The organism is Reichenbachiella sp. 5M10 (assembly GCF_002742335.1).
Lineage (GTDB): Bacteria > Bacteroidota > Bacteroidia > Cytophagales > Cyclobacteriaceae > Reichenbachiella.
This window is the reverse complement of record NZ_MDGR01000007.1, coordinates 1,369,901-1,485,243: the sequence shown is the minus strand read 5'-3', so window position 1 is coordinate 1,485,243 and position 115,343 is coordinate 1,369,901. Positions and strand designations below refer to the sequence as shown.

Sequence of the window (115,343 nt, the reverse complement as noted above, 5' to 3'; positions counted from 1 at the left end):
AGTTGAAAAGAAAAAACTTGAAAAAATGGTCACCTATGTAAATGAATCTTTAGACATATAGTCAACCCAATAACTAACTCATATTTAAACATGATTAACGAAACGTTTTTTTCCAACACCTTTGCCAGTTTCATTGCAGGGCTTACTTCAGGTGTGATACTAATATTTCTAACCAAAGTTTTTTCTAATGCAAAAAACGGAGATGCACTTGGATATTCAATGAGTGAAATCAAGCGTATTCAAATTCAAGTCAATCATAAATCCCAAACAACTGTTCACAACCATAGTCCAGAACAAAAACCAAATCAATCAGATGATGGATTTGGTTGGCTGATCATAGTAACAATAGGCTCCTTGTACCTGACCTTCTTGTTTCTACAGTTTATCAATGAGATCATATTTATGTATGAATATATTTTGGTCACCTTGATTACCTTCTTGATACTAACTTTAGTTAATCAATATAGGAACAGAGTTATTAGCGGAAATGGCTGGATTTCATTCATAATCATGAGTAGCTTAATGTCATTTTTTAATTTTTACACCCTTCATTTAGTAAAACATCCATACATCACAGAATATGCTGTTGATCAAAATGCTCTTCTGGCTTCTGCTGATACATTTACTACCTTTATTACAGATGGGGGATATAAAGCCACTTGGTTTCTATATCAAATGCTTGGCATGTTTTTGCTTCTCGGTGCAATTTTGATCATACTTCCTGTATTGACCTACTATAATGCATCAATACAATTAATTAAGAATCCAACTAGCACTTTCTTCAATTGGATAGTTAACATCACTAGCAATTTTTCTAGACCAATAATGATGCTGTTTATTAGCCTGGTTCTCAATTCGCTAGCATTCTTAATGATCAGTGGGCTTTTGCATCATTGGCTATCCAAATAACGCTAAACTTTATGCTTCCTGAGCATCTGGATGATGTCCTCATACTCGTAGAAGATTACGCCTGACACCTTGGAGTGGGGTAAGATGCCTTTTTCGCGAAGGTTATGAAGGGTCCCCGCGCTGATATTGAGCATTTCGAGGACTTCATGGCTTCTGAGCCATTTTCGATTAGGTACACCGTGAGATTCTAGCAGTGACTTGATGGTCTGTATTAGGTCTTCTTTGAAAAAGTATAAGTCTTCAGTCGTTACAACATTTGCTGGCATTGATTGTAGGTTTGGTTTTAAACTGATTTGCCGCAAGACTAAAAATATTCGATCATAAATAACAGGTAGTAAGGTAAGTGGTTAGGGTGGTTAGTGTTGAGTAACACAATCCTGCAACTTGGCAATTAACTGTTCAATAGGCTGTCTATTAGGGTGTTTTTCAAAGAATTTTCTTTGAATACTCTGTAGTGAAATATCTACTTGATTTTTGGAAGAAATATTTTGATTGATCCAACGGATTATCTCATTGGCACCTACATCTATCACTTCGGTCTCCTTCAGGAGCCTAAAGAAACAAGTAACCACATCCACTGAAAGGTTGAATTTGAGTTTGCTTCCTTTGGATTCTCTTTTGAGCTTTTTCTCATTGCGTTTAACCTTCTTTTTCAAGATGGTTATTTCCTGCTCCATCCACTGCTGGGCTTGTAGCTTGAGGTCAGCCAGATCAGCATTGTACGGCCTCTTAAATCCCTCCGGAAGATGGTTCAATCGATTCAATTGTAGCTGGAGATGTTCTAATAATCTGCCTTCGTCCTCAATCCTGAGTTTTAACTTCTGGTAGTCTTCGCAGAGATAGGTCAAGAGTGCCATGTTGTTGAAGTTGAGTACGTAGAGATGCTGTATCAACTGATGCTCTCTAATATTTCCAAACCCGTCTAATTGCTTTTCTAGCTCCGCTACAAAATGGAGGAGGTAATCGATGCAGTCCTGAGACACATAACTCGCCCTATTGTTATCTTTTAGTGATCTCACAGGGTATAGAATGATATCTATCAGCTTTTCATTGATTTGATTCCTAAGCAATGCCGCCTCCAATGATTTTTCCTTCAGCCGAAGGTCTTTTACAACATGGGCGATCGTGATCTCATTGACTGGCTTTTGAGGATCTCTATATACAGCGTAAAACCTTTCGAGGTGAGACTGGATCTCTAAAAGGCTATCCTTGCCAGTAGCTAGTTGCTTCTGTCGTGAGAGGCATTCGCTCAGCAACGAAGCTTGCTCTATACTTGAAATATGATTAGTAATGGCTAGCTCTATTTTCTGAACATAAAACACAGCTCGTTCTTGCGTCTGAAATCCAAAGAGCTCTTCGTCAATTGTGTTAATAATACGGGTGGATACTTCGCTTAATCTTTGCTCCAAACCCTCACTAATATTGTTGGATTGGATTAGTTCTTGATAGGTTTCGAATAGGTAGGTCATTACTATTTATCATTTGGCTAACTCAAATTAATTTAGGATAAGGTCTAACCTAAACCTTATCCCAATACCACAAGATTCATTCATCTTGAGCATCATAATTTTTCATAAATTACAACTCATACTCCCTCATATTTAAAACTTATAATTATACCCTAGTCTGATCACTTGTGTCTCGTAATAGTCGCTACTGGTATAGCGAAAAGAGTCTCCTTGTATTTCTTTATGAATTACCATGGTATTGAGTAAATCTGTGGCGTTAAAAATTAACTCCCCCTTACCATTTTGAACGGCCTTTTTAATGCCAAAATCAAGGGAAAATCTTGAATCAATAGTACCCTGTGAAATAATATCAGGAGCAAGGTAAACGGCCGTCATTTGAGCTTCCGTGTTTTTACCTAATTTGAAATTGGTGTTCAGCTTGACATTGCCTGAGTAGACCGATTGTTGCTCTACCGTGAAGGTGTTTTCTACTGGGTATTGATTGACAACTGTGAACGCATCTATCTGGTTATAATAACCATTCAAATTTAGGTTCATATTGATCTTATCAGAAAGTTCCTGACTAATGACTACTTCAAATCCTGTGTTGTAGCTTTTCCCGGCATTCTGAGTAATGTTGTAGATCAGATTAGTAGTATCAACGGTTGTTGCCACCCTTGTGATAGTTCCATCTGAAATACGGTGATAAGCTGCTCCGTAGAAATATCCTTTGTCCCAGCCATTCTTGTAACCCAGTTCAAAACTGTTGGTGAATTGTGGTTGCAAAGCCGGGTTACCTACTTTAATGATCTCCGCATCATCGTATTTTGGAAATATACGAATGTCTACTTCATCAGGGCGATCAACCCTGCGATTATAAAAGACCGATAGCTTGTTGCGATCATCGACTTTATAGGTCAACCGTGCATTAGGAAATGGCTGGAAGTAATCATATCCATCACTTTGATAGGTATTGTGGTTGGGATCAACATCATATTGCAAATTCACATATTCCACTCTAAGCCCAATTTCAGCTTCCAGTTTTTTGACTTCATAGGTATAGTTTCCATAAACAGCCGGAATGGTCTCACTATAGGTGGCCAAACCATCCGCACCATTATCCAAAACCGAATTGGAAGGCGATTGATTGAATTGCATATCAGTTGGAATCGTTCTCCTACGGAATTTCACTCCTGTTTCCAGCAAGCCGTGTCTCATCGGCTTGGTGTAGTCCATTGTAAAGTCGGCAACCTTTTGATCGGCAATAAGAAAGAAAGATTCTTCCGTGGCGTATGCCGGAAGGGTATTCGTAAAGAAATACTTTTCGTCTTCTCTGTCGAATGTGTAATTGAATCCAACATTCAACTTATGACCGGGCTGCTGAAATTTATGCTCATAGGCTAATGATGCCATGACGGCAGTCAGTACTTCATCTTCCAAAAACTGCCACAGCCTCAGACTTGTACCATCGCTACCACTAAAAAAGGGCTGATCGCCATAGTCTTTGATGGATTCCTGACTAAAAAAACCTGAAACGGTAAGTGTATTGTGATCATTCATAAACCAGTCAAAACCTGTTGTTGAAGTGAAGAAATTGGTGTTTCTGTTTCGTTTCAGTTGCTGGTCGATGACCGTGCCGTCATCGTAGGTTCTGGTTACAAATTCATTTTTGTTCAGGGTTTCCGTGTAAAGATTGTCAGCCTGGAGAAAGAGATTGATTTTCTTCTTTCTGTAATTCAGGGAAAGCGAAGGGTTAATCTTTGGAGTGGCCTGGTACTGTGGCCGTATGCCTGGCAGATTCTCCTTGCGTATCCACAAGGCACCAAGACCTGTGGACAACCCTACTTTACCGTTAAGTCCATTTTGCTCCTCCTTCTTCAAAATGATGTTGATGATGCCAGCATTTCCATTAGCGTCATATTTTGCTGAAGGATTGTTGATGATCTCTATGTTTTCAATCGCTGAGGCAGGGATATTGTCCAGACCGTTTTGATTGCCAAAACCCGTGATCGCTGTTTGTTTGCCATCAATTAATACCACCACTTGATCATTTCCCCTAAGTTGAACCTGACCATCCTGAGTCGTCACTCCGGGTAGATTATTCATGGCCTGGAGCACACTACCACCACTTTGGCTTACATTCTCGTCCATCTCATAGGTTTTCTTATCCATTGCCTCGGTCACCGCATCTTGCTGAGCGATTATTACCACCTCGTCCAATTGCTGTACCTGCTGATCCAGCAAGACAGCCCCCAAATCAATGAAATCAGAATTAGTCCCTATGTACAACGGAGCAACATATCGCTCATACCCCATGTATGTCACCTCCAGTAGGTAATCTCCCGGCTTAGCGTCTGAAATGGTAAATAATCCATTTTCATTGGATATCGTGCCTGCCACAAAAGTGGAGTCGCTGGTCGTTTTTAAGACCACATTTACAAAAGGCAAGGTCTCATTTGAGACCTTGTTTTTGATGGTGCCCGAGACACTAACGGAAGATTTTTGTGCAAATACCCCCAATGGCAACAGTAGCATTGGAATAAGTAAAGTTTTAAGTTTAATCTTCGTCCTCTTCTTTATCATCTTCATCCTCCTCATTGTCTTCATCTTCTTCCTCTTTCTTTTTCGTTAATTTACCTTTCGTGTCAATAGCAACTTCAAATTCTTCCTCACCTGCTTCGATTTCCATCTCGTAGGAATTACCTTGAGGCGTTTCGGTCACTTCCGGCTCTTCAATCTCATAATCTGAGAAATTTTGGTCGAGGATGGCACGGATGTTTGCTGGAATCTCGGATGCTTTGATTTCATATTCGGTTTCACTCCACTCTCCATCTGTGCCGAAATTGGCAGAATACTCTTTGCCATTCCGTTTAAACTCAGCTTCCCATTCTGTGTCGTTTTCCATTTCCCATTCTACTTTTTTGGCATCAGGAAATTTGGCTTTGAAGGCGGAAAGGACTTTTTCGGGTACGTTTTTACTGTCCGATTTTTGTGCACATGACTGCATAATGAACGCAATCAAAAGCACCGTAATAAGCATTAAATTTTTCATGTCTGAACGATTTTAAAAGTTTGTACAGAACAAACATCAGACACGATTTAGAAGAAATTTAGAACTAGGCGAAACTCACGGTAAAAACATGGAAGTTGCTCTCAAAATTGTAGGTGATTTCCCATCCATACTTATTTGCAATCTCTTGAATAATGGCCAACCCTAAACCACTACTTACTTTGTCCTGTGTAGTGCTGGAAAACCGTTGAAACAATTTCGTTTGATCTAAGCTCTCCTTACCCGTATTTATCACTAGAAGAGACGTCCTGGTGCTTGCAATGTTGATCTGCCCTCCCTTTGGCGTGTGCCGGATAGCATTTGAAAGCAGGTTGTGAATCAACGTTTCAATCAGGAATGCATTGGCATTTACTACAATAGATTCTGTTATATCATTGGACAGTCGCAATTGTTTTTCATCTAAATAATCTTCAAAAAGTGTGATAGCACTATTCAAATAATCTGTTATGACTATTTCCTCCTTGTCACTGTATTGATGGTTCTCCACTTTGGCCAACACAAGTAGATTCTTGTTGATTCGGGAAAGGCGAGACAATGGAGCGTCTATGCTACTCAGTATTTCAGAGGTTTCTGGTGAAATGTTTTTTTGCTGAATTAGCAAATCCAATTTGGATTTGAGCAGAGCTATTGGTGTTTGAAGTTCGTGCGAGGCATTTTCAGTGAAAGATTTTTGCTGTTGAAAAGTGCTCACACTATTGCTTATTAGTTGATGCAGAGATTGATTCAGTTCATGAAATTCCTCAATATCTGATTCAGGAAGGTTTATAGACCTGTTTTTCGAAAGTTCAAAAGACTTGAGGTTGTATAAAGTTTGGTAAAAGGGTTTCCAGGTCCTGGTAGCTATCCTGCGGTTTAAAAGGATGAAACCGAAGATCAGAACTACAAAAAAAAGAAAAGTGACTATCGCCACACCTCCAAAGGTTTCATCCCATTCTTCCACATTCGTTTCAACTGTCAGGATGTATGGTAAGTTATTGATCTCAACATATGACTTCAGCCCTCGAAAGCGGTCTGCTTCGTCCTCTTCATCATATTCGTTGGGTCTAATGACTTCATAAATACTATCAGCAAAGACCCTCTTTCTGGTTGCCTTCACTATCGAAACACCTGGTTGAAGTTCCCCCCAAATTTGATTGATACTCTCTACTTCAGCATGCGAGAACTGTTTGGATTGGAGCTTTTGTTTTGTATGAACTACAGTAAGCCAATTGTGCTCGTCTAATTCTGTAGTCCAGATATAATCTATAACCATTACATAAGCTGGAATGCTAATAGCTAGAATTATCAGCGAGTATATGGTGAATGCCTTTAAAGGTTTGTCCAGCAGTTTCGTCATCGTTCCCATTTATACCCTGTTCCGTAAACAGTTTTAATATAGTCACCATAGCCTTTCTCTTTCAACTTTCTCTTTAGGTTTTTGACATGAGCATACACAAAATCATGGCTATCAAACATGTCGGCAAAATCGCCTGAAAGATGCTCAGCCAAAGCTCCTTTAGAAAGGACTCTGTTTTTGTTGCCAATAAAGAACAGAAGAAGGTCGAATTCCTTTTTAGTAAGGTTTATAGGTGATCCGTGAACTGTTACAGATTTAGCAAGAATGTCTATGATCAATTCATTTTGTACAATCTGGTTGTTGCTATCAAATTGCTTTCTTCTGATCAACGATTCAACCCTTGCCGCTAATTCTGCTTGATGGAAAGGCTTGGCCAGATAATCATCAGCTCCAAGTTTCAGTCCTTTTACTTTATCTTCAATGGCGTTTTTAGCAGATATGATGATTACCCCATCTTGTTTGTTTAATCTTTTCAGTTCTTCCAATATAGTCAGTCCATCACCCCCAGGGAGCATGAGATCCAACAAAATGCAATCGTAATCGTACCCATATACCTTTTCCATTGCACCCTGAAAATCAGAAGCACACTCACACAAGTATTGCTCATTGGTAAGGTATTTTACCATGTCTTGAGCAAGCTCATGTTCGTCTTCTATGATAAGGATTTTCATGGATGCTAATTAATAAATTGATTTAGAAGAAATTTGGAATTTATCATTGAACACTTTCTCAAATAATGGAACATAAACCTGTCTAAGCAATTCTCATTCCCTTGTCTCCTGAACCTAAATCAGGGATTCTCTCAGCGGCTTCTTTCTTTCGTTGGTCGATCACCTTTGCATATATCTGAGTGGTTTTAACGTTTTTGTGATTGAGTAACTTAGATACTGTGTATATATCGGTACCTAAGGACAACTGCAGCGTGGCATAGGTATGCCGAAAGCAGTGAAATGTGATCTTTTTGACAATCCCTGCTCTCATCACCCACTCAGAGAGTTTGAGATTTGTCCAGGCTGAATATTTCAATCCTTGAAATATCTTGTCTGTTTTGTTTCTAGGATAGCCCAGGATATCAACTGCTTGTTGAGCGATATTTAAGGTCTGTGGTCTGTCGGTTTTTTCGTGGATGAATCGAATGAAATGTCCGTTGATTTCTGAATACTGGATTTCTCCCCAGGTAAGGTTGATCAAATCGCTCCATCTAAGTCCTGTAAGGGCTGAGAATAAAGCAGCCACTTTGAGGACTGGAAATTCACACTCGGTACTGTACAAGGCCTTCAACTCTTCAAGGGTCAAGAACTCTCGTTCTGTTTCTTTTTGTTTGATGACATCAACTTTGAGCATGTAGTTTTCCTTGAGGTAGCCTTTTTTGAAAGCCTCCTCCACTGCTACTGAAAACTTGCTGAAATAGGATGCCTGGCTATTTTGAGAGAGTTTCTTGGCTTTGCTCTTGATGCTGTCAGTTGTCTTCAGGTATTCCTTAAAATCCTCGCAGAACTCTATGTCAATATCGCCAGTTACACACAGGCCATCTGTAAACTTATCGAGGTAATTGTAGGCACTCAACCAATTGCCATGATTGCCATCGCTTTGCCATTTTTGACCTGTTAGTTTTTTGAAGAATGCCAAGAAATCAACTTGCTTGATTTCCTTGAATATAAAGTCGAATCGATTCGCTTGTATATCCAACTGCCGAGATGAACGGATACTATCAGCTTGTATCTGAGTCTGCTTGTTGTGGTTCCTTTCAATTGCTCCCTTTGGCTTTTGATACATGTAGAGTTTTAGGAATTCTCGGCGTGTTGACTTTTTGGATATTGGATCCACAAGCGGAGGATAGAAGTCCAGGTATAGACTAATCATCCCTTTTGAAATGTTCTTTTGGCGAAGTGTGACTTTCATAGGCTTGGGTTAAAGAGTTGATCGATTGATTTTCGAGAGATCACCTTCTTCTTGCCAATTACGGCAAATTGTAATGCGCCGTCTTTGCGCATACGGTACAGGGTAGTTCTACTCACACTTAGAAGCTTGGCTGCTTCATCGAGTGAGAGAAAGTCTTTTTCTTGAATAGCTCTGATAGGCTGTGCTACTAGCTCAATAGTTTCCTGGTTAGAAGCACCAATCTTTTCTTCCTTCTTTCTCTTCTTATAAGCTCTCTTAGCGCAATTGTCACCACAGTATTTAGTCACCGTCGTTTTAGCAGTGAACTCATTTCCGCAGTGTTGGCAAACTCTCTGTATCCGAATGTTAGAACTCATGGTAATCTCTGACTTTCATTTTGGAGTATAATGATTCATAATGTATCATTATGTTTCAAAACGTTTCATTATCTCTCCACTTTTGTACCTTATATAAAGATAAACAATAAGGTACAAATGCGGTACAAAAAGCAGCAAAACATCACTAGAAATGACTAATCAAACACAAGCCAAAAACATCAATAAATGCTTTTTTATGCCGTATTTTAGGATTTGTTAGATTTGATTATGGGTTGTTTGTAGGGTTATTTGCCGATACAGAACTTACTAAAGATATTGTCTAGCAGGTCGTCTGTCGATATCTCTCCCGTGATCTCACCGAGGTAGTAGAGTGAGTGACGGATGTCTTGGGCGAGGAAGTCGTTGGTGATCTGGTTGTCGATCCCGCGTACTACATCGTGTAGGGCATTTTGGGTATTGACTAGCGACTGGTGATGGCGGGCATTGGTCACGACGACATTGCCAGTCTTGAAGTTGTCCATCTGGCTCTTGGCGAAGATCATATCCTTGAGTGCAGCCACTCCTGTCTCCTGCTTGGCTGCTATGGAGATGTAGTGTTCGTTCTCCAGCAGTGCAGCAGGCTCTGATTCTACCTTGTCCCGCTTGTTGCCGACAAGGATGTAGGGCTTGTCCATCTCGATGAGCTGCTGCTCCTGTGCGAGGATCACATCGAGCCCTTCGGTCGAGAGGTCAAACAGATACATGATTAGCGAAGACTCTTTCATCTTTTGATTGGCACGCTCCACTCCGATCGCTTCGATCTGATCGGTCGTCTCTCGTAGACCCGCTGTATCGATGAAGCGGAACTTCACCCCACCGATGTTGATCTCGTCCTCTATCGTATCGCGGGTTGTCCCTGCGATATCCGACACGATGGCTTTCTCCTCTTCGAGCAGGGCATTGAGCAGTGTTGATTTGCCCGCGTTGGGTTTTCCGACGATCACGACGGGCACCCCGTTTTTGATCACATTGCCAAGTTGGAAACTATCGATCAGCTTGACCAGTACCTTGTCTATGCCTTTGATCAGTTCTTTGAGTTCGTCACGACTGGCAAACTCCACATCCTCTTCGGAAAAATCCAGTTCGAGCTCGATCATCGAGGCGAAGTGCACGAGTTTCTCGCGCAGGGCTTTGATTTCTTTGGATATCCCGCCACGCATCTGGTTGAGTGCTGCGGCATGTGATGATTCGTTTTCGGAGGCTATGAGGTCGGCTACTGCTTCGGCTTGCGCCAAATCAAAGCGACCATTAAGATACGCCCGTTGGGTAAACTCCCCCGGGTTGGCCAGACGTGCGCCCTTACGGATCAGAAGTTGAATGATGCGGTTGATGATGTACTGCGACCCGTGACAGGAGATTTCCACACTTTCTTCCTTGGTAAAAGACCGCTGATTGAGGAATAGCGACACCAACACCTCGTCGACGATCTCCTCCCCATCGAGGATGTTGCCAAAGTGGATGGTGTGAGATTTTTGCGTCAGCAAATCCTTGCCATCGAAACAAGAGGCCGTCAGGGCGATGCTCTCCGCACCAGACAGGCGAATCACTGCGATGGCACCTACTCCTGGAGGTGTAGCGAGGGCTACTATGGTATCGTTCATGTGCATGGCCGCAAAGATAAGTGACTCCCTCTATCCATCCCTGCTGCGATGAAAAACTTTGTCTTTTGCCGAAAGGCCGCCCCACATCGATACGTGAGATCATTTGTCCCCCAAATGACAAAGTGAATCCAACGCTTTGTGCACACGCAGTGTCTAGTAGAGGAAACAATTTGAAACAAATGAAAATTACTATGCAGAAAGGAAAAATTGGCGTTGGAGTAATGGTCCTTCTTACAGCACTCTTCACGGGGTGTTTGGACGAGTCTGAATTTGAAAAGCAACAGAAAATTAGCGACAAGCAGATCAGTGAATACCTCAGTACGAATGGAATCGAAGCAGACCAGTCTTCGTTTGGCATCTACTATGAGCAACTCACCGATCAGACTGGTGGTGAGGCTCCTAGTACAGGAGACATCGTACAGGTACGATACCTCCTCATGACGCTGGATGGCGACACCTTGGAGACGAGGCTCGACGACACGGTACAGTTCAAGTTCAACTGGAACAGTGTCATCCCCCGAGGCATCAACTACGGGGTAGACATCCTCCACCAGGGAGAAAAAATCAGGTTTTACCTGCCCTCCTACACGGCCTACGAAGAGTATGCACCCGAAGATCACAGCTTCGCTCCGTACAGCAACTTCATCGTAGAAATGGAACTCGTGGACATCCTATCAGAAGAAGAAATGCACATCTCAGAGGTGGACGCCATCGACAGCTACCTGATGGAGCAAGGACTGACCGACATGACCCCTTCTTCGTCCGGACTGTATTATCAGACCATAGAAGCAGGGGACGGAGACTCCCCCAAAAACTACAATCAAGTTGTCCTACACTACTCACGAAAGTACCTAGACGGGACGGTGATTCAAGAAACAGAGCCTGACAATCCGCTGACCGTCTCGTTGGCCAGCGGACAACTCGTCGAAGGCTTCTACGAAGGGGTCATGAAGATGAAAGAAGGTGAAAAAGCTCTGCTCATCATGCCCTCAGACTTGGCCTTTGGCAGCAGTATAGAAATCATGCCGAGCTACCTGAGGGCAGAACTCTTCGCCTACGGGTACCTCACCTCCAACGTCAAGCCCTACGCTCCGGTCATCTACGAAGTGGAACTCGTAGAGATCAAGTAGTCAAGAGTAAGCCTTAAACAAGTTGAAACAAAAAAGAGCCAAGAGTCAAGACTGTGTGTCTTGACTCTTGGCTCTTTTTGTTAATTCCAATACAATTACACCTTGGCAGCTTCTCTAAACAGCGCAGTGAACTCTTCTTTGGTGAAGCTACCCAAATCACCCTCTCCGTGTCGACGAGCAGAAACTTTGCCTTCTTCTTGCTCCTTCTCTCCTACGATCAGCATGTATGGGATTTTTTTGGTCTCCGCATCCCGAATCTTTCGGCCGATTTTCTCATCTCGGTGATCGATGAAACCGCGGATGTCATTTTCTTCCATGTACGAGTAGACTTCCTCTGCATATTTGGCATACTTCTCAGAGATCGGCAGTACTGCGATCTGATCAGGAGTCAGCCACAGCGGGTAGTTGCCACCACAGTGCTCTGTCAATACCGCCACGAATCGCTCCAGCGAACCAAAAGGTGCTCTGTGCAGCATCACCGGTCTGTACTTTTGATTATCAGACCCCGTATACTCCAATTCAAATCGCTCTGGCAGGTTGTAATCCACTTGGATCGTACCGAGCTGCCAGCTTCTCTTCAGTGCATCCTTGACCATGAAATCCAACTTTGGCCCATAGAATGCCGCCTCACCATACTCGGTCACCGTCTTGAGCCCTTTTTCAGCCGCTGCTTCTTGAATCGCTCGCTCTGCTTTCTCCCAGTTTTCATCTGACCCGATGTACTTCGCTTTGTTTTCTGGATCACGAAGAGAAATCTGCGCCGTGTAATCTTCGAAACCTAAAGCACTAAAGACATAGAGCACCAGGTCTATTACTTTCAAGAACTCTTCTTTGACCTGATCGGGTGTGCAAAAGATATGCGCATCATCCTGCGTAAACCCCCTCACACGCGTCAAACCATGCAACTCCCCACTCTGCTCGTAGCGATACACCGTACCAAACTCCGCAAATCTGACTGGCAAGTCTTTGTATGATCTGGGTTTGGATTTGTAAATCTCACAGTGGTGAGGACAGTTCATCGGTTTGAGGAAAAATTCTTCGCCTTCATTAGGGGTCTTGATCGGCTGAAACGAATCCTCTCCGTATTTTTCATAGTGACCTGACGTCACATACAATTCTTTGTTTCCGATATGTGGCGTGACCACCGGCTGATACCCCGCCTTGGTCTGAGCTCTCTTGAGAAACGACTCCAATCTCTCACGGAGCATCGCTCCCTTGGGCAACCACAAAGGAAGCCCTTGACCTACTTTCTGAGAGAAAGTAAACAATTCTAGTTCCTTGCCGAGTTTTCTATGGTCCCGTTTTTTGGCCTCTTCCAGCAACTCAAGATGCTCTTTGAGCTCCTTTTGTTTGGGAAAAGTCACCGCATAGAGACGTGTCAGTTGTTTGTTCTTTTCGTCTCCTCTCCAGTACGCTCCTGCGATGTTGAGGATTTTGGCCGCCTTGATGAATCCTGTATTTGGGATATGAGGTCCTTTGCACAGGTCTGTAAAATTGCCCTGCTTATAAAAAGTAATCTCTCCGTCATCGAGTCCCTCGATGAGTTCGAGTTTGTACTGGTCGCCTTTCTCTGTGAAGTAAGCTACTGCATCTGCTTTAGAAACCTCTTCTCGGATATACTCACTCTTGTTTCGGGCGAGTTCGAGCATTTTGTCTTCGATCACTTTGAGGTTGTCCGAATCAAATTCCTGATCCCCAAAATCCACATCGTAGTAGAAGCCTCCCTCGATTGCAGGTCCGATTCCAAGCTTCACGCCAGGGTATAGTGCTTCGAGAGCCTCTGCCATCAAGTGAGCAGAAGAGTGCCAAAATGTAGACTTCCCTTTATCATTTTGCCAAGTCAGTAGGTTTACATGGGAATCCTCAGTAATTGGTCGTGTGGCATCCCACACCTCTCCGTTTACCTCAGCAGCCAGCACGTTTCTTGCCAACCCCTCGCTGATACTCAATGCTACATCCAATCCGTTAGATCCCTTCTCTAACTCCTTAATACTGCCATCCGGCAAAGTGATCTTAATCATACCGTCACTCATCATCCAATGTTTTCGTGCTTTTTGGAGCAAAATCGAAACTAGGTATCGATTCCTTCTGCTCCTTTATTTTGCGCAAATATGCAATTTTTCCGTTTACTTTTCTCACTCCATCCAAGGCTTCTTCGTTGAGCGAGTCGATCTCCAAAACGGACTCGTAATATCTCAATGAACTTGAAAAATAGCCTTTGGTATCAAAAACCTCTGCCTTACCAAACAAAGCAGGCAGATTGGTCGAATCTCGCTCCAGTATACGGGTAGAATAATACAAGACAGAGTCCAATTGCCTCACTTCAGTAAAATACGCCATCAACTCCTCTCCCGACTGTAAATCTCCTGTAGCGAGCATCTCTGCTAGGAGGACATTGGCACGAGCATCATTACCCTGTGACCTTAATGTTTCGATTTTGACTTTCTTCACTTCTAGGTTGTCTACCTTCACTCTATCTAACCATGCGATGGCTCGGTCAAACTCCTTGACACCTGCATACAATTGCGCCATGCGCAAGGGTACATCGACAGCAGTACTGTCCAGCTCCCATGCCTTCTCGTAGTAAGCTATCGCCGACAGACTGTCACTCATTTTGAGGTACACTTCAGCTTTTTGACCATAGAGGCGTGCACTACCTCGATTGATCAGTATGGCACTATTGATCAGGTCGATCGCCATCGCGTACTCCCCTATTTCACTATAAATCTGCGCTTTGAGATCATCGACCTGCAACTGAGGCAGTTCATCTACTCCTTCTGTCTCGAGTAGAGACAAGGCCTTGTCGTATTGGCCCATATGGTAATAGTAGTCCGCCAGCAGAAAGCTGACATAGGCAGACTCACCTTGTCGTTGCGCCACTTTCTTGGCATCCGACAAAGAAAAATTCGCCCAAGAATACTTTCGACTTTGGAGCAATGATTGCACCAATGCCTCACCACCCAAATCCACGACATCTTCATCAAACAGCACTTGATCATTGAAGCTCCCTACCTCTGTCATTGCTTCTATCGGATAGCGACCATACTTCTGCGAGCATGCAGAGAAAAAGAGCACACCTCCAAGGACGATCCAAGGAGTATATATTGAATACCGTTTCATGTCAACAAAAATATCAATATAAAGGTGATTGACCCCATGATCACACAAGGACGCAATCACATAGTCGCAAAAAAGTGCAAAAACAGACCTACACTCATGGCAAACACAGCGCAAACCATGCTGCCCCTACCTCTTCATAGGTAATTCCCCTAGCAGTTTTAGGAGAACACTTAAATGGGGCTAAAAAAAATAGCAACCCTTGGATGTTAGACTTATTCTTGGTAACATTCGCAATTGATTTGTATCTAGAACATTTCATAGAGAAAAAGAATGCAAGACGAACACGAAATTTAATTGTGCAGTTGGAATACTAACCACCCCCGAACAACTCGCAATAAAACGGCACTTCCTTTTATCTTTGAATTATACAAATGATACTTGTATCAGGATATAAACAATAAATCTAACCAAACGTTGGGTTTGTAACTACATGAGACTGTTGAGCGCTGATATCCAAGGCGTTCGGTTTGACATTGGCGATGGATCTATTAAAAAGATATAAAAACATATACGACACCAACATTGTACTGATGTACAAGGGCGAAGTAACATTTGATTTGGTCACTTCTATCATCGAGACGCTTGACGGCAGAATCGGCGAAATCGAAGACAATCGTATCATCAAAAAGAAGTTTTATGGTGCTGCAACTGAGTGCATCCAAAACCTCTACCACCATATGGATGAAGTTTCGGATGAAACCATCGATACCTATGATTCTAAAGCAGGCCTACTGATGGTTACTGCTCGCAAGAAGTTTTTTAACATCATGACGGGAAATTTCATCCCCAATGAGAAGATCAACATCATCAAAGGGAAATTGGATAACATCAATTCTCTGGGCAAGGAAGAGTTGAAAAAACTATACAAAGAGATACTATACAACGGAGAGTTCTCGGACAGAGGCACAGCGGGATTGGGATTTGTGGAAATCGCACGAAAGACCGGACAAAAACTATCTTACGAATTCCACAAGGTAAACGAGGAGTATTCCTATTTTACCTTTCAAATACGAGTATCCCGATTGACAAACAAAGAATTGGCAGAAGCATAAGCGCTTTCGAATTGAGACAAATAACATGAAAGAACTTTACCACGAGGAGCAGAAGATTTTGTCAGACTATGTCGGCAAGGTAAAGAACAAGGATCTGAGTATGGATGATGCTGTCGGGATCGCCGTACATTACAAAGACTTGCTGGATCAGAGCAAAGTCATCACTCGAATCAGTGATCGACTGCAGAAGAAACTTGACCATGCCAACCAAAAAATCAAGAGCCAAAACAGTGAAATCCAAAAGAAGAACGCAGAACTAGAGAATACCATCGATCAGTTGGACAAAATGACCGTAGGTAAAAAAGCCTCTAGAATCATGTTTATCATCGCTATTGTGGTATTCATCTCTGAGGAACAATTTCTCGCTCCTGTCATCCAAGATTTCGTAGGAGTAGACTACCTTGGCTTAGTCATACTGTTGATCATCGCCATGATCATGAAATTCCTCGAAGGTGGGTTAGAAAAATACTTCTTGAAACAAACCAAAAAGAAAATACTCAACCAGACAACAGCTGAACAAAAAGACCAGAGCTTAGGAAAGGAAAGTGGTCTGTCTTACTTCGAAGGCAAATGAGCCATTTTGAATCTTAACCTGTAACTAAACAAGAGAAATATGAAAAAGGACAATCTGATACGATCTTATGTATTGACCTTGATTCTGATCATCATTGGGCTATTTTTTGGTCAATTCCTGGTTCAAAACACCATCAGAGTAAACAAGAATGATGCTCGTTTAGTGAAATTGGCTCAAAGACAAGCCACACTCAGCGAAGACATCACCAAAAACGCTCTTTTGATTAGTACGAGCAGAATTCAAAACAATGAGAAAAACTTCTCCATTGTAAAAAGAAGGATGCAAGAATCCATCGATGAATTTGAAAAAATTCAAAAAGCACTGACGGAAGGTGATCGCAGCATGGGAATCAATAGCGTAAACAACTCAGATGAAATTCTGGCATTGTTCGAAGAAGCTGATTTTCATTATCGAGAAGTACGAGATGCGGCGAAAGAAATCACCAACTTGAGCTTTGACGATGATAAAACAGACAAAAACCTCATCATCAACCGAGCCATCATCAACCTCTCTGACCAACAAAAGAAGTTCACCAACAAGGCCAATCAAATCGCCGATCGATACGAAGAAGAAGCACAAGTCAACAAAGCAGGTTCTTCTTCTATGGGGATCATCATCACTGTAGGGATCATCGGAATCATGCTACTGCAAGCCTCCTTCGTCTTTAGACCTGCGGTGAATTTGGCTTACAAAAACTTCATGACAGCAAATGAGGCCTTTGTCAAATTGCAAAAATCAGAGGAGCATCTCCGAAAAAGTGCTGAGAGACAGCTTGAAGCCAACGAGAAACTCATCTTGTCTCAACGTGCACTAGAGCAGCGCAACAAAAAGCTAAAACTATCTGAGCAAGAGATATTGAAGAGTTCGCGCAAACAAATAGAAGTCAATGAAAAACTCATCCGTGTACAGGACGAACTAAGAAAAGCCTACGACCGAGTAAAATACTCAGAAGAACGCATGAGAAATATTGCTGAAGAACAACTCGAAGCGACAGAGAAGCTGATGATCACCGAAAACCAGCTCAAAATGTCGTTGCAGCACGAGAGAGACAGTTCGGACGAATTGAAAAACACGCTCAACAACCTCAAAAGCACACAATCACAACTCGTACAATCGGAAAAAATGGCCTCTCTTGGTCAGTTGACAGCAGGTATTGCCCATGAGATCAACAACCCTATCAACTTCGTGTACAATGGTATTGACACCCTGAAAGTCTCACTAGATGACTTGATGGTAATTGTCAACAAGTATGAAGAAATCGAGAAAAGCGAGGATTACGAAAAGACCCTAGCAGAACTCAAAGAATTGAAAGAAGAGTATGCTTGGGAAGACCTACTCGAAGACCTCCAAGAACTCGTCGCAGATATCAAAAAGGGAGCCGTACGAACGATAGAGATCGTAAAAGGACTCCGTGTATTCTCCAGACTCGATGAAGAGGAAATGAAACCAGCCAACATGAACGAATCATTGGACGCTACCCTCACCCTACTTCGAAACAAAACCAAAAACATCATCAACATCAAGAAATATTACGATGAAGACATTGAGGAGATCAATTGCTATCCAGGTCAGCTCAATCAAGTATTCATGAATATCATCAGCAACGCCATACAAGCCATCCCAGAGGAACGCAAAGATGGAGAGATTCAGCTTTATACAGAAAGTCAAGATCAACACGTAATGATCAAGATCAAAGACAATGGAGCAGGGATGTCAGATCAAGTCAAAAGAAGAATATTCGAACCCTTCTTTACTACTAAACCGGTAGGGATTGGTACAGGACTCGGAATGTCCATTACCTTTGGCATCATCGAAAAACATGGTGGCAACATCTATGTCAACAGTGAAGAAGGAAAAGGCACTGAATTTTCTATCCTCATACCAAAGCATATGGCAGAAAAGAAAGGTCAGGACAAAGTTTCTCAATCTCAACAAGCATAATTGATTAGAAATTAAATGGAGCAAAACCAAGAAATAGCAGCGGAGCAAAAGGCACCCAATCGAAGAGATAAATACACCATCTTGTATGTAGATGATGAAGAGAGTAACCTTCGAATATTTCGCATGGCATTCAAAAGGGAGTACAATGTTTTGACCGCCATGGGTGGTAATGAAGCGATAGAAATGCTCAGAAGCAATGACATACAATGCTTGATCACCGATCAAAAAATGCCTGAAATGACAGGTACTGAGCTTTTGGAGCGTGTACTGCCTGAGTTTCCTGATGTCATCCGTATGATCCTTACTGGTTTTGCAGACATCGAAGCAATCGTCAAAGCGGTCAACAAATGTGGGATTTACAAGTACATCACCAAGCCTTGGGACAAAGGTGAGATGAAACTCACCATCGACAAAGCACTGGAAGCATATGAACTTAAAAGTGACAAAATCAATCTGATTCGAGAATTGGAAAAAGCCAACTCCAGTCTGGAAGAAAAAGTAGAACAAAGAACCAAAGAGCTCGCAGAAGTCAACAAACGATTGATGGACAGTATCAAGTATGCCATGACCATTCAAAATGCCATGCTTGTCTCTCCAGAACTCATCAAAGAAGCCTTTGATGACTTTTTCCTCGTGTTCAGACCCTTGGACATAGTCAGTGGGGACTTCTATTGGATAGCAGAGGTTGAAAATGAAGAAGGCAATGCCCTCACGTGTATTGCGTCTGTCGATTGTACGGGACATGGTGTAGCAGGTGCGCTGATGAGTATGATTGGAGAGTCTCTCCTCAACCAAATCGTCCATGAGCACGAAATCACCGATGTAGACGAAATCCTCGAAAACCTCAACATCGGAATCATCGAGATTCTCAATCAGTCTGAGAATGAAAACCATCATGGCATGGATGCAAGCATCCTGGTCATAGATCGAGCCAATGCGCAAGTTCATTTTGCTGGGGCAAAACAAAACTTACTCTACACAGTAGACGGAAAAATAGACACTGTCAAGGGCGAAAGAATGTCTATTGGTGGATTTGTTGACGAAGAAAGAAAACACAAGAAGCATGTCATCGATTTTGTAGAAGGAGAAACTTCTTTCTACATGTTTTCGGATGGGTTCCCCGATCAGTTTGGTGGGCCAAACAACAAAAAATTCAGTGCATCAAGACTCACGGAGTGCTTAGAGCTAAACATGGATAAGTCCATGGATGAACAGAAGGCGATATTGGAAAAAACACTGGAAGACTGGATTGGTAACGAAAAACAAACAGACGACATTATGGTCATGGGAATACGAATATAAAAGGAGATATTTGCAAACTAAGAGGAGGAGTGTATGAAGATAAAGGTGTTAACATTAAAAAACTGGTGCAACAATAATATCACGCCATTGGCATGGCAGAGGATTATTATCAAGATATTACCAGAATTGAGAAACAAAGGGTTTGAATTGGACGAGCTGGAAGAACCAGCATCTGACAGGTTGTTTCAAGAAGAAGAGTTCAAACTTTTTGCAGAGGCTTTGAACACGATATATAACATCACATTCCCAAAGGAAGTCATGGATAAGATCCAATGACACTTCACTTTTCACCTCTTATTAGCTTCATTTCGAAGCTTTTTTTATAGGACATGAAATACACAATCAAAACCTGTTTAGCTCTCCTCCTCTCCATTGCATGCATCACAGGTTCCTCGTGTTCGACCAACTACCATACACATCGCATCAAGGTCGTTAAACCCAAAAACAGAATCTTCATGCGCTACAACCACCAAAGGGATGCCAACAAAAAACGCACAAGAACAGTACGATACAGACCTCTCTAAATCAAATGCTCATTTTGCACCTCCGTCAGTAGCTTATCTGCACTATTCAAACGTATGATGAGTGACTCTGCTTTGGGCAATTCGTACTCGAAGTAGTACCGCATCGTCATCAATTTACTTTCATAAAAAGCATCTCCACGATTTTCGTTGACTGCTATCTGACAGGGGATGGCTTGAAGCAACCACTGCCAACCCACAGCTACTATTCCGAATAGCTCCAAATACAATGTTGCGTCCATCAAAAAGACTTCTTTCTTCTCCTTCATAGCCATCGTAGACAAACGCATGGTTACGTTTTGGAGTCTAAAAAGAGTATCATTCAACTTTTCAGCGTATTTGGCCAACTCCAAGATCTCCATTTTCACTTTTTTGATCGTCTTCATCACTTCCTCAGTAAATGCCCTAAAAGCGATACCGCCACCCATGATAATTTTTCGACCCAAAAGATCAAGGCCATGAATCCCAGATGTCCCTTCGTGCAGAGTGTGAATTCTAATGTCTCTATAGAACTGTTCAACAGGGAAATCCTTGCAATAACCCGCACCTCCAAGTATCTGCACCGCATTGGATGTCGCCAAGATGCCATTTTCGCTAGGGTAGGTTTTAGCGACTGGTGTCAACAGGTCTAAAGTCAATCGATAAATCTCCTTGATTTCATCCTTTCCCGCCTTGGCCATATCCGCATAGTATGCACAATTGACTAGTAAACTCAATGATCCTTCCATGATAGCCTTTTGTTGCAACAACATACGCTTGACATCTGCATGCTCTACGATTGGAATTTGAGGCTTAGTCACGTCCTTTTCATCTGGTCTTCTCCCTTGCAATCTTTCATTAGCATATTTGAGGGAAGCATAGTAAGCAGACGAAGCGATAGACGCTGCACTCACCCCCACTCCAATTCGGGCCTCGTTCATCATCTGAAACATTTGAGCTAGACCTTGGTTGGCTTCTCCAAGCAAATACCCCTCACATTTCCCTTTTTCTCCAAAGGCTAGATGAACGATGGGAGTTCCTTTGTACCCCATCTTGTGGTACAAGCCTGTAGTATGCACCTCGTTAGACACCATTTTTTCAGGTACTGTACCCCGCTTTTGAGGCACTACAAACAGAGACAACCCCTTGACTCCTGCTGGTGCACCTTCTATCCTAGCCAACAGCAGATGTACGACATTGTCTACGCCATCATGATCACCCGCAGAAATGAAAATCTTTTGCCCTTTGATACTATATACTCCCTCCTCTTCGGCCAACGGGATGGCCTTGGTACTGATATCCGCGAGTGAACTTCCCGCATCAGGTTCGGTCATGGCCATCGTCCCCTGCCATAAACCACTATACATCCGAGACAGATACACAGTCTTCAACTGGTCAGACCCATATACCTCAATCAGTCGTGCAGCACCTGCAGACAGTTGGGGGTAAACACTCGCCGCAAAATTGGCACTTCCAAATATAAAATTGGTTGCGACAGAAGCCATCACTGGCAAATTCATCCCATCAGACTCTTCCCCGGCAGTGGCCGATATCCAGCCACCCTCTCCCAGTTTTTTCATGATCGTCCTGATCTGAGGATGTACTTTCACACTCCCTCCCTCCATTTCGGGTTCGATCCGGTCCATCTCTCGAAAAAAAGGATGCAACTCACGCTCCGCAAATTGATCCGCAGAATCCAACACCATACGAATACCATTGAGGTCATGCATTTTGTAAGCCTCTAACTTCAGCACCTCCTTGATATCAAACACTTCGGTAAGTAAAAATTCTAGGTTTCTACGAGAATAATATTCTGCCATTTTGCTGCGATTTACATTTCAATTTCGAGGGATTGAAGTTAACAAATCATCGTATAAATCATTCATGGATTCTAGCATATTGTGCACTACTCCTTCAAAAGCTTCCACCCAAAGATTCTTGTGACAAAAAATACCAACTCCATTTTACACATAATCTTCTCACTATCAACAACCAAGAGATTGACCTAGAGAATCAACAATCATTTTCATAAAAATATTAACGAACAGCTATTGTTTAGTAAATAATTTGCTCATACTTTTGCATCGCAATTGAGGGTAACAGCGCTCGAAAGCACTACCTGGAGCGGTAGTTCAGTTGGTTAGAATGTCTGCCTGTCACGCAGAAGGTCGCGAGTTCGAGTCTCGTCCGTTCCGCAAAAGCTTGTTAGTTTATCTGACAAGCTTTTTTGTTCACCTAAGAAATGTTGCATAATACAACTTTTCTTATAGTTTTGCAGCTCGATTGAGAAAACGCTTCTCAATACACTACCTGGAGCGGTAGTTCAGTTGGTTAGAATGTCTGCCTGTCACGCAGAAGGTCGCGAGTTCGAGTCTCGTCCGTTCCGCTAAAGCTTGTTGGTTTCCCGACAAGCTTTTTTTGTTTTTATATCTACCGCCTTTAAAAACAAGTGCTAGATTTGCCAACAACAAAAATGCGAAGCATGTCTAAAAATTTGATTTTATTCCTTCTCATTGGCATCACAGCCATGACGAGTTGTACCCCCAACCCCAAGAGACTAGAAAACCGTAGCAACGACAAAGAACTGCTCCCTACGGAAGAAGGCTACTCCATGATATTCTACAAACTAGACGACTATGCCATCGTCTATATCAATGACAAAGAAGTGTTCGATTCAAGAGACATTGGTCTTCGAATCAAAGAAGATGTCCTCTTTGATATGCAGCCATTCTTGAATCGAGGAACCAACAATCTCAAAATAGAAGGCTACAATGGGGAATGCTCTGGCTGTAACCAGAATCGATGGGGCGTCACCTATGAGATATTCAAAGACGGTGAAAGTATAGACTATCGCAGTGAAGACTCTAACGATCAGCACTCCGATGTTGGTCTCAAAATGACTAATGAACACACTCTAAGTCTCTAACATGAAGTCTTTCCATTTATTGGGGTGCATGGTTTGTTTGCTAGCGGGACTGAGTAGTCAAGCACAAGTACTCGTACCTGGAGATGTGATGCTCGACTACTACCGAGTCATCGAGATGAAAAATTCGTCGGTAAACAAACGAATCAACATTTATCCATCCATCATCAATCAGTATCAAAAAGATAGTTTATCATGGAATCCTTGGGGTGATCATTTTGCTCCAGTACCTGACGATGGCAACTACTTTAGAGTGTTAGATGGTCTCTTTGCCAACACCTACATCACCAATTATCCTCGAAGCTATAACGACGGTGCGGTATGGAAAGGGAAAGGTCTTACCTCAGAGTTGCATGGAGGCATCACAGGACGTATTGGCAAATTCCGATACACCTTCGCTCCCGTCGCCTACTTCTCGCAAAACGGTGAATTTGATCTAGCTCCACAATCAGGCAATAACAACCCGTACAACTATCAGTTTAGAAATCAAAGAATTGACTATGTACAGCGATTCGGGGATGACCCATTTGTCCAATTCAACCTTGGACAATCAGAACTTCGCTTTGTCCATAGAAAGTTTACCCTCGGAATATCCACAGAAAACATGGTCTGGGGCCCTGCACAAAATACACCAATCCTAATGGGCAACAACTCTGCAGGCATACCTCATGTGGACATAGGCACGGATCAACCCGTCAACACGTTTTTGGGTCCTGCAGAAGTCAAATTTTACTGGGGACTCCTCTCAGAGTCTGACTATTTCGATGACGACTCTAGCAATGACAATCGCTACTGGAGTGGCGTTTCCCTAGGTCTTCGTTCCAAGCATGTCAAGGGCCTTTCACTCGGTGTACATAGAGCTTTCTACAAACGCGCGGATGAATTTACCTTTTCGGATATATTCATATCCATCTACCGCTTCCAAAACCCTGATCCAGATGCTGCTGGCAATGACGAATACGATCAAATGGGGGCTGCAACAATCAAATGGGAATTTGATGAAGTGGGGTTTGAAACATACATTGAATTTGCCAAAAATGACTTTGGTGGTGGGATTTTTGGAGGAGAGCCAGATCATGCTCTTGGATACACCATAGGCTTCTCAAAATTAGTGGATCTCAAAAATGACGCCCTCCTCAAATTCACCTATGAGCATGCTTCTGTGGGCTTGTCTAAAACCATGTTTGTGAGGGTCAACAACAGTTGGTATACGCATGGTATAGTCAAACAAGGTTATACACAAAACGGACAAATCATCGCTGGCGGCATAGGCCCTGGCTCGAACACGGACTACCTCGAAATCAAGCACTACAGTCGAGCAGGCATGATAGGTCTCAACTTACAGAGAATTCGTTTTGATGATGATTACTTTTTTGGCAATATTTCGGATAAATTTCAGCATGATTTTGAATGGACACCAGGGATAGAATATCTGCGCATTGTCAATAAGTCTCGCTTGAAATTTGACATGAAATATAGCCTCCGTCAAAACATGTATTTCATTCGCGAAAACAAGCAAAACAACTTTTATTTTGGACTATCATACGCCAGAATTTTCCATTGATGCATTATTTGGTGTGAATTCCATAAATTGGCCTTCACACCAAATAATACAACCTACCATTGAGTAAAACGATCCTAACACATTGGACTTTTGCGTTGAGCATCTTGATGCTCCTGACAGCCACGGTTCATGCTGCAACCATCACAGGCCGTGTATCCAACGAAAGTGGGCAACCACTCCCCTACGCCACCCTGTTCATCGCAGGCACCTCGATCGGCACCACGACGAACACCGAAGGAAGCTACTCCCTACAAGTGGAACCAGGATCTTACGAGCTGGTATTTCAGTATGTGGGCTACAAAAAGGAAAGCAAGCAAGTACATGTCAATCAAGAAGACATCCTCCTCAACATCACCCTACTACCCGAAACCTTGCAACTCAAGGAGGTAGTTGTCAATGCACAAAATGAAGATCCAGCCTATAGTATCATTCGTCAAACCATTCGTCACAAAAAGAAGTTTCAAGAAGAAATCAATGCCTTTCATTGTCAAGTCTACATGAAGGGACTCCAACGTCTCGACGAAAAACCCGATCGAATACTGGGAGTCAACATCCCTATCGATACAGGCATCGTTTATCTCTCCGAATCTGTCTCCGAGCTGAGTTTTCACAAACCTGACTTGGTACAAGAAAAGATGATCTCTTCCAAGGTCAGCGGGGATCAGTCTGCTTTCAGCTTCAACCAGGCTTCACAAACCTTGGTCTCTATCTACGACAATTTATTGGCCATAGAGGGAATATCGGAACGCGGATACGTCTCTCCCGTTGCTAAAAACGCTCTCTTTTTCTATGAATATAAACTAGAGGGCATCATCACAGAAGGAGACTACATGATCAACAAGATCAAAGTGATTCCACGTCGCAAAACCGACCCTACTTTCCAAGGTTATTTGTACATCATCGAAGACTTGTGGAGAATATCGAGTTTTGAACTTACCTTGACCAAAGAACACCAATTGGAGTTCTTGGATACGCTCACGTTTCATCAAGTGCACGCCCCAATCATTGACAGTACTTGGGTCATGCTTTCTCAAAATTTCGAGTTCTACCTCAACACCTTTGGGTTTAAGGGATCTGGCTACTTCGCTGCGGTATATTCGGACTATCAGGTCGAACTCAATCCGGACTATATATCTCCTGTCTCTACCGTGCCTGCTACGACACCCCCAACCTCTGCCGCACCACAGTACACTGCGGTTCGAGATACCAGCATCAACAAGCGCGCATTCAAAAATGAAATCCTAGCCATCGAAAAAGGCTCGAATAAGCGTAGCGATGACTATTGGTCCACGGTACGTCCCGTCCCTCTGACTGCCATCGAGCGGCAAGACTATGCTACCAAAGACAGCATCTCAGCAATTAAAAACACCAAACACTACCGAGACTCTGTAGATAGGATCAGCAATAAGCTCACGCTCGGCAATGTACTCCTCTCTGGCTACCGCTACCAAAATAGCTACAAAGCGTTTTATATAGGCATCCCTTCGATCCTACAAACACTCCAGTTCAATACCGTCGAGGGGGTGGTATTCAACCTAAAAGCCACCTACACACAAAACGACGAAGACAACATGAAGTACCGCATCTCACCGCAGCTGCGCTACGGCCTAGCCAGTCAACATCTATATGGGAGATTGGATTTTGACTACAGTCTCAATCCAAAGAAGATGTCCGACATCCATCTTGGCGGAGGGCACTTTGTCTCCCAGTTCAACCCAAGTCAACCCATATCACCACTGATCAACTCACTTGAAACACTACTCAATAGGCGCAACTACCTAAAACTGTATGAGCAAAACTTCTTCTATGGTCAATACACTCATGAGCTCATCAATGGTTTGTTTGTCAAACCAAGCGCCATTTACACCCAGAGGAAACAGCTAAACAATGAAAGTGACTATTCCTTGTTTTACAAAAACTCCCGTGAGTTCACCTCCAACCAACCCAAAAACATCAGCGATACAGATACCAGTTTTCCAACCCATGAAGCATTGATAGTAGACCTAGAGGTACAACTCCGGTTTGGTCAGAAGTACATCAGCATGCCCAACAAAAAAATCATCGTAGAAAACAAATACCCAAAAGTAAAGATCAACTACACCAAAGGGCTCCCATGGCTGGGTTCGGTTGTAGACTATGATCGCATCAAACTGGAGGTCGATGACGACTTTGCTCTAGGACTATGGGGTACCAGTGAGTACACCCTCGGAGCAGGCAAATACATACTAGGTCACAAACAAATGGAATTCATGGACTATCAACACTTCAACACCAACGCTTCCATCTTGGCGCGGTTTGAAGATGACTACTTCCAGCTCCTAGACTACTACTACTATAGCACCAATGACTACTGGGCCGAGGCACATTTCAGTCATCATTTCAACGGGTTCATCATCAACAAGCTACCGCTGATTCGTAAGTCCAAGGTGCAAACCGTAGCATCAGCTCATTTCTTACACACGGATGCTTTGGACACCTATGTAGAACTGGGCATCGGGCTAGAGCACATCTTCAAATTGATGCGCTTCGATTACTTCACCTCTTTTGAAGAAGGAAAGTTTCGATCCCACGGCTTCCGTCTAGGCATGGGTTTTTAAGCCCTCTAATCAACCCACTTCCAATGAAACTTCTTTGACTCTGGTCAAAAACTGATCTTGAAACATCCAAGTAAATTCAGGGCAAACATTAAGTTCCTCCCCCTTGAAGTTGGCTTTGAAGTGAACCACGTTGTTGAACTGAGACGCATCCGCTACCAAATACGACTGCAGCTCGGTAGCATCCATGATATGCAAACTAGGCACATGACCGAATATATCCATATCGAGACCATTGGACAACTCAGTAATGACAGAAGCTGAGACGATATTGTCCAATTCAGTCAGGAACCCTTCACTCAGCAACTTAGCTTCTGCCGCAGAGGACTCCAACAAAGATGCCGGCACACTGATCTGATTGATCGCTTCAATTTCCGCAGCACTAAAAATCAAATGACACACTCCTTGGAGTTCGCCGATCAACTCAGTACGCAAGATGTGATACCCTCCGATTTTATTCTCTTCAAGAGACTCCTTTACACTATCCATTGCGTCATTACCAAAATCTATCTTGGTAATCGAGATCGGACTTTTGAGCAGACTGCTCAACGTAGTAGAAGCGCTATTCAAGCCGTCTTCTATTAATCTTTGAGCCAATTTCTGCTCCTTTTCATTCAATCCATACATCGTTTTCATTGCGTTTCAATTTACCTATCCTTTCTTTTTTATCACCCATTGGTTCAATACACTTGGAATCTGATCGAGGGCACACACTTGATCTACGGCATTGAGTTTGATCGCCTCTTTGGGCATACCAAAGACGACGCAACTCTGCTCATCTTGCGCTATCGTCATGCCATTGGCTTCTTTCAATGCCAGTAATCCACTCGCTCCATCTCGTCCCATGCCTGTCAAAATCACCCCGATCCCCTTTGCTCCAACTTGCTCTGCCATCGAACGAAACAATACGTCCACCGAGGGTTTATGTCCTGACACTGCTTCACCACTTTTGAGACGCACACGATACGCCCCCTGATGCTCGTGCACGGTCAGGTGTCGATCTCCAGGAGCGACATACACTGTCCCCGGCAACAACCTTTCTCCTCCCTGCGCTTCATAGACATTGACTGCACACACCTCATTCAAATAACTGGCAAAAGGCCCTGTAAACTCCACCGGCATATGCTGTACCACTACGACTGGCGGGAAGTTGGTAGGCAACTGCATCAGTAGATGTTTGATCGCCTGGGTCCCTCCGGCCGAAGCACCAATCGCTACCACCCGATCTACCGTAGTCTCTACCTCCATAGGTAGAGGCGTCACCCTCCCTCCATGTCTATCAAATAGAATCTGATGACCTGGTCCACGAGTCTGGCCTATCGCCCGCACCAATCCCACCAGTTTTTCGTCCTCAACAGAAGCCGAAAGATTGGCAAAATCAATCACTGGTTTGTCCACCACCTCTACGGCTCCATACTCTAAAGCACGCATTCCTATTTTTGGATTTTGTGTAATGAGTGACGAAAACACAATCACTGGTATAGGGTGTTGGTCCATCAATTTTTTCAAAAAAGTCAACCCGTCCATTTTGGGCATCTGCACATCCAAAATGATAACGTCTGGCTTGACCTTTCGCATGATATCCACCGCCTCATAGGCATCATAAGCCGCCCCTACAATCCGTAAAGATGCACTCCGAGAGAAGATATAATACAACATCTTCTGTACTGATCTCGAATCGTCAATGATCAGGATTTTGATAGGATCACTCATGATTGGCCTCCTTTTTCTTTCCCACGAATTTCATCCGGACCTCACCCGTATACGTATCAAATATCAATTTACGACCGACTTGTCCTCCTGTGTTTTGTGCGGCAATCCGTATCCCGTGCTCCTTGAGTAGTTCTTTGGCAATCTCTGTATTTCGATCCCCTATCCGTGCCGTGAAGTCCACCTGATTGGCTCCTCCAAATACTTTGGCTATCAGATCCTCTTTCTTGCAGTTGCGGCGGAGCATGTCTTTGATTAATTTTTCAATGGCAATGTTGCCAAATTTGGCAGAAGCCAACCCCTGCCCGTTCCAAAACGGAAGCATATAATGGTTGATCCCTCCTATTTTTTTGACTTTGTCATACAGACACACGGACACACAAGAGCCCAACACCGTCACTACCTCTGTGGCACTAGCACCTACAAACAACGTCGAGGGGTACAAAAAATGAGACGCTATCTTGACGATTGAACTCAAAAAACTTGATCGCTTTGGTCCCCATCTACAAACAACTCAAACACATCGTCTGCAAACAAAACCTGGTTTTCTACATCCAATTCCAATGGCAAACTGACCTCTACTGTGGTCCCTACCCCCACTGTGGATTGAATCTCCATGCTGCCTTTGAGCAAATCGACCAACGAATGAACAATGGACAATCCTAAACCATGACCACCATAGCTCTTGGTCGTGCCTACTTCCAGCTGATTGAAGCGGTCATAGATCTGAGCTTTATTTTCACGAGAGATGCCCACTCCAGTATCTCTAATCGAAAACAACAACTGATCATCCAGATGTGAAAGCTCAATCTCTACACTCGCCTCAGCATCCCTATTGAACTTGAAGGCATTGGAAATGATGTTGGACAGGATGATCAACAACTTGTGTCTATCAGACAACATTTTCTCCTCGGCATCCACACTCACCACGCAGGCAACGCGATTCGCTTGGTCTTGACTCTGTACCAAATTGACAGCCTCACCGATCAGTTCTGCACAAGAAAACTGGCTCAATTCAAGTTGTGCCTCACCCGCCTCTAGTTCGGCTGCCATAAACAAGTTTTGCAGTTGAAAATTGAGGGCGGAAGCCTCCTTGTAGATATACTGAATGTTTCTCATCCGATCTTCGACAGTTGTTGCCGTAGACATATTGATTTTGAGCAAGCCCATGATGGAAGTCATAGGGTTGTTGATTTCGTTTTTGATATTGGACAGAAACTGAGTCTTCATCATTTCAGATTGCAGCAATTTCTTGTTGACGGTTTTGAGGTCGGTCGTGAATTGCTTCTGCTCTGCTAGCAAGCGATTCTTCTCGACAAATCGCTGCTGCAACTCTTCTAGTAGCTGTGTGTCAGATAGATTACTCATAGTGCTTTTTGGTATATTGTCGGTTTAATCAATTTGATATTGGCCCCTCTATCGAATAAGGACTCCGAGTGGCCTACAAAGAGGTAGCCTCCTGGTTTGAGTTTGCGAATCAATCGTGCAATGACCTTCTCCTGATTGGGTCTATCGAAATATATCAGTACATTTCTACAAAATATGATGTCATAACTGTCAGGCAGATCATACTCTTCATCCATGAGATTGAGGCGGCCAAAGGCAGTTTTGGCTCTGAGTTCTGGCTTGATCCGTGCCAAAGGCTTGAGCGGATCCTTGCTCTTGAGGAAGTATCGCTGTTTCATCACATGCGAGATATTGACCAGGCGATTGGTATGGTAGACGGCATTGACGGCATGATGCAAGGCCTCCACCGATATATCGGTACCCATGACGGAGTAGTCCGCCGACACAGACTTGTTGCGCATGTACTCCTCCACGACCATCGCGATGGTATAAATTTCTTCGCCCGTCGAGGCGGCCGAGCTCCATATTTTCAATTCATTTCTTCCACTCGACTGGATCAATTTGGGCAGCACGACTTGATTCATAAAATCAAAATGTGCTGGTTCTCTAAAGAAGTCCGTCTTGTTGGTCGATACGGCATTGATCATTTCAATCACTTCACTCGTCTCCTCCTCTCCGAGTACCAGATCGATGTATGCCGCAAAACTCTCGAGATTCAGTTCTTTGAGTCGCTTCTGCAAACGGCCCTCAACCATGACCTTCTTATGTTCAGGCAACCGAATACCATAGTTTGCCGTGATGAACTCACTCAATTGCTGGTACTCATGGGCATTCAATGTCTTGCGTGCCGATTGTACTGGCAGTATAGTTTGGGTAGTTGGAGTTCTGCTCATATCAATAGCTTTCAAAATCTGAGTCGGATGCATCCATCGGTCGACCTAGGTCCAAGTCTATCCCAGAGATTATCTTCTTTTTGGGTGGTGACGCGGGCTTGTCCTTGGCTATGGTTTTGACCTCCTTCATGACAGAGACGGGAGCGAGTTTCTTCTCCACCTTAGTCTTTTGTACGTCAGCTACTTTGGTTTCCTTTTGAGAAGTAGCTAGAGTGATCTTGCTGGCCTTCTTTCCTCCCTCTCTTTGGGTCACAGACTTCAGTTCCATAGTCCCTTCTATGTCCTTTTCACTAACATTGAAGTAGGACAAGACTTCAGTGATCTTGTCAGACAACTGGATGAGCTCAGAGGCATTGCTTGCCAACTCACTCAACCCTGATGCGTTTTGCTGTGCTACTTGGTTGAGATTGTGTACGGCATGGTTGATCTGCTCAGCCCCGTTGTTTTGTTCTTGGGTACTGTTGGCTATCTCCCTTACCAAACGTGCAGTATTCTCTATCTGTGGCACTACTTGCTCGAGCATTTGGCCAGATTCGGTCGCCGTATGTACACTCGACGATGACACATGATCGATCTCATTGGCAGCAATCTGACTTCTCTCTGCCAAGCGTCTAATCTCAGCGGCTACCACTGCAAACCCCTTGCCGTGCTCTCCAGCTCTTGCTGCTTCTACTGCTGCATTGAGAGCCAGTAGATTGGTCTGACGTGAGATTTCGTCTATGATCGATATCTTATCCGCGATGATTTGCATCGATGCGACTGTTTTCTTTACTGACTCATTGCCCTCCTTGATTCGTTCTGCTCCTGCACTGGCTATTTTTTCGGTATCTATCGCGTTTTTACTACTTTGATCAAAATTGGCTACCATCTCTTCGATCGAGGCAGATATCTCTTCGGCAGACCCTGCCTGCTCATTTCCTCCTTCGGCCATTTGATGGGTGGTCTTATTCATCTCGACACACGCTTTGACCATAGCATTGCTGCTGGCTTTGAGCGACACGATGAGGTTCATGAAATTGGACGTCATGGCTTTGAAATGGTCAATCAAGTCCCCCATCTCATCGTTGCTAGTCTTGTGTACGCTGACTTTGAGATCTCCCTCCGCAAACTTTTTGACGGCCAAGTACGCTGCGTGGGTTGAACGAGAAATCGTAACAATCAACCAGCCAGAAGACAACAGAAACATCAAAATCACAGCCAACAGAACTCCCTGCATCATGGACACGGATTGACCGTTGCTGACGGCTATCAGCTCATCCAAGCCTACGATCGCTTGATCAATGCTACGCCCTAAGGTCAACATCTGCTCCGAGGCATCCTTTCTCAGTCCTAGCTCAGCTGTACGACCAATCTGTCCGTCCAAATCAATGACATCCAAAACCATGGATTGGTATACGACCAGCCCAGCCGCTACATCGTCTTTCATACCTGCACGTATGTCGTCGATGAGCGTTATGATACTGTCTTGGTATAGTGTGTTTCGGGTCAACAAATACTCTCTCACCATCAGTTGCATACGGAGAGATTCTTCCGCTGCTACCTCATCGGCCATTTCCTCCCATGCCGTAGACACTTGTCCTACCAGCCCTGTGCCCACTTGTCCTCGAACTTTGACCGCCTGAGTCAATGTTTTGAACTTGGCATCCGCCTGAATAACGAGTGATTGCAAAGCAATAAGATCTTCATTGAAATTGAGTCCCATGCTCGACCCGTCGATGCTCTCCAATAGATTCAGTAAAACATCCTTCTTCGACGAATACAAGTGCAAAGCTCTGCTCTGAGCTTCTTCACTGCCAAACAAGCTTTGATCTATAGCCAAATCCTGTGCACGGTGAAGTTCTCTCTGAGCTACCTGCACGGCAATCGCTCGGTTTTTCATCTCAGTGATGGCTGTATGCTTGGTTTTCAATGCAAAAAACAACCAAGCCACCACGCAGAGCACAGTAAAATTGAGCACTGCATAGCCGATCAATTTTGTTTTGATAGTCAACCTCATGATTTTTTCTGTTTTTCAGTTTGAGTCATTGGACTTGATTTTTGAAGAGGTGCACCCTCTTTGGTTTGCCCCTCTTTAGGCTCCATATTGGACAATTCATCTTGGGAGATGGTCTCCAATTGGATGATTTCGCTCAGCGAAAAAATCTGATCCAAATCCAATATCATGGCAAAGCGCTCTTCTACAGGAAACATCCCCGTGATGAATCGCTCGTACTCGTTGGTCTCAAATTTAGGTGCAGGACGCACCTCATCAGTATTGAGATCAAGCACCTCGAGCACTTCATCCACCAATATGCCTACAGCGAGCCGCTGGCCGTTGGCATGAATCTCTACCACGATCACGCAAGTATCGACAGTGAAGTTGGTATCCGCCATTCCTAGTTTGACACGTGTGTCTACGAGAGGCACCATATGATTGCGGACATTGATCACTCCCACCATATAACTCGGCGCTTTGGGTATTTTGGACACCTTGGGCACTTCGATGATTTCTATGACATTTTTGACATTGACTGCAAAAAATTCCTGATCCAAGCCAAAACTGAGTACGTGCTGCGGTATGATTTCGGTAGCTACTGTTTCCATGTCTATGAGCGTTTAGCTGTTTCGTTGATGACGTAGTTCGTCTGATCCTCTAGAGCGAAGACTTTTTCGAGATTAAGCAGTAGAATGAACTGATCTCTCTGCTTGAACATCCCCGTGATGTACTCCAAGTCAAACTTGGCATCTATACTGGGAGAAGACTGTATTTCTTCCTCAGCTACCATGAGTACCTCTTGTACCGAATCCACAAGCGTACCGACGAGCATGGACTCCCCCTCGAGCACCATCTCTATCACCACGATACAAGTATCTACTGTAGGTACGATCGGAGGTAGTCCAAATTTGACTTTGGTATCGATCAGAGGCAGGATTTTACCTCTTAGGTTGAGCAACCCCGCCATATGTGCTGGAGCATTGGGGATTGCCGTGATGTGGGTGAGTTCGTGTATTTCAACCACCTTCTGCACTTCCACACCGAATATTTCCCGATCCAGTTCAAAAGTCAAGTATGACTTTAGATGGATATCTTCCTTGATTTCATTGTCCAAAAGGCTACTCATGCGTTTGTTAGTTTCAGGTTAGTATTCTTCTTTGAGATGAGGTTGTGCGTATCTAACACCAAAGCGATCTTGCCATCTCCCAGGATGGTTGCTCCTGACACAAACTCTTGGTTGCGGTAGTATTTGCCCACTGGCTTGAGTACCGCTTGGTACTCGCCGACGATCTCGTCGACACAAAACCCGACATGTCTATCGTGATCTTGGACCAATATCACACTACTAAACTCTGGAGCCCCCTCCTCCGCTACCTTGAACTCTGACCGAAGGTCTATGTACGGGTATTGCGCTCCATCGAGAGACACCACATGATTGAAGTCGTTGACAAACTGCTTGCGTTTCATTTCGAAGCACTTTTCTACACTAGACAAAGGAATCACATAATCCGTGTCATGTACCCGCACTTGCAACCCATCAATCACAGACAGTGTCAGCGGCAATCCAATCGTGATAGTCGTCCCCTCACCTACTGTCGTATCTATGCTGATATCCCCTCTTAGATCTATGACGTTCTTTTTGACCACATCCATGCCCACTCCTCTACCAGACAGGTCGGTCACATCCTTGGCCATCGAAAAACCTGGCACAAAAATCAAATCCAAGATTTCCTTTTTGGACAATTGATCTTCCTTTTTGATCAAACCTTTCTTGATGGCCTTTTCTCGAATTTTCTCTTCATCTATGCCTTTGCCGTCGTCTTTGATCTGCACGTACACTTTTGCCCCCGAGTAGTAGGACCGAAGCAGTATGGTACCCTTCTCTGGCTTGCCCTTCTGCACACGCAGCTCCTTGGTCTCGATTCCATGATCGAGGCTGTTGCGAATCAAGTGCATGAGCGGGTCGGCCAAATTGTCGATGATGGTCTTGTCCAGTTCTGTGTCTCCTCCCTCCGTGACGAAGTTGACAGATTTGTCCAATTGGGCAGAAATGTCTCTCACCGAGCGATGAAAACGCGCAAAGAGATTCTCGATTTCGAGCAGTGTCATGTCAAACGCGATGTCTCTCAACTGACGAGCCAGTTTCTCCATATTGTCCGCTATGACATCCAGTGTTGGGTCAAAGTTGTTTTTGGCATATAGGGACAATCCGGCCTGTGTAGTGACCAATTCACTCACATGATTCATCAGTTCGTCCAGCTTGTTTGACGCGACTCTGATCGTTGATATATTTTCCAGCTTGTTAGGTTTACCCAATTGCTGCTCTTTGATTTCTTGATTGGTTTGTTCTCTTTTGACTTGAGTCAAAATTTCCTGCACTTTGGTCAGCGAGAGGTATTCGCCCTGATGTGTCTCTGGCAAGGCCGCTACAAATCCCTCGTCTTGCAACAAATTCCCCTCAGCCACAAGAGTGATTTCGATTGCTTCTGCATCTTGAGCAAAGATGAACACGTCCGAAATATTTGATTTGGGTTCGTTGGTCGCCAATATCACCTCCCACTGCGTGTAGCACTTGGTGGCTTCATAATTCGAGTTGTCTCCCAGTTCGATCTGCGCATATACCTGCGTATCCCCCATCTCAGTAAGCTCTTCGATGAGCAGTAGTGGGTTAGACCCGTCCTTGAAAAAGTCCAGGTTCGGCTTAAAGAACACGTGATAAGTATGAAACCCTTTCTCAATCTCTCCTCCACTCGTCCCCTCAGGCCGAGTCCACTCGGCAGATCCCGCCAATACGCCTTCAATTCGCTCCTTCAATTCAGCATCTCTCTTCAAATCTTCGGGACTCTCAAGATCGGGATTGAGTATCAATATTTTGACATGATCCATACACTGAAACGTACACTCTATGATCTCAGTCGTGAGTGGACTCATACCTGAGCGTACTTTGTCGTAGATCGTTTCAAGGTTGTGAATGAAGTCGGTCACTTTCTTGGAACCAATCATTCCACTACTCCCCTTGAGAGTATGTATCGATCGAAACAATGCAGCAATCAATGCCTCGTCTTGGGGCGCCTTTTCGGCAGCCAAAAGGTTCTTTTCTATTTTCTCAAAAAGATCACTGGCCTCTTCCATGAAGATCTTTCGAAGTTGGATCAAATCTTTCTTCTTTATCATTTCCCGATCACTTTATGTACTATTTTCATCAATCTGTCTTGGTCAAACGGTTTCTCTATCCAGCCTGTCACTCCCTCTTTCTTGGCTTCTAATTTTTTTTCGATCTGGGACTCCGTGGTGAGCATCAGTATAGGCACATATTTGTATTTTTCCTCTTGGCGTACAGCCTTGACGAGCCCGATTCCATCCATACGCGGCATGAAAAGGTCCGTGATGATAAGGGACACCTTTTCTTGAATCTGGTGGAGCTGTGCGAGACCATCTTGTCCATCCATGCCTCGGTACACTTGATAGCCCGCATCACGCAATGTCACTGCGACAAGTTCTCTGATGCTATCCGAATCATCTACTATGAGAATTGATTTTTTCATGTTATGCTAGGTTGGGGTAAATGGCTAATCCAGCATCTACTATGCGTGTAGTAGATGTTTCTGACAAGTCATGTTCGAAACTCAGGTCATTGTCATCCTCGATCGCCAGCCGTGTCAGGTAAAAAAACAACTGTACTACCGACAAATCAATCATCTCTACAGCTTGAAGTACGATGCGTACCGTACCAAACTGACTCATTGCCAACTCCACTTTGCGCTGGATCTCCTCGACATGATTGATAGTCAATTGCCCTTCGAGATAGATGGTGATCCCGTCATCGTTGTTTTTGATGGGTTCCAGTACAATCTTGATAGGGGATACTGCTTCGGGGACCTGTGGATTAGGTATTTCGCTTTCTGCTGTAGCCATGTTTTAGTAGGTATTGTTCTTGTTGGGATGGGGTCTACTCTCAGTTTGAGCGAAAATAAAACCCACTTGTTCTTCTAGGTGATTTCACTTAGACGCTCACGCACTGATGGCTTGCTGCGTACTTACTTCATTGACTACTTTGACAAGCAACTCTGGTTCAAAGGGCTTGACGATGTATCCATAGGCTCCCATTTTCTTCACTTTGTTGACAATCCTATCTTGCCCTACAGCACTGATCATGATGACCCTGATGTTGGTTTTTTCTCGAATGAGTTGTTGCAAAATTTCGATTCCAAACATATCGGGTAGGATGTTGTCGAGTGTCATCATGTCCGGATTGAGCGATCTAGCCAATGAGAGGGCCTTTTCGCCGTTTTCTGCTTCGCCGACGACTTCATATCCTGCCTCCGTCAAAGCAATTTTGATCAGGGCTCTCATGTATGCAGAATCATCGACAATTAGTACAGTTTTCATAGCGGTATTGGATAGTTTCAAACTTTTATTCAAAGGTATCTAGCCCCCGCTCCGAAGGCAATCCTCAGAATTTGTCATTTATTTCTAAGCAAAAAGACCTACATAATTAGGTAGTTTACACCTCCGCTTTATTTGTGGATTTGATATTGACCTCTTATATTTATCAATTATAGTATACAGATAGCAAAGGATTATGATAAGTGTAGTATTGGCGGATGATCATAGTGTAGTGAGGAAGGGAATCAAACTACTACTCGAAGAAAGTGGAACCATAGAAGTGGTCGGAGAGGCAGAATCAGGCGAGCAAGCTTTGGAACTGATCAAGGAACACCAGCCACAAGTGCTCGTCACAGACATCTCCATGCCTGGTATGTCAGGTTTAGATCTCATCACGCATACCAAAAAAAACCACCCCAACACTCACATCCTCGTCCTCTCTACTCACAATGATGAAGAGTACATCTTGGTCTCCTTCGAATCTGGAGCCTTGGGTTACTTGCCCAAAAACGCCAAAGCGGAACAGCTTGTAGCAGCTGTAGAAAAAATCTCTTTCGGAGAACTGTTTTATACCCCCACTGTAGTCGACATACTCGGGGCATCACTCATCAAACGAAGAAGTCCAGGCAAAAGCCTCAAATCTCTGCTCACCAAACGCGAGAAAGAAATCCTAAAAGAACTCGTAGAAGGCTCGACCAACAAGGAGATTGCCGAAAACCTATTTCTAAGTACGCGGACTGTAGACTCACACCGCCGCAACATCATGAAAAAACTCAATGTATCCAACAGTGCACAACTCGTCAAAATGACCCTAGAAAAGAACCTGATTTAGACACTCCCCTCAATGCCTTAATTCTGCAGCTTTGGTGACGATTTTGGCAATCACAGCATCTGCTTCTTTGACAGATATTTTAAGGATATCGATCAAAGCCAATACTTTTTCCAACGACTGCTCCTCTTGGCGCAACTGCAAATCGATCAAATCAAACACCCCCAGCATGTTAGCCACTGGTCTTCGAAACTCGTGCGCCTGCAAAAAAGCAATTTCCTCCAAATCCACCTGTTGCTGTTGTATCCTCTTTTCGCACTCCACCTTATCGGTGACATCATAGATCACCCCTCTCCACAGTGTCGTATCACCACTTCGCTCAGGTGAAGCCAGACCTTGCAGCCACTTGACTTTCCCCTTTCCACAAACGAAACGAAACGTATGCCCCCAAATAGACTGTGCCTCTTTGGACTCACGTATCGCGCCTTCCAAATCATGGCGATCATCATGATGCACCCGACCCAACACCTCTTCTACATGTACCTGCAAGTCCTTTTCAGTCCATCCAAATATCCGCATGATGCTCACTGAGAACATAGGAAAACGTCTATTGCCATGATCGTCTTCGGCAAACTGAAATACAAAGCCTGGAATGATGTCATTCTTCTTGATATCGGGACTGTGCTTTATTGGTTGATCCATAACTGTATGCTGAGCTAATGTGACCTGTTGGCCTTGGCTGCCTTCACTGAGTACGCACGCAAGCCACCGTTCACTATGCAAAGTAAGAAGTCCTACACGCCAAATTCAATAGGCTACTTTACCCATTTTCCTCTCATGAAATCGTCGTACTACCACACACTTGAGCACGAGATATACTTCAGCGGTTCATTTCAAGCTCGACACGAATCGTACACCCATTCGTACCTGACATGTAGAGCTCTCCCCCGATGATGATGGCACGTCGCTCTATGCTACCCAATCCAAGCCCGTCTTTGTTTTTGGCTTTGGACGTATCCATACCTACCCCATTGTCCTGTATAGTCAGAGTGAGAACATTGTCCGATCCATGCAATGCGATCTTCGCTTCGGTTGCCTGCGAATGTTTCAGGATGTTGGTGACAGCCTCCCGGCTAATGTTGTAGAGGTTGATCTCCACCTCTTGATCAAAGCGTCTGTCACACGCCTCGTCATATTCAAAATCAAAGAAAATCTTGTCTGATTTATTGAGCTTGCTCACGTCCGACCTGATGGACTTGACAAGTCCAAAATCCATGAGCAATGACGGCATCAAGTTGTGCGAAATCGTACGTGACTCTTCAATCGCATCATTGAGTAGATTGTAAGCATCATGGTACAGCTCCTGTCGATCCTCTTCCAGTTGCTCGATATCCTTGGATATGGCATCTAAACTCATGCACGCTATGGTCAAGGTCTGTCCCAGACTATCATGCAAGGCTCGAGCGATACGCATACGCTCATTGTCCCTGATTTTGATCTGTGCCTTGACCTGATCGATTTCATCTTGTTTGCGCTCATCCATGTTGATGAGGATCCCCACTACCCTCCTTATGACATGCCCCTGCCAGTAGACCTTACCTCTGGAGTTGACCCATACGGTGCGGTTGTCATGGCGCTTCACTCTAAAATCTACATCAAAATACCCTCCCGCACTTTGCGATTTTTGTAGTTCTGTATTGAGCATACTTAGGTCATTGGGATGAATGTACTTTTTCCCTTCTTTCACCATCTCCACAAAGGTTTCCTGCTCATAGCCCACCAGATTATTGGTGTTTCCAAATACAGCGATCTTGCCGGTATTGACATCATAACTGACCGAAACCACGTCTAGCGAATCAATCAGTACTTTGTTGTGTTCATTGAGTTCATCGCGATTGCGCTGGAGCTCGAGTGCATAGAGTCCATTGCCATAGTCATGGGCCAATTGGTAGAGGAACGTCTCAAACGATGCATCCAGCTTCACAGCCTCTTTGCTGTACAAATTGATCGTCCCCTTGACCTCATTGCCTTCCGAATACGGCAAGGAGATGTAACTCTGAAATCCGTGCTTCTGCATCGCCGTGACCCACGAATCTTCACCCGTATACATTTCAAGGTTCGTCACGACTTTCATTTCATTGTCCCTGTAGGCTTGCGCCAAAAGGCTTGTCTGATAAAACTGCGCTCCGTCCTTATTGAGCTCCCGCATGTTTACCTTATCACTTTTTTGGTACACGACAGGTTGAAAACCTACCTGATCTATATCTTTTTGCTCAGCGAGCCAAACCCAGTCAAACCCCAACTGCCCAATCAGTGAAAGGCAATACTCATTGGACAAATACCACGCATTGTTGGCTCTAGGTCCTACTGCATTGAGCTCAAGTATCACTTTGCTGTAGAGGTTTTGTCTGTTGCGGTCCAGCTCGACAATCTTCTGATCAGTGATATCCTGCACAGTTCCCAGCACCTTGATGATTCGACCATGCTCGTCACGCTCATTCACTGCTCGTATCGACATATAACGCCGTTCGTTGGCTTCCCCATGACTCAGCGTCAGTTCCGCTTTGACTGGGGGGTCATCACTTAGAGAGTTGTGTATCACATTGTAAAACTCCACCACCGACTCAGCATGCAATGCATCCTCCAGCAACTGCATCGAAGGCCGGAGGGATCGGTCTACCCCGAGGATTCGGTACATCTCCTCTGACCAATAGTAATCATCCGTAGCAATCCTCCACTCCCAATTGCCCAACTGTGCAAGTTGATTCGCATTTTTTAGCTTTTGTTCATTTTGGCGAATGCCTTCTATCTGATGAATGTGATGCGTCAAATCGCGCTGTGCACCGACGAGTTTGACTACTTCGTCTCCTTCGTATATTGGGATACCAGACAATTCTAGCCATTTCTGCCTGCCTTTGATGTTTTCGACCCGAATGGTCAGCTCGAAGGGCTCTCCCAAAAAACAAGCCTCTACCGCACTAGCAATCCTCCTATGATCCTCTTCGGAGTACAAGTCCAATGCCTGCTCATATGTAATCGGCAATCCTATATCCATGCCGTTGATGATATAGACTTGATCCGTCCAAGTCAATTGCCTATCTTGGGCGGTCAGTTGCCAACCTCCTACTTTGCCCACCATACCCGTCGTATTGAGCAACTGCTCACGCTCGATGATCTCTTGTTCCACACGCTTGCGTGCATCGATATCGATGAGTGTACCCACTCTACGTACCACTTCACCCTTTTCGTCTCGCTGCGTCTGTCCACTTCCATAAAACCACTTGTACTCTCCCGACTTTGTCAGGAGTCTATACTCTAGTTCATAGCGTCCTCCCGTCTTGTCGTTTGCTTCTAGTACACCTTTTAGACGCAGGCGATCTACAGGGTGAATCAGGGCAATGAAAGATTGTAAGGTAGAGTCTATCTCTTCCTGCTCATATCCAATCAACTCATAGACACGTGGGGACCACCACATCTGTCCAGTCTTGAGGTCATAGTGATCCCAGATCCCTGCAGCAGAACCTTGCACGGCCAGCTCAAACTGCGTCCGACTTTCTTTGAGTTTGATCTCAAATTGCTTTCGCTCAGAAATATCATAAAACACGAACTGGACAGCATCTTCACCTTGGTAAGAAACAATGGTCCCTTGCAGCATCAGTGTAAACTCCTCCCCATCGGCATACTTGAAGGTAATCTCGGTGATTGGCGAATGCCCCTGAGTCTGTATGACCAACACGATCTCTTCTGCCAGGACCTTGTCACCTTCTGTCACCAAGGCGGCCAGATCTTCTAATGTCACTTCGGCATCCGGTGAAAATCGAAGAACCTCATAGAACTGTGGATTACCAAATACTACCCGACCGTGCTGGTATATCCCTATGGCCATAGGTGAATGATCCACCAACTCCCGGTATCTATTTTCACTGACTTGTAGCTCCTGCTCCTGTTCGATTTTGTAGAGGGCATTGCCCAAAATATGGACCAACTGTCCCAAACTCTCCAGCTCCTCCTCGGGGGCCAGCCTTGACGATTCTCCAAATACTGCCAACGCTCCAACACACCCTTTGCCACTAAACACTGTGAACAAACTCCAGTGCTGGTACAATACGGGCACTCCCATGTACGCGACATCAAGAGCACTCCAAAAATCAGTCATCTCAACATTGAAATTTTGACGTTTGAGCAGATCCATCTCTCCTCCTACATACTGCTGAAGATACTCTTGAAACTCCTGCGGAAGACGAGAATCCTCGCCAAAAACCCATGGATACTCATCGTCTCCAAACGAAACATATGCAAAACCCGATCGCAAACATATCAGTTCCAAATCGCTGCAAATTTTGCTCAAGATATCGTCCACTCCACGCCCGACTTCTTTCATAGTCAAGATCCGCTCTTTGAGTTTTTCAATCTTGTAGAGTCGCTTTTTGAGTGTGATGTCACGGATATTGCACTGAAACAACTGACCATCTCCGACATGCATCATCCGAGCCGACACTTCCAAATCTATGAAGTCTCCCGACTTGTGCAGGACCTTTCGTTCGAACCTCACATCCCCCTGAGACTTGAGCAAAGTCAAGAAGTACTCGAACTCCTCTGGCTCTGTAAATGTCGCTCGATCCAAAGGAATATTTCCGACCTCTTCTAAGTCATACCCAATGATCGACAAAGCCATATCGTTGGCCTCTATGATTCGCTGAGTTCCCAAGTTGATGATCAACATCCCATCAAGACTGGAGTTGATTACATCGACAAAATTGAGAAAACTATCGCGCTCCGATCGGATAGAATCTATCTGATCTGTCAGGTTGCGGATGCTTACCAAAACCTCCTTATGCCCTGCACCATTTTGAATCCTCGAAGCACTCACCGAGACGGTAAAAACCTGTCCGTTACCGTTACGAATATCCAGCACCCGGACATGGACATTACCCAGCTTGAGCGTGTCGCGGTGGAGCACCGAAAACCCTTTGGTATTGCCCAAAATATCTCCCAATTTTCGAGCGTCAGACTCTCCCAAATCCACTCCATATTCGGTACTCAATCTGGGACTAGACTGGAGCACTTTACCTTGCTCATCTAGGCGACACCAAGCATCAGGAAAATGGTCTAAAATGTAGTCGGCATTGGCTATAGATTCGTCTTTCATTCAAGGAATATATGGTCACTTCACAAAATCAAAAAGCAAAGAAAATGAATTTGATTTCAAGTCAACACCCATCCGAAATTCTTTCGATGGGTTCGATCATCCGAGCATGGACCTTACAATCCGAAAGAAGCAATACGTATTTTCTCCGTTTTCCCTTCCAATGAATTCACCAATAACTCAATCAAAATCAACTGCTTTCTATGTCAAGATAAATGATAATCTTGAATAGATCATCCCTTATTTACCCTCTTCACACATCACACGGTCCTACTTACCTCTCAAAAGGAAAGTTTCAGAATAAGACATTTACACTCCCCTTCTTAAACACCTCACTAAAGTAGAGACTCATTAATAGTTGACTAACAGAGTGTTTAAAGCAACTTATTAAAACTTACACTTCACTACTTAATAGCCTTTCTACGTAGTCTCAAAGCATTTGAAATCACCGAAACTGAGCTAAAACTCATCGCAGCAGCAGCCAACATGGGAGACAGCAAGATTCCAAAAATGGGAAACAATACCCCCGCAGCAATCGGTACTCCAAGAATATTGTAGCCCAAAGCAAAAAAGAGGTTCTGCCGAATATTGGCCAACACATATTGACTCAATTGCTTGGCTCGGACGATCCCTTGCAAGTCCCCTTTGACCAAGGTAATCCCTGCACTTTGCATCGCTACATCGGTACCCGTCCCCATGGCAATCCCGACATCTGCACGAGCCAATGCCGGGGCATCATTGATACCGTCTCCAGCCATCGCTACAACCCTCCCCTGCCGCTGCAATTTTTGGACTTTATCGTGTTTATCTTGGGGCAAACAATCCGCGATAAAATCATCCAATTCAAGCTGCTTTGCAACAGCCTCAGCTGTATGAATATTGTCCCCGGTCATCATGATTACATTCATACTCAGCGCCTGCAAATCAGCAATGATTTGTCTACTGTTTTTCTTGATAGCATCGGTGATCACGACATAGCCTACGAGCAATCCATCCACTGCCACAAGAGGTACAGTCTTGCCCTTGCGCTGTTGTTTTTGAGCAGCCTCCATTAGTGCGTCCGGACAATCGACAGCTGCTGTACCCATCATTTTTTCATTCCCTATCAAGACCACTTTTCCCTCAAGGGTAGCCTTGACTCCCATCCCAGTAATCGACTCAAATCCATGAACATGCTGAGACGCAACTCCACGCTCCTTGGCATAGCCTAAGATCGCTTCGGCGAGTGGGTGCTCGCTGGATTGATTGACTGATGACAGGAAGGCGAGCACCTCTTGTTCCGAATATTTAGTTGACCCAACAACCTGCTCTACTGATGGTCTTCCTTCTGTCACGGTTCCGGTTTTGTCGATGATCAGTGTATCGACTTGATTCATTCGTTCCAGTGCTTCGGCATTTTTGATAAGCACACCAAGCTCGGCCCCCTTGCCTACTCCTACCATCACAGACATCGGAGTAGCCAAACCCAACGCACAGGGACATGCGATGATCAATACCGCTATGGCATTGACAAAAGCGTAGACCAAACGAGGTTCTGGTCCGATCAGTGCCCAAACCAAAAAAGTCAGTACCGATGCTCCGATCACAATAGGCACGAAGTACCCAGAAATGCGATCGGCCAGCCGCTGTATAGGAGCCTTGCTTCGGCTGGCACTGTTGACCATCGCTATGATCTGAGACAACAACGTATCGGCCCCTACCTTCTCTGCTTTCATCACGAAAGCTCCTTTGCCATTGATCGTACCCGAACTGACAAGATCGTCAACCACCTTGTCAACAGGGATTGGTTCACCCGTGATCATGGACTCGTCCAAGGTACTACTCCCCTCGATCAGGTAGCCATCCACAGGTACCTTATCTCCAGGCTTTACTCGAAGGTGGTCTCCTACTTTGATCGCATCGATGGAGATAATAGTCTCTTTTCCATTTTCTACCCGAATGGCCTGATGAGGAGCAAGGTTGAGCAGTTGCTTGACTGCTGCATTGGTCTTGCTGTGCGCTCGTGCCTCAAGAAGTTGTCCCAGCAGAACCAAGGTCAAAATGACCGTGGCTGCTTCAAAGTACAGGTGCACCACACCCTCGGCCGTTTTGAATTGCATAGGAAACACCTCCGGAAACAGAAGTCCTACCACACTAAACAACCAAGCCACTCCCGCTCCAACCCCTACCAAGGTGAACATATTGAGCCGCCAAGTGACCAACGAACGGTAGGCACGCACAAAAAACATCCATGTCGCATAAAACACTACAGGTAGAGAGAAAGCCAACTGCACCCATCCCCACATGCGCGCAGATATCACATCCAGCACAGGGTTGTCAGGGATCATGTCCGACATGGCTATCAAAAAGATCGGAATCGTAAACGCGCAAGAAATCCTAAATTTTTTCTTCAGCTTTTGGTAAGCTCGATCCTCCTCAGATACATCTGCCTCTTTGGGGACGAGATCCATGCCACAGGTTGGACAGGCTCCTGGTTCTCCCTTCACTACCTCTGGATGCATCGGACAAGTATACGCTGTAGCTTGAGACAACTGTGGCTTTGCTTCCTCGATCAAGTCCATCCCACAGACAGGGCAGTCCCCCTCCCGATCATAAGTTTTCTCTCCTTCGCAATGCATGGGACAATAGTATATGCCCGTACTGAATTTTGCTGGTTGCTTCTTGATCACAGGCAAAGGCGCCAATTCCTCTGGCACTGCCTCGTGCTGTATACCATATATTGAGCCCTCCAGTGCAGCCTGTAGGCTCTCTAGAGCGATCTCCTGATCTGAAGCAACCGAAGCAGTTTTACGAATCAAATCGACACTGACATCTGTCACGTCTTGCACCTGAGACAGTGCAGCTTGCACATGGGACTGGCATCCTCCACATGTCATTCCGGATATGTGATATTCTCTAATCATGAAGTAAAGGTCTCCAATTACTCATGATTCCATTTATAGGATTATGCGTATTCCTTACAGATTTTGGGATTAAATCTGGTCCCGTGAGACATGACCAGGCTGCTTGTTTTTCTTAAACTGACTTGGCGTCATCCCTGTTTCCTTTTTGAATTGCGCAGAGAGATGAGCTACACTACTGTAATGCATGGTGATAGCAATTTGTGACAAGGTCATTTCATCATAAAACAACAGCTCCTTTACTCGTTCGATTTTCTGACTGAGGATGAATTTTTCGATGGTCACCCCTTCGTGTGTCGAAAACAAACGACTCAGCGTAGCATAGTCCTGATGCAATGCTTCTGCAAGCAAGGTCGAGTAATTCACTTTGGGGTAGTCTTGAGACAGATGAATGCTCTCGATCAAGATGGACTTGATCTTTGCAATAATTTTGGTCTTATGGTCTAACAACAGTTCAAAACCGAGTTCATTCAGTCGCTGAGCCAAGAGCTGACTCTTTTCTTTCGTAAGCTGTGCTGACAACAGAACTTCTCCTAGGCGCACCTCATCCGTATCTATCTCCAAATCAGCGAGTACTTCTGCGACCGAAGCAATGCATCTTGGACATACCATATTTTTGATATGTAATGTAGACTGAGAGCTTTTGAGTGTGTTCATATTCACTTGACAACCATGGAGGACAACAGCACCTGAGAGAACTGAGATTTCTCAGGTGCTTAGACTCTTTAAATTTCTTCTTTGACAGATCCACATCGGAGCATTTGGTCTCCGAAATAAGGATTGAGCACTTCTTTCTCGGTACTCAACCAATATGCACCTTCGTTGTGACGAGCCATCGGACAATACTGACGGTAGAGTGGCACATCCATCGCATCGGTCGACTTGACAAGCATGTATACATTCTCGGAGAGTTTGTAAAATGCCGAACGCTGTGCCTCCAAATCCACTCCATCCGAAATGTATTCCACATCCACTTTGAGCTTGAGTGTCAACTCCTCCCTGCCATCGAGGATAGGCACAATCTCGCTTGCCGCTACACCAGCCGCTACAGAATCTGACTTCACCAGTGCATCCTTGATTGACAAATAACCAGCCACCACTTGCCGAACCTGCTCTTGTGTCATCATAGCCTCAGGCACAGTCGTCTCGATCGTCTCCTCACTGATTTCTTCCAACCCTTTGGTTTCTGTCAAATCCGCTTGATCTTCTGTACTCTTGCTAGGACCACTACAAGCGACTGCTCCTAGATATACTCCCATAAGGAGTGTAGATATTGTTTTTCTTTTCATACTGTTTATCTATTCTTGATTAAAATTCGATTTCACTTTCTAAACTTAAAATTTACCCCGTGGTTAAATTAATTCATTGACGGGTAAAACGTTTGATTACTTCTCCACATTTAGGCATTTCACTCCCAAAGTAGGGGTTGTTGACTTCTACTTCTTCACTCATCCAAATAGCTCCTTGATTGCGGTTGGCCATCGGGCATTTGTGTACATAGAGCTCCTCTTCATTTGTGCCAAAAACCTCCGTCATACCAATCATGGCTTCCGAGATTTCAATAAACCCTGTACGCAACTCTGCTATGGTTTTGTAGGCATGGATTCGTGCTAGAGGCTCTTCCAACTGCCTTTTGGTAGTCATCCAAGTTTCGTGAGTACTGGTAGCGAATAACGACATAGGGATTTGAGACAAATCTGCAGATAGCTGCTCTCCCCTTTCTTTCGCTTGTACAAAATCATCTCGCACCAACTCATCCTTCATCCGAAAGTAATCCTTGTACAAAACCTCTAGAGCTATTTGAGCTTTGGCGCTCAAGGTAGATTCTTCTTTCGGAGCACTAGCACCATCCATACCTGCATGATGATGGCCAGCAAGCATAACTCCACCCTCTTGATTCATCATGCTCGGTTTACCGGCCAACTGAGCAGCAGCATCGACGCTAAACGTCCCATGTATCACGATCTCTTCTCCCTCTCTCAATCCAGATTGGATCATGTATCGATCGCCTAGTGATGGACCAAGGATCACTTCTCTTAGGACAAACTCCCCCTGTCCTACTTTGACATAGACAATCGAACGCTCTCCCGTCCACATCACGGCGGATTTGGGTACGACGATAGTAGGACTTACCTCTTCAAGAGGACTCTCTAGCTCTCCTGTGACAAACATCTCTGGTTTGAGACGACCTTCAGTATTGCTCACAGTGACTCTCGCTTTGGCAACCCTAGATCTCGAATCAATGACCGGATCGATGAAACTCACCTTTCCTTGAAACTGACTACCTGGTAGAGACTGTACCGCGAAAGTCATACGATCTCCTACCTTGACCCAAGACATGTCGCGCTCATACACATCGAACAGCACCCACAACTGCGACAAATCTGCTACCTCAAAGAGCGCTTCTCCTTGCTGGATATGGTCACCGAGATTGACTCTCTTGTCGATCACTACCCCATTGAGATCTGACAGAATCGGAAAATTGTCCAAAGGCTTGCCAGACTCCAAAACGCTATCAATCTGACGATCAGTCAGCTTCCAGTTTTTGAGTTTGTCTCGGGCTGCTTGATACAAGGCAGGCTGTGTATTTCTAATTTTATTGGCTTCAAACAGTTCCCTCTGTGCTGTTACTAGCTCAGGCGAATAGACATATGCTATCACCTGTCCTCTCCTGACGTACTCACCTGTGTAGTTGACCTTGAGTGCTTCGATCCTGCCGGTGATATGCGAAGTCTGTGAGGACACTCGGCGCTCATCTGGTTGGACGGTGCCCGAGAGCCGCAGCTCCTTGACTGGCTGCTGCCTACGTACAGCAGCCGTCTGCACACTCGCTAGCTGCATAGCGGTAGACGACAGCTTGATCCCTTCGAGCGGACTAGCAGTCTCTGTCTCTTGGTACACAGGGATCAACTCCATCCCACAGATAGGACACTGCCCAGGCTCTGATTGACGAATCTGCGGATGCATCGAACAAGTCCACTCTTGATGCGCCACTTCACTCGTATGCACTGCTAGACCTGCTTCAGACGAATGTTCCCCCATCAACAGCCATCCGGCCAAAAACCCTAGCAGCAATGTGGCCAAAGCCACAACTACTGTTTGTTTACTTACATCCTTCATTTTATTCTGATTTGGTAGTGAGATAATCCAACTGTGCCTGAGCGATGCGATGATTCTTGATCGCTGTAGCTTTTTCCATTTCGTATCGGAGCAATTGCTGCTGCATACGCAATACTTCTTCGAGATCCTTCCCCGAGTTGCTGTATGCGCTGTACAACAAATCGATGGCTTGTTTGGTCTTGACGACCTGTTCTTCATACAGACCAAACAACTGCGCGGACTGCTGGAGTGCATAGAGCGCCATTTCATACTCTATCGTCAATACGTCGGTCAACTCAGCCTTCTGTGACTCCAGCACTTGCCGACTGAACTGAGCCTCCCGCACCGCTGCCTTGTACTTGCCCCGAAACATCGGCAGTGTCATCGTCACCATTGGCATAAATACGTCCCGACCATTGTGAGGCACCTCCATATCCTCTCTCTGACCGACAAAGGCATACTCTAACCCAACACCAAATTGTGGACCACTGCTTTTTCGTGCCAAAATCTCGCTCGACTCGGCAGCCTGCTGCTGCAACTCTAGCGCTTGTACTCTCGGATGCCGAGCGAGCAAACTATCTCGTACTTCGGTCTCCGACTCTGACCTCAGTGCAAGCGTATCCACGATCACGACAGACAGTGAGTCTGGACGATGGAGCAGTCGATTGAATTTCAACTCTAACGACATGATTTGTTGCTCCAATAAACGAATATTGGTGCGAGTATCTTCCATCATGATATCGGTACGGATCACATCGACCATACTCCCATTCGAACTCGAAAAGGCGGTAGTTGCCAATGCTTTGTACGTGGACAAAATCTCCAAATTCTCCTCCTGCCAACGTATATGCTCCCTTACTTCGTAGATCAGATAGTAGGCTTGTTTGACTTGAAAAAACAACTCGTATCTCGCATCCAAAAACAGCTGATACTTCGCTTCTGCAAGTCGTGTCGCAGCATCCTCTTTGGCACGCAGCGTTCCAAACCAAGGAAACATTTGCATCAACGATAGTTTTGCTTGCTGAGGGCCAAGTCGAGTCTCAATCGGACTGACAAAATACCCAAACGACAATGTAGGATCGGGCAAGGCATTGGTTTGGGCGACACGCTGCATGGCTGCTTCAAACGCCGCATATTCGGCTTTCAATCCAGGGTTGTTTTCTCCCGCCATCTGCAGATACTCTTCCAGAGACTGACTCATTGTCGGGAGCGCCAACAGCCAAAGCCCTATCCATATGATACCCATAGACCTGGAGGGCGTCCACCATGCACCCTTCATTTGCGTTTTACCATGAAGACTTTGCACACTTTGTTCATCTTGCATTTTCATAGCCTTTGTCATTTGTTCTTTTATTCAATTTTCTTTCTTCCCTCCAACTGTACAATACAGGAGTGATAAAATACGTAATCGCTGCTACGAACATTCCGCCAAAAGCGGGTATCGCCATTGGGATCATGATATCTGACCCTCGGCCACTGGACGTGAGTACAGGCAATAGTGCAATGATTGTCGTAGCAGTGGTCATGATCGCTGGCTTGATACGTCTACTCCCCGCCTCACGAACAGAGCGTCGAACTGCATCGATGGTCTTTGGCTGATTTTTTGCCAGACTATAGTCCAAATAAGTACCTATCAGTACTCCATCGTCCGTAGCGATCCCAAACAAGGCAATAAATCCTACCCATACAGCGACACTGAGGTTGACAGTATGGAGCTGAAACAAGTCCCGCATGTTGCTCCCCATGAATGAAAAATCCAGAAACCAGCTCTGGCCGTACAGCCAAAGCATCAAAAAAGCCCCACTAAAAGCCATCGCTATCCCTGCAAAAATCATCAACGACGTGGAAATGGATCTGAACTGAAAATAAAGGATCATGAAAATAACCACCAATACGACAGGAACAATGATTGCCAGACGCTTCTCCGCCCTTACTTGGTTTTCGTAACTCCCAGAAAATTTGAAACTCACTCCCGCTGGCACCACCAAGACCCCTTGATCAATCTGATCCTGGATATACTGTTGGGCTGCCTCCACTACGTCTACTTCGGCATACCCATCTCTTTTGTCCAAGAGGACATACCCCAGCAAAAAGGTATCTTCACTTTTAATCATCTGTGGCCCCTGTGCGTACTCGATATGGACGAGTTCGCTCATCGGGACCTGTACTCCCACCGGCGTAGGAATGTAGATGTCCGCCAAGGTGCTGGGATCATCACGCAACTCTCTCGGGTAGCGTACACGTACCGGAAAACGCTCCCTCCCCTCTACCGTCTCGGTGATTTTCACCCCGCCTACTGCCGTCTCGATGGCCTGCTGTACGGCCTCTATACTCAGTCCATAGCGAGCGATAGACTCTCGGTCAATTCTGAGGTGGATGTAGGGTTTGCCTACAATACGATCAGCAAATACCGCTTCGGTCTTGACCGATGGCACGTGCTTCAACACCTCCTCCAGCTTCATTCCAAAATCCTCGATGGATTGCAAGTCCGGTCCAAAGACTTTGATTCCCATAGGGGCACGCATCCCCGTCTGTAGCATGACCAGTCGAGTCTCTATCGGTTGCAGTTTAGGAGCAGATGTCACGCCTGGCAGGTGGGTCACTGCCACGATAGCCTCCCAAATATCATCGGGAGATTGTATCTCTTCTCTCCAGTTTCGAAAATACTCTCCTTCTTGATCTGGCACCAAATGTCGCACGATACGTTCATAGCCCAATGCTACATCTACTCTACCGATGGGTTGCAGTCTGTCGTCCAAATACACGGTATCGGTATCCATGGCGAGCCATTTCTTGTGCCTATCCAGCACCCAGCGTCTGGTAGCCTTATTGCGATCCATGACTTGCGTCAAAACATAATTATCGTGATCATCCACCAAATACCGCTGACGATGCCCATCTGCTCCAATCCGGTACTCACTACGGTAGTTGATCACATTTTCGTACATAGAGATGGGGGCAGGGTCGAGTGCTGTTTCGGCACGCCCCATCTTACCCACCGACAGTTCTACTTCGGGGATGTTGGCGACCAGCATATCAAGCTGCTGTACCACACGCTTGTTTTGGCTCATCCCTGCATGGGGCATTGAGCTTGGCATCAGCAGGAAACTACCTTCGTCTAGTGATGGCATAAACTCCTTTCCGATCCCAGGGAAAGTGTGTGTCATCGCCGACCATGCATCAATAGCTCGTAGATTCACTCCCACGACATCCAACCCCTTGGCCATCCAGCCAAAGACACTCCCAAACCCAATCCAAATCATCGCTCCAAAGAGAATCACAGTCGTCGGTAGCGCCAGAAATGTTCTTTTGTGTGCCAAACACCAATCAAGAATCCGACCATAGAATTTTTCCAACAAGGCAAACCCACCCAAGATCAGCACCAGTACCAGTGCTACAAAGAGGAAGTTGAGCCCAGTAGACTCTCCCACCCCTAGTGGCATCCAGTACTTGGCTAGCAACCACGTCACCGAAGCTACCGCGATCAAAACTGCTGCATGCTTGATGACCCAGTGACGGTAGCCGCTGTACACACGAACAAACCACGCCACACCAAAAGCCAGAAGTGATAGCCCTGCCCACAGCGACACCCAAAACATTGCCACAAACCCTACCATGACAAGTAGAGCATGGAGAACTTTGGCGACAGCTTTTTTATGGATTTTGATCCCAAAAAACCACTGCGCCAATGTCGGCAGGATAATCAATGAAACAAACAATGCAGCAAGCAAAGCAAAGGTCTTGGTAAAGGCCAACGGACGAAACAGCTTGCCTTCGGCGGCTTCCATCGCAAACACAGGAATGAAACTAACCACAGTCGTCGCTACTGCCGTGACCAAGGCCCCACTCACTTCGGCAGCTGCCTTATAGATTGTTTCTTTGAGGTTTTGAGATGCAGGGGCTTCTCGGATATGTTGGATGATATTTTCTGACAGGACTATCCCTAGGTCCACCATCGTACCGATCGCAATAGCAATCCCCGACAAAGCCACAATATTGGCATCCACTCCAACATAGCGCATCGCGACGAAAACCATCAACACCGCGATCGGCAGCAAGCTCGCTATCATCAGCGACGCACGCAGATTCAGTACCATGACGATCACCACCAGTATGGTGATCAAAACCTCCAGAGATAGTGCTTCCTCTAGCGTACCCAAGGTTTCGTGAATCAACTGGGTCCTGTCATAAAAGGGCACCAAAGTCAATTGACTCTCTACTCCATTGGCTAAAGTCTTTTTGGGTAATCCCGCAGAGAGCACTTTGATTTTGTCTTTGACTTCCGTGATCACTGCCAAAGGGTTGGATCCGTAGCGTGCTACGACTACTCCGCCGACGACTTCTGCCCCGTCTTTGTCCAGTAGTCCACGACGTGTAGCTGGACCAAGAGCAACTATACCGATGTCTCGGATGCGAATCGGGACATTGTCACTGACCGTCACTACCGCCTGCTCGAGATCCTCTACCGAACGAACATATCCCAAACCTCGCACCAGGTACTCAGCCTGATTGATTTCGATCGTTTGGGCACCCACATCACGGTTGGACTGGCGGACAGCAGATATCACCTGTTGCAACGAGATACCATAGACACGCAACGCTTCGGGGTTGACATCTACCTGATACTCCTGTACAAACCCACCGATAGAAGCCACCTCTGAGACTCCTTCGACAGCATTCAGGCCGTACTTGACATAGAAATCCTGCACCTTGCGCAACTCATGCAAATCCCATCCTCCCGTAGGATTGCCCTCAGGGTCGCGCCCTTCCAGCGTATACCAGTAGACCTGCCCCAGTGCAGTCGCATCAGGTCCGAGAGTAGGTTGTACGCCATTCGGCAAAAGTCCCGCTGGCAAGGAACTGAGCTTCTCCAATATCCGCGAACGTGACCAATAAAACTCTACCTCTTCACTGAATATAATGTAAATGCTCGACGCTCCAAGTATCGAAGAACTACGAATAGACTTCACCCCGGGAATTCCCAACAGAGAGGTGGTCAACGGGTAAGTGATCTGATCTTCGATATCTTGGGGAGAACGACCCATCCATTCGGTGAACACGATCTGCTGATTCTCTCCTATATCGGGTATAGCATCCACAGGTACCGGATCACTCGGCAGGAAGTCAAGCTTCCAACCAAAAGGCGCTGTGACTAAACCCCAAATGACACAAGCAAGGAGTAACAATATCGTAACCAGCTTGTTTTCCAAAAAATAACGAATAATTCTATTGAGCATGTTCTTTTCTTAATCCTAAAAGATAGATGAATACCTGAATGACCGCCGTGATGATTTATCAGACCACAGGCCATATGATTGCTGTCACCCTATCAGAGACAATTCGAAAAGAAGATCAAATAAGAAAAGACTGAAACAAGACTTGACTGTCTCGCTGCAGGATAGGAGGAGCATAGTCTATATGACTCGCTGCTTCGCTTTGGATGGATCCAAAAGCATGGAAAGTGAAGGCCAAGACATAAACAAAATCCAAAACGATAAAAGCGGCAATTCCTGCCTCCTGATAGTCGTCCTCTATCTCATAAGACAGGTGGCTGTTGTCACAGCAGTTTTGGGTAGGGGTCCATTCCATAGAAGCACAAGGCTGTGGAGTCTCCATCATCCCGCAATCTAATGTCACCAAACCTAACCCCATACTCGACTCTACGGCCTTCCCCCCACAATAGTGCGTATGGACAGCAAAACCCGTATTACTGAGTAGCAACAATAGCGCAAGCGATATGGCAATGACTTTCTTCACTAGTACAAAGGTACGGAAATCTTCGAATTGGGATTTACAGAATTTTGTTTGTGTTTTATAAGAAGATTGGAGTACTGCGATAGATCCCTCCTATTTGCGTTTGATGAATTTGATACATTGTGGAGCGACAACTGTCGGCACACTCTCTAGCAGTTCCAGACGACCTGTCTCCATCTCTCTATCAAATACGCAGATAGTCGCAGACCGTTTGTTGGCCACCAGGACATAGTGATCCGTCGGGTCAATCTCAAAAGCTCTCGGCCAGATCCCTCCACTGCTGCTATACGAAGGAACTCCCAACGAGCCATCCTCGAGAATCTCACAAATCGCTAGGCTATTGTCTCCTCGATTGGAAGCATACAGAAACCGACCATCTCCAGAGACATGGATATCTGCAGCTTTGTTAAACCCCACATAATCTTCTGACAAAACACGAACTGTATCTAAAACCGTCGTGATTCCAGACTCATCGGTATAGGCAAAAGCCATGACATGCCCTGTGAGTTCGGCAAGCATGTAGACATACCTTCCATTCGGATGGAAGGCCAAATGTCTTGGCCCAAAGCCAGGCACGGCATCTGTGGTAGACACTGGTCGTGGCAAAATCACTCCTCCATCCGATACGAGATAGGTCAACACCTGATCTGTCCCTAGATCCGTAGCGTACACTAAGTCTCCCTGAGGAGCCGGTAGAATCATATGCGCATGTGGTGCTGTTTGGCGCTCATGTATGCTTGATCCTCGGTGTGTGATTCGGCTTACTTCCCCTCCAATCCGCCCCTGATCGTCGAGCGCGAAGCTAGCAATCTCTCCCGAACGGTAATAAGCGACCATAAGATAGTTCTTGTTCTGAGCAAGGCTGATATAGCACGGCCCCTTCCCAATATGCGACTGTGAGTTGATAGAAGACAACTCGCCCGTCTCTCTATCAATGACAAAAGCATGAATGCCAATCCCGTCGATAGAGTAGAGCCTGGCATTGGCTTGATCGATGGCGAGATACGAACTGGTCCGCGAGGTAGAATCTCCCCCATGCTCCACCAAAAGTCCCTTGCTGGGTCGCCACAAGTAGCAAGCTACCCCTACCGTGGAAGTGACGTCATTGGAAGAAACATAAACCCAATACTCATCAGCCTCCTGCTGACAAGCGCTAAACATGGCAAAAAGAGACACGAACAATACCAATCGATTCATAACTGGAAAATTAAAAACATATCAAGGAAATCAAACCACTGCATCCCAATACACTGACAAAAAATTAACTTTATGTGGTATTCGTTCCAACACTTTGAAAACTTACCGTGCCTTGTAATGTAAACGCTCAAACTATACCTCTATGAAAACGGCCATATTGCTTAGTCTCGTACTATTGACAACCTTCGTCGCCTGTGACAACAACGATTCTACATCTAGAGATTGCTGCACAAATGTTGACACCTACATAGATTTTAGAATCGTAAACTTGGAAGGAGAAAACCGAATGGAAGGAACAGACACATGGACCGCTGAAGACTTTGAAGTATATGATTACATCTCCAATGAGTGGAAAGCCAGTACCAATAACGTCATGCTCATCGAAAGAGATGACGAAAACTGTCTTCGGATTTTTGCCAGCGAGGAGATCGTGTACAACAGTATTTCTGAAACCAAACTGGTTTTCCCCAATGGGGAGGAAGACATCATCAAAACTGAACTACTCAATCCAGGGGGCGGTTCTGTTGTCATAAAGCTGTGGTACAATGAAACACTGTTGTGGGAAGCTACCGACTCAAAAGATCGCTTTTTCACGATTTCGAAGTAGGCGAAAGCAGCCCACCTCTCTTCCACACCTGACTCACCTTTAGACTCCCCTGATGGTAGAGCACTTCACGATAGTCAGTACACGGAAACGACACTACATCAGCTAGTTTCCCTGCTGACAAGCTGCCTCTATCTCCCAAACCTAGCGCATGAGCGGCACGGAAGGTCAGCGCTGCTATCACCTCGGCACTGCTGAGTTTTTGATGTGCACCCAGCAGGGCTGCTTGCGTCAATAGTTCGCCATGGGGAGCCGATCCAGGATTCCAATCTGAGGCAATCGCCAAGCTACAGCCCGCATCGAGTAGTTTTCTTGCGGGAGCAAATGCACAACCCAAGCCCAACGAAGCACCCGGCAAAGCAACAGGCACCACATCACTCTTGGATAGAAACTCAATTTCTTGCGCTCCACTGGCTTCCAAGTGATCGACGCTTCGTGCTCCGACTTCTACCGCCAACCTACTCCCTCCCGTACTGAACTGATCTCCATGGATAGTTAGATCAAAGCCGAGTAACTTTATCTGCTCCAAATACACCTTGGAAATCATAGGATCAAATGCTCCCTCTTCCACGAAAATATCAAAACGAGTCGTCAGCTTTTCTGCTTGTACATGCGGGACCAACTCTTCCACTAGGTATTGCAAATACGTTGCATGCGTTCCCTCAAAGTCCTTGGGTTTAATATGAGCTGCCAAACACGTAGAGATGAGATCAATATTGGCAGTGTTCGCTTCTTTGACGGTGTTTATACAACGCAGCATCTTCAACTCTTCCTCTACATTCAGGCCATAGCCACTTTTGACCTCTACCGTGGTGATGCCGTGCTCGTTGAGCCGCTGGATTCTTTGAGTCGTCAGCCTCGTAAGTTCGTCTAAGCTAGCTTCACGGGTATGCTGTACAGTACTCCATATCCCACCACCCGCTTGCTGAATATCCAAATAACTCTTGCCGTCATTGCGTGCGGCATAATCCATGGCACGACTCCCCGCAAAACAAATGTGTGTATGCGCATCAATCAAACCCGGCATGGCTACCGATGGCCCGTCAACCTCCTCCATTTTCGCCTCGGGGTATTGCCTCCTAAGCGCCTTCCAATTGCCGACAGACTGTATCTCCCCCCCTCGTACAAGGACCCCCCCATCGGGGATAATCTCGAGTTGGTCATCCTTTAGACTGCCTTTGAGTGGCAGTTGATGCAAAGTCAATACTTGGGTAAATGGGCCTATCAATTTCATGGGTACACATATCAAATACATTCTCTTGATTCACGCACTGTAGCGAATACAAGAAAAACAAGTTCATATTTCTTTATCAAAACAACCCTTCCAAGAGCTCATCCTCTACCAAATAAGGCAAAGTCACTTTTAGGTTCTTAGAACGGTCCAATTCACGTTGAATTGCTTCTCGCGCTTGAGGGTTTCGCGCCCAGCTACGTCTGGCGATTCCGTTGTTCACATCATAAAACAACATGCTGTCAATCTTCTCTTGGCTAGAGGCAGTCCCATCCAGCAGCATACCAAAACCACCATTGATGACTTCTCCCCAGCCGACGCCTCCCCCGTTGTGAATGGACACCCAAGTGGCTCCTCGAAAGCTATCTCCTATTACGTTGTGCAGGGCCATGTCGGCTGTGAATCTACTGCCGTCTCTGATGTTGCTAGTCTCACGGTAAGGAGAATCTGTACCACTGACATCATGATGGTCTCTACCGATCACGATCGGTGCAGAGATTTCTCCACTGGCTACTGCATCATTCATAGCTCGAGCAATCTTGGTTCTACCCTCACAGTCTGCGTACAAGATACGTGCCTGCGAACCAACAACCAGCCGGTTCGACTTGGCATTTTCGATCCAAGCAATATTATCTTGCAGCTGCATCTGAATACTACGCGGAGCAGACTTTCGAATTTCTTTCATCACTCGTAGTGCAATAGCATCAGTTTTGTCCAGATCTTCGGCTAGACCCGATGTACAAACCCACCTGTAGGGTCCAAATCCATAATCGAAACAAATTGGTCCTAAAATATCCTGTACATAGGATGGATAGCGAAAATCCAACCCACTCTCGTCCATCACATCTGCGCCTGCCTTGGATGCTTCCAGCAAAAAGGCATTGCCATAGTCAAAAAAGTATGTCCCTTTAGCCGTGTGTCGATTGATGGCTTCAGCTTGTCGGATGAGGGATTCTCTTACCTTCTTCTTAAACACTTCTGGTTCTTCGGCAATCAAATGATTTGATTCTTCGTAACTCAAACCTACGGGATAATAGCCCCCCGACCAGGGATTGTGCAGTGAGGTTTGATCCGAGGCAATATGCACAAAGACATCTGCCTCATCAAATGCCTCCCACACTTCTACTACATTGCCTACGAAAGCAATGGATACTACCTCTTCGTTTTCCTTGGCCAATTGGACACGCGCAATCAGTGCTGGCATGTCTTCAAGTATTTCATCCACCCATCCCTGCTCATGACGCTTCAAAGCCGCTTTAGGATTGACCTCTGCGCAGACAGTGATACACCCTGTGATGTTGCCCGCCTTAGGTTGTGCTCCACTCATTCCTCCCAGTCCAGAAGTCAAGAAGATCTTTCCTCTGGCAGACTCTTCTGCTTTCAATACTTTTCTGAAGGCATTCATCGCTGTAATCGTCGTACCGTGTACAATTCCTTGTGGGCCAATGTACATGAACGAACCTGCGGTCATTTGGCCGTATTGCGTCACCCCCAGTGCATTGTATTTTTCCCAATCGTCCTGCGACGAATGATTGGGGATCATCATGCCATTGGTCACTACGACACGCGGAGCATTTGCACTCGACGGAAACAGCCCCATCGGGTGCCCCGAATATAAATGTAAGGTTTGTTCGTCGCTCATGTTGGCCAGGTATTGCATCGTGAGCAGGTACTGTGCCCAGTTTTGAAACACTCCTCCATTGCCTCCATAGGTAATCAACTCCTCCGGATGCTGTGCAACATTGGGATCAAGGTTGTTTTGGATCATCAGCATGATGCCTGCTGCTTGCTGAGACTGAGCGGGATAGGCATCAATGGGCCGTGCATACATCCCATATCTCGGTTTGAAACGATACATGTAGATCCGACCATAAGCCTTGAGTTCTTCGGCAAATTCTCCAGCCAATTCTTCGTGCCACTCCTTGGGGAAGTAACGCAGCGCATTTCTAATGGCCAGCTTCTTCTCCTCAGCAGTCAAAACGTCCTTACGCTTTGGAGCGCGGTTGACCTCTGGGTAAGTCAAAATCCTGGGAGGCAACTCATTAGGAATTCCTGTTAAGATTGCCTTTTGAAAATCCGTAAGTGCAGTGATCATGATATGATAAGGGTTAAAATCGTTCGAACAAATCATCATAACTACTAAATCCTCCGAGATGGTCCCAAGTAATCTGAATCAATTCTCTACTATGAAGCAAGTCCGTCGCCTTGTTGATATCGTCCGAAAATATACGGTCTTCCTTGGCATGGTCAATAACTGATCGTACATGATCGTGCACGTGTGTCAACACGGCACTTGACCGCAACGGTTTTTTGAAATCCATGGCCTGAGCGGCACAAATCAATTCTCCAGCCAAAATTTTGGTCAGATTTTCACAAACACGAAGTGCCTTCCTCGCACCAATCGACCCCATACTCACATGGTCTTCTTGACCCAGCGAAGTAGGAATGCTATCTGCACTGGCAGGAAAACACTGCCCTTTGTTTTCACTCACCAAAGCTGCCGTGGTGTATTGCACGAGCATAAACCCCGAGTTTGTACCAGTTTCTGTCATGAGCAACTTGGGGGTGCGATCTCGCTTCCCCTCCAACGACAAATATGATCTGCGATCCGATATATTCCCCAATTCGGCAGCTGCAAGACAGGCATAATCAATGGGTAGAGCCAAGGGCTGTCCATGAAAATTCCCCCCACTGATGGTTTCCTCTTGAGAGAAAATAACTGGGTTGTCAGTCACTGCATTAAGTTCTACCTCTACTGCCTCCTTGAGATGCAACCAGGCTGTTCGTGAACTACCGTGTACTTGTGGGATGCAGCGCAGCGAATAAGGGTCTTGAACATTGCCACAGTTTTTGTGCGAATCGACAATCTCCGACTCGAATAGAAACTTCCTTATGCGATTGGCCACATGAAGATTTCCCTGATAGGGACGCAATTGATGCAGCTTTTCTTCAAAAGGAGCTTTGGACCCCAACAGTCCTTCGATCATCATCGCTCCCAAAATATCAGCATGAGACAGGTCTACATGCAGCACATCGACCAGTCGTACGGCATGCGCCAAAATAAACTGTGTTCCATTGATCAATGCAAGCCCAGCTTTGGCGTGCAAACTGACGCTCTCCATACCTGTCGACATAAACAACTCGGCAGTTTTGACCCTCTGGCCTTGATAGAAGACTTCTCCTTCGCCAATAAGTGGCAAAAACAAATGTGACAAAGGTGCCAAATCACCAGATGCCCCGACAGACCCTTGTGCAGGCACCACCGGAATCACGTCCTGTTCAATGTGCCAAATGATCCGCTCCAGGATCTCAACCGAAATTCCAGAGTACCCTTGTGCCAGTGCGTGCACTTTGCAGATGAGCATCAGTTTGGATAGCTCTTCATCAATAGCCTCGCCTACTCCTACACTATGACTCCACAGGATGTTACGTTGCAACTTCGTCGTTTCGACTTTGTCGATTTTGGTATCACACAATGGGCCAAACCCTGTATTGATGCCATAAACTGCAGGTTCGTCCTGTGAAATGGCCAATACATGTCGGTATGATTGCTCCACTTTCGTTACGCAGGCGGAGGTCAATCTTGCCTCTAATTTCCCTCTGGCTATCGCCAGAGCTTTGGATACTGTCAGGTGGTCTATCCCGTACTGAAACATGTGCTTTTCTTTTTACCAAAATTAGAATTAGCTTTGATAACCAACAAGATCAATTTATTCATCTTTCAATACCTATGAGTTATCAAATAGAACTGAGACATATTCGGTATTTTCTCGAAGTAGCCAAAAACCTACACTTTCGAAAAGCTGCAGAGAAGCTCTACGTCTCACAACCCGGGCTGAGCCGGCAGATTCATCAGATGGAAGAAAAAATCGGAGTACAACTCTTTGACCGGAACAGCAAAAAAGTACAACTGACTGCCGCCGGCAGCTATCTTCAAAGTGAATTTGAATTGCTCCTACGCAATGTCAATAGCGCCATAGATCATGCCCAACTCATCGAAAAAGGAGTCTTGGGCAGCATCAACCTAGGCTATGTAGGCTCAGCCATGCAACAAATCATTCCAGATTTACTTACGCGCTTTTCGGATCAAAATACAGAAGTTCAATTCAACCTTCAGGAAATGGACAATCTCAAACAAACCGATGCATTGCTCTCTCAGAAGATTGATTTGGGATTTGTACGTCTAGAACGAGCACCGATTGGGCTCAAACTACATCCCGTCTTGGAAGAATCCTTTGTATTGGTCCTGCCAGCAGATCACCGAGTGGATCAGTCAACGTTCACCAGTCTCACACAGTTCAAAAAAGAGCATTTCATCCTTTTCGAACAATCCTACAGCCCCTCCTACTATGAAAAAATGATGAACCTATTTGTCCACAGTGGGTTTGACCCCATCGTCTCACACAACACCGTACATGCAGGCACGATCTACAAACTTGTAGAGCATCACCTCGGTGTATCCATTTTGCCAGAATCCCTCATGCAAGACAACCCAAGCGTCAAATTCATCCGTCTCAACCAACTCCCCTTCCGGACTACACTCTATGCCATCTGGAATACCGAAAACAGAAACCCAGCACTAGCTACATTGATAGAATTATTCGAAACCCCATAAACATGAACGTACAAGACATACTGACTCAACTGGTATCCTATCCCGTCTTAGGAGGGATGAGCAACTTAGAAATCATCCACTGGATCAAGAACTATATCGAATCACACGGTGTGGAAACATACATGGTGCCCAACGAAAATGGTACAAAATCCTCACTCCATTGTCGAATTGGACCCGCAGTAGATGGTGGCGTCATCCTATCCGGCCATACGGATGTAGTCCCCACTGAGGGACAGAATTGGACGACAGATCCCTTCGTACTGATTGACAAAGGCGATGGCAAACTGTATGCAAGAGGCTCATGTGACATGAAAGGCTTTGTTTCCTGTTGTTTGGCCATGTTGCCCGAAATGGTCAAAGCAGACCTAAAAAAACCCATTTACTTTGCCTTTTCGTACGACGAAGAAATCGGTTGTTTGGCTGGACCTGATTTAGTGGCACATATCACCCAGACATACGTCGAAAAACCGAAATTCGCCATCATAGGAGAGCCGTCTTCTATGGAGCCCATCGTCGGACAAAAAGGAATATGTGTGATGGAAACTCATGTCAATGGCTCTGCCGGTCACAGCAGTCGCATCAAGCAAGAAGTGAGCGCCATACACGAAGCAGCCCGTTTGGTCATATGGCTGGAAGAAAAAATGAACGACCTCATTGTCAATGGCCACATCGATGAGCGCTTTGACCCTCCTCACTCTTCACTCCATGTCGGCAAGATTCAGGGAGGTATAGCCCCTAACATCATCGCGGATGATGTACGGTTCTATTGGGATGTACGAGTGATACCTAGCGATGATGTCGAGGAAATCATCAGCGAGTTCAAGGCATTCTGTAGAGAGAGAGAGCAAGAAAAAAGAAAGCTGTTTCCTGATTTCAAAATTGATATTTTGGTGGATCACCCCTTCGTATTGCCCTTGGATACTGCGGCAGATACGGCAGTGGTCGATTTGATCAAACGACTCACGGGCAACCACGAGCTACATACCGTGTCCTATGCTGCCGAAGCAGGACAATACGCTAAAGGTGGATATGAATCCATCATTTGTGGACCTGGATCTATGGATCAAGGGCATCGTGCCGACGAATATATCGCCAAAGATCAGCTAAAAAAATGCTTGGACATGCTGAGAAAATTAATCCTAGAACACAGCAACTGATGGGTGAAAAATATCGATTCAAGGGCCTACTTACAGACCAAGGTTGGGTCAACGATGCACAAGTAAGACTAGATAGCCAAGGAACAATACTATCCATTGCTCAAGGCGAAAAAGAAGGTGAATACATAAATGGCTATGCTTTGCCAGGCTTTCAAAATAGCCATTCGCATGCGTTTCAGTATGCGATGGCTGGTTTGGCTGAGATGCACGTCCCTACACAACGCAACGATGATTTCTGGTCATGGAGGAAATCCATGTATGAAATAGCTCTAAGTATCTCTCCCGATCAGTTGGAAAATATCGCTACGATGCTTTATGCCGAGATGCTCAGACATGGTTATACGGCAGTCGCAGAATTTCACTACTTGCACCATGACAGTCAAGGCAAACGTTACAGCCAACTCAGCGAAATGGGAGAACGCCTCGTTCGAGCAGCAAGTCGCGCCGGTATCCACATTACACTCATTCCCATGTTTTACCAAAAAGGTGGATTTGGCAAAGAAGCCAACGAGGGTCAGCGACGGTTTTTGTCTCAAAACCTAGATTCCTATCATCTCTTGCTTGCGAGTAGCCAACACATGGTAAATCAATACTCCCACGCTCAATTAGCGACAGGCATTCACTCCCTCCGCGCCGTGAGTCCAGATACGGTGATGCGCTATTGTCAAGAGATGGACACAAGCCGACCTTTCCATATCCATATTGCCGAACAACTCCAAGAAGTCACAGACTGCCTCGCATACCATGGTCAGCGCCCAGTCGAATGGCTACTCAATCACTGTACGCCAAATCAACAATTTCATTTGGTACATGCCACACATTTGACTCCATCTGAAACCCAACGAATGGCAAAATCACAAGTCCATGCGGTTCTCTGTCCCTCCACCGAAGGCAACTTGGGAGACGGCCTCTTTCCATTCGCTGCTTACAAGGAGCACGGAGGTCGATGGAGTATAGGTACTGACAGCCATGTCGGACTCAATCCTCTGGAAGAACTAAGGATACTCGACTATGGTCAACGTACCCACACACACAGCCGCGAGACATTCGTCACGCTCGAAAATGGAAACAGTGGACTCCTTGCGCTCTCACAGGCTTGGAGATCAGGAAAACGAGCCATGGGATCATCAGATGAGCAATTCTTCCAGGTCGGAGCACCTCTCGATGCGGTCATCATGGATGCACAATCTCCACTGATTGCCTGTACCCACTTAGACCAACTTTGCAATACCTTCGTCTACAGCAGTGACGCATCCAACATCCTCGGCACGATAACCCATGGAGAATGGCAAGTCAAAGAGGGCCGACATTTGAAGCAGGAGGAAATCACTCAAAACTTCATCCAATCGATGCAAACCCTAAATATTCGTAGGGCATAAAAATTGGGATGAAGCATAAATAGAGACGAGAATAAAGCACTTCTCAGTATCAACCACATTTGATGACCTTGTACCCATGTGAGAAGCAAAACCAACCTTGCAAACCCCAAATGAATACATTTTGAAAGAGAGAAGCTTCCTTGGATAGAATCTCTCTGAGTGATTTTTCACATCTCATTCCTCACATCACCCTCAATTTATAGTCATAATACTGCCCTCTACCTCGTCCTAAGGCACTTTGAGCCATGATTTATGCTCTATGAATCATGAGTCATAGCCCTCTCAAGCATTTTATTCGATCATTGTAAAGCAATCTTAGGTTGTGATCAAGTGTTTCAATTCATCACTTCACTACAACTCTAGCTTGCAGCAAAGGATGACTTTGGAGTGACTAAAATATACTTCTATCGAAATAACTTTTCGTTTAGAGATTCACATCACCCATGTCTAGCCGTTCATCACCGACTACAAACCAGATGAACATTTGCTAATTAAATAGATTAGAATCATTAAGCTCCCAAACATGGAAGAAGGAATACTGTGGGGAATCGATCTGGGTGGCACCAAAATAGAAGGGGTAGTACTCGATCAGTACAACGACAACAAAGTACTCTATCGAGAACGAATACCTACTGAAGCCTCCAAGGGCTACCCACATATACTCAATCAAGTCAAAAAACTGGTGGATTCGATGGTAGCACATCATGGCTGTAGACCTACTCGTCTAGGTATCGGCACTCCAGGCACAATGAATCGACACAGTGGCCTGATGAAAAATTGCAATGCTACAGCCATCAATGGGCAGCCCATGCAAAAAGACCTTACAAATCTGCTAGGTATAGAAGTCAAAATGGCCAATGATGCCAACTGCTTTGCTTTGGCAGAAGCAAAATTGGGAGTGGTCAAACATCATTATCCCGACGCTCAAGTAGTATTTGGAGTCATATTGGGCACTGGTGTAGGCGGTGGGTTGGTCATCAATGGACACATCATCAATGGGCACCATGGTATCGGAGGAGAATGGGGGCACAATTTGTTGTCTGGTATGGAGGGGCGCCCGTGCTTTTGTGGCAAAGAAGGAGACAACGAAAGCATACTATCAGGCCCATCGCTCGAATGGTACTATCACCAAAAAACAGGAACGCAAAAGCCTCTCAAAGAAATCATCGAACGAGCTAGAGCAAAAACTGACTCAGTCGCTATAGATACACTCGACAGACTGACCGATGGATTTGCCCGAGCAATCAGTGTGGTCATCAACATCGTGGACCCTGATGTAATCGTGATAGGCGGAGGTGTAGGCAACATAGACGAGATCTATACAACGGGAGCATCTCGCATCCCTGCGTATGTTTTCAATCACGAATTTCAAGCTCCAATAGTCAAACCTGCACTGGGAGACAGTGCAGGCGTATTTGGTGCCGCATTTTTAATCGAAGAATAAATCAACACAGAGGTTCTTGATAGCAAAAGGCCACAAGAAGAAATAAATAATTATCATGAAAAATTCCATTTTGATCGTTGTCCTCGCTGGACTACTTGGCCTGGGATGCCAACAAAAGCAAAAAGAAGTATTCAACGTCGACCAGCAACTCGACTACTGCGTGGCACAAGCCAAAAAAACACTCCAACAGTTGCCCAACGACTCGGCTTCTATCCCTAGAAACATCCCACACGACAGTGATGAATGGACATTGGTCAAATACAGAGACTGGACCAGCGGATTTTGGCCTGGTACGCTTTGGTACCTCTACGAATACACAGGAGATACTGAATTGAAAAACGCTGCAGATCAATTCACCATGTATCTAGAGCCTCTGTCTGTAGAATCTGCCACGGATCACGACCTTGGATTTCAAGTATACAACAGTGCAGGCAACGGCTATAGACTGACGCAAAACCCTGAGTACAAAGAAATGATCCTAAAAGCCTCCGATACACTGGCTACATTGTACAATCCGGTAGTCGGTACTATCCTGTCATGGCCTGTAAAAACAGAATTCCCTCACAACACGATCATTGACAACATGATCAATCTGGAAATGCTTTCATGGGCAGCCAAAAATGGAGGAACAGCTTCACTGGAGGAAATTGCCGAAACGCACGCTGACAAGACCATGGAAAACCACTTCAGAGATGACTATTCGGCGTATCATGTAGTAATCTACGATACCATCAACGGTGACAAAATCAAAGGCATCACACACCAGGGCTATGCTGACCACACCATGTGGGCCAGAGGACAAGGTTGGGCAGTATACGGATACACGATGATGTACCGCGAGACCAAGGATCCAGAATACTTGAAAACAGCACACCAAACAGCCCGTGTATATTTGGATAGACTACCCGAAGATTTGATCCCCTACTGGGACTTTGACGCACCCAATATCCCCAACGAGCCAAGAGATGCATCTGCTGCCGCTTTGGTCGCCTCTGCCCTATTGGAACTGTCCAAATACAGCGATGAAGAACTGGCACAAGAATATGTAAGCAAAGCCACTGCGATGCTAGAGGAATTGTCCACCAACTACCAAAGTGGCAACAAAAACTCGGCTTTCTTGCTCCACTCCACAGGACATAAGCCCAACGGCTCTGAAATAGACGCATCTATCATCTATGCAGACTACTATTATGTAGAAGCCTTGCTGAGGCTAAAAAAATTGCAACAGGGAGAACCAGTAGTCAATTCTGTATTGGCCAGTTTCGAGCCAGAGCAGAACAAGTCATAATCACAGCAACAATTTTTTCGCCCAATATACAGAACCGACAATTGTCCAAAACCCAAACGTGGGATTCGGACAATGAACCGGGGATGGAATGTTGGTTCTGAATGGGTGAAAACCTGACAACAACAAGACAAGATGAACAAAAGACTAATATATTATGCAATCGTAGTAGCCATGGCCGGATTTCTATTCGGTTTTGATACCGTGGTGATATCGGGAGCCAATCTCCCCATCAAAGAGCTATGGCAAACCTCCGAATGGTTTCATGGCACATTCATCATGTCCATGGCACTCTGGGGCACCGTGATAGGTGCTTTGTTTGCGGGTTTTCCTACGGACAAATACGGACGAAAGAATACCCTAATCGGTATCGGTGTTTTGTATTTTGTTTCGGCAATCGGATCAGCACTCGCACAGGATCCATACCTCTTCTCATTTTTTAGATTTGTCGGTGGATTAGGTGTTGGTGTTTCCTCTATCGCCGCTCCTACGTATATTTCTGAAATAGCCTCAGCGAACAACCGGGGCAAATTAGGTGCTCTCTACCAATTCAATATCGTCTTTGGTATTTTGATTGCCTTCATCTCCAACTACCTGCTCGAAGGAGTCGGTGGGGCCAACGACTGGCGTTGGATGCTCGGTGTAGAAGGTATCCCTGCCTTGATCTATATGCTCTTGGTATTTGGGATTCCCAAAAGCCCAAGGTGGCTCGTCCTGCACCAAAACAACAAAGAAGCAGCGATGGAAGTACTTCAAAAAACATCTAGCCTTGAAGAAGCACAAAACATATTGGAAGACATCGTCGCAGATCAGCAGCCTGTAGGTAGCAAAAGAGAACAGGTTTTCTCCAAAAAATACCGTGTTCCACTCTTACTGGCCTTCTTGATTGCGTTCTTTAATCAACTCTCTGGTATCAACTTCATCCTCTACTATGCACCAGAGATTTTAGAAAAAGCAGGATTTGCTACTTCAGACTCCTTGTTTAGTTCCATCGCCATTGGCTTAGTCAACCTCGTATTCACCATTGCTGGGATGTACCTGATCGACAGAGCAGGCAGAAAACAGCTGATGTACATTGGATCGATAGGCTACATCATCAGTCTATTCATGGTGGCTTTTGGCTTTTATACAGATGCGTCGGCAGGGTTCAAACTTGCCTTCATTCTGATGTTTATTTCCTCACATGCCATTGGACAAGGTGCCGTGATCTGGGTATTCATTTCCGAAATATTCCCCAACAATGTACGTGCTTTCGGTCAATCTTGGGGCTGTGGTGTACACTGGGTATTTGCCGCTCTCATCACCCTATTTGGTGCCGTATTGATCAATGTATTTGAACCATTTGTGGTCTTTGCCTTCTTTGGTGGGTTGATGGTACTCCAACTGTTCTTTGTGCATCTGATGATGCCTGAGACCAAAGGAAAGTCACTAGAAGAATTGGAAAAAGAACTGATAAAATAACCTAGACCTTGAACTTCTTCCTTGTAGTAAGTAATGTTTTTAACTGTTGATTTATTGGTAATAAGTTTAGTAAATAGTAAATAAAGTTCGAGGGTCTAAGGTTATTTGAGGCTATTTCTCATCCGAGAAATAGCCTCTTTATTTTTGACACCCACCCATTTTGTCTCTGGGATCAGATGTCAGCATAGTAGAAATATAAATCTTCAAAGGCTGGCTTTCGAAAGCAGACTTCCCATGTCATGAGCAGTCGGATGCATCGACTGCTTCGACAAAAGCACTCTATTATCCCCCATGCTAACAGGATGCGCTATTGCATCAAAAAGCCATACAGAAACAGCGTCTGTATGGCTTGATAAACTTTATTAGCTCTCCTTAAGTAACCTACTTCTAAGTTGAAAACCGTCTTCTCATCTCAACTCGATTGACATAGCAAATCCTGTATTGGCTTCCAGCTGTAGTACCAATTGATCTTCAGCAGTTAACTCCAACTCTTCTATTTTCACATGGGTACGAGTCTCTATCGACTCATCATCAGTATATAGTTTAGCAACATATTTTTGTCCTCGATCGAGAAAAGAAAAATCTAAATTCACCGCTCTTGCCTCTGGGCCAGATATCCCTCCTATGTACCAACTTCCCCCTTTACGTCTAGCGATTACCCCTAGTCTGGCAATCTCTGCTTCCAGCACCTTGGTCTCGTCCCAGGTCGTCGGAACTTGATCAAAAAACGCCAGCTCCGGCTCATTCCCTATGTGCTTGGTATCACCCCATAGACCATCCAACTTTTCTGGAGATGCAGCGGGCTTGTCATACCAATAGAGAAATTGCAAAGGACTGAACAAACACACTGTTTTGGCTAGCTGAGATGCATGAGAGCCCATCGTCTCCACGCGCTTGTTGTAGTAGCACACGGTATTGTCCGCAGCTCCTGCCAGCATACGCGTAAACATGGTAATCAGTGTATGTTCATTGCTTACGCTGGTTTCGTCACCTGCTATTCCTTCCTGAGTGAGAAGATTTGGATAAGTTCGCGAAAAACCGGTTGGTCGGTACTCGTCGTGCACATCTACGACCATTTGATACGCTGCAGCTTTGGCTATCGCCTCGTGCAGCCAAGCGGTGGCTTGCTGATCTCCCACTCGTACGAAACCAAATTTGACCCCCGAAATTCCCCACTTGGCAAACAAGGGCAACAGTTCATCCAACTGTCGCTCCAGAGAGCGTCGGTTGACATAGAGCATAACCTTAATTCCTTTGCTTTTGGCATAAGCTGTCACTGCTTTCATATCGAATGGCCCCTTGGATCGCTTAGGATCCAAAGTCACAGTCGTAGCATCCGAACTGTCCTTCATCTCATTGCCATACCATCCAGCATCAAAATGCACATACTGCATCTGATGATCTGCCACAAAATCGATGGCAGCCATAGCTCCCTGAGTAGTCAGGGTTGTTTCTCTCAAAACCTTGCCAGGTTCTATCCAGGATTCGTCCTCTATTGCGCTTGGAGGGTTGAGGTTTTGGATCAGATAGTTTTGTTCTAGCAACTGGCCATGATCATCGGCCAGCATTACCACCCGCCAAGGTGACTGTAGAGGTAGGTGGGCTTTCACCTTCGAATGCCCTAGACGTTGACTCTTCAGCGCTCCAGTGACCGTATCCTGCACTGTCCGTACCATTTTGCCATCCAGATTGGACAAGATACTCAAACCACCTGCAGGGTCTGCCCTAAAACTAAGTCTGGCAAAATCTACCAGCCTAGCTTCGGCCAAAGCTACGACCTGACTGTCCTGCTCTATGACCAATGGGCGTTCGGCCCCATACGGCAACTCACTCAGTGGCACACGACTATACTCCCCCTGTGCGGTCAGTTTGCCCGGCTCACGCTCGGGGGTCGTCCATACAGGAAAATCCTGTTCAAAACGGTAGTGGATCAGCTCATCGTCGATGGCAATATCCTCCAGTCCGTTTTGTTTAGGGATTTGATAAGAAAAAGCGACACCTTCGTCATAAGCACGGCAAGTCAGCAATACTTCTGCCCTTTCGCCTTTTAGACGAAAACTAGCCTGGCTATATCGGTTGGGTACTTGGCTCAACTCACCAAAACGAGTGGTCCATTCTTCCTCTACCGAAACACGCCCCAATTCACTAATCTCTACCTTAGAACCAAAGTCCAAATCCTCTGTAAGCAACTGCAGCGAAGAAGGCAAAATCACCTGACGACCTTTGTAAAGCACCGAAAAATTCACCAAGCCACCTTCCACCTGACTGGCAGGGCTCAATACGATCTCACTATTTCCATTGGGAGAGGCCAACTGTAGTTTTTGTTCCTCGTCACAACTAGTTAAAAACATCACTAGCCCGAATACTATCAAAAGTGTTTGTTTTACTGTTTTCATATTTTATTGTCTACATAAAGTCTGAGCAGTAAGTAATCGTAAACCAAACGAGCAGATTACATGTTGTCAAACTATCCATTTTTGAGAAGTAAAAGAGACTAAAAAAGGCTGAAGGACACCCCCTCAGCCTTCACTCGAATTACTAATAATTACTTATGGTCACGGTGCTGATCGATCTAGGCTTTAGGTCCAGATTGACCTTCTGGTCTCCAATATTCACGGTGCGGAGGCTGTTTTGCTCCGCGCCGTTGTAGAGTAAGACGACCACTGTCCCGTCTGCTTTCTTGAAAGCCAATTGGTTTTTGCCTTCAGATTTCAAAAAACGATCTCCAGGCTGTACAAAGTGAGAGATATGCTTGAAGAGGTAATACTCGTCGGTGTATTTCACTTCTTTGCTATCACGATCTACTACGACCATGGAGTTTTGCGGCCAGCCCCAAGCACTGCTGCCTGTCTCGTCGAGGATCATGTTCCAATACATATAGGAGCCTGCTCCGCTATTGATGTAGTGCAGCAGATCTTTCCATGACCTTTCCACAGAAGTCCAATCGTTTTCGTGCTCACCACATTTGTTTTCGGTCTGCATGTATTGGAGCTGAGGGTATTCGTCATGAATCGTGGCTATCGCTTTGGCGCCACCCCATTGAAATCCTACACCTGCCAAATACTGCTGTGCTTTTTCGTTGTTCAACACTGTCCTGACATAATTGGGATCAGAGGCATTGACGCTGCCCAACCATATCTTTGATGCCACCCCGTCTTTCTCAAACTGTGGTCCAAGAAACTCACCAATAAAGTAGGCCATATCTTCTGGTCTCCAGGTACAGCTCGGCCAGTTCGGCTGGAAGGCGATTTCATTTTGTGGCATGATGGCAAACAATGGCACCCCTTCATTGGCATAAGCCGATACGAACTTAGAGAAATAAAGAGCGTAGGCTTCCAGGTATCTTTCTTGCATTTTGAAACCCGTCGCATTGTTCAAAATTTTCGCTCCCGGGTTCATCTTGTTTCCATCTTTGGCATTGCCAAATTCGCCGTTTCGCATCGCGTAGTGCTCATTTACCTTCATCCAGGCTGGTGGAGACCAGGGCGACCCCCATACTTGCAAATCAGGTCTGACCTTCAAGGCCTCTTTGATAAAGGGGATCAGTATATATCTGTCCCGATCAATATTGAAGTCTCGCATGGCAAAGTCCTCTGGCACGTCGTTGGAACTATAGTAGCTCAGGGCATAGTCACTGGCGCCAATAGGAATGCGGCACATGGAAAAGTTGGCTCCATCCTCCGAAAACATCTCCTGAAAGACTTTGTCTGACTCGGACTGTGGCAAATAGGACAGTGCGTCCCAACCTAGTTCGTTGAATGCCCCACCAAATCCATCCATCTCCTGCAAAGTCTCCTCAGGGTAGACTGATATGGTATTTTCGGCAGTAGCCTCAGTTTTGGTCATAAACTTCTTGGGCTCCACCCATCGCTGGCTCTCGGTGGTATAGACCATATCCACATTCTGCGCCATGCTCCCCATCGAGAGACACACGCCAGCCCAGATACCTATTAGACTATATTTTCTCATTGTTCTTTCTTTAATCGTTATTTATCAACTGTCTCCCTAAAGAGATAGGTCATCACTTCATGCGGTACCGGCGCTCTGCCTGATTGCGCATCACTACGAGCGCTGCTTTCTCTTTGTCCAGTCTTTCCCAGTCGAGGGATAAAAAGTCATCGACGGTTTTGATCTTCACTCCGTCCACTTCCAGGATCACATCTTCGGTCTTCAACCTGAGCGGTTGCGCTTGTCGATCCATGATCTTGAGTACCATCACACCGGCGATCTCTGGCAGCCCGGTAGCAGACTGTTCTGCCATGGTTTCGATACTCTTGAGCTTCATGCCGCGCCATAGCACCGAGTTGACTACCGCCTGCTGGCTGGCCATGTCTACATCCGGTACTTCTGGGGTTTCGGCCAGGGATTTCAATGCAGGAACTTGCACCCCAAATTGATCCATCGGGAAATTTTCAAAACCTACAGCCAATGCCGGCGAGCCTTCTTCCACACGATAGTCCAGGCTGGCTGGATCTACAAAGAGCGGGTCTCCAAATCGACTCGCAGAATCCAATCCCTTGCTTAGAGATAGCTGCAAAGCATCCTCATTCGTAAAGAAATTTTGGTCGATCTCCTTGCCCCAACCACGCTGGCTCACGTCCTGGTGTGCCTTCATGGCGATATTGTGACGAATCACGTCTTCGGAGTTGGCAAACCACACATGTGGGTGCATTCCATTGTTGACCATCACGTTGTTTTCTACCACCCGATCAAATCCTTCACGCAGTTTGATACCGCCATTGAGGCAAAGGTTGTTGTAGATATGGTAATTGGACGAGCCATCGTCGAGATCGATATCCCAGCCATGGTCGCAGCGGAAACGGTTGTTGCGAATGATGGTCGTATGGATGGCGTCCCAGCCTGTCATGGCGCGATTGGTCATAGTCAGGCTGTCCATGTATCGACGGTTGGGGTGCCAAAAGCGGTCGCGTCCCCAGGAGTTGAACGAGCCGTGATCGCCCGTTTCCAGCACGGTATTGAACACGTCGTTGTACTCCAATACATGCCCCCCCCAGGTACCATCACCGATGTTGATACCTGCACGGGGCACATCGTATATGCTGTTGTTGCGGACAGTGATGTTCATGGCCATGGCGATCTCTACACCAGCCGTTTGTTTTTCTAGCCGACCGATACGATAGATCAGGTTATTTTCGGCGACACAATTTTTGGGGTACTCGTTGCTTTGCGGACCTTTGACGGTGTCCATCTCTGCCACCGGCACAAACTGCCCGTAGCGAAACGAAGGTGACCGTACAGCAGAGGCCTCTCCCACGAAGCAAATAGCACTGGCTCCACATTCGTGGATATGGTTTTCGGCTATGTCGATCTGGCGATTGTAGCCACTTACGAAAATCACATTGCCTCCCAGCTGGGTAAACTCACAAGCACGCAGCTCACAGTTTTCGGCTCCTTCGATGAAAAATGCCGCTCCTCTGAAGATCGACCAGTCGCTGCGGAGCAACTGCTCGTACTCGTTCATAAAAGTACGACGGGTATGCTCGAACTTGATCCCTGATATACTAATGTCTGACACAGGGTTTTCTTCGCTTCCCTGGATGGAAATGAGGTTTTCCAGAACAGCTCCCTCAAAGGTAGCAGTGGCCATATCCAGCCCTTGCTCCGGCCAGTAGTACAGTTTGTTATTTTCTTGATCCAGAAACCACTCGCCCGGGCTGTCGAGTTCTTCGAATACATTTTCGACCATCTGGTACTGGTCGTGCGGCGCTGAGGGTCGGTTGTTTTGGTGTCCACCCTCTAGGATGGCCTGGCCCGTACTGTCTACTCCTGCTATCTGGTAGTGGAATCCTCCCCATCTACCACGGTGCATGGCATGAAAGTAGGCTCCTTCGGGATGCGACCAAGTACGGATGCGCTCAGGCGCGATGGCATCAGCGGCATGTCCCTGCCAGTCGCCACCCTCCTCGTCGTAGTTGGGATAGCGAGCGAGAATCTGTCCTCGGCCATTGGCATAAAACTGATCGAAATCTACACCTTCAGGGATGGGAGCTACCTGTATCTTTCCTTGATAGGTTTCCCATTTCAAGTCTAGGAGTACAGAACCCTTGATACTGACCTGATCGCTACCCGCTCCAATGATGTCCAGTCCGCTCTGGGCGGCAGATAATGCAATAGGTTGAGTCAATCGGTAAATCCCGGCTTGTAGATGTATGGTAATGTCCTGAACTCCTTCCTCCTCCATGTAAAGTTCGGCCACCAGCAGGGCTTTTTCGATCGAATTGTAGGGATCAGTGGCAGATCCTGTGCCCATCGCCTGACCTTCGGGATTGACATAGATGGTTCGGCCCGTCTCTGAACAGCTCCACAGCAAAGCAACTAACGCCCATAGCGGTAGATAGTAAATAAAAGTCTTCATAAGAAAAAAAGGAGAATATGAGTCAGCCAACTGCCAGGGCAAGCAGTCAGCTATTACTCATTCAAACAACTAATTAATATTCTATTTTGATCACAGTCGCGACTGGGTCTACAACCTCAGCTGGCAGCATGATCACAGACTGGTCTGCATCCCACTCCAAGATAGTCGCAGAGTCAGCCAACAGGGTGATTTTCTTCGGCTTGATTTCGGTATTGATCACCAATTGGCCATCTTCTGGCCACTCAAATACATGGGCATAGACTATCCCGTCCTTAGCCGTATATCTTCCCCACTCAGGTCTTTCGTAGGGACTCGCCTTAGCTCCATAAATCGCTTCACCATTTACTTTGGTCCACTTGCCCATGTCGGCCAGACGCTCTACACTTTCGGGCGGGAAGTTCCCCTTCGGATCAGGCCCTACATTGAGCAGAAAATTACCTCCTTTGGACACGATATCGACCAGCTTCTGGATCAGATCTTCACTGCTCTTCCAGTTGGTGTCGGATGGCTTGTAGCCCCACGACCCGTTCATGGTCATACAAGCTTCCCAATCCGCATCAATACCTGTATCAGGAATTTCCTGCTCTGGTGTCCCGAAATCTCCCGCAAAGTTGCCTTCTTTGTCCATACCTTCCATGCCATTGCGACCTTTGTCCACACGATTGTTGACGATCGTACGAGGTTGTATATCCAGGATCATGTTATACATCTCCTTGCCCATCTCTGTGGTATAGTCAGGAATCCAATCTCCATCGAACCAAACTACACCTATGTCTCCATAGTTGGTCAGGAGCTCCTGAACCTGCGGTTTCAGGTAGTTTTCGTAGTATTTGGGAAACTCAGGATTGAAAACGGTCTGGTCTTTCTGTCCCGCGTTGTAATTGGGGTACAGTGGCGCTTGAGCCTGGGGGTGGTGCCAGTCTACGATCGAGTGGTAGAAGCAAAACTTGATACCTTCCTTCTCACAAGCCTCTGCCAGCTCCTTGATGATGTCTCTCTTGAAATCAGAGGCATCCATGATGTCATAGTCCGTCACTTTAGAATCCCACAGACAAAAACCATCGTGATGCTTAGAAGTAATCACGATGTACTTCATTCCTGCATCCTTGGCCATGGCTACCCATTTGTTCGCGTCAAAATCTGTCGGATTGAACTCAGCGACCACTTCTTTTTCATAATCTTCGATGGTATAGTCCAGCTTGTCCATGATCCACTCGGCACCACCACCACAAATGGTATCGCCACGCTGACCTCCTGGCACTGCATAGGCACCCCAGTGGATAAACATCCCGAATCCGGCATCTCGCCACCACTCCATACGCTCATCATCGCTGATGACTACTTCCTCTTCTGTCGCTTCCTTATTTTCTTCTTTCGCTTTTTGCTGACATGCCGCTCCGAATATCAACAGAGCTGCGCACAAGTAATTCAATGCTTTCTTCATCTTAATTTTTACTATAATAATTGTATCCCTAAGTATAAAAAGTGAAGGTACGACCTATTCTGATCAAGCCTAAATCCAACCCACTACTTCGTCAACTATATCTACTCGCAAGTTCAACAAAAGCAAAGCGGATGCTTATAACTATTGTGTCTGAACCAATCAATTATCGTTCAATGTAAAATAATCTCCATTTTTCTCTAGAGCAAGAACTAAAAAAAACCATGGTTATAAATCCAACAATGTATGGCCGTAATGAGCAGTTCTCCTAGGCTGCTAGCCAAAAAATACCTTCTGGAAAAAGAGTAAAAAACACCGTAGAGATACTGGAGGAGCATCTAGGTAAAAGCAATCATTAGGGTTTACGAAAGCTGCTTTTTCATTTACTTTGCAAAACGTAGGCCAATTGGGGTGATGTATGGACCAGCCACATTGAATGATCGAAGAAAACAAATGTATAGAAGCCATCGCAAATGGCAGCCAAGAGGCACTAGAGCAACTATACACCCACTATAGTGATCGCGTATACAACACATTGATCAGCTACACCAAAAACACTGAAGATGCCGAGGAGCTATTGCAAGATGTTTTTGTCACGATCTATCATACCGCACATAGCTTTCAATTCAGCTCATCGATCAGCACCTGGATTTACCGTATCGCTGTAAACAAATCATTGGATTTTCTACGAAAGAAAAAAAGCCAAAAAAGAGCAGGCATCTTCACCTCCATTTACCTCAAAAACAGTACGGAGATCAAATATGAATCCCCCGATTTTGTACATCCCGGAGTAAAGCTAGAAAACAAAGAAGATGCTAAATTGCTCTTTCGTGCCATCGACAATCTTTCTGAAAATCAAAAAACGGCCTTCATCCTGACTCAAATCGAAGGTCTACCTCAAAAAGAAGTAGCAGAGATCATGAATCAAAGCAGAAAGAGCATAGAATCACTGGTACAACGTGCCAAACAAAATTTGAAACAAGCGTTAGAAAAACACTACCCAGACCGAGGGATCAAAAATAAAAACACGTCGAAATGAACATGGATAAAGACAATCGCATAAATGAGATCATGAACAGCCTGGAAGGGATACAAAGAGCCAAAGCTCCTCGTGACGGTTTTGCGAAGATTGAACAAGCACTGTCTGAGAAGAATCGACAACTCACACCTCTAGGTCCTTCTACTCCTAACTGGATCAAAGTAGCGGCAGTGGTTGCACTATTAATTTGCCCCAACATATGGGCGGCTTCTAGTTTTTTTAAATCTTTCACTTCCAGTAACACAACAAATGACGCATACCCCCAATTGATTAATGATTTCAACTTGTACGCATATGAATAACAAAACATACAAAATCGGTTTTTTCGTCTTGCTCGTCATCAATATAACCTGGGTGTCGCTGTTCCTATTTCGTCCCAAACCTCCCCAAAGACAGAATGACATCAAAGACAAAATCAGTGAAGAACTGAACCTAAATGAGGATCAAAAAAGAATATATGACGGAATGGCCATGCAACATCGCCACACGCTTCGAGGCATTGATCTGCAAGAAAGAGAACTAATCAAAGCGTTCTTCAATCAACTACTTACCAACGGTACAACAGCAAAAGAAAATGTTCAACTAGATAAAATTCTCCAACTCGAGGAAGAAAAAATCATGGTCACTTATCGTCATTTTGAGGAGCTCAAGGGACTGTGTGACGAAAAACAAAGCCTGCACTTCGACAGTGTATTGAAGAGTATTTTGCCCCTCCTGCTTGAGGATGACCAACAGGGCAAAAGGCCTGACAAGCCTCCATTTAGACCGTAGTAGCTTAACTAGGCCACAACTAGCCTAGGAAATTTTTCACTCCTATGGCGAGGGATAAAAAATCTGTGCACGTCTAAATGACTAAAACACAAGACATGCAAAAGATTCGATTGATTATGACCTCAGTGCTACTAGCTACTGTGATGCTATCAGCCAATAGTTGTAAAGATGAAAACAACACAACAAATTTCAATCATGACACAGAAATAGGCACCATAGTAGATGTAGATTCTGAGCTATTCCTCCAAGGCACGACGGTTACTGTAGTAGACTGTACGCTTTCGAATGGTACCACTACTACTTGTTATCAAATCATAGCTAGCACTCCTACAGATCATGAAATGGGCCCTTGGTGCCCTGACAACATATCCGATGATGCGGAGGCTGGAGGTATCTGGATAGAAAATGGAGAAGTATACGACGTAGACGGAGCATTCATTGCCAATATGGCCAACTTCTACAGCGACGACACCTGGTTGATGTATGACGAAAATGGAGACGTCTACGTGACCAATACCGAAACAGACTGTATCAATGCAGCCAATCCCGATGTGGGAGAAGATTACAAAAACTATTGCGTAGAATGTATCCCCGACTACATCACTGAATTGACCCGCACTTGGTTGATCCCGACTACACCGGTCAAACTTACTTCCTACGAATACTTTGCGGGCATGGGACCCAACTCATCTGGCCCCTTGGTAAGAGGTATCGCTTTCAATGGCGTAGAATTTTCCGCTTCCGCCCCAGTAGACAACATATTGAGTGCCTATACCTTGGCGCCTTTTGATGATGCAGGAGGACACATCAACGTACACCAAGGCTATCACTACCATGCCGCCACAGGTAAATCTGCACAAATCTCTCAAGAAGACGGACATGCTCCTATGATCGGATATGCCATTGACGGTCACGGCATATTCGCACAACTCAACGAAGACAGCACAGAACCCGATGATCTGGATGCCTGCCGAGGACACTATGATGACACTAGAGGCTACCATTACCATGTAGATGCTCCCGGTTCCAATAATTTCATCAACTGTCTGTATGGTGCATACATCTATTAAAAGAAGGACATGAAGAAAATAACTTTGTTCTTGTTGGGCATAGTGCTTTTGCTGAACTCAGCAAAAGCACATCAAGCTGATATCTCATCAATCACACTAGTACAGCACAATGAACAGTGGACAATGCAACTAAATGCAGCAGCGGCAGCTTTTCAATATGTAGTAAAGCAGCAATTTGGAGAAAATGCATATACCACTGCGGAAGAATTTAATCAGTTGCTAGTGAATCATCTACGTAAGTCAATAGATCTTCGAGTCGATGGCAAGCAAGTAGAGGTCGGTCATGGTTTTGTACAACTCGCTCATGCAACTTCTGTGATCTTCGAACTGCATAGCATCCCCGTTTCGATACAAGAAATTTCAATTCAAAACCAAGCATTCAAAAACATCCATCAGAGCCGCAGCCTATTTAGTATTTCTAAAGAGGGTTTGGAAAAGAAAGCTTTTGTACTCCATAAAGAAAATAACTATCGCCTTGATCTGGCTCTTCAAGACAACGCAATAGTCGAAAACACACAAAAGGCTACACAATCATGGCTAATGCTACCCAGTTTGGCTCTATTGGTAGGATTTGCTGTGTATTTTCTATGGAGAGGGGCCTACAAAAGGAAGGGATTGACAGTGACTCACCCGTCATAAACTTACTTTTTCGATTCAATATCGAGGGATCAAGAAAAGACTCACGTCTAAAAGAAAAATAAAAATAACATGAAAATTACAATCAAAACAATGGCGCTTGGTGCACTGATCATAAGCTTCACTTCATGCGCCTCTCAAAAAAATCAAAGCTCCAACAACGAACAACCCCGAATGTCACAGCAAGGTGGTGGTGGACAACAGGGAGGTCGTCAACAAGGGCCTCCTAGCTATGATCAACTACTCTCCGAAATGGATGCGAATAAAGATGGCATGCTAGCCAAGGATGAAGTTTCTGGCCCTTTGGCCAATGATTTTTCAAAGATAGACACCAATGAAGATGGTTTTCTTTCGGAAAGTGAAATCAAAAATGCTCCTCGTCCACAAAGAGGAGGTGGACCTAGATAAGTACTCCGAAAGACTCATCATTCAACTGACATTACCCAAAATTGATGCAATAATATAATGATTTGGTTGGAGATGGTTTAGGTCGGGGTGTACACCCCGACCTTCTTTATTTTCCATTGGACAAGAACATCGCCGCAGGCAAACCTTCTCTATTGTAGAGGTTGACGCCTATGGGATTGGAAGCGCAACCCCAAATTGGTACTTCGCTGTTGCGCTGCAGCACTATGCCGTCTGCAACTAGTGAATGGAGCGAGATGTCTGCTTGCGCCAGCACAGGCGCAAGCAAAAACAGTAATCCAATCTTTAGTCTTTTCATACGTACATACTCTTCAATATTCTACCAAAAATCATTACCCTTCTCGATCTGCATGTTTTTGTACTTTTCGATAAAGACACTGTCCAGTTCGGGAGAGTCTTTGTACTTCGCACGCAGTTCGGTGAGTTTGTCTTTGAGCTCTGCGACTACTTCGGCGTAGGCTGGATCGTCATAGACATTGTTCATTTCATTAGGATCGTTGAGGCGATCGTAGAGCTCCCACTCGTCGATATCGTAGTAGAAGTGCGCCAGCTTGTACTCCTTGGTCACGATACCGTAGTGCCGCTTGACCATGTGCACGCTCGGGTACTCGTAGTAGTGGTAGTAGACGGCATCTCTGTCCCATTGCTCCTTGTTGCCCGTGAGCAGCGGCATCAGGCTCTCGCCCTGCATGTCGCTCGGCGCATCTATGCCAGCCGCCTCCAGCAAGGTCTGCGCAAAGTCCAGGTTTTGCACCATTTCGTTTTCTACTACACCGGCTTTTATCTTTTGCGGCCATCTCACCATCAGTGGGGTTTTGAAGGATTCGTTGTAGATAAATCGCTTGTCGAACCAGCCGTGATCTCCGAGATAGAAGCCCTGATCTGAAGTGTACACTACGATGGTGTTTTCTGCCAGGCCGCTTTCGTCTAGATAATCCAGCACACGGCCTACATTGTCGTCCACAGAAGATATGCAGCCCAGGTAATCCTGCATGTATCGCTGGTACTTCCATCTCATTTTCTCCTCCTCGGTCATGTTGGGCCAGTTTTGCTCAAAGTCGGCATTGATCTTATCAAGGATCGGGTCGTATTGCGCTTTTTGTTCGGCAGTGGCTCTCCCATACGGACCATAAAAACCGTTTTCGAATTCCTCTACTTTGGGAGAGGCCTTGTCACCCATCTCCTCTAGTAGTTCTGGTCTGATCTTGCTATCGTGGCTGTACATCATGTGTGTGAGCAAGTTCATCTCTGCAGTCTTGGCCGCTGTGCCACGGTTAGAGTAATCGTCGAACAAGGTCTCTGGCTCTGGGAATTGCTTTTGTGTAAACTCGGCAAACTTGTCTGCTCTTGGCCACCAGGGACGGTGCGGTGCCTTGTGCATATACATCATCATAAAGGGCTTGTCTTCGTCGCGATCTTCTTTGAGCCAATCGAGGGTCAAGTCGGTGATCACATCGGTCACATAGCCCATGATGGTGGTGTCACCCTTGGGCGTATTGAAGTCGGGATTGAGGTAGTAGCCCTGGCCCGGCAAGATCATAAAATCATCCACACCCTTGGGGTTGTTGCCGAAGTGCAACTTGCCAAACATGGCCGTCTGGTAGCCATTGTCCTGAAATATCTGTGGGAAAGTCACCTGCGTGGTATCGAAAGGCATCAGGTTGTCGATCTTGCCATTGATGTGCGTGTGCTTGCCCGTGAGGATCGTCGCTCTCGACGGAGCGCAGATCGAGTTGGACACACACGCGTTGGTAAAAAGCATCCCCTCATCTGCCAAGCGGTCGATATTGGGGGTCTGGAGCAGCTCACTGCCGTAGGCACTGATGGCCTGATAGGCGTGATCATCCGACATGATAAAAAGGATATTGGGGCGCTTAGGTTTGCTCGCTTCTTCCTTGGGCGTGCTACACGACCCTAGTGCCAAAACGCCCAATAATAGTATCAATTGATTTTTCATAAATGAATATATTCTATTGTTCTCTTTAGTTTAATGCTATTTCGCGGTACTCTCCAGATTCAAAGTACTGTTCACCTTGACCCTGACTTATATTGACTGGCACTTCGTTGTGCAGGATCAATTTACCGCCTTTTTGAGTCAAAACCACATTCCCCTTTTGCTCTGTGGTGATTTCAAAGCCCTTTCCTTTGAGCGTGGTACCATTGCCCATGTAGCAGATCATATCGCCATTTTCTTCCGTTCCGATCAATGCGTAGCTAGCATCAGTCGCCATACCCTGATAAGTAGCCTCCTGCCCCTCTCGGCACGAAAACACAAAGTCCTCACGGCCCGACTGATGCGTCACCGCCACCCCTACAAACTCGGCATTTCCGCTCTCGTCTTCAAAACCATCGATGCTCGTGATCTGAGAGCCCTCGCCCGACGTGTAGGGCTCATACACCGCCACAAAGGGATGCTCCCAAGCCTCGCCATGCTGGCGCGCCGCAAAGGTGAGGTAGGGCTGCTTGCCTACCTCATAAGGCAAGCCTCCGCCCCCCTTGAAGGCCTTGTTTGGGGGACTCTTGATGGCAAAGACTTCACGGCCTTCGGTTCCCTTCATCCAGAGCTTCATCTTCACATCGTCTTCTCCCTCCGGCTGATCGATCGTCCACTCCACTTGATAGTCTTCATCGGTCTCCACAGACTGCTTGTCCCACATATAGTCGAGCGCATACAGATGCCCTCCGGCAAAGCCCATCTCATCGCTTGGGCTCAAGTCGAGCAACTGGCCTGACTCATCGGTCAGCTCCATCTGCTGCCCCAGATTGTGGTAATAGTAGTCGTGAAACTTGTCGCCCTTACGCTGCTTTCGTGAGCGGAATATGTCGATGTAATAACCCGTGGCCTCACCGGTCTTGACGATGCTGACCAGGCGGCTCTGATCGCTGCGGGTCTCTGGTTCGAGAAAAAACACATCCGAATAGGTAATATCCTGGTAATAGCCCGACCGCTGTTCGGACTTAGGATACTCCCCCATCAGATCAAAAGCATGATAACTCAGCATCTCGGTATAAGACGAGGCTCCATCGACCATCACCGTATTGTGTGCGGGAAACTGCGAATAGTACTCTAAGTATATCGGCTGTAGATAGCCAGCTCCCTTGCCTGGGTCTGCTCCCTGTACAAAACCCTTGCCGTAGAGCTCCATATTGATACCATTGGCGTGCATGTGATTGCCCAGCGAACCGTTGAGGGAGACCATCATGCCGTCACGTCCCTCACCCATGCGCTGGACGTGCCAGCTGACGTTGGGCGCGTAGAAAGTCTGCGTGATGTAGTCTGCCCTTTCGCCAGCGGCATACTTGGGATTGAGCGCTAGTGGCTTGGCCGCAAAAAAGGAAGCAATCTCAGGACGAACTTGGCGCTTGTCCTCACTTTCTCCCTCCTCAGCGAACAAGCGATACATGGCTGTATAGTCCTTTTCGCGCTGCTTGTCACCCGTCTGCTGGGCTATGCGGAACATATCGCTCATTGGCACTGTAGTGACTGGCCCGTAGTAGCTATCGCCGAAGGCCACCGTTTGCCCATTGGGGAAGAGATACTGAGGCAGCATGGTCACTGCGGCATCCATCACCGGCATGTAGGGCAGCAGGTTGTGATCGAAGGTGTTTTGAAAGTCCATCATAAAGTGGGTAAGGTCTTTGGTCACCCCCTGCGAGTAGCCGGGGCACTCCGCCCACACACCATTGTCAAAATCATAGCCATACTCCATAAACTTGGTGAGCGACCACTGACGCGCCGAGGTCTCGTTGAGGATGTAGTCGATGTAGTACTCTCGTCCTTTGCCATCGGCGTAATCGGCATTGTCTTGTAGCACCATGGCTGCTTTGAGGATGATCTTGGCCTGGTGCAGATTCCAGTTGTTTTGCGGTACGCCGTTTTTGATGATCAGGTCGTTCCATTTCTTGATGGTCGCTTCGTAGTATTCGATTTGTCCCAGGTGCTTTTGCTCAATATAGCTATGCAGGAAATCATATAGCTCCGCCACTTCGATCAGGGTACTCTCATGGATCACCTGAAAACAAGTAAGCCCGACCAGTGTCTGGATGTGTCCGTGCAGCAGATCGATAGGCTCGCTGCGATAGTACATCCCCATCATATAGGTATCGAATATGTCGTACGCAAATCGGGCGTATCGCTCATCCCCCTCCAACCAGTACAAGAAGGCTGCATTGCGTGCATAGCCCAGTATGCGCTGATTGTGACGGTGAATAATGCCTCCCGTCTCAGACTCATGCACCCACTCCATAGGGCGATCTTCTTTGGTTTTGTTGACCAGATAAAGCCCCCGCTCATCATCCATATAGGGCAGAATATCCTCAAGAGCTGGCATGGCATAGTCGGTCGTATAGTCTCGTGAGCCCGTATATCTTACGGTCGGCACAGGTGCCTCACCATCGGCGTGCGAGTAATAGATCCCCTCGACATACACATTACTCGCCTTGCTCTGCCAGTACATCATCAGTCGCGACACCATCCACTCCGGATCGCTGACATGGCGCTCCACATGCTCATCGATCCGCTCATGGATACCGGCCAGCACCTCCTGTGCCCAGGCCTCCTTTCGGATGGTTTTCTGCAGATCTTTTTTCTCCTCCTGCGTGAGGTAAATACGCGGGTAGCCTTGCTCCAAGTTTTGCGGCAAGGGGATTTGGGCTTTGCCCCAAAAGGATAGAGACAATAGTAGCGCAAGTAGTATTTGTGGTCTTATCTTCATGACTCGTTCGTTAATCTATGTTGCTCAAAGGGCTATATTTCACTATAAACTCTCCCCTTGTCAGCGGCTCTACCATATCTACTCCGATCCGGTAGGCGGGTGCTCCTTCGCGCAAGTGCTCGACTGGCACTTGCTCTCCACTGAGGTTAAACTCACCCCCAACTGCAGTAACTACGGCTTTCAGTCTCGCACCATTTTCAGTCAGTATCACGGTGCTGTCATCGATGATCTGGTACTCGCCCAGCGTCATGATGGCCGTACCAAAGGTCAGTGGTCGAGAAGCCACAAAACTATCTGCAATCTCAATCTCACCCTGACCAGACTTGTCATTGCTCATACGACGTGTGAGCTGCTGCAGCCCCTCCACCTCGTAGGCTGGTAGCAAGTTCATCTCTGCTCGGTCTACCTGATCTCCAAACTCGGTCATGGTGATTTGGCCTGCATATTCGATCCCGTTGGACTGTAGCTGCCCGTCGATCCTCGGCACGGGATGCCCCCAAGAGCTACGAGCCGGATTGGTCGGTGCAAAAGCCCCCGCAGTGTAGGACGGTGCTCCTATGTCTCCTGCAGGTAGCTGATCGCCCAGTGCGATCACATAGCTCCCTACGTCGCTGTGATTATGGTTTTCGGCATTGTGTCCCGCCTTGATCGCGATGGACAAAGGCTGCTCCTGCTGTCCTCGTGAGATGATGATCCCATAGTCGTCGAAGTAAGTATGATCAGGCAGTGAAACCTCCGCTGCTTGATCTGAAATGTAGTTTTGATAATCTGCACCGAGCACGATAGACTGCACGGCCTCATCGGGCTGGAAGTAGCTCGGCTTTTGCGAGCCGTAGTACTTGGCCGCCATCACGTAGGCAAAATTATGTTCACTTTTGACCCGAGTCACCCCATCCGAAAATGGCGCATAAAGACCAGGATGTATTTGATAAGTCTCTGGGAAGTTGGCCACCTTCCTCAGTTTCTGTGGATTATCAAAAGTGAATAGATCAATCTTTCCATCCGTATAGTCATAGAGTATCTCGGCCAGATAGAGGTAATGACCAAAGCCGTAACTCCAGTAGCCGGTACCCTCCGAGCAGTAGCCGTCATCACCAAATCCTGACATATAGTAGCGCATGCTGTTGATCGCGCTACCGATGGCCTGAAGTCTTTCTTCCTGACTATCGGAAGTCACCATGATACCAAACAGGGTACCACTCGTACAGACAGAGTTCCAATTGCTGGTACTGCGAATCCATTTGTTGCTTTCCGGCTCCAGTTCTTTGGTAGACTGCAGGTAGGAGTCGGTAATCCTCCATTGCAGCTGAGTCCCTATCTCTTGGCGCAGTGTGGCGGGCAGCTGGTCAGTCAGTACCGCATCGGCCAGGGCCAGCACCAAAGCGAATTTTCTCGCTCCCAGGTCGATCGACACTCTTTTTCCCTCCAGTACGGTATTATCCTTGTCGTCGTGGTTGGGGTGTAGCCAAGATTTCATCGCCAATATGGCCTGGGTATGCTCGACGATGGGGTCGAGGTAGCGTCCTTGGTTTTCCATGCACTCGGCCAGGATGTACTTCTCCAATCGATCCATGGTACGGTAGTAGCGCGGCTTGTAGATGCCACGGTTGCCCTCCCGATTGGCGCGGCGGTAGATTTCGTCAGAGATCGGGACTTCTGGCTTCTTGTCGATCAGCTCGGCAGCTTGACTGAGGTAGTATTGTCCCAAGTCAGTCTTGGCAAAATCTTTCCAATATCCTCGATCGGTATAGTCCGGCGCAGGCTGAAAGGCCTCTTCTGGCACGAGTCCTTTCAGCCTATCGAGCTGTTGTGCATTGGGATGTATGGCCGCTGAGTCTGCCAGCGAGAGGTATTCTGCTATATCTAGTGGTGTTTGCTCCTGAGGAGCGCAGCTATACAGTGCCAGAGCCATGAGGCCAAGTAGGATGAGCTTTTTCATGATTTATATTGTGGGTTCACCTTTCAGGTATTTGAGAGAAATCAAAAACAGGTCGGTCTCGCGGACGGTGAGTGTGTAGAACTTACCGTCGTATTTGTAGTTGTTGAAGAAACCGTGACCTGCACCTTCGTAGAGGAACAGCTCGCAGCGTGCGCCAGCGGCTTCCATTTTGGCTTGGTAGTTTTCGGCAATACTGACGGGGATCAAATGATCCTCACGTCCCAAAAATACGATGGTCGGCGGTGCGTCGGCGGTGATGTTGTGTGCGGGCGAAATCTCCTGCCACCGCTCGCCCATGCGCTCATGCTGGAAGCCTTCCGGCCCATTGTCGAAGACCGGATTGAACAAGACGAGAGCATTGGCTTTGGAACTGACACTCAAGTCCTCTCCTGCCTGATCCAGTCCCGGACACACACCGCAAACAGCTGCGAGATGTCCCCCCGCTGAGCCACCAGAGGCGACTATCTTTTTGGGATGGATATTGAGTTGTCTGGCATTGCTACGGAGGAAACGAATCGAAGACTTGGCGTCTGCCACCGCCTCGTAGGGTGTGGTCTGGTGTCTGTTTTTGACTCTATAGTCCACCAATACGGTGACCATACCCCTCGACGCAAAATACGCTGCCTGAGGCTCAAACTGTTTGATGGTGCCGCCATTCCATCCACCCCCAAAGAAGAAGACGAAGGTCGGGTACTTCTTCGACTTCTTGTAGTCGGGAGGATAGCGCAAGATCATATCTAGCGTGTCGCCATCGATGATTTTGTAAGTGAGACGGATCGGCTCCTGACGATCACCCGCCAGCGCCTCCACATCCAGTGCTTGCGCCGTGGCGCCTCCGATGGTCCCCACTGACAACCAGACCACTAGGATTATGTTTTTCATGCTATCGTAGCTCATCGCTTGTTTACTATTTTGATATTTTGTCCTTTGTTTTCCAGCACCTCACCATTGGTCACGATCTTGCTGTTGCTCACCATCGAGCCTATTTTGATCGGCATGCCTGTTTGGTTGATCAATGTCAGCTCCGAGGTTTCTCCCTCGCTATAGGGCGACATAGATTCGCCATGCTCGGGGTGGGTATAGCCTACCAAAATCGGCAGCTGCTTTTTTCTTTCTTTTCCTTTTTCAGCCATGAGTTTCACCTTGTTGTGGTCTCCCTGGATCGTGACCAGCGAATGCACCATACGATCCGATTCGGCAGGGTCTACGATCAGCTCCACGTCTACTCCGCTGCCTTCGACAAACATCAATGGCCCATAGTTGGCATCTCCCCGGCAGTGTTTGACCACCGCACCATCGCCTACCCAGTAGGCACGCTCGGTACCGATGGTAGTACAGTTTTCCAGCCGTATGCCTTCGTTGGTGCGCAGTTCGAAACCCGCTCGTGTGTTTTTAGCTGTGCAATTTTTGAAATGGATGTTTTTGATCTGGCCATAAGTGCGAAAGCCATCTTCGCAGAGCGACTTCATGTATCCCGAGGTGACGACATACTCTCCTTCCCGATTTTGAGTCCAGGTTCTGAAGTCCACCTCCACCGCTGGCCCTGACGTCTCTGCCAGGATGTCGTCGGTAGAGCGCACCTCGCCCTCAGCATAGCAGTCTTCGAAATAAACGTTTTCGGCCTTCTTTTGCACGAAAAAGCAGTGACCAAAAGAGCGGTTGTAGATTTTGGAACGATAAACCTTGGTATTGCTACCAGTGATCAACAGACCACTGTGCTTTTTGTGTCGGATCACCGTTGGTCCTCCCTTGCCAAACAAATCGCCATAGCCATAGGGATACGAACCTTTGACATACAGCGTGATATCCTCCAGTACATTGGCCGTACCTGCCACCTGCAAGACTGTGCCACCAGGTGAGGTACCATCTCCCACGCATCGGATGGTCAGGCCTTTGATCGTGTTGTCGCTGCCTGTGACCAGGAACTCATCGCTATGGATAGGTGGTCGAAGCGCCGTCCGTAGCTCCGTATCTACCACGATCTCGACACCCGTCAAGTCAAAGACATTGTTGCTGCCTGTGAAGGTGATGTACTGGAACTGCTGGCGGTGGTGACGCACCCGCATCGAGTCCATCGACAGGTAGTCTGTCAATGGATATACGCCGGGCTCCATGCGGATCTCATTGTCACTTTGCGCAGCGTAGTGCATTAGCTCTGCCACAGAATTGATCTCGATCTCAGCAGCATGCAGCACCGAGGATACAAGTACCAGTACACCCAATATTAGTTTATTCAATGTTTTATTCTTTTAGCTTTCCTATTGTTCTGTTCTCACTTCCCTTTTCCAATCCCACATTGAGATCACCCAATTCGGATCGCGCCTGCTCTACTACGGTCATGATTTGGGCGGCCTTTTCGGGATAAGACCCAATCAGATTGTAGTTTTCTCCAGGATCACTGGCCAGATTGTACAGTTCCGGCTCGTTGATCACTGCCTTTTGTATCTTTCCTTTCGCTCCATCTTTGCCCGGGCTCACCAAGGCGGGATAGCTGTGAGGGAGCACCAGTTTCCAGCTGCCCATTCGTACTGCATTCAAGTGATTTTTTCCTCCGTAGTACAGGATAGTCTCTCTTGGACTCTTCGATTGAGGATCTACGAAAAGTCCGCCAATGTCGAGTCCATCGATTTTGTTGTCAGAAAGTTCCCCATCTGCAATGGCTGCAAATGTGGGCAGCAAATCCACCGCACACGCGAGTTGGTTGCAGACGCTGCCTTGGGGCACCTGACCAGGCCACTTGAGGACGAAAGGCACCCGTTGTCCTCCCTCCCAGCTGGTCAGTTTGCCCTCTCTCAGTCCACCTGCCGAACCGCCATGATTGCCAAACCAAGTCCAGGGACCATTGTCAGTAGTGAAAACGATGAGCGTATTGTCAGTAAGCTCATTGGCCTCCAAAGCCCTGACGATCTCACCCACAGACCAATCCACTTCCATCATCACATCGCCATACAATCCTAGCTCGCTTTTGCCACGAAAGTGCTCAGACACGCCCAAAGGGATATGTGCCATACTGTGTGCGAGGTAGAGGAAGAAAGGCTCCTCAGCCTGCCTATCGATGAAGTCAACAGCTTTTGCAGTGTAGCGTCGGGTGAGCTGGTCTTGATCTTGCAGACTGCTGATGTATCCTATCGGCTCATTGCCCTCGATCAAGGGCAACTCAGGGTATTGGGCTCTCTTGTGACCCTCGGGCACTTTCTCGCCAGTCAGGTCATCGTGAGGCCACATATCGTTGGAATAGGGTAGACCGAAAAACTCGTCAAACCCATGCTGGAGAGGGAGGAATTCTTTTTGCCAGCCTAGGTGCCACTTGCCGATACAAGCCGTGGCATAGCCCTGATCCTGAAACATCTCTGCCATGGTGTACTCCGCGTCGTTGAGTCCTACCTGGTCGTAAGGAAACAGTGCCCCGGTGATCCCCACGCGATTGGGATAAGCCCCTGTCATCAGCCCAGCACGCGATGCACTGCAGACTGCTTGAGCGGCATAGAAATGTGTAAACCGCATGCCTTCACTGGCTAGCTGGTCGATATGGGGCGTTTCAAACCCGGTCGCACCAAAACACCCCACATCGCCATAGCCTTCGTCATCGATAAAAATCACAATGACGTTGGGTCTTGATCGACTTTCAGTGGCATGACTGACGCCAGAAACCAACTGCAGTAAGATGTAAGCAAGAAAAACGCTCTTCATATTCGATTGCTATTAAAAACATCAACGTTCCTACTGACCGATAAAGTAGTAAGGCGTTGGCCATTACATAAGACTTATTGTTTGATAATTTTGACCTGTTTTATACTCTGTTGGCCCGTAAACACCAATACATATATGCCCGCATCGTATTGTTCGAAGTTCAGACTGAATGAGTCGGTACCTGCTGTGATCGCTCGCTTAGCAACTACTCGACCGTCCATGTTGTAAATCGCCACTCGATTATATTTTGCCGTTGGCACAGCCAGTTTGAGTTCGCCAGCCACAGGATTGGGGTAAGCAACAATTTCAGGCAGTTCCTCGATGATAGCGAGTACTTCTTCATTGCTCTCTAGGTTGTCAATATCTGCAGCTTCAAACTTCCACTGCTGATCTTCGCTGGTCTCGTCCAATTCACCAAGAAACACATTGGCTCCATCAAACCTTCCCATTCCTCCATCGATCACCAGTTCACTGCCTCGCTTGAGCAATCGAAAATGATCATTGCCCCCTCCTATTTTCATCCATTGCTGATTGGCATCCTCCATCGCGCATTTGACCAAAGTCACATGCTGATCTACTACATTTTCTTCCCCGCCATAGAGGCATAGATCAGTATCATATTGCTGATAGCTGTAGTACCCATTGCCTCTGTCTATTTCCTTCCAAGTCAGATTGATATGATTGCTGTGTCTCAGCAAGGTTATCTCATGGTCTTCTTCTGAATCCTCACCTCCGTCGATCGCATAGAGCGTCGCGCTTCGTTTGATCATCTGAATAGCACCGAATGAAGAAGCGGCTCCTTCGTAAACTTCCACTTCTGCCAAAGCCAGTGTCCCAACACCTTGGATTTGGACACGTACGATATCTCCCTCAGCCCCCTGAGCATCTACTATCAATGAGGCCTCAGACAATGACTCTATGTACTGGCTAAAACGCAGTTCACCTGACCGTGTCAATACCTGAACGACAAAATTGGCTAGCCTATCGGCGTTGCTGTCTGTTCGGTTATATATCTTGATTTCTCCAACGGTTCGGGTACTGCCTAAATCTACTTGCCACCAGGGGTAGTAGGTATTCGCGATGCTATGGGTCACCGAGTTGTTCAGAAAGACACCGTCTGTGCTACCATCTACGGCACGACTAGCGATTCCCTGATAGCCGGTAGAAGACTGACTCGCTGAGCGTTTGAAGGCCAAATTGGGGCTTTGACTTTCATCTAATACCTTGAGGGCCAATGCATCCGTCTTGTCGATGGTACTGCTCTCGTAGTACACTTCAAAGGTCTTGTCTGCGTTTTTCTCCAAGTATTGGATTTGCATCAGGTGACTACCCGCTTGCAGACAAACTTTGGCACTTACCTCCTGGAGCGACGATCCTTCATGGTTGATCACCACTTGGCCGTCGATCTTGAGTATGGCATGGTCGTCCGACTTGATGTAAAAAGTATAGCTATCATCCGATGGCGCTTCCAAAAAACCTTCTAAAACCAAGGCAAACTGGCTCAAACTATCCGCGGCACTGATACTGAGGTCGGCCATCTGTCCTACGTGAGTCGCTGAGATAGCCGCAAAATCAGGCATCTCGTCATGCTCTCCCGAATAGAGCTTGTAACCCACCCCGTCTTTGGTCTCAGTAGGCAGATCAAAACTCTCCAATTCGACGCAAATCTCGTCGCAAGGCACTTGAGCGATGGTATTGTCTGTACCCAAATCGTTGATCTCTCCACAGGATTGACCTGTGACATTGGAGCTCTTGTCGGATAGATTGATAGGAAAACCTGTGAGGTTTTGGATGTCAATGTTGTTAGCCACAAAATCGTTTTGGTGAGGCAGATTGCCATAGAGCAAGCGGATATTATTTTTGTCTCCGCCGACTTTGATCGACATGCCATCAGGGTAGTCATCCAGATCGCCACGCAAGATCAGTTGATGTTCGCTACCGCCAATATAGGCGACTGAGCCTGACCCATTGTAATAGTCATCGCTAGGAGGCATCACGGTAATATCCGCATTGAAACTTTTATCATTTTCGTAGGTAGAAGCATATACAGGGCCATAAATCGCGTCTGCTCTACAATTGATCACGTCACCCGACGCGAGTGAAAAGCCATTTTCACAACCAATAGCAGTACAGTTTTCTACGAATTTGGTCCCTGTAGCATGAGCGATGGTCACGCCTGTCCTCATGTTTTTGACCGTACAGTTTCTCACGACAGGATTGGAAGTTCCTCTCTCAATAATATCGCCATCTATCACAGTCGTACCTGCATTGTAGGCTCTGATACCTGCTTCTGCCAGACTGAGCATGTAGCCGGCTGGCAAACGGTAGCCCCATACGGTCATGAAGTCTACATTGTCGGCTGGGGATCCTGTCCCCTCTTCGAGGAGCATATCATCAGTGGTACGTACTTCTCCCTCTACATAGCAGCCCTCGATGATCGGGTTGCTGGCGGCCTGCATAAAAATCGCATGGCCGTAAGAATGATGGATCAAAGTACAGTCTTTGATTCGGTTGGATTCGCCTCTGATCAAGAGTGCACTGTGCTTTTGGTGACCAATCACAGGACCAGCACCTTTGCCAAAAGCATCACCATAGCCGTAAGGAAAAGAACCCTTGATGGTCATATGAAACCCCTCGATCAGATTGCCTAATCCGTCCATCACGATGTTGCAGGCTGATCTACCAGGATTGTCGTGTACAGATCCGTCATCTACCATCGTCAGGTTTTTGAGCACATTATGATTGCCAACAATCTGTAGCTCGTTGACACTATTACTGCCATAAGCACTGAGGACAGCCGTCTCGATCTTGATAGTCACATCTGTAAAGTCATAGGTACTGTTGTTGCCTTCGAAAAGTAGCAGCACCTTATTGGTAGCGCCGATTGCCGTTTGCTCTTCGTACAAATCATTGACCACATCCGCAGCGGTGATTGTGTATGTACCCGGTGCTAGCTTCACATCTACATTGCTCTCCTTGGTGTATGGTATGAACTCTGCCAGAGACTCTACCTCTACCTGAGCCTGTGTCACTGTAGTGGTCAGTAGTACCAAAACCAAGCAAAACAAACCCACCAGTCCATTGCTCATTCTATTGATACTCTGGTAAAATTTCATTCTCATAGCTTATTTTATTTAGTAATTAAATCGTCTTTCATACTCTCCTCATCACGGTAGTAGATCATGCACTACTCATGAGGATGCGCTCACTTAAATCTTTTCCACATCGACAAAGTAGGCTCCCAGTTCGGTTCCATCTTCCAGTGTAAACCATGTTTGGATTTGGCTATCTCCTTCTTCCAGCTCCACGGTAAACTCCACGAATTCGCTACAGCCATCTACTGCCGTACTCCTGTCCTTGTCCTGAACCAATATTCTCGCCTTTTGGATAGTAAGTGCTTTGCCTTTTTTGCTTTCGTCGACGCTGGTACCTGGTAGAGCTGGACGCACTGGATAGGGTGCATTGAGCATCATACCGGTCTCTACTGGCCACCTGCGCAGTCTTATTTTGTAGGTACCTGCCTCCGCAACTTTGATTTGCCAATAACCATTGTCTACATAGCCACTTCGGATATGGCGCTGGTGCCAGGGGCTCACCTTTTCTGTGTGCCAGTCGTGGCAGTATAGTTTAGTCGGATTCTCAGCCTCATGTCCTACGTAGATATAGGGCTGATCCTCGTAGCTGGGAGATATCTCTGCCCACCATTTGTCATAGTAAGCTTTGAACTCCGCCATTTTCTCAGGATGCTGATCGGCGATGTTGTTGCGTTGCTCGGGATCGGTCTCTAGGTTGTAAAGCTCAACGCCATCGATGAGTCGCCATTTGCCTTGCATGAGCGAAGTTCTGCGCCATGGTTCTGGCACCTCGATGCGCTGCGAGTTGGTGATCACGATGCGGTCTTCAAATTTCTTATTGTTACCCTTGATCAATGGCAGCAGACTCTGTCCGTCAAACTTCAGCCCTTTCTCCACTTTGAGTCCGGCCATATCCACTATCGTGGGCAAGACATCATAGTGTGCAGTGAGGGCATCGATGTCTGTGCCTGTGGTGATGCCACCATCTGCCCAATGGATGAACAGCGGCACGCGGTGTCCGCCCTCGTACTTGCTGGCTTTGATGCCACGCATACCGTCGTTGAAGCCTTTGTTGACAAAGCCATCCAGGCGGTGTCCCTCTACCCGCGCTCCCTGAGCCGTACCATTGTCAGTCATGAAAATCAAAATGGTATTGTCCATGATCTCGTTGGCCTTGAGGAAGTCGACCAGCTTGCCGATATTTTCATCTACATTGGCAATCATGCCATAAAAAGCCGCCATAGGGATCGTACCGTCTTCTTCGTACTGCTTGTAAGGCTCTAGGTATTTGTCCTCGACGAAATAAGGCGAGTGTGCAGCATTGGTAGGTAGGTAAACAAAGAATGGCTCATCTTTCTTGTCAGCCATAAACTTCATAGCCTCCTCAAACCAAATATCAGTACAATAGCCTTCGTATTTTTCCAATTTTCCGTTGTGGATGTAGGTGTCATTGAAGTAGTCATTGTCCCAGTAGTCCATGGTCTGCTCCATTCCCCCACCACCGTGAGTGAGCACTTCTTCAAAACCTTTGTCCTCTGGACGAAAAGGGTAATTGTCCCCTAGGTGCCACTTGCCAAAAAGCCCCGTAGCATAGCCATTGTCTTGCATGATCTGTGCAACTGTAGTCTCTCTCTCCAAAATCATCGAGCGGCCATTGACCGTGTGCCAGACCCCCGCTCGGTTGGCATTGTGCCCCGTCATGAGTGCGGCACGACTCGGTGCGCAGGTCGGATTGACATGATAATCGGTAAAACGTACACTAGTGGCGTGCAGCTGATCTATGTTGGGAGTTTGGATGATGGGATTGCCCAAAGCGGCAATATCTCCATAGCCTTGGTCATCCACAAGAATGAGGATGACATTTGGTTTTTCTTTTGATTGGCTATTTGACGCATGGCACGTCAAAGCCAATGCACTCCACAATACTCCGAGGTATGCTACTCTTCTAATCATTCGTAATTTGTCTTCTAATCTCTCCATCACTTCCACTCTCCAAACGAGCAAAGACCCCTGTCTTGAATATCACGTAAACCGAGAGGCAATGGCTTAAAAACAAATCTCTGAATCTGCGTACGCTTGGGGTATTAACTATGGTTCAGAAGTGATAAATTATGAGTCTACAATCAAAAAAAGGAACCATCCCTACAAACTCGGCCATCGCTCTTTCTAAACTCTACACACGCTAGGTCCCTTTTCAAACGAAAGAGGCTGTTTCAGTAAAATGAAACAGCCTCTATATTGTATTCAGTTGTTGTTGTGAATATAAATATCCTTTGTCTACTATTTGAGTACCTTCAATGAGAGAGGTGCTTGACCTCCGTACAGTTTCAAGACGTAAACCCCTTGAGGAAATGTACTGACATCCAATATTTCCTGAGATGAACTCGGAGCAATCTTGCCTTCCTTCATGACTTGGCCATGGATAGTAAAAATTCGGTATGCGCTGTACACCCCTTTGTTGATATTCATCGTCATGGTCTCACTGGCGGGGTTAGGATAGACTCCCACCCCACTGGCCTCAGGATCTGATGACAAAACCGGTTCTTCTATCGTGTACTCTTTCACCGATATGTCAGTCATTTGGTAAGTCCCGTTGGGTGTGCTGCTCAACGCTGAGATGATCACCCGTACATTGTTTCCTTTGATCTCTCCCGATGAGAATTCGCCATTGGAGTCCGCTCCTGTCGATTCTAGCATAGCCAATACTTCTCCACCATCGACTTGATAAGAGACCTTGACAAAATCATCAGCTGTCAAACCACTAGTCGCCAACAATTTGAGGTAAATAGAGGCGCTCGACACACAAGAAATATCTATCGGTTCCGAGGTGAATTCATAGGTTTGATTTTTGACTGCCACTGTGGGCATCGTCCAGGGCAGCTCACAACCCGCTACGCTATATACATTGAGTTCCTGAGACGTTTCTACAGGGGCATATTCCCAACTCCCCTCTTGCGAAGCAGTAATTATTGAAACCCCATTGCTGACAACATGAATTTTTCCCTCTACGATGGTAGCTACCGAAGGATTGGAACTGGTGTAACTCAGTGGACGTCCTGAGTCCACCGTAGCTCCTGGATCAAAATCATCATCTCCCACCACTACTTTTGGAAACTCAGGGAAAGTAATCACCTGCGCTATTTTTTCGTGTGCGGGTCCTGTATACACCTCTGAGATGAGCTGTTTCGCTACACTACCTCCTTCGTACATCACCGAGATGGAGTTGCCCCCTGTCGCCTCAAAATATTCGATGTACAAATGATGATAACCTGGATTGAGACATATCGTCCCTGACCGTTCGTCCTCGGCACCATGCAAGCCATCATGATCCACTACTTCCATATCATCGATGTAGAGTCTGGAGCCGTCATCAGAGCTGACATAAAAAGTATAATCGGCCTCTTCCTCTATATTGATATAGCCATCAAAGGTCATGGCGAAATAATTATCAACCCTACTCGGACTAAGACTGATCTGGTCCAAGTTGCCTGCTTCCACTGGGGTCAGTGTAGAGAAGTCCGGTAGCGAGTTCCATTGTCCTTCATAGTACACATAGCTGATCCCCTCCTCCAGATTATCCGGAGTCTCTACCGGTTCATTGCCGCAGGCACCAGTAGCATATGTTTCGCTAAGCACTTGCTTGCTCACGGTAGGGCCAGCGTACATGACAGCTAGCGCCTGGTCTCCTGCATTGTGAAAGTACTCTACCACTATCTGATGATACCCCTCGTCCAGACAAACCTCGCCAGAAGCCTCTACCGCATCATGTACCCCATCATTGTTCACTACTTCCACTCCATCGACAAGCAATCGAGACCCATCGGCAGATTCAGTATAGAAGGTATAAGTACCATTGATAGGAACAGAAAAGTGCCCTTCGAACACCAAAGCATATTGCTCTCCATCTACCCCTTCTATCAGCCCTATCTCATCAGCGATATCAGTAGCCGCTGGTGACAACTGCTCAAAATCTGGTAGATTGTCCCAAGTCCCTTCATAATAACTGTAGTTGACGCCATCGACAAAACGATCCGACGCGTCCACAGCTGCCAGTCCTCCTTCACATTCGTGTGGACTGCCATCTTCGATACTTATACTATTGAGCACAAAAGAATCTGAGGTTCCGCTGATGCTGATTTTCATAGGCTGTACGCCTTGCCTCAAGATCACATCATTGGCAATCGCCAAATCCTGCCAATCATCCAGGCCAGTTGAATAGCCCACGCCATTGGGGACCGTGATTTCCTCGGTCACCTCCTCATTGCTGAATGAAAATTTAATTTCCCCCCCAGCACTCGCCGATGCGTAGCGAATGGCGATATTATAAAGAGAAGTGGCTGGTACCTGTACAGTATAAGTCACCCATTCTCCATCTTCTAAACTTTCCACTTGGTAACCGCCCTCTGAGCAAACAGCGATATCCACTCCTTCGTCTGTACGATATTCTCCACTTGTATTGGAGTCATCTACGTCATGATACACTTTCCCCTCACCACTGAGCGCAAAGTGATCGAAATTTTCGGCTTCAATACTTCCCGGTACCACATTCATCTGATACATGGGCAACCCGTCCTCATCATAGCCACTCACTGGATCTCCAGGGCTGACACGACGAAACTTCAACCCACCCCAACCTGGGTAATCAACAGCATTCTTTCCATCTTCTACACCGATCTCTTCTGTCATCACATCAAATCCTCGCTGCATCCACTTATAGTCTTCGCTAGGGAGCATCATTCGGTCTTTGTAATGCCCCAAGTTCATCTCATAGATGGGCATCAGCGTATTCGTGCCTCTTTCAAAATTTTCTGGTTCAAGGTTATTCGCTACATAAGGATTGATTTTCAATGACCTCCATCTCCCTGATCTGTCAGTCCTTTGAATGTATTCTCCGCTTTCTACCGTAGGCTCCCAGGGCTCAGGTTGATCTGAATAGGCATGCTCCCAACTCAAATTGTATCGCATGGTAAACTCCAAGCCCAACAATTGTCGGTTATCTAGGTGACCGTAGAGATCATCCCCTTGATTCCATGCCATCTCAGAGATACAATTCATGATCAAAACTCCCACTACCGTATGTGTCTGGTCTCTTGAGCTTTCCTGGCATTGGCCATTTTCATAGATGTAGTTTTCTATTACTTCATTATAGCCATAATCCTCAATTTCATTACCTATACTCACCTGCCGAAACTCTTCGTAGTATTCATTGCCTGTCGTCAGTGGCTCGGTGACTGGAGGTCCTGATGGATAAGGCAAATCATCCGCTCTATGCGGCAATCCTTTGAGGTAGCGCAAGGCTCTTTCGTAGATTATTTCATTGTCTAGAAAAATACCCATCGCCATGAGTGACCGATAGGCAAAGAGTCCTTGGTTGCCATGTCTCGAAGGGTCTCCTTGATACACTCCCCAATAGAAGGTAGTAGAACCCGTCGGGGTTTCGGTACCGGACCATCCTGGATACACCAACATATCGCCAAATTTCTTTTGGTCTTCTTCTGACCAGCCATCATAGGTATGTTTGATGATTTCCGCACCTTCACACATCTTCCAAGGTCCACGTCCCTGAGAAAGGGCTATCCCTCCAGTACTGGTCAAATTCACCCAAGCATTGAAGATTTCAACGCATTTTTGCGCGTGCCTTTCGTCTCCTGTGATGTACCACATCAAGGCGTTGTGGTAGGCGGCATAGCCGTCATTCAAAAACCTACTATCAGCCGCATTGTCCAAAGTGGTGATGGTCAAATTACCATTGACATTGTAATTGTAGCTGGCCGAACCTTGCTCTTTGAACTTTTCGAAACTACTCGCCCATGGCTCCTCTCCCGCCTCGACCATGGCTTTCATCCGATCCAAATCAGACTTCTTGTGAGAAATACCTGGATGTACCAACTGCGCCATGGATTGGCTACCTATCAATAAAATAACTAGGATCAAACACAATCTGCTCCATACGGATTTTTTCATTACTTGTAACTTTTCTTTCATATCATACTCATTTTTTGTCCTCTACTAGAGAATAGTCAAACTCCGATCATACGATCAATTTCATGCTAATACTATAGTCCTATCAGATAGTCATGAATCATAACATTCCTCTGGTATTGTAGCAAGATCAGGGAAACTGGATTACTAGCGTATCCTTCATGGGTCACTACGTATAAATCATCATCCAAAAAGTATGTTTGGCTTGATAATGAATAAATATCATGGCAGATGTACACTACATGTACACCTACCATGATTTTCATTTATCTATTGTTTCATGACCTTTAGGGTCTTAGCTGTGCTATCACCCTCCAACTTGAGTATATACACACCCGAATGGAGTGCATTGAGATCAATATCCAAGGTTTGCAAATCGGGATCAATATCCCCGTCTTTATATACTTTACCATCTATGTTGTAAAGCACAAATGATCGATAGGCATGCTCTGATAACTCAACAGTCAAATGATCACTTGCAGGATTGGGGTAGAGCTTGAGCTCTGCTGATTCTAAAATCTCTGGTTCCAGATTTGAGATTTCTCTAGCGCTGGAGCTTACAGCATCAAATCTCCAGTGTTGATTCTGATTATTTGTGTTCATCGTCCAGAGATAGACATTTTGGTTTATGGCACCTCCACCGCCACCATCAATGGCATAGTTAGGTGCATTCCTTTTCTGCAAAAGATAATGACCACCCCCAACATCTACCTTCTTCCAATGCTGGTTTTGATTATTGTCAGAGCAACTCCATAGATAAACGTCTTGTCCATTGGCACCTCCGCTTCCACCATCTATACAAAAATTGGTTCCCTTTTTCTGGTAAGAATAGTAGCCATTACCTCTATCAATTTCAGTCCAGGTAAGGTTGTTATGATTGACATTTGTATACAATTCTATAGTAGCACCGTTAGAGTGATTACCTCCGCCATCCATCGCATAGCCTGTGGCATTGCGTTTAACAAAACGGAAATCTCCTCCGCTACTATTGCTACCGCCATCACAGCAGTTGAGCGGATTCACAATATCATATCCATTGGCACCTCTGTAAACACTCACCTCATCGTATGTAACGGTTCTAGTTTCATTGTTCACATAATTTGCATTATCATAAGCATATATACCCCATGAACCAGGCACAGAATACGACCCATTAACCTGGCCACTGGCGGCCGTCTGATCGCCGAACCCTAAAATCAGGTCAGATCGGTCTAACTTTAGTTCATCATCTATCCACACCTGAGCAATACCTTTGTTGTATTCCCTCAATTTGATACGCATCACAACTCTGACAAATTTGCCTTTTGGAAAGTTGTTTTGGATAACCTTGTCATAGGTGGCAGTGATATTATACCGGTGTTGCAGGATCAACTGCCCGTCACTATTATATTCAAGATGAACATAATGGTTTGCAGCGCCATCCGGTCTAAAACCCCAAATCTGAAACACACTCATTTCTGTATTGGAGCTATTTGCAAATGTATTGGTGTGAATTTTCATCCAAAACCCTGTCCAGAATTCCTGGGTATATGTCCAATCATTATTATCAATCCTGAATTCTGATTTTTTGGAAGTGTTGCCACCATCATACAACCCCTCCCACCAATCACATTGAATACGATTGCTTACAAAGTTTACCCTGTTAGACATTGATGAGTATGTACGCTCAAATGGACCAAAGTCTCCATTAAAATCATGCCCTACATATGTTTGGGCATTTGACTGATGAGACCACATTAGGCATAGCGCCAATGCGGTCAAAAGAAATAGTTCTTTCATTTTGAATAGATTTAAGTTAGAGATTATTTATTCAATAATTTTTTTAATTACTCCTTTATGATTCTCATGCTTCTACTGGCATTGTTTCCGCTGAGTTTGAGTACGTACAGACCAGCATCAAGATGATCCATGTCTATCGTCAGCTTACTCATATCATCCGCTACCTTGCCTTGATTCACCACCATGCCGTTGACATTGTAGATCACGAATTGTTGGTAGTTACTTTCTCCCAATTGCACCGTCAGTCTGGAACTTACTGGATTGGGATAAAAACTGAATGCGCTAGACGCCAACTCATCCAGAGGCTCATCTCGTAATCTTGCACCAGCACTGACATCATCAAACCTCCACTGCTGATTTTGATTGGTTGTGCTTGATGTCCATAGATATACATTCTGGTCTATTGCGCCATTATTTCCACCATCAAGAGAGAAGTTGGTACCGCGTTTTTCTAGCCTGTAATGTCCATTGCCAGCGTCTATTTTCAGCCAGTGCTGGTTGAAATCATTGGCATTGCAAGTCTCGAGCGTTACATCCTGACCATTGGTCCCTCCGCTACCGCCATCGATACAAACTGTGCTATTCAACTTTTGGTAAGAATAATACCCACCTCCTCGTGAGATTTCTGTCCAGGTCATGTTATCGTGCTGCACATAAGTGTACAACTCTACACTCCGGCCCTCTGCACCGCTGTTGCCACCGCCATCGATAGCAAAACCCGTTGCGTTCCTTTTGACCAACTGAAAATCTCCACCAACAGTAGAGGCGACTGTACCATATACCTGCACCTCAGCCAAAGACAATGGGTTGCTAGAACCGTTGAGTTGTACACGCACTGTTTCGCCCTGTGCCCCGCCTACTTGGATGGTCTGCGATGGATTAGGGTAGGCACTGTAGGTCTGACTCCAGGTAGTCGTGCTACCATTCATCACCGAGACGGTAAAGTTGCTCAGCCGATCCATACAGCAGTTGGTCCGATTGTACAAAACAATCTCATCGACCTCATAGGTACCTCGCAGGTCTACTTCCCACCATGGGTTCGATTCTGCGTTGGTATGCGTGACTGAGCCATGAGACCATACCCCACTCGTATTGCCATCTACTGCTCGGGAAGAGAGCCCTCCATGCGCGGTAGAGGATTGCGAAGTGCTTTTACCAAGTGCTATATTGTCGTTGGTGCAAGTTTGGTAATTTACCGAAGTACCTGTACCATTGTCTGTGACCGTGCCACAAGTAGTGATATCGGTATTCGTGGCTTTGTCTCCCACCACGATGGCATAGTTGGTATTGTTGGTAAAGGTGATATTGTTTGCGTTGTGATAGTAACCTTCGGTGGTAGAACCATTGCCAGTCATGAACCGATGGGCTTTTCGCTGACCACCGATGAGAATATCGATATTGCTCATCGTAGAAGTGGTCCCATCGTGAATTGTGACCTCATGATCTGTACCTGCAAAATAAATGGCTGTTACTTCACCGCTCAATGGGGTGACATGATTGTCCAAAAGTGTGATTTCAATGTTGGAGTTACTTCTAGCGACATCTTCTGATAGCAGCGCGCCGATAGAAGCGTCACCATCGCAATTCACCACATTGGTGTTGGCTCCTACCCAATAGCCTGTTTCGCATGCCAGTACCGTGCAGTTCTCTACATATTTGGTCCCTGATGCCCATCCGATCGTCACGCCTGAGCGCATCTTGACTACTGTACTGTTCAGTACTGTGGCGTTAGTTACCCCTCGGTCGTATTCCACACCATCTATGACAGTCTCCCCTGCATTGTAAGATCGGATGCCGTCTTCTTGCAAACTGAAATAATAGTTGCCAGTGATGTCATTCAAATTAAAGCCCCATATCGTTTGAAAGTCGACATTGTCAGCAGGGCTTCCCGAACCTTCCTCTGCCAATACTTCATTGGTAGACCGCAATTCTCCTTCTACATAGCAGCCTTCTACGATCGGATCATTCGCTCCCTGAAAAAATATACCGTGTCCATACGAGCGACAGATAAAAGTAGAGTTCTTCACATGGTTGGAATTTCCTCTAATCAAACAAGCGCTACGCTTATTGTGGGCAATGACATTACTTCCACCCTTGCCAAAAATATCTCCATAGCCATATGGGTAAGAACCCCTCACCGTAAAATGACATCCCTCCAATCGGTTATTGGCACCATCGAGTACTACATTTGTCGCTCTTTTGGTAGGCTGATCATTCACCGAACCATCATCGACTACTGTCAGGTTCAGTATTACGTTATCACTACCTATGACACGAAACTCATGAAAATCCACATTGCCTACAGACTGTGCTGTTTCGGTTTCGATGTTGATCGTGACACCTGTAAAATCATACGTGCTGTTGTCTCCTTCAAAGAGGAAAACATTGAAAGAATTGCCTAGGTGAGTCGTGCCTTGCCAGTACTTGCCAATAGCCCCAGTACTCACATCATTGGCTGTCACACTATACGTGCCAGGGGCGAGTTTGACGTTGACATTGTCGTCATCCAGATAGGGGATCAATTGACTTAATGAACTGACGGTAGTCTGCGCCTGGACGGTCGTCACGGCCAACACCAGCACACTCAGTGCCAGCAGTCCTTTCATTGTGGCCTGCACACAGTGGTGCAGCGAATGAGTAATAGTCTTTCGTTTCATGCTTCTTTTGTTTTAGTTAAAAATTCATAATATGCTTATCTCAAATATTCTGATAAGCACAGAAAGAATGCATGACTCATGAGTCAATATTGATAACACATGACTCACAAAAAACATGAAAACAACTCATTTTTAACGTGTTACAAGCATTGTATAACTAAAAACAGGAAAATCAATCGCGCATACTGATGTAGCAACGAGCATATCGCTCATGATTCAAAAACAATAATACATGACTCAGAAAAGTAGGTAACCTGCCACACTCATAGCCGAACATCGTCAAGACGATACTATTTTGGTTTTCCTTGGTCACATTTCATAGCGGAGTGGATGACAAAGTTGTGTTAAAATGCTTTGATAAAAATAATAACGAATAACCATGTCGACATGCTATACCAAAAATCACATATCTCCCCTCAATTCATTGATCCTCTTGTCTGCTGGATCTTTAATATGCCGAACATAATCTTTGGAATACAAGCTGGCCAACGAAGGATATTGATCCGACAACTTGCCATATTTGATCCATGCCAAGTCATATTCGTTTATCCATTTTTTTAAGGCATCCCTATCATTTTTTGATTCAGCATCGGAGATATGAATCACACTTCGATAAATTTCATAAAGGTGCAATCCATACAGCGATGAGCCAATGGCATGTTCCCGCATATCATCATGGGGCCAATTTATAGTCTTTGCCAGTTCCACAATTTCCTTCCAAATTTCCAACGATTCATCTTTTTGATTTAGGTTTCGTTGTTGCCTTTGTGGATCTTGGTTGGATTTGGGGAAACCAATGCCTTGATCTCTTGTCCACCATTCATTCATATCATGCTCTACCGAATTCCTACCTCTAACCACAGCATCGGCAGACAAAAGGCACATTTTTCTAAATTTTGCAACTTCTGATTCTTCCAACCCTAGCCGATCAACGGCATACCGCCTAAAGACTTCTTCCTCTTTCTGATCAGGTTTTTGCGCCCACTGCGCCATCACCCAGGCATTCACATCTGCCCACATTTCGTTTTTGATATAGGGGCCATCCCAGCCCCCACCTCTCGACCATGTAAATACCCCAGCAAACATCTCTGGCTTAGTTTGGGCAAACTGGCGTATGGAATTAAATTGTTCCTTTGGCATACCTCGATGCTCCTCAAACCCTTCTATAACACCGTTGGCTATATAGTTGGGATAAGCACCCTTGCCCTCATACTCTCTTGAGCACTGTACCTCTATTATCTGCTGGTGTCGCCCCATACCTATAACTTTGCTAAATGGTGTGGAACGATGAAAATCCCCTTCACAATGCTTGACACTCATGATCAAATTGTGATGTGGAGTTACCGCATCACTTATGGCCATGTAGGTATCTGCATCTACGTCAAACGATCTCCATGACCTAAAAATGAGTTGTTTATTTCTTTTGACACAAACCTCCTCTCTCAACAACTGCATCAAAGGAATAATGGTCTTTTGGGCATTGCTCTTGTCTTGAATGTGCCCTTGATGATAGGGTGCATCATGCAGGTAGGTTTCTCCAATCCGTACCACCAATCCATCCATCTTTGGAAATTGAGAAAAAATCTCATCAATCTGAATGCGAAGCAATTTCTGAGTAATACTGTCTTTAGGGTCACCAAAAACTTCTTCTATCCCATATTTTTCAATTAACCGTTTGGGGAAAAGCATAAGATCAGACATGGCATAGATCGACAGTCCCTGTGCTTCGCACTTTGCATGCATGGCGTGTATCATTCCAGCCTTTTCATCCACCCACTTTCGATCTGGTGTGCCTTTTGGTAGTATATCTGGATCCAGAGATTCCCAATTAATTGCCAAAGTAGGAGATTCAAACAGGAAATATACTTTCCCATTATACCCCATTTCTTTGATCACAGACGGATCTACATAAGCACTTTCGTAAGGAGGTTCACCTGGATTGTGATGCACCATATCCAGTATCAATGGGCTTCTTGTTTCTTTCTTCCCTTCACTAGAACATCCCAGAAACAATATCACTCCGAAACAACATATCACATACAGCCAGCTCGTTTTCTTCTTCATTATTCTGTTATTCAGTATCCACCAATGAGTCTTTTGAAATCACTCTAAGCTTAATCTTATTGACTTCAGAAGACAACTTGATTATTTCTTGCCTTTGTTTACTTTTCGTTGGTTGATATCCTTTTGGAACTATGAATATCCCTGACATGCCTTCTGGCAACTCGATCGTGTAGTTCACTTTTTCGTTAACCTGCTGATGCCGCGCGATTATATTCCCCATGATGGTAGGGGTTTTGATCTCAGAAAAAGTCAACTCCCCCAACTGGGGTTGAACCTCCACCTGCTTGAACCCTGGCTGAATAGGAGTGATTCCCCAAAGGTGTCGTACGACAGTGTTCAATGGTGCTGTGCCCCATGCGTGGTTCCAGTCAAGATTGGGTTTATACTTCATATCCCAGGCTTCTAGTGTCATGGTAGCACCCAGTTGGATCATGTTCCACCAAGACCGATCAGTGGTCGTGTCGGTCATTAGCTTGAAAGCATATTCGGTTTCTCCAGCCTGATATAGAGCTTCAAGCAGGTATTGCGCACCATATACGCTACAGGCCATACCACGGGTTTTGATAAAATCTACAACAGTCATTTTGTATTGATCAGGAACCAATCCAAAAACCAGTGGCATCATGTTGGCATGCAACGATGAATGTGAAGAACCCTCTCCATCAATATAGACTCCTTTTGCTTTGTCCAACAGCTTTTCATTGATCATTGTACGAACCATTTCAGCCTCTTTGGCAAACCTTTTGGCATCATCGCTTTCACCAAGCACCCTGGCAATCTCCGTCATCAAAACAAGGTTGTGGTAGTAAAAAGCATTCACCACGGTATTGATCTCTACCCCCATGTCATAGCCGTCCCTTTCACCCTCTTCTGTTGCTAGCTTCCAATAGGAGTCTTTTTGTGCTGGAGGCCAGTCCACAATATCCCGAACCTTCGTTTTGGGGTCTTTGAAACCGAGTTTTAACATGAATGCAGAATCCAAGCGATGTGATCTGCTGGAAATCAGTCCATCTTCCCTAGCCAAATCATGTAGTGTTCTGACTTTAAGTACTTGATAATGTTTCCTGATCAAGGTCAAATCGCCCGTGTACATGTAATCCTGATAAAAGAGCATTGCCGTATGTAACAGCCACTCCGTAGGCCATGTGGGATGGTCTATAAAATATTCGTTGGTCCGTTTGGCAATGGCATAGTTATCATCCACGCTATAATGACTGAGCTGGTTAATATAAGCATCTGCCTCATATGGAATTCTTTCCCTATCACCATCCACATAATATCCAGTAAATGTAGTCGCTTTGATGGTGTGCTTGCAAAGATTCCATACCTGATCCAGTGTTTTATTTGACGAAGAGAAGTAACCAGCCATGTCATCAAATTCCACATAAATAGCCTTTTGAAATAGCTCTATGTCTTCTATCGGAACCTGCAAGTTTTCTATTTCACAATATCTAAACGGCATCACCACTCCGAGTGAATCGGGTAGATGGATTGCTTTGTCATTTGTATTTCGTATATCGGGTTGAAGCTTAACAATGTAAGCCTGACCCGCCAACATGTTTTTCATTACCACCTTCTGGTAGCGTACCGTTGCTTCGGGATTTCTATCAATTCGATTGCCCAATAATTTTTCCCCCTGATGAATTACTAAATCCTTTGCATGATTGCTCTTTAAGCTCAGAGAGACCGTTCCAAAAAAAGACTTCCCGAAATCAATTAAGTAATGGCCTGAACCCAGTTTGGTTATTTTCTTGGGTTGGTTATAGGAAACTATAAACTTTGGATCTCTAATCTGCTGAGCAACGCAACATAGTTCCCCCCAAAAAAACATGAGGAAAATCCACAGAATTATAGCTAATCTAATAGAATGATGACAGCCCAGATTCATTTTATGACTTCCCATCGCTTGGATTGTCACTTCTTTATAATCTTCTCTTTGAAAATATGATTATTCTCTCCTTCGTCAATGACCTCCCCTGCGGAGACACCCGTACAGTTTCGACTGTTGTCGTCGAGTACGACAGGATAGCCAGAGAGATTGTGCAGGACGATATTGGAGGCGGAGTAGTTTTCATCTTTGCCTAGCATACCGATGGTGCGGTTGTCTCCTCCGATATTGATTTTGAGATTTTGGTCAGGATCGGGTACAGCATTGCGCAGCGTGACTTTGTGGTTGCTACCTATGATGATGGCTGCATGGCCACTGCCGTTGTTGCTCGCCCCTTCATAGGGCAACAGAGTGATGTCTGCCGTCATACCCTGGTCACTTGTATAATCCACACCCAAAGCCGGACCATGCTGGGTGTCGGCATAGCAGTCCACAATATCTCCCGTCCCTATACAAAACCCTCTTTCACAACCTATCACAGTCGTGCCAGATACATACTTCTGACCCGTCGCATGGGTCAGTGTGACCCCTGCGCGCATATTCTTGACTGTGCAGTTGATGATGGTAGGATTGGAGGTCCCCCGGCGGTACTCCACACCGTCGATGATGGTCTCGCCACCGTTGTACGCACGAATCCCCTCTTCGCCCAAGCACAGCATATAGCCTTTGGGCAGCGGATAGCCCCACACAGTCTTGAAGTCTACTTTGTCGGCATCAGATCCTGTGCCCTTCTCTGTCCACATGTCGTCGGTAGAGCGCATCGCACCTTCTACATAGCAGCCCTCGATGATCGGCCAATCGGCAGCCTGCATAAAGATCGCATGACCATAAGATCGGTGTATGATCGTGCAGTTTTTCGCGTGGTTTTTATAGCCTCTTACGAGAAAAGAGGAATGCTTCCTGTGCGGAATCACACTCTTCCCTCCTTTGCCAAAAGCCTCGCCATAGCCATAGGGATAGGCTCCTCTGGTCGTGATATGAAAACCTTCGACACGATTGCTCGCCCCATCCATCACGATGTTAGTACCTCGCCGAGTAGGCGCATCGTGGACAGACCCTTTGTCTATAAGGGTCAAATTCTTCAGCACGTTGTGATTGCCGATGATCTGCATCTCGTAAAATTCATCCCCATTCGGGAAAGAAGAGAAAACCTCGGTCTCGACCTGAATGGTCACATCCGTAAAATCATACACGCTATGGCTGCCAGTAAACAGCAACAAAACATTGGAGTTGTTCTTGATTTGCGTTTGTGCATTGTACTTGCCCTTCTTTACCTCTTTGGCAGAAATGGTGTAGACTCCCGGCTTGAGAACTACCTCCACACTATCCTGAGTCAGATAAGGCATCAGCTCCTCAAGGGAATTGACGGTGGTCTGGGCAAACGCATTCAGGCTCACCACCAGGCTGACCATGAAAACAGACAGTTTCATTTTATCATTCATCTTTGTTAAATCTAATCTCCTATTGATCCATTTTTCTCGATACGATACGTCCATACTCCCCCGAACCAGTACTCGATATACTAATTGATAATGAGTCGTTGATCTTGCTTCGCTTCTTTTATTATTTCACCCTTACTGTTTATTTCGGTATCCTTTACACCTGGATAAGAAAGGACTTTGCAATTTGTCTCATTATCGAGCACAACATCTGTGGCAAGGGGCGTGGCTTTTTTATTAAAGTTGCCATACCCTTGCCATGAAGCCAGCTTGATGGCCATCGACGAGGGGATGTAATCTTCGTTGGCCGTTTTCACGATCACGTGGTGGCCTTCTCCATTGATTTTGGCCAGTAGATCGTTGGCCATCCCGTTACGGCTGTCGAGGATGTTCATCTCTACATAGGCATTTTTAGCCTTGGTATAGGGCACACAAAAAGCCTCTGCATACTTGGCATTCGCGCTACAATTGATCAAAGTATCGGCATTGCCTACATTGTAGCCAGTGGCCACACAGTCGCGCACTATACAGTCGATCACCTTGTCGCCTGACGTGCTCAGTCCCGTGCAGATCCCGCGACGCATCTGGGTGACCGTACAGTTCTTCACGGTTGTGTTTTTTGTTTTGTGGCCGTTGTATTCTGGGTACATGCGTATGCCGTCCTCGCTCAGGGAGACGATCTCTCCTGGCATGATCTTGCCATCTTCGCGAATCATAGTGCCCTCCACATAGCCGCCTTTGCCGGCGTAAAAATCTCGGTCAAAAGCATAGCCTGAGGTTTCCGCCAGGATGGCATCAGTGGTACGGAGCAATCCATCCACGTGACAGTTTTCGATCAGCGTGTTTTCCGCTCCCTGCAAAAAGATCGCATGCCCCATGGCGCGCATGTGTACTTTGCAGCCCAGCAGTTTCACATCCTTGGCGGGATAGCCCACGCGGATGCCGTTCATCTTACGCACATCACCGCCTCCTAGGCCATACAAGTAGCCAAAGCCCCAGGGACTAGAACCGGTCGTGCGTACCTCCACATTTTTCAACACATCACCCTCTCCCACGATGTTAAACATCTTGTTTTTGCTTTGTCGGCCCGGTGTATCGCCATAGGTCTCGATGTACAAGCCTTCGAGGGTGACGCGATCGCCCGACACCTCTATGGCACAGTACATACTATTGCCATCGTCACTTTTGGTCAGATCGGGACGGCTAAAGAGCTTGGTATCAACCATGAATCTGACCCCACTGAGATCGAAATAGGCATCATCGCCTGTGATCCTGATGAATCGGATATTGTCCGCCTCGTCGATCTGGTAGTTGCCGGGCTGAAGCTTGACCCGGACATGGCTTTTGTCGAGATACTGCTTCCACTCAGCGAGCGTGTGTACAAGTATCGTGTCGGTTTCGCTTGGCTTTGCCTTGGTCTGGCACGAGGCGAGTGCTATACACACAGCCAGTGCCCAAAATATCTGTTTCATCGTTGCTTGTTTGATTTCAAATCCTTCTTGTTGTTTACTACTGGGATCACCATGTTCCATGTTTTCGTCCCATTGCCAAAACCACCTGGCCCGTCCATAGTGGCGAAAAAAATATGCGTCGGTTGGCCATCCTCTACAAAGACAAAAGGTCTTTCGAGCTGTCCTTGCTTGATGGTCTGGCCATTGTCCCAGGTGACTGTGCGGGTATAGGCCAATGGGTTGTCGTCCAGCACCCAATGGATCCCATCCTCGGAGTGCGCGAGCACGCCTCCATGATGATGACCAGTGCCGATGATGTCGCCCGTCATGTCTTTGGCGATCATGTGAAAGCCCTGATCGTCGCGCCACAGGTGTGGGTCTTCCACTTCTCCGAATTGCTCGGAAGAGAAAACAGGCTCATCCCCCACCACAGTGTACTCCCCATCGTAAGTTGGGGCTGTTGCCACGCCAATGAACTGATCGGTGTGAGTGAGCTCGTCCTCCCTGTAGCTTCTACCTTTGAACAGCAGGACGACCGATCCGTCCTCCTTGATGAGCGGGGAGGGGTTGGACGTAAGGAAGCTATAAAAGCTATCTGGCTTCACATCCAAAATGGGTTCGTCGAGCCGCTCCCAAGGGCCATACGGGCTGTCGGCTATCGCCAGGCCTACCCGCTTGCGCCAGCGACCAGCGATACACCATTTGCTCTGCAGGTCGAAATCCGCCACATTGTCTGGCGTGACCTCCTCAAAAGGATGGGTCGACCCCATGTAGTAGAGCAGGTATTTGCCGTCGTGCTTGACGATTTTGGGGTTGTGACAGGAGCGGCCGTCCCAGTACTGCACCCCACGATAGCCTAGCGCTACATCACTGAAGCGGTATGGTCCCTCGGGTGTATCCGATACGGCATGTACGATCTCCGACCGGATCATCCACCCCGGGTGAAAGGGCAGGAACTTGGGCCATCGCGAGGCGTACATGTGGTACTGGCCGTCTTTGCCTTTGACCACCGAGCTGCCCCATACCCAATAGTCCTCCATCTGCAGGCCTCCGTCTACAGGTGCTATGCCTAACTGGAGCCCACTATCCTCCTGAGCATCTACCGTCAGGTAGTTGACAAGAGACAAAATAACAAGAAGTGTTTTTAGTCTATTCATCGGTCAGTTGTGCATAATTGTAATAAACAGCACCCTCCATATCGCCAGCGGCATTGTAAAACCAAGTCTGAACGAAAGCCGGCCCTTTGGGCAGATTTTCGATCCTAAACGCTACACCATAGGCCTCTTGATCTGCTTGTTTAGTCTGGTCTACAAAGACCTCTTCGCCATTCCATATTTTGATCCGTGCTGTAGCAATATCCAGTGCTTGACCAGGGCCCGCAGCACTCAGGGTTGTTTCGTCCTCGATCTCTTTGGGCCAGCGGCGCAGATCGAAATCGTAAGTCCCAGATTGATCAAATTCGACCGCAATAAAGCCACTACCCGTCGATCCCTTTTTCACATTGTCCTGATTCCAGATGACCGTACCATGAAAATCATGCGCCAAAAGATGAGACTCGGGCTCTTCTTCGCTACCTACTATGATGCGTGTGTACTCGTCTGATCGCTCGTCGACCAATTGCCACCACTCTTCGTACTCCTGCTGTAGTTCAGCCACCACATCGGTATAGGCGGGATTGTCAATGATATTGTTTTCTTGTTTGGGATCTACCAGCACGTCGTAGAGTTCCCAATCTGTATCGCTACTGTTTCGGATCAGACGCCATTTGTTGACAATCTCGTTCCCCTGCCAGTTGTCTTTTTTGACCGATAGTTTTTTATATTTCTGAGGAAACTCCGTCCACATGTCATTGATTGTGACCGCTCTGTTTTTGTAATCTTCAGGGTCATTGGATGGGTCTTCATCCAAAAATGGCAGAAAACTGCGCCCCCTGATTTTGAGTTTCTCTGGTCTGTTTCCCAAATCCTTCAATCCCAATACATCCATGAAAGTAGGCAACCAGTCTATGTGGGCAGTCAGTACGTCGACCTCTCGGCCTTGGCCTTTGCCTCCCAGGTTGCCATTGGGCCATCGAACAAAACAAGGCACCCGTGTCCCTCCATCATAGTTAGAGCCTTTGCCTCCACGCAAGTAGCCGCCTGCGCCATTGTCAGTAGTGAAAACTACAATGGTATTGTCCGCAACACCTTTATCCTCCAAAAATTGCAACAGACGTCCATAATTTTTATCAATATTCTCAATGGTACCCACTTTGGCACTCACACCTTCGCGCGCATCTGGTGGCATCACATGAGGTGCATGGGCCGTACCTAGCGGTATGTAGGCAAAGAAAGGCTTCTTATTCTGGATGTTTTCTTCCATAAAATCCATGGCTCGGTTCATGAAGAAATTAGTCGTAAAAGCGCCTTCTATACCATCGTCTTCATCGGTCATTTTGACCAACTCATCGTTGACCCACACGCTGGCGGTTTGATTGGTATTGCCCCAATAGTCGGGCTGCTGTCCTGTACCACCACCTTTGATCCACGCTACATGCTCAAAGCCACGGTCTTTCGGACGGAAAGGGTAATTGTCTCCCAAGTGCCACTTGAAAAACAAGCCTGTCGCATAACCGTTCGCTTTGAAGATATCCGCCATGGTGATTTCGTCGGCCCGCATCATATTGCGGCCATTGATCGTGTGCCAGACACCTACTACATCGGCGGGCCTACCGGTGAGCAATGCCGCCCGGGTAGGCGAACAACTCGGCGAGACATGAAAATCAGTGAGTCGAAGCGACTCCTTCGCGAAATTGTCGATGTTGGGCGTTTGAGGTGCATTTTCTTTGTAGTATGAAAATGCACTGTGGCTGATGTCATCCGGCATGACGAAGATGACATTGGGTCGGGAATCTTTTTGCGGCAATGATGTCGACTCACAGCCTACCAAAGCCAGAATCCAGCTACCTACTAGTAGAAACTGCCCTATTGTATTTTTCATTTCTCTTTTTTTCATTTTCCTATCAAAGTAATCTGGTCACCAGACTGCATCTCGATATCATAGACATTGCTCTTAGGTGGTGTGTACCCTTCTAGCTTGGCCTTTTCGGAGATCAATGGCTGCTGGATCTCTGGCGTCTGGTAGAAAGCGTTGGGATTTTCTCCTTTCGCTTTCTTTAGTTTTTTTCCTTCCAAGGACAATGCACTGTATGACCGGACTCTGAGGTTGCCGTCTAGCGTAGCGCGGATTTTGG

General features: G+C 46.2%; 85 protein-coding genes and 2 tRNA genes (2 of these 87 running past the window's edge). 27 read left to right on the top strand and 60 right to left on the bottom strand.

The genetic code is table 11. The features are described from left to right. On the top strand, window positions 1-61 hold the 3' portion of the coding sequence (locus BFP72_RS06010; RefSeq protein ID WP_099598272.1) for an STING domain-containing protein. Its footprint begins 581 nt before the window's first position; only the last 61 of its 642 coding nucleotides appear in the window; its start codon lies beyond the left edge, outside the window; its stop codon occupies window positions 59-61. 29 nt (window positions 62-90) lie between these two features. Continuing rightward, window positions 91-909: a hypothetical protein gene (locus BFP72_RS06005; RefSeq protein ID WP_099598271.1), complete on the top strand. Its 819-nt coding sequence runs from the start codon at window positions 91-93 to the stop codon at window positions 907-909. A 2-nt stretch (window positions 910-911) separates the two neighbouring features. On the opposite strand, the gene BFP72_RS06000 is transcribed toward BFP72_RS06005, so the two are convergent. From BFP72_RS06000 to mnmE, 9 genes are all read right to left on the bottom strand, one after another. Further along, window positions 912-1,175, bottom strand: coding sequence for a helix-turn-helix domain-containing protein (locus BFP72_RS06000; protein WP_099598270.1), 264 nt, complete (start codon window positions 1,173-1,175; stop codon window positions 912-914). Between the two features lie 90 nt (window positions 1,176-1,265). After that, window positions 1,266-2,378 carry a hypothetical protein gene (locus tag BFP72_RS05995; protein WP_099598269.1) on the bottom strand — a complete coding sequence of 371 codons (1,113 nt, stop codon included), beginning with the start codon at window positions 2,376-2,378 and terminating at the stop codon, window positions 1,266-1,268. A gap of 132 nt (window positions 2,379-2,510) precedes the next feature. After that, window positions 2,511-4,946: a TonB-dependent receptor domain-containing protein gene (locus tag BFP72_RS05990; protein ID WP_255397164.1), complete on the bottom strand. Its 2,436-nt coding sequence runs from the start codon at window positions 4,944-4,946 to the stop codon at window positions 2,511-2,513. Then, on the bottom strand, window positions 4,915-5,409 hold the full coding sequence (locus BFP72_RS05985) for a PepSY-like domain-containing protein (RefSeq protein WP_099598268.1): 495 nt from the start codon (window positions 5,407-5,409) through the stop codon (window positions 4,915-4,917). The genes BFP72_RS05990 and BFP72_RS05985 overlap by 32 nt, the downstream gene beginning before the upstream one ends. A gap of 64 nt (window positions 5,410-5,473) precedes the next feature. Beyond that, a complete protein-coding gene (locus BFP72_RS05980; RefSeq protein WP_158233301.1) occupies window positions 5,474-6,763 on the bottom strand; it encodes a sensor histidine kinase KdpD in 1,290 nt (429 codons plus the stop codon). Further along, window positions 6,760-7,434 carry a response regulator transcription factor gene (locus BFP72_RS05975; RefSeq protein ID WP_099598266.1) on the bottom strand — a complete coding sequence of 225 codons (675 nt, stop codon included), beginning with the start codon at window positions 7,432-7,434 and terminating at the stop codon, window positions 6,760-6,762. The genes BFP72_RS05980 and BFP72_RS05975 overlap by 4 nt, the downstream gene beginning before the upstream one ends. A gap of 82 nt (window positions 7,435-7,516) precedes the next feature. Then, window positions 7,517-8,665, bottom strand: coding sequence for a site-specific integrase (locus BFP72_RS05970; RefSeq protein ID WP_099598265.1), 1,149 nt, complete (start codon window positions 8,663-8,665; stop codon window positions 7,517-7,519). After that, the gene (locus BFP72_RS05965) at window positions 8,662-9,021 is read right to left on the bottom strand and encodes a helix-turn-helix domain-containing protein (protein ID WP_099598264.1); all 360 of its coding nucleotides are present in this window, start codon (window positions 9,019-9,021) and stop codon (window positions 8,662-8,664) included. Before BFP72_RS05965 ends, BFP72_RS05970 begins: the two co-directional genes overlap by 4 nt. 245 nt (window positions 9,022-9,266) lie before the next feature. After that, window positions 9,267-10,622 (bottom strand): tRNA uridine-5-carboxymethylaminomethyl(34) synthesis GTPase MnmE, encoded by a 1,356-nt coding sequence (gene mnmE / locus BFP72_RS05960; protein WP_245816767.1) that lies wholly within the window; start codon window positions 10,620-10,622, stop codon window positions 9,267-9,269. A gap of 191 nt (window positions 10,623-10,813) precedes the next feature. Between mnmE and BFP72_RS05955 the strand changes: the two genes are divergently transcribed. Then, window positions 10,814-11,752, top strand: coding sequence for an FKBP-type peptidyl-prolyl cis-trans isomerase (locus BFP72_RS05955; protein WP_158233300.1), 939 nt, complete (start codon window positions 10,814-10,816; stop codon window positions 11,750-11,752). Between the two features lie 95 nt (window positions 11,753-11,847). Here the strand turns inward: BFP72_RS05955 and thrS are convergent, their stop codons facing one another. After that, window positions 11,848-13,785 (bottom strand): threonine--tRNA ligase, encoded by a 1,938-nt coding sequence (gene thrS / locus BFP72_RS05950; RefSeq protein ID WP_099600704.1) that lies wholly within the window; start codon window positions 13,783-13,785, stop codon window positions 11,848-11,850. Further along, the gene (locus tag BFP72_RS05945; RefSeq protein WP_099598262.1) at window positions 13,778-14,872 is read right to left on the bottom strand and encodes a lipopolysaccharide assembly protein LapB; all 1,095 of its coding nucleotides are present in this window, start codon (window positions 14,870-14,872) and stop codon (window positions 13,778-13,780) included. The genes thrS and BFP72_RS05945 overlap by 8 nt, the downstream gene beginning before the upstream one ends. 479 nt (window positions 14,873-15,351) lie before the next feature. On the opposite strand from BFP72_RS05945, the gene BFP72_RS05940 reads away from it, so the two are divergent. Genes BFP72_RS05940 through BFP72_RS05920 form a run of 5 tightly spaced genes read left to right on the top strand, consistent with a single transcriptional unit; the run spans window position 15,352 to window position 20,017 of the window. Then, entirely contained in the window at window positions 15,352-15,924 is a 573-nt protein-coding gene (locus BFP72_RS05940) for a SiaB family protein kinase (protein WP_099598261.1), read from the top strand. A gap of 25 nt (window positions 15,925-15,949) precedes the next feature. Next, window positions 15,950-16,498, top strand: a complete 549-nt coding sequence (locus BFP72_RS05935) for a hypothetical protein (RefSeq protein ID WP_099598260.1) — start codon at window positions 15,950-15,952, stop codon at window positions 16,496-16,498. Between the two features lie 39 nt (window positions 16,499-16,537). Further along, complete coding sequence (locus BFP72_RS05930) at window positions 16,538-18,439, top strand: sensor histidine kinase (RefSeq protein ID WP_099598259.1); 1,902 nt, start codon at window positions 16,538-16,540, stop codon at window positions 18,437-18,439. A 15-nt stretch (window positions 18,440-18,454) separates the two neighbouring features. Beyond that, window positions 18,455-19,741 (top strand): response regulator, encoded by a 1,287-nt coding sequence (locus tag BFP72_RS05925; protein ID WP_099598258.1) that lies wholly within the window; start codon window positions 18,455-18,457, stop codon window positions 19,739-19,741. Window positions 19,742-19,774: 33 nt separating this feature from the next. Then, a complete protein-coding gene (locus tag BFP72_RS05920; RefSeq protein WP_099598257.1) occupies window positions 19,775-20,017 on the top strand; it encodes a hypothetical protein in 243 nt (80 codons plus the stop codon). 244 nt (window positions 20,018-20,261) lie between these two features. On the opposite strand, the gene BFP72_RS05915 is transcribed toward BFP72_RS05920, so the two are convergent. Next, window positions 20,262-22,061, bottom strand: coding sequence for an acyl-CoA dehydrogenase (locus BFP72_RS05915; protein WP_099598256.1), 1,800 nt, complete (start codon window positions 22,059-22,061; stop codon window positions 20,262-20,264). 301 nt (window positions 22,062-22,362) lie between these two features. Here BFP72_RS05915 and BFP72_RS05910 point away from each other — a divergent pair. From BFP72_RS05910 to BFP72_RS05890, 5 genes are all read left to right on the top strand, one after another. Continuing rightward, window positions 22,363-22,436, top strand: a tRNA-Asp gene (locus BFP72_RS05910). A gap of 117 nt (window positions 22,437-22,553) precedes the next feature. Continuing rightward, window positions 22,554-22,627 (top strand) — tRNA-Asp (locus tag BFP72_RS05905). A 96-nt stretch (window positions 22,628-22,723) separates the two neighbouring features. Continuing rightward, the gene (locus tag BFP72_RS05900; protein ID WP_099598255.1) at window positions 22,724-23,167 is read left to right on the top strand and encodes a hypothetical protein; all 444 of its coding nucleotides are present in this window, start codon (window positions 22,724-22,726) and stop codon (window positions 23,165-23,167) included. A 1-nt stretch (window position 23,168) separates the two neighbouring features. Continuing rightward, complete coding sequence (locus BFP72_RS05895; protein WP_099598254.1) at window positions 23,169-24,728, top strand: capsule assembly Wzi family protein; 1,560 nt, start codon at window positions 23,169-23,171, stop codon at window positions 24,726-24,728. Between the two features lie 59 nt (window positions 24,729-24,787). After that, window positions 24,788-27,325, top strand: coding sequence for a DUF5686 and carboxypeptidase regulatory-like domain-containing protein (locus tag BFP72_RS05890; protein WP_143519950.1), 2,538 nt, complete (start codon window positions 24,788-24,790; stop codon window positions 27,323-27,325). A gap of 9 nt (window positions 27,326-27,334) precedes the next feature. Here BFP72_RS05890 and BFP72_RS05885 read toward each other — a convergent pair whose 3' ends face one another. The 12 genes from BFP72_RS05885 to BFP72_RS05830 form a co-directional block, all read right to left on the bottom strand. Then, on the bottom strand, window positions 27,335-27,958 hold the full coding sequence (locus tag BFP72_RS05885; RefSeq protein WP_099598252.1) for a hypothetical protein: 624 nt from the start codon (window positions 27,956-27,958) through the stop codon (window positions 27,335-27,337). A 15-nt stretch (window positions 27,959-27,973) separates the two neighbouring features. Continuing rightward, window positions 27,974-29,035 (bottom strand): chemotaxis response regulator protein-glutamate methylesterase, encoded by a 1,062-nt coding sequence (locus BFP72_RS05880; RefSeq protein WP_099598251.1) that lies wholly within the window; start codon window positions 29,033-29,035, stop codon window positions 27,974-27,976. After that, the gene (locus BFP72_RS05875; RefSeq protein ID WP_221406484.1) at window positions 29,028-29,510 is read right to left on the bottom strand and encodes a chemotaxis protein CheD; all 483 of its coding nucleotides are present in this window, start codon (window positions 29,508-29,510) and stop codon (window positions 29,028-29,030) included. The genes BFP72_RS05880 and BFP72_RS05875 overlap by 8 nt, the downstream gene beginning before the upstream one ends. Continuing rightward, window positions 29,507-30,400, bottom strand: coding sequence for a sensor histidine kinase KdpD (locus BFP72_RS05870; protein WP_099598250.1), 894 nt, complete (start codon window positions 30,398-30,400; stop codon window positions 29,507-29,509). The genes BFP72_RS05875 and BFP72_RS05870 overlap by 4 nt, the downstream gene beginning before the upstream one ends. Further along, window positions 30,397-31,272, bottom strand: a complete 876-nt coding sequence (locus tag BFP72_RS05865) for a protein-glutamate O-methyltransferase CheR (RefSeq protein WP_158233299.1) — start codon at window positions 31,270-31,272, stop codon at window positions 30,397-30,399. The genes BFP72_RS05870 and BFP72_RS05865 overlap by 4 nt, the downstream gene beginning before the upstream one ends. A gap of 1 nt (window position 31,273) precedes the next feature. After that, on the bottom strand, window positions 31,274-33,268 hold the full coding sequence (locus tag BFP72_RS05860) for a methyl-accepting chemotaxis protein (protein ID WP_099598248.1): 1,995 nt from the start codon (window positions 33,266-33,268) through the stop codon (window positions 31,274-31,276). Then, complete coding sequence (locus BFP72_RS05855) at window positions 33,265-33,855, bottom strand: chemotaxis protein CheW (RefSeq protein WP_099598247.1); 591 nt, start codon at window positions 33,853-33,855, stop codon at window positions 33,265-33,267. The genes BFP72_RS05860 and BFP72_RS05855 overlap by 4 nt, the downstream gene beginning before the upstream one ends. Window positions 33,856-33,857: 2 nt before the next feature. Further along, window positions 33,858-34,373, bottom strand: a complete 516-nt coding sequence (locus tag BFP72_RS05850; RefSeq protein WP_099598246.1) for a chemotaxis protein CheW — start codon at window positions 34,371-34,373, stop codon at window positions 33,858-33,860. Then, window positions 34,370-36,421 carry a chemotaxis protein CheA gene (locus BFP72_RS05845; RefSeq protein WP_099598245.1) on the bottom strand — a complete coding sequence of 684 codons (2,052 nt, stop codon included), beginning with the start codon at window positions 36,419-36,421 and terminating at the stop codon, window positions 34,370-34,372. The genes BFP72_RS05850 and BFP72_RS05845 overlap by 4 nt, the downstream gene beginning before the upstream one ends. Continuing rightward, window positions 36,418-36,792: a response regulator gene (locus tag BFP72_RS05840; RefSeq protein WP_099598244.1), complete on the bottom strand. Its 375-nt coding sequence runs from the start codon at window positions 36,790-36,792 to the stop codon at window positions 36,418-36,420. Before BFP72_RS05840 ends, BFP72_RS05845 begins: the two co-directional genes overlap by 4 nt. 1 nt (window position 36,793) lies before the next feature. Beyond that, on the bottom strand, window positions 36,794-37,162 hold the full coding sequence (locus BFP72_RS05835; protein WP_099598243.1) for a lipid asymmetry maintenance protein MlaB: 369 nt from the start codon (window positions 37,160-37,162) through the stop codon (window positions 36,794-36,796). A gap of 96 nt (window positions 37,163-37,258) precedes the next feature. Then, complete coding sequence (locus BFP72_RS05830) at window positions 37,259-37,636, bottom strand: response regulator (protein ID WP_099598242.1); 378 nt, start codon at window positions 37,634-37,636, stop codon at window positions 37,259-37,261. Between the two features lie 193 nt (window positions 37,637-37,829). Here BFP72_RS05830 and BFP72_RS05825 point away from each other — a divergent pair, with 193 nt between their 5' ends. Further along, complete coding sequence (locus BFP72_RS05825) at window positions 37,830-38,465, top strand: response regulator transcription factor (protein WP_099598241.1); 636 nt, start codon at window positions 37,830-37,832, stop codon at window positions 38,463-38,465. 9 nt (window positions 38,466-38,474) lie between these two features. Here the strand turns inward: BFP72_RS05825 and BFP72_RS05820 are convergent, their stop codons facing one another. The 10 genes from BFP72_RS05820 to BFP72_RS05775 all read right to left on the bottom strand — a co-directional run bounded on the left by BFP72_RS05820 (window position 38,475) and on the right by BFP72_RS05775 (window position 56,498). Further along, window positions 38,475-39,104: a PAS domain-containing protein gene (locus tag BFP72_RS05820; RefSeq protein ID WP_099598240.1), complete on the bottom strand. Its 630-nt coding sequence runs from the start codon at window positions 39,102-39,104 to the stop codon at window positions 38,475-38,477. Window positions 39,105-39,282: 178 nt separating this feature from the next. Further along, window positions 39,283-43,551: a PAS domain-containing protein gene (locus tag BFP72_RS05815; RefSeq protein WP_099598239.1), complete on the bottom strand. Its 4,269-nt coding sequence runs from the start codon at window positions 43,549-43,551 to the stop codon at window positions 39,283-39,285. Window positions 43,552-43,952: 401 nt separating this feature from the next. Beyond that, complete coding sequence (locus BFP72_RS05810) at window positions 43,953-46,451, bottom strand: heavy metal translocating P-type ATPase (RefSeq protein WP_099598238.1); 2,499 nt, start codon at window positions 46,449-46,451, stop codon at window positions 43,953-43,955. 69 nt (window positions 46,452-46,520) lie between these two features. Then, window positions 46,521-47,060 carry an AraC family transcriptional regulator gene (locus tag BFP72_RS05805; protein WP_255397163.1) on the bottom strand — a complete coding sequence of 180 codons (540 nt, stop codon included), beginning with the start codon at window positions 47,058-47,060 and terminating at the stop codon, window positions 46,521-46,523. A gap of 113 nt (window positions 47,061-47,173) precedes the next feature. Next, window positions 47,174-47,737: a DUF3347 domain-containing protein gene (locus tag BFP72_RS05800; protein WP_099598236.1), complete on the bottom strand. Its 564-nt coding sequence runs from the start codon at window positions 47,735-47,737 to the stop codon at window positions 47,174-47,176. Window positions 47,738-47,810: 73 nt separating this feature from the next. Further along, window positions 47,811-49,568 (bottom strand): efflux RND transporter periplasmic adaptor subunit, encoded by a 1,758-nt coding sequence (locus tag BFP72_RS05795; protein WP_099598235.1) that lies wholly within the window; start codon window positions 49,566-49,568, stop codon window positions 47,811-47,813. 1 nt (window position 49,569) lies between these two features. Next, a complete protein-coding gene (locus BFP72_RS05790; RefSeq protein WP_255397162.1) occupies window positions 49,570-50,877 on the bottom strand; it encodes a TolC family protein in 1,308 nt (435 codons plus the stop codon). Beyond that, a complete protein-coding gene (locus tag BFP72_RS05785) occupies window positions 50,861-54,784 on the bottom strand; it encodes an efflux RND transporter permease subunit (RefSeq protein ID WP_099598234.1) in 3,924 nt (1,307 codons plus the stop codon). The genes BFP72_RS05790 and BFP72_RS05785 overlap by 17 nt, the downstream gene beginning before the upstream one ends. Before the next feature lie 115 nt (window positions 54,785-54,899). Next, window positions 54,900-55,304 (bottom strand): hypothetical protein, encoded by a 405-nt coding sequence (locus BFP72_RS05780; RefSeq protein ID WP_099598233.1) that lies wholly within the window; start codon window positions 55,302-55,304, stop codon window positions 54,900-54,902. Between the two features lie 90 nt (window positions 55,305-55,394). Then, window positions 55,395-56,498: a lactonase family protein gene (locus BFP72_RS05775; RefSeq protein WP_099598232.1), complete on the bottom strand. Its 1,104-nt coding sequence runs from the start codon at window positions 56,496-56,498 to the stop codon at window positions 55,395-55,397. A gap of 142 nt (window positions 56,499-56,640) precedes the next feature. Between BFP72_RS05775 and BFP72_RS05770 the strand changes: the two genes are divergently transcribed. Then, window positions 56,641-57,105, top strand: coding sequence for a hypothetical protein (locus tag BFP72_RS05770; protein ID WP_099598231.1), 465 nt, complete (start codon window positions 56,641-56,643; stop codon window positions 57,103-57,105). Here BFP72_RS05770 and hutI read toward each other — a convergent pair. The 3 genes from hutI to hutH all read right to left on the bottom strand — a co-directional run bounded on the left by hutI (window position 57,089) and on the right by hutH (window position 61,989). After that, a complete protein-coding gene (gene hutI / locus BFP72_RS05765) occupies window positions 57,089-58,336 on the bottom strand; it encodes an imidazolonepropionase (protein WP_099600701.1) in 1,248 nt (415 codons plus the stop codon). The genes BFP72_RS05770 and hutI overlap by 17 nt on opposite strands. A 76-nt stretch (window positions 58,337-58,412) precedes the next feature. Further along, window positions 58,413-60,428 carry a urocanate hydratase gene (locus BFP72_RS05760; protein WP_099600700.1) on the bottom strand — a complete coding sequence of 672 codons (2,016 nt, stop codon included), beginning with the start codon at window positions 60,426-60,428 and terminating at the stop codon, window positions 58,413-58,415. 13 nt (window positions 60,429-60,441) lie between these two features. Further along, a complete protein-coding gene (gene hutH / locus BFP72_RS05755) occupies window positions 60,442-61,989 on the bottom strand; it encodes a histidine ammonia-lyase (RefSeq protein ID WP_099598230.1) in 1,548 nt (515 codons plus the stop codon). 74 nt (window positions 61,990-62,063) lie between these two features. Between hutH and BFP72_RS05750 the strand changes: the two genes are divergently transcribed. From BFP72_RS05750 to BFP72_RS05725, 6 genes are all read left to right on the top strand, one after another. After that, window positions 62,064-62,948, top strand: coding sequence for a LysR family transcriptional regulator (locus tag BFP72_RS05750; RefSeq protein ID WP_099598229.1), 885 nt, complete (start codon window positions 62,064-62,066; stop codon window positions 62,946-62,948). Window positions 62,949-62,950: 2 nt separating this feature from the next. Beyond that, window positions 62,951-64,105, top strand: coding sequence for an acetylornithine deacetylase (gene argE / locus BFP72_RS05745; protein WP_099598228.1), 1,155 nt, complete (start codon window positions 62,951-62,953; stop codon window positions 64,103-64,105). Further along, a complete protein-coding gene (hutF, locus tag BFP72_RS05740) occupies window positions 64,105-65,484 on the top strand; it encodes a formimidoylglutamate deiminase (protein ID WP_099598227.1) in 1,380 nt (459 codons plus the stop codon). The genes argE and hutF overlap by 1 nt, the downstream gene beginning before the upstream one ends. 523 nt (window positions 65,485-66,007) lie before the next feature. Continuing rightward, complete coding sequence (locus BFP72_RS05735; protein WP_099598226.1) at window positions 66,008-66,928, top strand: ROK family protein; 921 nt, start codon at window positions 66,008-66,010, stop codon at window positions 66,926-66,928. A 55-nt stretch (window positions 66,929-66,983) separates the two neighbouring features. Continuing rightward, the gene (locus BFP72_RS05730; RefSeq protein WP_099598225.1) at window positions 66,984-68,216 is read left to right on the top strand and encodes a glycoside hydrolase family 88 protein; all 1,233 of its coding nucleotides are present in this window, start codon (window positions 66,984-66,986) and stop codon (window positions 68,214-68,216) included. Window positions 68,217-68,348: 132 nt separating this feature from the next. Next, a complete protein-coding gene (locus BFP72_RS05725; protein ID WP_073120194.1) occupies window positions 68,349-69,674 on the top strand; it encodes a sugar porter family MFS transporter in 1,326 nt (441 codons plus the stop codon). Between the two features lie 407 nt (window positions 69,675-70,081). On the opposite strand, the gene BFP72_RS05720 is transcribed toward BFP72_RS05725, so the two are convergent. The 4 genes from BFP72_RS05720 to BFP72_RS05705 form a co-directional block, all read right to left on the bottom strand. Continuing rightward, window positions 70,082-72,070 (bottom strand): glycoside hydrolase family 97 protein, encoded by a 1,989-nt coding sequence (locus BFP72_RS05720; RefSeq protein WP_099598224.1) that lies wholly within the window; start codon window positions 72,068-72,070, stop codon window positions 70,082-70,084. A 142-nt stretch (window positions 72,071-72,212) separates the two neighbouring features. Then, window positions 72,213-73,643 (bottom strand): glycoside hydrolase family 30 beta sandwich domain-containing protein, encoded by a 1,431-nt coding sequence (locus BFP72_RS05715; protein ID WP_099598223.1) that lies wholly within the window; start codon window positions 73,641-73,643, stop codon window positions 72,213-72,215. 52 nt (window positions 73,644-73,695) lie between these two features. Beyond that, on the bottom strand, window positions 73,696-76,050 hold the full coding sequence (locus tag BFP72_RS05710) for a peptide-binding protein (protein WP_099598222.1): 2,355 nt from the start codon (window positions 76,048-76,050) through the stop codon (window positions 73,696-73,698). A gap of 73 nt (window positions 76,051-76,123) precedes the next feature. After that, on the bottom strand, window positions 76,124-77,494 hold the full coding sequence (locus BFP72_RS05705) for an alpha-L-fucosidase (protein ID WP_099598221.1): 1,371 nt from the start codon (window positions 77,492-77,494) through the stop codon (window positions 76,124-76,126). 433 nt (window positions 77,495-77,927) lie between these two features. On the opposite strand from BFP72_RS05705, the gene BFP72_RS05700 reads away from it, so the two are divergent. From BFP72_RS05700 to BFP72_RS05675, 6 genes are all read left to right on the top strand, one after another. Then, on the top strand, window positions 77,928-78,530 hold the full coding sequence (locus BFP72_RS05700; RefSeq protein ID WP_099598220.1) for an RNA polymerase sigma factor: 603 nt from the start codon (window positions 77,928-77,930) through the stop codon (window positions 78,528-78,530). Then, window positions 78,527-78,832 (top strand): hypothetical protein, encoded by a 306-nt coding sequence (locus BFP72_RS05695; RefSeq protein ID WP_073120212.1) that lies wholly within the window; start codon window positions 78,527-78,529, stop codon window positions 78,830-78,832. Before BFP72_RS05700 ends, BFP72_RS05695 begins: the two co-directional genes overlap by 4 nt. Further along, entirely contained in the window at window positions 78,825-79,301 is a 477-nt protein-coding gene (locus BFP72_RS05690) for a hypothetical protein (RefSeq protein WP_099598219.1), read from the top strand. The genes BFP72_RS05695 and BFP72_RS05690 overlap by 8 nt, the downstream gene beginning before the upstream one ends. A 95-nt stretch (window positions 79,302-79,396) precedes the next feature. Continuing rightward, a complete protein-coding gene (locus tag BFP72_RS05685; RefSeq protein ID WP_255397161.1) occupies window positions 79,397-80,371 on the top strand; it encodes a YHYH protein in 975 nt (324 codons plus the stop codon). 9 nt (window positions 80,372-80,380) lie between these two features. Then, the gene (locus tag BFP72_RS05680; protein WP_099598217.1) at window positions 80,381-81,010 is read left to right on the top strand and encodes a DUF6702 family protein; all 630 of its coding nucleotides are present in this window, start codon (window positions 80,381-80,383) and stop codon (window positions 81,008-81,010) included. A gap of 69 nt (window positions 81,011-81,079) precedes the next feature. Further along, window positions 81,080-81,415 (top strand): hypothetical protein, encoded by a 336-nt coding sequence (locus BFP72_RS05675; RefSeq protein WP_099598216.1) that lies wholly within the window; start codon window positions 81,080-81,082, stop codon window positions 81,413-81,415. Between the two features lie 106 nt (window positions 81,416-81,521). Here BFP72_RS05675 and BFP72_RS05670 read toward each other — a convergent pair whose 3' ends face one another. The 19 genes from BFP72_RS05670 to BFP72_RS05580 form a co-directional block, all read right to left on the bottom strand. Further along, on the bottom strand, window positions 81,522-81,731 hold the full coding sequence (locus BFP72_RS05670; protein ID WP_099598215.1) for a hypothetical protein: 210 nt from the start codon (window positions 81,729-81,731) through the stop codon (window positions 81,522-81,524). A 21-nt stretch (window positions 81,732-81,752) separates the two neighbouring features. Continuing rightward, the gene (locus BFP72_RS05665) at window positions 81,753-83,390 is read right to left on the bottom strand and encodes a sulfatase (RefSeq protein ID WP_099598214.1); all 1,638 of its coding nucleotides are present in this window, start codon (window positions 83,388-83,390) and stop codon (window positions 81,753-81,755) included. Window positions 83,391-83,415: 25 nt separating this feature from the next. Continuing rightward, a complete protein-coding gene (locus BFP72_RS05660; RefSeq protein WP_221406482.1) occupies window positions 83,416-86,148 on the bottom strand; it encodes a hypothetical protein in 2,733 nt (910 codons plus the stop codon). Window positions 86,149-86,158: 10 nt separating this feature from the next. Beyond that, the gene (locus BFP72_RS05655) at window positions 86,159-88,087 is read right to left on the bottom strand and encodes a hypothetical protein (RefSeq protein WP_099598213.1); all 1,929 of its coding nucleotides are present in this window, start codon (window positions 88,085-88,087) and stop codon (window positions 86,159-86,161) included. 3 nt (window positions 88,088-88,090) lie between these two features. Beyond that, window positions 88,091-88,969, bottom strand: coding sequence for an alpha/beta hydrolase (locus BFP72_RS05650; RefSeq protein WP_099600698.1), 879 nt, complete (start codon window positions 88,967-88,969; stop codon window positions 88,091-88,093). 11 nt (window positions 88,970-88,980) lie between these two features. Next, a complete protein-coding gene (locus BFP72_RS05645; protein WP_099598212.1) occupies window positions 88,981-90,324 on the bottom strand; it encodes a hypothetical protein in 1,344 nt (447 codons plus the stop codon). Between the two features lie 4 nt (window positions 90,325-90,328). After that, the gene (locus BFP72_RS05640) at window positions 90,329-91,777 is read right to left on the bottom strand and encodes a sulfatase (protein WP_099598211.1); all 1,449 of its coding nucleotides are present in this window, start codon (window positions 91,775-91,777) and stop codon (window positions 90,329-90,331) included. Between the two features lie 74 nt (window positions 91,778-91,851). Beyond that, the gene (locus tag BFP72_RS05635) at window positions 91,852-94,899 is read right to left on the bottom strand and encodes a T9SS type A sorting domain-containing protein (RefSeq protein WP_099598210.1); all 3,048 of its coding nucleotides are present in this window, start codon (window positions 94,897-94,899) and stop codon (window positions 91,852-91,854) included. A gap of 87 nt (window positions 94,900-94,986) precedes the next feature. Beyond that, window positions 94,987-96,804: an arylsulfatase gene (locus tag BFP72_RS05630; RefSeq protein WP_099600697.1), complete on the bottom strand. Its 1,818-nt coding sequence runs from the start codon at window positions 96,802-96,804 to the stop codon at window positions 94,987-94,989. Between the two features lie 327 nt (window positions 96,805-97,131). Next, window positions 97,132-100,836 carry a PA14 domain-containing protein gene (locus BFP72_RS05625; RefSeq protein WP_099598209.1) on the bottom strand — a complete coding sequence of 1,235 codons (3,705 nt, stop codon included), beginning with the start codon at window positions 100,834-100,836 and terminating at the stop codon, window positions 97,132-97,134. A gap of 267 nt (window positions 100,837-101,103) precedes the next feature. After that, on the bottom strand, window positions 101,104-102,612 hold the full coding sequence (locus tag BFP72_RS05620; RefSeq protein ID WP_099598208.1) for an RICIN domain-containing protein: 1,509 nt from the start codon (window positions 102,610-102,612) through the stop codon (window positions 101,104-101,106). Window positions 102,613-102,659: 47 nt separating this feature from the next. Beyond that, window positions 102,660-105,269: an RICIN domain-containing protein gene (locus tag BFP72_RS05615; protein ID WP_099598207.1), complete on the bottom strand. Its 2,610-nt coding sequence runs from the start codon at window positions 105,267-105,269 to the stop codon at window positions 102,660-102,662. Between the two features lie 402 nt (window positions 105,270-105,671). Next, window positions 105,672-107,165, bottom strand: a complete 1,494-nt coding sequence (locus BFP72_RS05610; protein ID WP_221406481.1) for a hypothetical protein — start codon at window positions 107,163-107,165, stop codon at window positions 105,672-105,674. Between the two features lie 175 nt (window positions 107,166-107,340). After that, window positions 107,341-109,236 (bottom strand): alpha-L-rhamnosidase C-terminal domain-containing protein, encoded by a 1,896-nt coding sequence (locus BFP72_RS05605; protein WP_143519949.1) that lies wholly within the window; start codon window positions 109,234-109,236, stop codon window positions 107,341-107,343. 11 nt (window positions 109,237-109,247) lie between these two features. Next, window positions 109,248-110,663, bottom strand: coding sequence for a hypothetical protein (locus BFP72_RS05600; RefSeq protein WP_143519948.1), 1,416 nt, complete (start codon window positions 110,661-110,663; stop codon window positions 109,248-109,250). An 80-nt stretch (window positions 110,664-110,743) separates the two neighbouring features. Beyond that, window positions 110,744-112,132, bottom strand: coding sequence for a right-handed parallel beta-helix repeat-containing protein (locus BFP72_RS05595; protein ID WP_099598204.1), 1,389 nt, complete (start codon window positions 112,130-112,132; stop codon window positions 110,744-110,746). After that, the gene (locus BFP72_RS05590; protein ID WP_099598203.1) at window positions 112,129-113,268 is read right to left on the bottom strand and encodes a glycoside hydrolase family protein; all 1,140 of its coding nucleotides are present in this window, start codon (window positions 113,266-113,268) and stop codon (window positions 112,129-112,131) included. Before BFP72_RS05590 ends, BFP72_RS05595 begins: the two co-directional genes overlap by 4 nt. Beyond that, a complete protein-coding gene (locus BFP72_RS05585; protein WP_158233298.1) occupies window positions 113,261-115,090 on the bottom strand; it encodes a sulfatase-like hydrolase/transferase in 1,830 nt (609 codons plus the stop codon). Before BFP72_RS05585 ends, BFP72_RS05590 begins: the two co-directional genes overlap by 8 nt. Window positions 115,091-115,101: 11 nt before the next feature. Further along, window positions 115,102-115,343, bottom strand: partial view of a glycoside hydrolase N-terminal domain-containing protein gene (locus tag BFP72_RS05580; protein WP_099598201.1) — the final stretch only. Its footprint extends 2,281 nt past the window's final position; only the last 242 of its 2,523 coding nucleotides appear in the window; its start codon lies off the right edge, out of view; the stop codon is at window positions 115,102-115,104.

Bases quoted from the DNA above. Each gene is read 5' to 3' on its own strand.
- BFP72_RS05750 (WP_099598229.1), top strand. From the start codon at position 62,064: ATGAGTTATCAAATAGAACTGAGACATATTCGGTATTTTCTCGAAGTA.
- BFP72_RS05990 (WP_255397164.1), bottom strand. From the start codon at position 4,946: ATGAAGATGATAAAGAAGAGGACGAAGATTAAACTTAAAACTTTACTT.
- BFP72_RS05805 (WP_255397163.1), bottom strand. From the start codon at position 47,060: ATGGTATGTCCAAGATGCATTGCTTCGGTCGCAGAAGTACTCGCTGAT.
- BFP72_RS05860 (WP_099598248.1), bottom strand. From the start codon at position 33,268: ATGAGGTTGACTATCAAAACAAAATTGATCGGCTATGCAGTGCTCAAT.
- argE (WP_099598228.1), top strand. From the start codon at position 62,951: ATGAACGTACAAGACATACTGACTCAACTGGTATCCTATCCCGTCTTA.
- BFP72_RS05940 (WP_099598261.1), top strand. From the start codon at position 15,352: ATGGATCTATTAAAAAGATATAAAAACATATACGACACCAACATTGTA.
- BFP72_RS05920 (WP_099598257.1), top strand. From the start codon at position 19,775: ATGAAGATAAAGGTGTTAACATTAAAAAACTGGTGCAACAATAATATC.
- BFP72_RS05635 (WP_099598210.1), bottom strand. From the start codon at position 94,899: ATGAGAATGAAATTTTACCAGAGTATCAATAGAATGAGCAATGGACTG.
- BFP72_RS05885 (WP_099598252.1), bottom strand. From the start codon at position 27,958: ATGAAAACGATGTATGGATTGAATGAAAAGGAGCAGAAATTGGCTCAA.
- BFP72_RS06000 (WP_099598270.1), bottom strand. From the start codon at position 1,175: ATGCCAGCAAATGTTGTAACGACTGAAGACTTATACTTTTTCAAAGAA.
- BFP72_RS05600 (WP_143519948.1), bottom strand. From the start codon at position 110,663: ATGAATGATAAAATGAAACTGTCTGTTTTCATGGTCAGCCTGGTGGTG.
- BFP72_RS05935 (WP_099598260.1), top strand. From the start codon at position 15,950: ATGAAAGAACTTTACCACGAGGAGCAGAAGATTTTGTCAGACTATGTC.
- BFP72_RS05775 (WP_099598232.1), bottom strand. From the start codon at position 56,498: ATGAATCGATTGGTATTGTTCGTGTCTCTTTTTGCCATGTTTAGCGCT.
- BFP72_RS05720 (WP_099598224.1), bottom strand. From the start codon at position 72,070: ATGAAAACAGTAAAACAAACACTTTTGATAGTATTCGGGCTAGTGATG.
- BFP72_RS05620 (WP_099598208.1), bottom strand. From the start codon at position 102,612: ATGAAAGAACTATTTCTTTTGACCGCATTGGCGCTATGCCTAATGTGG.
- BFP72_RS05825 (WP_099598241.1), top strand. From the start codon at position 37,830: ATGATAAGTGTAGTATTGGCGGATGATCATAGTGTAGTGAGGAAGGGA.
- BFP72_RS05895 (WP_099598254.1), top strand. From the start codon at position 23,169: ATGAAGTCTTTCCATTTATTGGGGTGCATGGTTTGTTTGCTAGCGGGA.
- BFP72_RS05855 (WP_099598247.1), bottom strand. From the start codon at position 33,855: ATGGAAACAGTAGCTACCGAAATCATACCGCAGCACGTACTCAGTTTT.
- BFP72_RS05820 (WP_099598240.1), bottom strand. From the start codon at position 39,104: ATGGATCAACCAATAAAGCACAGTCCCGATATCAAGAAGAATGACATC.
- BFP72_RS05795 (WP_099598235.1), bottom strand. From the start codon at position 49,568: ATGAAGGATGTAAGTAAACAAACAGTAGTTGTGGCTTTGGCCACATTG.
- BFP72_RS05585 (WP_158233298.1), bottom strand. From the start codon at position 115,090: ATGAAAAATACAATAGGGCAGTTTCTACTAGTAGGTAGCTGGATTCTG.
- mnmE (WP_245816767.1), bottom strand. From the start codon at position 10,622: ATGAACGATACCATAGTAGCCCTCGCTACACCTCCAGGAGTAGGTGCC.
- BFP72_RS05955 (WP_158233300.1), top strand. From the start codon at position 10,814: ATGCAGAAAGGAAAAATTGGCGTTGGAGTAATGGTCCTTCTTACAGCA.
- BFP72_RS05790 (WP_255397162.1), bottom strand. From the start codon at position 50,877: ATGAAAATGCAAGATGAACAAAGTGTGCAAAGTCTTCATGGTAAAACG.
- hutH (WP_099598230.1), bottom strand. From the start codon at position 61,989: ATGTTTCAGTACGGGATAGACCACCTGACAGTATCCAAAGCTCTGGCG.
- BFP72_RS05770 (WP_099598231.1), top strand. From the start codon at position 56,641: ATGAAAACGGCCATATTGCTTAGTCTCGTACTATTGACAACCTTCGTC.
- BFP72_RS05650 (WP_099600698.1), bottom strand. From the start codon at position 88,969: ATGAAAAACATAATCCTAGTGGTCTGGTTGTCAGTGGGGACCATCGGA.
- BFP72_RS05760 (WP_099600700.1), bottom strand. From the start codon at position 60,428: ATGATCACTGCACTTACGGATTTTCAAAAGGCAATCTTAACAGGAATT.
- BFP72_RS05865 (WP_158233299.1), bottom strand. From the start codon at position 31,272: ATGAGCAGAACTCCAACTACCCAAACTATACTGCCAGTACAATCGGCA.
- BFP72_RS05975 (WP_099598266.1), bottom strand. From the start codon at position 7,434: ATGAAAATCCTTATCATAGAAGACGAACATGAGCTTGCTCAAGACATG.
- BFP72_RS05715 (WP_099598223.1), bottom strand. From the start codon at position 73,643: ATGAGAAAATATAGTCTAATAGGTATCTGGGCTGGCGTGTGTCTCTCG.
- BFP72_RS05830 (WP_099598242.1), bottom strand. From the start codon at position 37,636: ATGAAAACTGTACTAATTGTCGATGATTCTGCATACATGAGAGCCCTG.
- BFP72_RS05845 (WP_099598245.1), bottom strand. From the start codon at position 36,421: ATGATAAAGAAGAAAGATTTGATCCAACTTCGAAAGATCTTCATGGAA.
- BFP72_RS05640 (WP_099598211.1), bottom strand. From the start codon at position 91,777: ATGAAGAGCGTTTTTCTTGCTTACATCTTACTGCAGTTGGTTTCTGGC.
- BFP72_RS05590 (WP_099598203.1), bottom strand. From the start codon at position 113,268: ATGAATAGACTAAAAACACTTCTTGTTATTTTGTCTCTTGTCAACTAC.
- BFP72_RS05785 (WP_099598234.1), bottom strand. From the start codon at position 54,784: ATGCTCAATAGAATTATTCGTTATTTTTTGGAAAACAAGCTGGTTACG.
- BFP72_RS05925 (WP_099598258.1), top strand. From the start codon at position 18,455: ATGGAGCAAAACCAAGAAATAGCAGCGGAGCAAAAGGCACCCAATCGA.
- BFP72_RS05595 (WP_099598204.1), bottom strand. From the start codon at position 112,132: ATGAAACAGATATTTTGGGCACTGGCTGTGTGTATAGCACTCGCCTCG.
- BFP72_RS05900 (WP_099598255.1), top strand. From the start codon at position 22,724: ATGTCTAAAAATTTGATTTTATTCCTTCTCATTGGCATCACAGCCATG.
- BFP72_RS05815 (WP_099598239.1), bottom strand. From the start codon at position 43,551: ATGAAAGACGAATCTATAGCCAATGCCGACTACATTTTAGACCATTTT.
- BFP72_RS05660 (WP_221406482.1), bottom strand. From the start codon at position 86,148: ATGAAGATAAGACCACAAATACTACTTGCGCTACTATTGTCTCTATCC.
- BFP72_RS05655 (WP_099598213.1), bottom strand. From the start codon at position 88,087: ATGAAAAAGCTCATCCTACTTGGCCTCATGGCTCTGGCACTGTATAGC.
- BFP72_RS05980 (WP_158233301.1), bottom strand. From the start codon at position 6,763: ATGACGAAACTGCTGGACAAACCTTTAAAGGCATTCACCATATACTCG.
- BFP72_RS05680 (WP_099598217.1), top strand. From the start codon at position 80,381: ATGAAGAAAATAACTTTGTTCTTGTTGGGCATAGTGCTTTTGCTGAAC.
- BFP72_RS05800 (WP_099598236.1), bottom strand. From the start codon at position 47,737: ATGAAAAGAAAAACAATATCTACACTCCTTATGGGAGTATATCTAGGA.
- BFP72_RS05880 (WP_099598251.1), bottom strand. From the start codon at position 29,035: ATGAGTGATCCTATCAAAATCCTGATCATTGACGATTCGAGATCAGTA.
- BFP72_RS05685 (WP_255397161.1), top strand. From the start codon at position 79,397: ATGCAAAAGATTCGATTGATTATGACCTCAGTGCTACTAGCTACTGTG.
- BFP72_RS05835 (WP_099598243.1), bottom strand. From the start codon at position 37,162: ATGGCTACAGCAGAAAGCGAAATACCTAATCCACAGGTCCCCGAAGCA.
- BFP72_RS05995 (WP_099598269.1), bottom strand. From the start codon at position 2,378: ATGACCTACCTATTCGAAACCTATCAAGAACTAATCCAATCCAACAAT.
- BFP72_RS05870 (WP_099598250.1), bottom strand. From the start codon at position 30,400: ATGAGTAATCTATCTGACACACAGCTACTAGAAGAGTTGCAGCAGCGA.
- BFP72_RS05710 (WP_099598222.1), bottom strand. From the start codon at position 76,050: ATGAAGACTTTTATTTACTATCTACCGCTATGGGCGTTAGTTGCTTTG.
- BFP72_RS05850 (WP_099598246.1), bottom strand. From the start codon at position 34,373: ATGAGTAGCCTTTTGGACAATGAAATCAAGGAAGATATCCATCTAAAG.
- BFP72_RS05665 (WP_099598214.1), bottom strand. From the start codon at position 83,390: ATGAAAAATCAATTGATACTATTATTGGGCGTTTTGGCACTAGGGTCG.
- BFP72_RS05700 (WP_099598220.1), top strand. From the start codon at position 77,928: ATGATCGAAGAAAACAAATGTATAGAAGCCATCGCAAATGGCAGCCAA.
- BFP72_RS05615 (WP_099598207.1), bottom strand. From the start codon at position 105,269: ATGAAACGAAAGACTATTACTCATTCGCTGCACCACTGTGTGCAGGCC.
- BFP72_RS05670 (WP_099598215.1), bottom strand. From the start codon at position 81,731: ATGAAAAGACTAAAGATTGGATTACTGTTTTTGCTTGCGCCTGTGCTG.
- BFP72_RS05735 (WP_099598226.1), top strand. From the start codon at position 66,008: ATGGAAGAAGGAATACTGTGGGGAATCGATCTGGGTGGCACCAAAATA.
- BFP72_RS05725 (WP_073120194.1), top strand. From the start codon at position 68,349: ATGAACAAAAGACTAATATATTATGCAATCGTAGTAGCCATGGCCGGA.
- BFP72_RS06005 (WP_099598271.1), top strand. From the start codon at position 91: ATGATTAACGAAACGTTTTTTTCCAACACCTTTGCCAGTTTCATTGCA.
- BFP72_RS05695 (WP_073120212.1), top strand. From the start codon at position 78,527: ATGAACATGGATAAAGACAATCGCATAAATGAGATCATGAACAGCCTG.
- BFP72_RS05945 (WP_099598262.1), bottom strand. From the start codon at position 14,872: ATGAAACGGTATTCAATATATACTCCTTGGATCGTCCTTGGAGGTGTG.
- BFP72_RS05840 (WP_099598244.1), bottom strand. From the start codon at position 36,792: ATGAAAAAATCAATTCTCATAGTAGATGATTCGGATAGCATCAGAGAA.
- BFP72_RS05605 (WP_143519949.1), bottom strand. From the start codon at position 109,236: ATGGGAAGTCATAAAATGAATCTGGGCTGTCATCATTCTATTAGATTA.
- BFP72_RS05985 (WP_099598268.1), bottom strand. From the start codon at position 5,409: ATGAAAAATTTAATGCTTATTACGGTGCTTTTGATTGCGTTCATTATG.
- BFP72_RS05810 (WP_099598238.1), bottom strand. From the start codon at position 46,451: ATGATTAGAGAATATCACATATCCGGAATGACATGTGGAGGATGCCAG.
- BFP72_RS05965 (WP_099598264.1), bottom strand. From the start codon at position 9,021: ATGAGTTCTAACATTCGGATACAGAGAGTTTGCCAACACTGCGGAAAT.
- BFP72_RS05930 (WP_099598259.1), top strand. From the start codon at position 16,538: ATGAAAAAGGACAATCTGATACGATCTTATGTATTGACCTTGATTCTG.
- BFP72_RS05690 (WP_099598219.1), top strand. From the start codon at position 78,825: ATGAATAACAAAACATACAAAATCGGTTTTTTCGTCTTGCTCGTCATC.
- BFP72_RS05630 (WP_099600697.1), bottom strand. From the start codon at position 96,804: ATGATTAGAAGAGTAGCATACCTCGGAGTATTGTGGAGTGCATTGGCT.
- BFP72_RS05730 (WP_099598225.1), top strand. From the start codon at position 66,984: ATGAAAAATTCCATTTTGATCGTTGTCCTCGCTGGACTACTTGGCCTG.
- hutF (WP_099598227.1), top strand. From the start codon at position 64,105: ATGGGTGAAAAATATCGATTCAAGGGCCTACTTACAGACCAAGGTTGG.
- BFP72_RS05705 (WP_099598221.1), bottom strand. From the start codon at position 77,494: ATGAAGAAAGCATTGAATTACTTGTGCGCAGCTCTGTTGATATTCGGA.
- thrS (WP_099600704.1), bottom strand. From the start codon at position 13,785: ATGAGTGACGGTATGATTAAGATCACTTTGCCGGATGGCAGTATTAAG.
- hutI (WP_099600701.1), bottom strand. From the start codon at position 58,336: ATGAAATTGATAGGCCCATTTACCCAAGTATTGACTTTGCATCAACTG.
- BFP72_RS05625 (WP_099598209.1), bottom strand. From the start codon at position 100,836: ATGAAAGAAAAGTTACAAGTAATGAAAAAATCCGTATGGAGCAGATTG.
- BFP72_RS05970 (WP_099598265.1), bottom strand. From the start codon at position 8,665: ATGAAAGTCACACTTCGCCAAAAGAACATTTCAAAAGGGATGATTAGT.
- BFP72_RS05675 (WP_099598216.1), top strand. From the start codon at position 81,080: ATGAAAATTACAATCAAAACAATGGCGCTTGGTGCACTGATCATAAGC.
- BFP72_RS05915 (WP_099598256.1), bottom strand. From the start codon at position 22,061: ATGGCAGAATATTATTCTCGTAGAAACCTAGAATTTTTACTTACCGAA.